Below are 112908 nucleotides of genomic sequence, written 5' to 3'. Positions count from 1 at the left end.
GTCGGGCGACCAGGTCGGCGGCGAGCAGTGTCGCGGCGCCGACCAGGCCGCTCGCGATCAGCGGGATGCCGGCGGTGCCGGTGAGTCGGCGGGCGATCTGGGGTGCGCCGAGCGCGATGAACGCGACCGGTCCGGCCGAGGCGGCGGCCACCGACGCCAGGCACGTGGCCACCACGAGCAGGGCGATGCGGGCGCGGCGCAGCGGCATGCCCAGGCTGAGCGCGGTGTCGTCGTCGAACTGGAGGAGTTGGTAGGGGCGGGCCAGGGCGAGCGCGAGGGGCACGAGGATCACCAGCGCGATGCCGACCCAGCGCACGTGCGCGTAGTCGCGCCCGTTCAGGCTGCCGGTGAGCCACACCATGGCCCGGGAGGCCTGGTCGATGTCGGCCCGGGCGAGCATCCAGCGGGTCAGGGCCATCAGTACGCCGTGCATCGCGAGGCCGACCAGCACGAATCGGTAGCCGGTGATGGTGCCGCCGCGATAGGCCATCAGGTAGATGAAGGCGGCGGTGAGCATCGACCCGGCGAGGGCGCCGAAGGGGACGGCGCCGAAGGACGCGGCGCCCGCCGAGGTGACGCCGCCGATCAGGATCGCGCAGACGGCGCCGGCGCTCGCGCCGGCGGAGATGCCGATCAGGTCGGGTCCGGCCAGCGGATTGCGGGTGACGGCCTGGAAGATCGCGCCGGACAGGCCGAATGCGAGGCCGACGAGCAGCGCGGTGAGGGCGCGCGGCAGCCGCAATTCGCGCACGATCAGGTCGGCGTCGCCGGAGCCGATGCCCAGCAGCGAGTCGACGACGTCGCGGATCGGGATGGAAAACGTACCGATGGACACCGACGCGACCAGGCCGCACGCGATGGATGCGAGCAGTGCGGTGGTGACGATCGCGACGCGGGGGCGCACGGACATGCCGAAGGGGCCCAGTTCGACTCTCATCGGGCGTGCTCCTTGAGCTTGCCGCGCTTGACCAGCGCGATCAGGAAGGGCGCGCCGAGGATCGCGGTGACCACGCCGACCTCCAGTTCGCCGGGGCGCGCCACCAGTCGGCCGACGACGTCGGCGCCGATGGTGAGGGTGGCGCCGGCGAGGCCGGAACAGGGCACGAGCCAGCGGGCGTCCGGGCCGGTGAAGGCCCGTACCAGGTGGGGAACGACCAGGCCGACGAAGGTGATCGGGCCGGCGGCGGCGACCGCGGCGCCGGCGAGCAGGATGACCGCGAGGGCGCCGAGGGCGCGGGTGGTGCCGACCTTGATGCCCAGGGTGGAGGCGAGGTCGTCGCCCAGGGCGAGGGCGTTGAGTCGGCCGCACAGGGCGAGGGCCAGGATCAGCCCGACGGCCACGAACGGCAGGAGGCGCACGCCGAGATCGGTGTCGCGTCCGGCCAGCGAGCCGACGGCCCAGAAGCGGTACTGGTCGAGGGTGCGGACGTCCAGGAGGACGAGCGCGTTGGTGAACGCGTCCAGCAGTGCGGTCACCGCGGCGCCGGCGAGGGCGAGCTTGGCGGGGGTGGCGCCGCCGTACCCGGTGCCGCCGACGAGGTAGGCGAGCAGGCCCGCGAGTGCGGCGCCGAGGAAGGCGAACCACACGTATTGGTAGGGGCTGGTCAGTCCGAGCAGGCCGATGCTCGCCGCCACCGCGCACGCCGCGCCCGCGCTGACCCCGATCAGGCCGGGGTCGCCGAGCGGGTTGCGGGTGATGTCCTGCGCGACCGCGCCCGCGACGCCGAGCGCGATGCCCACCAACAGGCCCAGGAACGTGCGGGGGACGCGCAGGTCCCGGACGATGATCGCGTCGCCCTCGCGGCTGCCGCCCAGCGCGTGGAAGACGTCCGTGAGCGGGACGTTCTTGGTGCCGATGGCGAGCGACGCGAAGACGACGACGGCCAGGGCCGCGAGCAGGGTCGTTGCCACGGTGACGCGGCGACCGGTGCCGTGGCGGTCCGGCGCCGGTGGTCGTTCGGGTGCCGCGCGCGGGGCGACGAGATCGGTGTTCGAGTGCACGAACGTAAGGTAAGGCACGCCTAAAATCCGGAAAACGCGACCCCGTCGCATCTGCCCGGAAAGGCAAGGCTAACCTCATCTCCACTTCCCCGGCCGAAGGTGGCTTCGCGCTGCCGCCTGCCCGGATGTCCCTTGCCGGATCGCCTGGCCCGGTCGGTCCTGTTGTCCCTGTCGTTCCTGTCATTCGTGGAGGATTCATGCTCACGCTCGGACGCCGTAGACGAAACGCCCGTCTCGGCCTCGTCGCACTCGCCATCGCGCTGACGGCGGGACTCACCGCGTGCGGCGAGGACTCCGACGACAAGGCTGCGGCTACGGACAAGCCCGCGGCGGCGTCCTCCGGCGCAGCGGCCTCCACCGCGTCGTTCCCGCGCACCATCACGCACGACAAGGGCACCACCACGATCAAGGAGAAGCCCAAGCGCGTGGTGGCGCTCGACAACAGCCTCGTCGAGGCGGTCGCCGCGCTCGACGTTCCGCTGGTCGGCGGCATCGGTTCCTACCGCGACCAGAAGGGCTTCCCGCCCTACCTCGGCGACGCGGTCAAGAACACCAAGGAGGTCGGCCCGCTCGACAGCCCCAACCTGGAACAGATCGCGCTGCTCAAGCCCGACCTGATCATCTCCGCGACCGTGCGACACGACCAGCTCTACGCGCAGTTGTCCAAGATCGCGCCGACCGTCTTCGTCAAGACCACCGGTCCGATCTGGAAGGAGAACGTCAAGCTCGTCGGCCAGGCGCTCGGCGAGGACGACAAGGCCAAGACCAAGCTGGCCGCGTACGAGACGCGCGCGAAGAGGATCGGCGACGCGATCAACGCGAAGGCGAACAAGCCCACGGTGTCCATCGTGCGCTTCGTGGACGGCCCGACGCGCATCTACCTGGGCAAGACGTTCAGCGGCATCATCCTGAGCGACATGGGCCTGACCCGTCCGGAAAACCAGCGCGACGCCGAGAAGTTCAACATCGAGGTCAGCGAGGAGCAGATCGGGCAGGCCGACGCCGACTACATCTTCATGACCTCCTTCTCCGGCGGTGAGGAGCGCAAGAACAAGTTCCTGGCCAACCCGCTGTGGCAGCGCCTGAAGGCCGTTCAGGCCGGACACGTGTACGAGGTCAAGGACGAGCACTGGATGACCTCGGTCTCGCTCCAGGGCGCGGACATGGTCCTCGACGACCTGGCCCGCACCTTCGCGGTCGACCCGGCGAAGTAGGCCCGCCCGCGGCCCTGCCCGGCTGCGCCGCGGCGCAGCCGGGCAGGGCCGTGTCGCGTGGGCGGGGGAGGGTCGGGTCCGCCCGGGCCCCGCTCGGCGGAGCCCGCCGGGGGCGGCGACGGGAGGTGGCCTTCCCGATCGAGTGCATAGTTTTGCTGGGAAGCGTAAATGTATGCCATGCTGTCGGTCTCGGGTTCTCCCGGGCTCACTCGTTACGATTCGGGGCCACGCGCGATCGGGCCGCTTGGGGTGCACACATGTCGAAGGTCTTGAACAAGCTGCCGGTCGGCGAACGGATCGGTATCGCCTTCTCCGGCGGGTTGGACACCTCGGTCGCGGTGGCGTGGATGCGGGAACGCGGCGCGATCCCGTACGCGTACACGGCCGACATCGGTCAGTACGACGAGCCGGATCTGGGCGACGTGCCGCAGCGTGGCCTTGCCTACGGCGCGGAGCAGGCGCGGCTCGTGGACTGCCGGGCCGCGCTGGTCGAGGAGGGCCTTGCCGCGCTGGCCTGCGGCGCCTTCCACATCCGCTCGGGTGCGCAGGCCTACTTCAACACCACCCCGCTCGGGCGTGCCGTGGTGGGCACGCTCCTGGTGCGGGCCATGCACGAGGACGCCGTCTCCATCTGGGGCGACGGGTCCACGTACAAGGGCAACGACATCGAGCGGTTCTACCGTTACGGTCTGCTCGCCAACCCCGAGTTGCGGATCTACAAGCCCTGGCTCGACGGGGAGTTCGTGGCGGAGCTCGGCGGCCGGCAGGAGATGTCCACCTGGCTGGCGGAACGCGGCCTGCCCTATCGCGACTCCGCCGAGAAGGCGTACTCCACCGACGCGAACATCTGGGGAGCCACGCACGAGGCCAAGCGTCTCGAATACCTGGACACCTCGCTCGAAATGGTGAACCCGATCATGGGTGTCGCCTACTGGGACCCCGAGGTGGAGATCGCGACCGAGGACGTCACCGTCGAATTCGAGCACGGTCGCCCGGTGCGCATCAACGGACGCGGGTTCGCCGACGCGACGGAACTGGTGCGCGAGGCCAATGCCATCGGCGGCCGTCACGGGCTCGGGATGTCGGACCAGATCGAGAACCGCATCATCGAGGCCAAGAGCCGCGGTGTGTACGAGGCTCCCGGCATGGCGCTGCTGCACGTGTGCTACGAGCGGCTGCTCAACGCCATCCACAACGAGGACACCATCTCCATGTACCACGTCGAGGGGCGTCGGCTCGGGCGACTGCTCTACGAGGGCCGTTGGTTCGACCCGCAGGCGCTCATGCTCCGAGACGGCCTGCAACGGTGGATCGGCTACCCGATCACCGGCAGCGTCACGGTGCGGCTGCGGCGCGGACAGGACTACTCGGTGCTCGACACGCAGGGCCCGAACCTCAGCTACCACCCGGAAAAGTTGTCCATGGAGCGCAGCGTCGACCAGCCGTTCGTCCCGGACGACCGGATCGGGCAACTCACCATGCGCAACCTGGACATCGCCGATTCGCGGAACAAGCTCGAACAGTACGCCGCGCACGGCGCGCTCAACCCGTGGAGCCGGCTCATCGGCGAGCTGACCCCGGGCGGCGCGACGGCCATCGCCTCGGGCAGCGAGGACGCCGAGGCGGTCGCGGAGGCATCCGACGCCCTCGACCACGCGGCCATGGAGTCCGGAACCGACTGAGCGGTCCGCGTCGTACCGACGTGCACGAACACCGAGGCCCCGAAAGGCGGTCGGCTCCGGCCGCTGCCTTTCGGGGCCTCGGTGTGCGCGGTGTTCGGTGTGGGCCCCGGCCGGATGCCCGCCCGGATCCGCCGGACAGGCCCTAAGCCAGCGCGTACATCCTGATCACCACGACGTCCTCGCCGTCCGGCCGGGCCAGCCCGACGAAGACGGTCTCGGCGAGGCGGCGGTGGGCCGGGGCGTCGGTGCGGAAGATCGGCGACGTGCGGTAGTAGTGGCCCTTCTCGGTGACCCGGAGGTCGCCGTCGTACTGGTCGGGGCCGTCCGGAGCGGGGTGGTAGTAGCCGCGGTTGACGATGTCGACGACCGCGCCGTCGTCGGCGCGGATCAGGTAGCGGGCCTCCAGTTCGCAGACTTCGCCGCGCGTGTTGCTCCAGTCGCCGCCACCGGGCAACACGGTGCCGTTGAACCAGGGTCCGGCGACCGTGCCGCCGACGATCGGGGTGAACTCGGTGGTCTCGCCGTCGCCGTGGCCGATGTGCAGTGTCTCGGCGACGTGGGCGCGGATCTCGAAGGCGAATTCGAGGGCGGGGGTTAAGGTCATCGACGGTCCTCGGTGAGAAGGGAAGGGAACGAAGGGGTCGGAAAATCCAGGGGGCGGAGTGTGCCCGGCGTGGTCCTGCGGTGTCACGCCGCGTCGGGCCCGCGTCGGCGCGGTACCCACCCGGGTTTGGGGATCGAGTCGATCAGACGGCGGGTGTAGGCGTCCTCCGGCGCGCCGAGCACCCGCTCGACCGGACCGTGCTCGACGACCCGCCCGGCGCGCATCACCAACACCTCGTCGCTGACGTAGGGGACCGCACCGAGGTCGTGGGTGATGAACAGCAGCGCGGTGCCCGTGCTTTCGCGGATGCGGGCCAGCAAGTTGAGGATCTGCGCCTGGATCGACACGTCGAGTGCGGCGACCGCCTCGTCCAGGATCAGCACGCGTGGCTCTGCCGCCAGCGCGCGGGCGATCGCCACCCGCTGGCGCTGGCCGCCGGACAGTTCCCTGGGCAGCGAGCGGGCCTGGCGATCGTCCACGCCGACCATGTCCAGGAGTTCCGCGACCCGGGCGCGCAGCGCCCCGCCCTTGAGCGGGCGATGCAGCGCGACGGCCTCGGCCACCGCGTCCGCGACCGACTGGCGCCGGTCCAGCGACGAATACGGGTCCTGGAAGACCATCTGGATCTGCCCCGCCCGTGTCCGGCGGTCCGCGCCGCCCCTGCGCCCGGGCCGGCGCTCCGCTCCCGCCACCACGATGCGTCCGCCGCTCGGCGGCTCCAGTCCGGCGATCATGCGCGCGGTGGTGGTCTTGCCGGATCCCGATTCCCCCACCACCGCGAGCGATTCGCCCGCGCCCAGGGCGAAGCCGACGTCGTCGACGGCGACGAAACCGCCGTAGACCTTGCGCAGGTCGGTGACCTCAAGCATGGCGGGCGGCCTCCTCGGGTGCGGTGGGGTGCGGGAAGTGGCACGCCACCGTGCCGGGGCCGGCGGGGCGCGGCTCGGGGTGTTCGGTGCGACACCGCTGCTCGGCCCGCGGACATCGTGGGGCGAAGGCACATCCGGGCGGCACTTCGAATCCGGACAGCGGCCGTCCGCTGATCGCGCGCAGTTCGGCCCTCGGGCCGCCGACGGCGGGTCGGGAGGCGAGCAGGGCCCGGGTGTACGGGTGTGCGGTGTCCTCGTGGAGCGCCGCGGCGGGCACCTGTTCGACGGTCGATCCGGCGTACATGACGACGACGCGGTCGCATACGGCCGCCGCGAGTTCGAGGTCGTGGGTGATGAACAGCATGGCCAGGCCGCGGGCCGCGCGGGCCTCGGCGATGATCGCCATCACCTCCTCCTGGGTGGTGACGTCCAGCGCGGTGGTCGGTTCGTCGGCCAGCAGCAGTCGGGGTTCGGCAGCCAGGGCGGCGGCGATCATCACCCGTTGGAGGAGTCCGCCGGACAGCTCCCACGGGCGTTGCCGCATGCGGCGCTCCGCGTCGGTGATGCCGACTTCGCGCAGGATGCCCGCGACCTTGCGCCGGGCGTCGGACGCGGGCATCCCGCATGCGGTGGTGAGGCCCTCGATGAGGAAGTCGCCGACGCCGCGGGCCGGATTGATGTGGGCGCGCGGGTCCTGGAACACCATCGCGACCTCGCTTGCCCGATAGGCGCGCAGCCGGGTGCGGGTCATGTCCGGGACCGACTCGCCGGCGAAGCGCAGTGTGCCGTGCACCTGCGCGCCGGGTGGCAGGAGGCGCAACACCGAACGCGCCGTGAGCGATTTCCCGGATCCCGATTCGCCGACCAGGGCGATCGCTTCGCCCTCCGCCACGGTGACGTCGGCCCGGTGCACGACGGTCCTGGGGATGCCGTCGATGGGGAGGTCGAGGCGCAGCGCACCGATCTCCAGCAGCGGCGCGGCCGGTGGCTTCGTCGTCGGGGTCATCCGTTCTCTCCCAGCAGGCGCCGGGAGAGCCCCGATCCCAGCAGGTTGACGGCGACCACGACGACCAGCACGACCAGTCCGGTGAACAGCGACTGCTGGGGGTGGCCGGCCAGGATGCCGGAGGCGCCGTTGGACACCATGAGACCCCATTCCGGGTCGGGCGGTTGGGCGCCGAGGCCGATGAAGGAGATCGCGGCGACGTCCAGGAGTGCGTAGCCGAAGCCGATGGTGGCCTGGACCAGGACGAGCGGGGCCAGGTTGGGCAGCAGGTGGCGGAGCCAGATCCGGCGGGTGGGGGCGCCCAGGAGTTGTAGGGCGGAGACGTACGGCAGTGGGCGTTCCTTCAGCGCCGCGGAGCGCACCACCCGGGTGACCAGCGGCAGGTAGGCGATGGAGAGCGCGGCGACCGGGGCGACGAGCCCGGCGCCGAAGACCGCCGCGGCGAGCACCGCGAGGATCAGCCCGGGGAAGCCGAAGACCACATCCAGGAGTCCGGAGACGATCCGGTCGACCCACCCGCCGAACCAGGCCGCGGACAGCGCGAGCAGGACTCCGACCGCGGTCGAGAAGGCCACCACGAGTGCCGGTGCGACCAGGCCGGCGCGGGCCCCGCAGATGATCCGGGACAGGATGTCCCGGCCGGTGTCGTCGGTGCCGAGCAGGTGGGCGCCGGACGGTTGCGCGTTGACGTCGAACGGGTCGACGGCGTTGGGGTCGTGCGGCGCGATGAAGGGTCCGATCAGGGCGAGCAGGACGAAGGCACCGACCACGCAGGCCGCAGCCGAGGTGATGCGGTCGCCGGGCCGGGTGCGTGCGGCGAGCGGGTTCTCCGGCTCGGCCCGGGGCGCGGGATGGGAGCCGGCCGTGCGGCCGGCCGCGGTGCTGCTCATCGGCTTCCCTCCTGCGCGGATCGCGGGTCCAGGGCCGCGCCGACCAGATCGACGAGGGTGTTGACGACCACGAAGACGACGACGAACAGCAGCGACACGGCCTGGACGACCGCGAGGTCCTGCTTGGCCGCGGCGTCGATCATCAGCGCCCCCAATCCGCCGATACCGAAAGCCTGTTCGGCCACCGCGGTGGTGGCGATCAGGCCCGCGACCCCGACGCCGGAGACGGCGAAGACCGGCCCGGACGCGTTGCGCAGCACGTGTCGGCGGATGACGACGGACTCGGGCACACCGCGGCTGCGTGCGGTCTCGACGTGCTCGGCGCGCAGTTCGGCGCGTACGGCCGCGCGGGTGACCTGGGCGACGTAGCCGATCCACGAGACGGCGAGGGCGATGGCGGGCAGGGTCAGGTGCGCCAGGGTCCCGGTGAAGCCGCTGCCGGCGCCGTAGACCGGGAACCAGGGCAGTTGCACGGCGAACACCCAGATCAGCAGCACCGCCATGATGAACGTCGGTACCGCCATGGCGCTCGCGGTCGCCGTGGTGACCAGCGCCTCGGTACGCCCGCCGCGCAGCGCGGCCAGGGTCCCGGCGGCGGTGCCGAGCACGATGACCAGGACGGCGGAGTACCCGACGAGCGCGAACGTGTCGCCCGCGCGGGAGCCGATCAGGTGGCCGACGCTGTCGCGGTAGACGAGCGACTTGCCGAAGTCGCCGTGCAGGCAACCGGAGAACCAGTGCCACCAGCCTTGCAGGAACGGGTCGTCGAGGTGGTAGTCGCGGTGGATTTGGGCGAGGACCGCCGGATCGGGCTTGCGGGCGCCGCCGACGAGCAGGGTCGCCGGGTCGCCCGGGGCGAGCATGAGGGCGCCGTGGATGCCCAGGCCGGCGATCACGACGGTGACGGCGAGCGTGGCGATGCGGCCGGCGACGAAGGACGGCGACATGGCGCTCACTCGCCGTCCGGGTCGGCGCCGGGGGCCGGCGGCAGCACGGTCAGGCGCAGCCGGGACGGGTACGCGGGCCCGGTGCGCAGTGTCTGGACGCCGGCCTTGGGCGCGGTGGTCAGCCACGGGTTCTCGGTGGTGCCGGAGTTGGGCAGGTGGTTGGGGAAGTCGCTGCCGGCGACCATGAGGGCGAGGCAGTGCCCGGGGCGCAACCGGTAGCCGGTGTGGCCGAGTTCGATCTCGTGCGCGCCGGGGGCATCCACCTGGGCGCAGCCGCGCAGCACGAGCCGGGCGGTGCCGTCGGGGGCGAGGTCCAGGAGCCGGACGAACAGGTCGTGGGTGGGGGTGGTGCTCTCGGTGTGCAGGACGGCGTGCACCGGGCCGGCCAGGTCGAGCGGGCCGGCGGCCGCGGGGCCGGTGAAGACCAGCACGTCGTCGCGGTCGGCGGTGGCGCTTTCGTCCGGGTGGTCGTGCAGCAGCATGAAGGTGTTGGCGACCGCGGACGGTACGAGGTGGTCGGGGTCGTACCGCCAGGTCACCGATTCCGGCTCCGATGCCGGGAGTTCGCCCAGCGTGCCGCCCGGGAGCGGGCCGGTCGCGGCGTGCGGCGCGCCGAGGTACCAGTCGCGGGCGACGGCCTCGGGCGGCGGCCAGGTGCTCGCGACGCGCGAGCCGGCGTGGCCGAGCTTCCAGCGCACGCGGGGCAGCGTGTCGGGGTGGGCGATGCCCTTGAGGAAGACGTCGAAGAAGTCGAGGGCCGGTCCGGTGTACGCGTCGAGCAGCCTGGTCAGGGCGTCGTCGTCGGTCATGTGGTCGGTCGCCGGGGTGACCGGGGCGTTCTCCAGGAAGTAGTTCTCGTGGTCGATCGCGTCGGCGTCGAGGTACTGCACGGCGGCCCAGCCGGGGCGCTTGGCCAGTTCGGTGTAGTCGTGCATGTGCGCGATGCCGAGGTTGTCGAACCAGCCGACGCAGTGCAGCACCGGGACGGGGCGCGCGTCGTAGGGGTGGGGCCCGTTGTAGGCGGGCAGTTCGATGTCGCCGACGATGAGGTCGAAGCCCGCCGAGCGTTTGCCGATCGCGGCGAAGGCTTCCTCGTAGGCGGCGATCAGGGGTCGTTTGCTCAGGTCGGGTTCGAAGTCGTAGGTGTCGTTGTCGATCCAGATGTGCGCCTGGTAGTCGGCGCCTTCGAGCCACACCGGCTGCCGGGCGGCGGCGTAGGCGGCCGTGCCGGGGACGATGTTCGTGGAGGTGACCCGCGGGACGATGGCGCGCAGCGCGGGGTGTTGGCTGGAGACGGCGGACCACTGGGTGAACCCGTAGTAGGAGTCGCCGAACATGCCGACGATGCCGTCGGACCAGGGTTGGCGGGTGATCCAGTCGAGCGTGTCGTAGCCGTCGTCGACCTCCCCGGTCCAGCCGAGGGTGTGGCCCTGGGAACGGAACTTGCCGCGGACGTCCTGGACGACCATGACATAGCCGCGGGCGGTGAAGCGTTCGGCGACGTTCTCGAAGAAGACGTAGCGGCTGTTCTTGTCGTACGGCAGGCGCACGAGCACGGTCGGCGCGGGGGCCGATCCGGCGCGGTACACGTCGGTGGCCAGTCGTACGCCGTCGCGCATGCGCACCATGTGCTGCTGTGCGTGATCGGGAACGGGTTGGGCCGCGACGCGTTCGAAGGCAAGGCTCATGAGCACTCCAACGCGGGGGAAAGCACGCGAGAACACGTGGAAAACACTGTGATATAACAGCGTTGCATTACGCGAAGTTCAACGTCAAGCCCCCACTGAGCTAGGTTGCCCTCATGCCGATCGACGTCGACGAAGTCCAGCGCCGCAAGGCCATCGCCAAGGCGACGCTCACCGTCGCCGCGCGGGACGGGGCCCGCGCGGTGACGATCCGCGCGGTCGCCAGGGAACTCGGCGGCTCCACCGCGATGGTCACCAATTACGTGCCCACCCGGATCGCCCTGATCACCAACGCCGTCGCGGCGGCCGAGTCCCGCTGGAACGGCGAACTGGAGGAGTACGTCGACGGCCTCGACGGCCGCGAACGACTGCACGCGACCGTCGCCTGGAACCTCACGACCGACCCGGACGACCTGCAACTGCGCCGCCTGTGGGTGGAGATGTTGTCGTCCGTGCAGAGCGGCGCCGAATCCGCGGACGCCGCGCAGACCCGCGAACCCGCGGCCACTCGCCGAGAACTCGTCGACGCGGTCACCGCCGCGGGCGTCGCCGACCCCGAACTCGCCGCCGATCTGCTCTTCCTGCTGGTGCGCGGCTACTTCATCTCCACCGTCGAGGACCCTGAACCGTGGACGCCCGAGCGCGTGGCGCGGGTCGCGAACGCGATCGTGGACATGCTCACGCGCAGGCCCGCCGACACGGCCTAGCACCCCGGAAACGCGCCGACCCCGTACGCGCGGCGCGCACGGGGCGGGGCACTGCGGATCCCGCGGGGCCTGCGCCGGTCGACGGCTCGCCGCGAGTGAATACACCTAGGCGCGGCGGGCGTTCGTGTCGTCGGCGTCGGCGTCGGCGTCGGCGTCGGGGCCCAGGCCGAGGACGCGGACCGCGTTCTCCTTGAGGATCAGCGGCCGTACCTCGTCCTTGATGTCCAGTCGCGCGAAGTCGGCGAGCCAGCGTTCGGGCGTGATGACCGGATAGTCGGAGCCGAACAGCACCTTGTGCCGCAACATCGAGTTCGCGGCCCGCACCAGTTGGGGCGGAAAGTACTTCGGCGACCAGCCGGACAGGTCGATGTACACGTTGGCCTTGTGCGTCGCGATCGAGATCGCCTCGTCCTGCCACGGCACCGACGGATGGGCGAGGATGATCGTCAACTCCGGGAAGTCCGCCGCGACGTCGTCGATCAACATCGGGTTCGAATGCCGCAACTTGATGCCGCGCCCGCCCGGCAGACCCGCGCCGATGCCGGTCTGCCCGGTGTGGAAGAGCGCGGGCACGCCGGCCTCGGCGAGTGCCTCGTACAGCGGGTAGAAGCGTGTGTCGTTCGGGTCGAACCCCTGGAGGCTGGGGTGGAACTTGAAGCCGCGGACGCCGTGTTGCGTGATCAGGCGGCGGGCGCGGGCGACGGCGGCCCGGCCGCCGTGCGGGTCGACCGAGCCGAACGGGACGAGGATGTCGGCATGCGCCGCGGCGGCGTCGGCGATCTCCTCGCTGGACAGCGCCGGGTGGCCGGTCGCGGCACTCGCGTCGACGGTGAAGACGACCGCGGCGGTGCGGCGGGCGCGGTAGTGCGCGGCGATGCGTTCCAGGGTCGGGGTGCGGTCCTGGTCGGCCTTGAAGTAGGCGGCGGAGGCGTCGAGCAGTTCGCGGTCGAGAGCGAAGCAGCCGTGGCCGTCCTGTTCGACGTGCACGTGCATGTCGATGGCGTCGATGGTGGTCGGGTCCATGGCGGTTCCCTGGGATGCGGAGGCGGATGGGACTGGTGACGGGGTGCGCCGGTGGCACCGGACGCGGCCGATTTCGGCCGGAGTCAGGGCAGGTCGGCGTCGGCCTTCGCGGCGAGCAGCACGTGCAGCAGCGCGTCGCGGCGGGCGGCGAGCGCGGTGTGGTCGATCCCGGCGAGCGCCTCGTCCACGCCGGCCACGAGCTTGGCGGTCAATTCGGGGGTGAGCGACGGGTCGCCGAGGTCGCGCCACCACGCCTCGGTCGGCGGCCCGAGGTGGGCCAGGACGTGGGCGATGCCGCCCGCCCCGCCGGACAGATGCTGGTTGGCGAACGGTCCCAGGATCGCCCAGCGCAGGCCGGGGCCGTACGCGATCGCGGTGTCGATGTCGGCCACCGTCGCCACACCCCGATCGACCAGCGAGTACGCCTCCCGCCACAGCGCGGCCTGGAGCCGGTTGGCCAGGTGGCCGGGCAACTCGCGGCGGACCCGGATCGGCTTCTTGCCGACCGCCGTGTAGAACGCGAGCGCGGTGCCGACCGCGTGCTCGGCGGTGAGCTCCCCGGGCACGACCTCGACGAGCGGGATCAGGTGCGGCGGGTTGAACGGGTGGCCCACGAGCACGCGTTCGGGGTGGGCGGTGCAGTCGCGGGCGATCACCGTGGCCGCCATGCCGGACGAACTGCTGGCCAGGACGACCCCCGGACGCGCCGCCGCGTCGAGGCGGGCGAACAGCGCACGCTTGACGTCCTCGCGTTCGGGGCCGTTCTCCTGGACGAAGTCGGCCGCGGCGGCGGCCTCGGCGGCATCCGCGGTGAACGTCAACCGGTCGGGCCAGGCGGCGTGCGCCGAGTCGGTACCGGCCGGGGTCGGCCGGAGCGCGGCGACGTCGGCGCGCAGCCGCTCCTCGGCACCCGGGGCCGGGTCGGCGGCGACCACGTCCAGCCCCCGGGCCAGGAAGTGCGCGGCCCAGCTCGCCCCGATCACGCCGGTGCCGACGATCGCGACGCGGGCGATGCCGGCGTACTCCGTCGCGGTGCCGGCGGCGGCGCTCGACTCGTGGCCGGTGCCCGTGCTCATGGGTTTCTCCGTTCTGCGGCGAGGGCGAGGAAGGCGTCGAGCGCGCTCGGGTCGGCGAGGGTGTCCGGCCCGAGGACGTCGGCGACATCCGCGCCCAGCAGGATGCGCTTGACCGGCAGTTCGAGCTTCTTGCCGGTGCGGTTGCGCGGCACGGCCGCGACGGCGATGACGGCGTCGGGAACGTGTCGCGGCGAGAGCGCGCCGCGCAGTTCCCGGACGATGCGCTCGTGCAGTTCCGCGCCGAGTCCCTCACCCGAGGCGGGGACGACGAACAGCAGCAACTCCCCGTTGCCGCCCGCCGGGTCCTCCAGGTGCACGACGAGGCTGTCCGCGACCTCCGGGATCTCCTCGACGACCCGGTAGAACTCGGCGGTGCCCAGCCGCACGCCGCCGCGGTTGAGCGTGGCGTCCGAGCGCCCGGCGATCACGCAGCTCCCGGTCTCGGCGAAGCGCGCCCAGTCCCCGTGCCGCCACACGCCCGGGTAGGTGTCGAAGTAGGCCGTGCGGTAGTGGGAGCCGTCGGTGTCGCCCCAGAAGCCGACGGGCATCGACGGCATGGGGACGGTGATGACGAGTTCGCCGAGTTCGCCGACGACCTCCCTGCCGTCGGCGTCGAACGCGGCCGCGGCGACCCCGAGCGCCGGTCCGGAGATCTCGCCGGCCCGCACCGGCTGCCACGGACCGCCCTGAACGATGCCGCCGCACACGTCCGTGCCGCCGCTGCCGACGTTGAGCAGCACTCGGTCGCCGAACTGCTCGTGGACCCAGCGGTAGCCCTCCGGCGGCAACGGGCTCCCGGCGGCGCCGATCTGGCGCAGCGCGGCGAGGTCGTGCGCGCGGCCAGGGTTCAGCCCGGCACGGCGGCAGGCCATGAGGTAGCCGGGGCTGGCCCCCAGCAGCGTCGCCTCGGTCTCGGCGGCGATGCGCCATTGCGCGTCGAGGTCGGGGTACAACGGATTCCCGTCGAGCAGCACCGGGCACGCGCCGACGAGCAGGCCGGACACCAGCGCGTTCCACATCATCCACGCGGTGGTGGTGAACCACACCATGCGGTCGCCCGGGGTCAGATCCCAGCTCAGCGCGTGGTTCTTGAGGTGTTCGAGCAGGATGCCGCCGTGCCCGTGCACGATCGCCTTGGGGCGGCCGGTGGTGCCGGACGAGAAGAGTACGTACAGCGGATGGTCGAACGGCACGGGGTCGGTGTCCGCGCTGCCGGGCTCGGCGAGCAGTTCGTCCCACCCGAGGGTGTCGGGCACGGTGCCGGAGCCGTACGGGACGCAGACCACCGTGCGCAGCGTCGGCAGTGCGGCGCGGATCTCCGCGACGGTGGCGCGGCGATCGACGTGCTTGTCGCCGTACCGGTAGCCGGGCACCGTGAGCAGCACCGTCGGTTCGATCTGGGCGAACCGGTCGACCACGCTGCGCGCGCCGAACTCCGGTGCGCAGCTTGCCCATACGGCGCCCAGGCTCGCGGTGGCGAGGAACGCGACGACGGTCTCGGGGATGTTGGGCAGGTAGGCCGCGACCCGGTCGCCCCGGCCGACGCCCAGGCGGCGCAGTCCGGCGCGGGCGCGGCCCACCCGGTCGCGCAGCTCGGCCCGGCTCAGCTCGACGCGGTCGCGGGTCTGCGAGTACGCGATGAGCGCGGGCGTCGAGTCGTCGGCGCCGGCGCCGTGCAGGGCGTGCCGGGCGTAGTTGAGGGTGGCGCCCGGGAACCAGCGGGCGCCGGGCATGCCGTGGTCGGGGAGCACGGCGTGTTCGGGGGTGGCGAACCGGACCCGGTAGAAGTCCCGGACGGAGGTCCAGAATTCCTCGGGCCGGGTGATCGACCATCGGTGCAGCTCGCGGTAGTCGGCGAAGGACTCGCCCCGGGCGGCCTCGACGTGGCGCACGAAGCGGCCCAGTTCGGTGGTGTCGAGCACGTCGGCGGCGGGTGCGCGCAACAATTCGGGCGCGTGGTGTACGGCGGTGCCGGGGGTTGTGGGGGTGGTCACGAGCGGCCGACCTTTCCGGCGCGGCCGGCGAGGAAGGCGCGCATGCGGGTCTTGGCCTCGTCGCTGCCGGAGGCGACGGCCGCCATGAGCGATTCGAGCAGGTAGCCCTCGTCGGGCCCGGCCTCCGCGATCCGCGGCAGGGCCTGGAGGACGGCGAAGTTGGTGATGGCCGCGTTGTCGGCGATGCGTCGGGCGAGTTCGAGGGCGTGGCCGAGGCCCTCGCCGGCGCCGGTCAGGTATTGCGACAGGCCGAGGGCCTGGCCGTCGGCGGCGTCGACGACGCGGCTGGTGAGCATCATGTCGGTCATGCGGTGCACGCCGATCAGCCGTGGCACGCGCACCGACGCGCCGCCGCCGACGAACAGGCCGCGTTGTCCTTCGGGCAGTGCGTAGAAGGTGCTCGGTTCGGCGACCCGGATGTGCGCGGCGCACGCCAGTTCGAGACCGCCGCCGACGACGGCGCCCTTGAGGACCGCCACGACGGGCACGTCGCCGCGTTCGATGCGCTCGAAGGCACGGTGCCACATGCGCGAGTGCCGCAGTCCGGCGAGCGTGTCGCTCTCGGTGAGTTCGGACAGGTCCAGTCCGGCGCAGAAGTGCTCGCCCTCGGCGTCAAGGACGACGGCGCGCACGTCCGGCGGGGGCGCCGCGAAGAACGCTTCCAGGCCCAGGACCGTCGCGTCGTCGAGGGCGTTGCGCTTGGCCGGGCGGGCCAGGCGCAGGACCGCGACGGGGCCGTGCCGCTCGACGTGCAGGGACGACGGCAGCGCGGGCGGCGGGGGGAGGGGCGTCGCGGCGGATGTGGCCGTGGTCGCGGTCGGCGGGCCCTCGGGGGCCGGGACGGTGTGGACGGCGGGGCGGGTCATGCGGAGGTTCCTTCCACGTCGGCGAATTCCGTGGCCGCTCGGGCGCGCAGCTCGACGCGGCGGATCTTGCCGGTGGCGTTGGCGGGGAGTGCGGTCACGAAGACGACGTACTTGGGGATCTTGAAGCGGGCCAGGTGTGCCTCCAGGTGGGAGCGCACGCCGGACTCGTCGAGGGCGATGCCCTCGCGCGGTTGGATGTAGGCGGCGCCGACCTCGCCCCAACGGGCGTCGGGGACGCCGACGACGGCGGCGTGGGCGACCGCGTCGAGCCGGAGCAGCACGGCTTCGACCTCGGCGGGGTACACGTTCTCGCCGCCGGAGATGATCAGGTCCTTGACCCGGTCGGTGACCGATGCCCAGCCGTCGGAGTCGACGCTGAGCAGGTCACCGGTGCGAAACCATCCGTCGACGAAGGCGTCGGCGGAGTCGGCGGGCCGGTTCCAGTAGCCGGAGAAGACGTGCGGGCCGCGGACGAGCAACTCGCCGGGCGGGCCGGCGACGGTGGTGGGGCGGTCGGCGCGGAGCATGGCGACGTCGGTGAAGAAGTGTGGGACGCCGACCGACACGGGGCGCTCGGCGGCGCCGGAGGCGGGCGCCATGTACACGCCCGGCGCGGCCTCGGTCATGCCGTAGCCCTGGTGGAGGCGCACGCCGCGGTCGAGCCACGCGCGGGCGACGCGCTCCTGGACGGGCGAGCCGCCGTAGACGACGCCGGTCAGTGATCCCAGGTCGACGTCCGCCCACCGCGGGTGTTCGCACATCATGCGCAGCATCGTGGGCACCGCGGAGAAGGCGGTGATCCGGGCCTGCTCGATGCGGTCGAGGATCGCTCCCGCGTCGAACCAGGGGACCGGTTCCACGCTGCCGCCCTTGAAGAACGTCGGCAGGGTGACCTGGCCGAGCCCGGTGGCGTGGAACAGCGGCGAGATGCACAGGGTGCGTTCGTCCTGGCCGATGTCGAGGTGCGCGAGCTGGTTGACCGTGTTCCAGGTCAGGTTGGCGTGGCTGAGCACGGCGGCCTTGGGCCGGCCGGTCGTGCCGGAGGTGTAGAGCAGGACGGCCGGGTCGTCGAGGTCGACGGCGGGCGGTGTGTCGAGCGGGGGTCCGGCGGCGATCGCGGCGGCCAGGCCGGCCGGGCGGGCGGGGTCGGGATCGGCCGGGTCTGCGGAGTCGGTCGGGTCGGCCGGTCGTGCCGGGTCTGTTGGTCCTGCGGGGGCTGCCGGGTGTGCCGATCGTGCAGGGGCTGCCGGTCCCGCCGGCCCTGCCGGCCCTGCCGGTTCTGCCGGGATGAGGATGCGCAGTGTGTCGGGCAGCGGCGCCGCGGCGGCCAGGAGTGCGTCGGCGTCCGGGCTGTGTACGAGCACGGCCGCCCCCGAATCCGCCAGCATGTAGCGGATTTCCGCGCCGGAGAGCCGGAAGTTCAGCGGGACGGCGATGGCGCCGAGCAGCCACGTCGCGAAGAACGTCTCGAACGTGCTCGCGGCGTTGACGCCGAGGTAGGCCACGCGGTCCCCGGGGCGCACCCCGCGCTCGGCCAGGTGTCCCGCCAGCCGTGCCGTGCGGTCGGCGAGGGCGGCGTACGTGAGGGTGCGGCCGGCCTCGACGAGTGCCGTGCGTTCCGGGGAGATCCGGGCGCGGCGGGCGGGCCACGTGCCGAGACCGAAGTTGGCGCGGGTGCCCTCGGCTGTGGTGTTCATGGATGGGTCCTCCACGTCGAGGCAATGACAGGAATCCTTATATCAAGATTCCGTGCAATGGTCACCGGCGCGGGACGCGCGTCCCGGCATGCGAGACTCGGGGCGCACACGGCGGGAGCACGGAACGAGGAGCGAGGAGTGGGGCGTATGGCGGCGCGGGCCACGGGGGACGACGCACCGGGCGAGGCCGCTCCGTTGTTGCTGTACGCGGTCAAGCAGGTCGAACTCGCGGTACGCGCGCACCTGGACGAACTGCTGCGCCCGGCGGGCATCACCGCCCTGCAATACACCGCGCTCACCGTGCTCGACCGGCGCGACGGCCTGACCAGCGCCGAGCTCGCACGCAACTCGTTCGTGACCCCGCAGGCGATGCGGGATCTGGTCACGGCCCTGGAGAAGCGCGGCCTGATCGCCCGCCGCCACGACCCCGCGCACCGGCGCCGCCTGCTCATCGCCCTCACCTCGGCCGGGCAGGCGCTCCTGGCGCAGACCCGGGACGAGGTCGGCGCACTGGAGGAGCGCATGCTCGACGGTCTCTCGGAGGCCGAGCGCCGGGCGTTCCGCGACTACCTCAACCGGGCCCGGACCGCACTCGCGGGGGGTCCGGCGCAGTAGGCGGGTGGTGGGCGGGACCGCCCGGCGTCGGGCGGGCGGCCCGTCCGGCGGCCGGAAGGCCGCGGCGGCCCAACGGCCGCGGGCCGCCGGGGCGCGTCCGGGCGACCGGCCCGCGCGGGCCGATGGGCCCGGTGGGACGGTTCGACCCCGCCCCACCGGGCGTACGATTGCCGCCTCAGGCGGGCAGGATCGCCGGACGCACCCGCGGCGTTCGGGCCTCGATCGCGGCCGCGGCGTCGAGCAGCAGGTCCTCGCGGAAGCGCCCACCGATCAGCTGCACGCCCGAGGGCAGCCCATCGGCGACGCCGGTCGGGACCGCGAGCGCCGGGAAGCCCAGCACCGGAACGGCCTGCAACGGCCACTGCGCGGCCACGACTTCGCGCATCCGCGCGTCGCCCACCAGGTCGGCGTCCTGCTCCAGCGGCGGCTCCGCCGACACCGGCGTGAGCAGGATGCGGTCCCCGCCGAGGTACTCCTGCAACCGGGTGACGAGCGTGCCACGGCGGGCGTAGCCCCGGATGTAGGTGGCCAGGTCCGGCTGTTCTCCCCAGATCGCGGCGGCGGCGCGGAACGTCGATGCCAGCGAATCCCGCACGCCCGCATCGCCGAACCGCTCGATCTCCGGCAGCATCGTGCGCAGTTCCTCGAACAGCAGCAGCGACCACAGGCGCGCGGCCTCGGCGAGCAACGGCAGTTCGACCTCCTCGACCCGGTATCCGGCCTCGGCGAGCACCCGCGCGGCCGTGTCGATCGCCGCGTTCACGGCCGGTTGCGGCTTGGCGATGCCGACGTCGCGCACCACCGCGACCCTGACCGGACCCGCCGCTGCGCCTCTCGGCAAGAGCGCCGGGATCCCGACCGGATCGCGCAGGTCCGGCGTGGCCATGACGTCCATCGCGGCCCGCAGGTCGGCGACCGTCCAGGCCATCGGGCCGTGCACGGCCATCGTCTGGAACGACATCGGGCTGTCGAACTCGACCTCGCCGGACGGCTCCCACGCGGACACCAGGCCGACCGTCGGACGAAGTCCCACCGCGCCGCAGCAGTACGCCGGGTAGCGGATCGACCCGCCGATGTCGTTGCCCTGGGCGATCGGCACCATCCCGGCGGCGAGTGCGGCGGCGGCCCCGCCCGAGGACCCGCCGGGGGTGCGGTCGTGGTCCCACGGGTTCAGTGTCCGTCCGTGCAGGTCGTTCCGGGTGAACCAACGCACGGCGAACGCGGGGCTGTTGCTGCGGCCCAGGAACACCGCGCCCGCCTCCCGCAACGCCGCCACACACGCCGCGTCGTCGGATGCGACGAGGCCGGACCACGCGGGGATGCCGTGCGACGAGGCGTACCCGCGCTGGGAGGTGTTGATCTTGGTGGCGGTCGGGACGCCGTGCAGGGGGCCGAGTGGGCCGCCGGCCGCGACGGCGCGGTCGGCCGCGTGCGCCTGCGCGAGGACCTTGTCGGGGCGGATGTCGACGAGAGCGTTGACCACCGGGTTGACCGCTTCGATCCGGCCGAGGAACGCCTCGGCGACCTCGACGGCGGTGAACTCGCGGGCGCGGATCCCGGCGGCCAGGTCGATCGCGGGGCGGTTCCACAGGGCGTCGGCGTCGGCGCCCGTGCGGGCCGGCGGCGCGGCCGGCGTCCCGGCGGGCTCGGCGGAGTCTGCGAAGTTCGTCATCGTGTGCGCGTCCAGGGGTGCGGGGATGGATGGGGTCATGACGCGGTGCCGCCGAGGTAGGCCGCCCAGGGCATGTTCATGTACGCGAACGACGCGGGCGCGCCGCTGATGCGCTTGTTCATGAACATCCGCTCGTGCGGGGCGACGAGGTAGATCACCGGCAGGGTCGGGGTGTAGGCGGCCTGGGCCCGGGCGAACGCCCCGGCGGCGGCCGAGGGGTCGGCGGCGGTGCGGGCCTGGTCGAGGAGGCGGGTCGCCTCCGGGTTGCGGTAGTCGGTCCAGTTGAACAGGGCGCCCTCGTTGACCATGTCGGCGACGTAGGAGGGGGCGTCGGGGGCCGCGACGTAACCGAAGGTGACGACGAGGTCGAGGCCGTTGCGGATCGACGGTTCGTAGAACAGCGAGGACATTTCGGTCGGCTGCAACTGCCGGATCTCGATCTCGACGCCGATCTTCTTCGCCGCGGCCTGGAGGAAGGTGACGATCTGGAGGTCCCGCTGGTCACCCGCGGGTATCGCGGTCACCAGCGGGCGCTTCGGCGCGCCGACCTCGGCGACCAGTTGCCGGGCACGGTCGAGGTCCGGCCCGGCGATCGCCGGAAGGGCATCGTACGCGGCGTTCAACTGCGCCGCGGCCGGGTCGCCGGCCCAGGTCGGCGGCGGCGTGAGGGACTTGAGCAGGGTGGCGTCACCGCCGAAGGCGTTCTTGATCAGCGCGTTGCGGTCGACGGCCAGGGACAGCGCATCCAGCAGGCGACGGTCGGCTGCGGGTGTCTGCGGATTGCCGGGGACCAGCATCACGTTCTGCGTCGCGGGACCGAGGTGGATGCTCCCGTTGTTCGCCTTGGCGAGCGCCGCGGCGCTGCCGGGCGGGAGTTCGTACACCCCGTCGATCTCGCCGGACAGGAGGGCGCCGGTCAACGTGTTGCCGTTCGTCACGAAGCGGAAGACGACCTGGGCGGCCTTGGGCCTGAGCCGCGCGTCCCAGTAGGCGTCGTTGCGCGCGATCGTGATGCTGTCGCCGGACTTCCAGGACGCGAGCTTGAACGGGCCGGAGCACATGACGCCGCCGGTGGGGGTGCCGTAGCCGGCGCCGGCCTTCGCGGCGAAGGTCTCCTGGACGACCGCGCCGAAGGGGGTCACCAGGGCCTTGAACAGGCCCTCGTCATGAGCCTTGGTGCGCAGCGTGACCTGGTGCGGGCCGGTGGCCTCGATGGCGGTGACCTGGGCGAGGGCGCTCCCGTAGATGCCCTGCGTCTTCGGGTCGGTCTGGCGCTGGAGGCTGTACACGACGTCCCGAGGGGTGAGCGGCGTGCCGTCCCAGAACGTCACTCCCGGTCGCAGGTCGAGCACGAGGTTGTGCTCGTCCGCCCAGGTGGCCTTCTCGGCCAGACCGGGGCCGATGGAGAAGTCCGGGGCCATCCGCAGCAGCGTGTCGCAGAGGTTCGCGACCACCGTCTGCGGTGAGTAGTCGCCGACCTTGGCGGGATCCAGGGTGGTCGGCTCGCCCATCGGCAGCGCCCAGGTCACGCGGTCGAGGGCACCGACGCCGGGCGGCGTGGTGCTGCTCAACGAGGCACCGGACGACGGCCTCGCACCGCTGCCGGTCCCCGCCGAACAGGCCGCGGTGGCGGCCAGCGAGGCACTCATCAGCAGGGCGAGCGCCTGTCTTCTTGCAGCCATGGCCGAAGCTCCTTGCGATGAAGAGGGTTTGCCGGCGCGCGCTCCGCCGGGCCCGGAGCGGCGGCACGACACCGTAATAAACGAACGTCATATAACGTTGTTTCATCACGTAGGCTTCCACCCGATGAACACGGCCGTCAACCCCTCACCCGCCCCGACCCGCCTCCGAGCCCTTCCCCCGGCTGCCCGACGGCCCGTCCGGACAGCCTTCGCGCCCGCGCGGCGGGTGAGTTCGGGACCACGGTCAGCGCGCCCGGCCCGAACCGTCGTCCGGGCCGGGCCGGGCGCAATGGTGGCTCATCCTGCGGCCGACGGGCCGGGGGTTTGCAGGGCTGCGGCGGTGCGGGATGCCTGTGTGGCTACGCCTGCGATGCTCGATGTGATGAACGAGCCGCCGGCCAGGTCGCCGACCACGTGTACGCGCGGGTCGGCGGGGAGCAGGCCGCCCGAGGGGTGGAGGGTGGCCAGACCGGTGGCCGTCAGTGATCGCACCAGGGGCCGGGCGGCGTCCGGGATCGCCTGCGCGGACGCGTTCACGGCGTTGACGACGACGTGCGCGGTGTGCCGGCCGTCGGCCGTGTGCACCCGGAACCGGCCGTTCACCGGCTCGATCGCCTCGATGCCGGAAGAGACGGTGAGCTGACCGGAGTCCAGGAGCCGCATCAGCACGGACGCGTTCACCGGGACCATGGGCGAGGCGACGCTCGTGACCGTGCGGAGGTGGCGCCGCAGCCAGGCGCGGTCGGATTCACGCAACAGGTGCCATGCGTACGGGCCGACGCTGTGCACCGTCTCCTGCACCACCCGACGGCCCACCCGCGGGTCGTCGACCGCGGCGAGTTGCCGCCGGAGCCGTCGCACCGGATCGTTGGTGCGGGTATCGCGGAGTTGGGCCGCGAGATCGTCGAAGTCCTCGCCCGTGTCCGCCAGTTCCATGCGCAGCAGGCCGACCAGGTCGTCGAGCGCGAGATGTCCCCGGGCGCGATGCAGGGCTGCCACCCGCTCGACGGTCACGTGGTTCGGGCGTCGGCCGGTCGGGCGCTGCCACACGTACGGGAGCACCCCGCTGCGGGACAGGAGCGTGATCCGTCCCGGATACCCGTGCGCGGCGAGGGCCACGACGACGTCGACGGCGGTCAGGCCGCTGCCGACGACCGCAACATCGTCGCCGGCGGCAATGCGGTCGAGCGTGCCGGCGAGTGGATAGGGATCCGCCGTGAAGCCGCCCTGCCCGGCAAGTCCGTACGGGTCCGGGGAAGTTCCCCCGCCCACGCACAGCACCACGCGGTCGGCCGGATACTCCTGCCCGTCGTCCGTACGCAGGACGGGGCGCGGGCCGGAGCGGACGACGACGTCCGTCACCCGCGCGGCCACGACGCGCACGGGGCGGCCCTGTTCGCCCAATGCCGCCACGGCCTTCTCCGCGGTGTGGACCAGGTACTCGCCGTAGAGTGCGCGCGGGACCAGCGGTTGGCCGAGGAGCGGGTCGATGTGCTCGGCACCGCGTTCGCCCAACCAGGCCGCGAAGTGGCCGAAGTCGCCGCCGCGGACCGACATGAGGGCCGGCGGCGCGTTGACCAACACCGCGTCCAGGTCCGGACCGTACGGTCGTCCCCGCCACAGGTGTGGCGACGGCTCGAAGACCGTGATGGTGCCAATCCCGCCCCCTGCGGCGTTGCCCTCGGTGCCGGCCAGCGCGTCCAACAGGCCGACGGCTGCCGCGCCTCCCCCGACGATCGCGATATCCATGATGTGCCTCTCCGGTGGTCGTATGTCACCGACCCTGTCCCTCCTTGCCGTGGCGTCCCATCCCCCGCTTCCGGGAGATCGCTCCGGAACGACCCCCTCGATCGAGGGGTACCGTGCCGTGTGGCCACGGGACAGGCTGGGGGAAACCGGAAGGTGCCGGGGAGCGGGGCAGGCCGGAGCCGGAAGGTGTGCGGCGTCGGGGCGGGACGGGGGACCTGAAGGTGTGCGGCATCGAGGGCTGGACGAGGGACCGGAAGGTGCCCGGGGCCGGGGCGGGCGAGTGGCGGGCCGATCAGTGGCGGGGGCGGGCATGACCGATCGACACGCACCCGTGCTGGCCGCCGCCGAACAGGCCGCCGACGTACTGGAGTTGTTCGGCCGCGTCTCGGCCCGGCTGCGGCGGCTGGTGCCGTTCCAGTCGGCCGTGTGGACCGCCGCCGACCCGGAGACCGGCCTGATCACCGCACCGATGCTGGTGGAGAACCTCGGCTCCGGGGAGGGCTGCGCGGCCTACTGGCAAAGCGAACTGCTGGAGGAGAACGTGCTGCCGTTCCGCGAGCTGGCCCGCGCCCCCGTACCGGCGGCCGGGTTGCGCGCGGCCACCGGCGATCTGCCCGCCCGCAGCGCCCGGTTCCGGCGCCTGCTGCTGTCCCAGGGCGTGCACGACGAGCTGCGCGCCGTGCTTCGGATCGGCGACCGGCCGTGGGGCCTGGTGAGCCTGTTCCGCACCACCGAGGCGTTCCGCCCGCAGGAGACCGCGCTGCTCGCCGACCTGTCCCGTCCGCTGGCCGGGCGGCTGCGCACGCTCGCCCGGCCGTTCGCGTCCGCGCGCGGCACGGACTCCCCGGCGCCCGGCCTGATCCTCTTCGACGAATCCGGCGAAGCCATGTCGGCCAACGACGAGGCGCGGCACCACCTCGCGCGGCTGCCGGAGGGACCGTCGTTCGGCACGCCGCTGGGGCTCGAGTTGCCGATCTGGGTGATCGGCACGGCACTCCAGGCCCGCGCCATCGCCGACGGCCGGGACCGCGGCAGCGCCCGGGTGCGGATCCGGACCACCGAGGGTCGTTGGTTGAGCTGCCACGCCTCGTGCCTCACCGGACCGGGCGGCAGGCCCGGCCCGGTGGCCCTGGTCCTCGAGCCCGCGACGCCCGCGGACCTGGCGGTGCTGGTCGCCGAGGCGTACGGCCTGACCGCACGGGAGGTCCAGATCACCCAACTCACCGCGCGCGGGCTGACCACCGCCGAGATCGCCACGGCACTGTTCATCTCGCCGCACACGGTCCGTGACCACCTCAAGACGATCTTCACCAAGGCCGAGGTGTCCAGCCGGGGCGCACTGGTCGCCCGCCTGTTCACGGACCACCACTGGCCGGCGCAGCCGTAGCCGAGGCGACTCCGGCGCCCCGGTCGGACCACGCCTGCCCGGGCCCGGGGGTGTCCGGCGGCCGCGGAGGGTCGGGAGCCGCGTCCGGGGAGTGCTGCCCGGCCGGACGCGGGTCCCCGGGGCCGCATCGCGCGGGAGCCGAACGCGAATGTCGGTAGCCGCCCGCTCGCGGTGGTCGGGCAAGAGCCGATCACGTGCCACCGAGACTTCCTCGACACGCCCGTGGCGCCCGAACGCCCATGGCGCCCAACACTCTCGGCGCCCCGCCGCTCGTACGCCCCGCCGGGCCCGGCCGCGCTAGCGAGGCGTCGCCACGCGGAACTCGTTGCCGTCGGGGTCGGCCATGGCCACCCGGCCGCCCTCGTCCGAGCCGCTGTCGATTCGAGTGGCCCCGAGCGCGAGCAGACGCTCGACCTCCGCCCGCCGATCACCGTCGACGGGTGGAGCGAGGTCGAAGTGCACCCGGTCCCTGCCCGTTTTCGGCATCAGCGGCGGACCACCCCACGTGATCTTCGGACCGCCGTGCGGCGAGCGAATCGCGGTCTCCTGGTCCTGATCCCAGACCAATGGCCAGCCCAGCGCCTCGCTCCAGAAGTACCCGACCTCCTGCGAACCGTCGCAGGCCAGCGCTCCGATGAACCCGCAGTCGGCGAGGAATTCGTTGCCCGGCGCGATGACGCAGAACTCGTTGCCTTCGGGGTCGGCGAGCACCACATGACCCTCCTCCGGGAGTTGGCCGACATCGATGTGCCGTGCGCCGAGTTCCAACGCCCTGGCCACCGTCCGCTGTTGGTCCTCCAGGGATGTGCTCGTCAGGTCGAAGTGCATTCGGTTCCGGTCGACCTTCCGCTCCCGGGTCGGCAGAAAACGGATGCGGAACCCGGTGTCGTCATCGGGCAGCAGCGCAACGCCCTCGTGCGGATCGTCGACCGGCTCCCAACCCAGGAGCCCGGACCAGAAGCGCGCGAGATGCATCGGCCGGCTCGCATCGAAGCAGACCGCGAACAGTTGACAAGTCATTCCCCGCGCATCTCCGATCCAACAACCGACCGCTGTCGACGGCACCCTGCCGGCCACGCGCCCGGAAGCCTACGGGCCGACCGGCATCACCCGCAGCCGAATATTCGACCGGGTATCGGACCGAGCATTCGACGCGACGTCCCCGCACTCCGGCCGCCGGCCTCCCGCGCCGACCGTGCGTCCCTCGTGTTCGACGTGATCATTGCCGGCTCAAGGGCCCACCTCCGTTGCACCTGTCCGTGTCCGGTTCCGTGTCCGGACGTGCAGGTGGGGAGCCTCCGGCCAGGAATCCGCCGGCGCCGATCGGTACCGTCGCCGGCCTCCCGGAACCACGGGGCGGGCCGGCATGAGGCCGCGAGGCCAGGGGTAGCCGAGGTGAATGAGAACCCAAGGGACACCCGACGCACCGGCGGCACGCATGGGGGCAGGAGCGATCGACGGTGCCCCGGACGGGCACACGGCACTGGTGGGGAGCCGGTTCGCCCGGTTCGCGACCGGCCCCGGACGGGACCTCGCACCACCCGGTGCCGGTGCCACCGGCGCGCGGTGGCGGGCCCTGGCCGCGCTCGCCGAGCAGGATCTCGCGCTCGGCCGACTGGCGGAAGGGCACGCCGACGCGCTCGCGATCATCGCCGAGATCGACCCGGGCGTCGCGAGCGCGCCGCCCGGGTCGCGCTGGGGCGTCTGGGCGGCCGAGCCGCCGGGCAGTCGGCTGACCGCAACGCCGCGGGACGGGACCTGGATACTCGACGGCGTCCGGCGCTACTGCTCCGGCGCGCTGATGTGTACGCACGCCCTGGTCACCGCCGACACCGCGGACGGCTCCCGGCTGTTCCGGATCGACCTCGACCACGTCGGCTACCGGCCCCGGCCCGACTCCTGGCCGGCGGTGGGCATGGCGGCCAGCCAGACCCTCGACGTCGAACTCGACGCGGTACCGGGTCGGCCGCTCGGCGCGGTGGGCGCCTACCTGGACCGACCCGGGTTCCACCACGGCGGAGCCGGCGTCGCGGCCTGCTGGTTCGGCGGCGCCCGCGCGGTGGCCCGCCCGCTGACCGCCGCCGCCCGAGCCGGGCGCCTGGACGCGCACGGCCTGGCGCACCTGGGCACGGTCGACCTCGCCCTGCACACCGCGGCGCAGGCGCTGCGCACCGCCGCGACGGAGATCGACGCGGATCCGGCGGACCGGACCGGCACCGCCGAAATTCGTGCGCTGCGGGTACGCGCGCTGGTGGAGCGCACCTGCGCCGACGTCCTGGAACACGTCGGGCGCGCCCTGGGTGCGGAACCGCTGTGCCACGACGCCGGGCACGCCCGCGCGGTCGCCGACCTCACCGTCTACATCCGGCAGCACCACGCGGAGCGCGACCTGGCCCGGCTCGGCGCGCTCGCCGCCGCGCCGCCGGAACCCGAGCGAGTCGGGACCGAGCGCACCGGAGCCGAGCGAATCGGACCCGGGCGAACCGAGACCGGGGGAACCGAGACCGGGGGAACCGGGACGGAACGAACGAAGGCGGCCACCCGATGACGACCGAGCCCATGACCGAGCCCACCACCGCGACCATCACCGAGCACATCCCCGATGCGGCGCCGGAGCACGAGAACGCGATCCAGGCGCCCGGCACGCCCGAGCCCGCGTGGGCCCAGTGGCGCGGACTGGACCGCCTGCCCCGGGTCACCCCCCGGGTGGTCGGCGGACTCGTGGTGGTCGCGGCCCATCCCGACGACGAGATCCTGGGCGCGGGCGGGTTGCTGGCGAGCGTCCTGGACGCCGGCGAGCGGGTCCGGGTCGTCGTGCTCACCGACGGCGACGCCTCGCATCCGAACGGCCCGATCCCGCCGGCCGACCTGGTGGCCCGCCGGATCGAGGAGAGCAGGCGGGCCCTCGCCGTGTTGTCGCCGGGCGGGCCGGTCGCCGAGATCGTGCGCCTGGGTCTGCCCGACACCGCCGTCGCCGAGCACGAGGCGGCCACGATCCCGGCCCTGGCCGAGTTGCTGGCCGGGTACGCACTGTGTGCCGCGCCGTGGTCCGGCGACCTGCATGCCGACCACGAGGCGGCCGGTCGGATCGCGGACGGAGCGTGCGCGGCGTCCGGCGTCCGGCTGGTCGAGTATCCCGTGTGGATGTGGCACTGGGCCGAGCCCGCCGACCCACGGGTGCCGTGGGAGCGGGCGGTCCGCATCGATCTGAACCCGGAACGTGTACGCCGCAAGCAGCGGGCGATCGGGTGTTTCGAGACGCAGATCGCACCGCTGCTCCCGGGACTGGACGACCGGGTGATCCTGCCGCCGGAGGAACTCGCCCACTTCGAACGGTCCTTCGAGGTGCTGTTCCGGTGAGCCGCATACCGATACCGCCCCCGCACCACCGGTTCGAGGACCTGTACGCGCATTCCCCGGACCCCTGGCAGTTGGCCGAACGCGCCTACGACCGGCGCAAGTACGCGCTCACGCTGGCCGCCCTGCCCCAAGAGCGCTACCGCAGCGCGTTTGAACCGGCCTGCTCGGTGGGGGTGTTGACCGCCGGGCTGGCCCCGCGCTGCGACCGGTTGCTGGCCTGCGACCTGGCGTCGGTCGCGGTGGAGCAGGCGCGGGAGCGAACCCGGGGCGTGCCCGGCGTCACCGTCGAGCGGCGGACCCTGCCGCAGCAGTGGCCGACTCCCGCCGACGCACCGGACGCGGTCCCCTTCGACCTCGTCGTGCTCTCCGAGTTCCTCTACTACTTCGACCCGGACGGCGTCGCGGACGTGCTGCACCGGGCCCGAGCCACACTCGCGCCCGGCGGCACGCTGGTCGCGGTGCACTGGCGACCGCCCGCCGACGAGCACGTACTGCCCGCCGAGCGGGTGCACGCCGCCGTGTGCGCGCTGCCCGGCCTGGTCCGGGTCGTCGAACACCGCGAGCCCGACTTCCTGTTGGACGTACTCGTCCGGGCGGACGCGCCCGCCGCGGCGCTGTCGCCCGCGGCCCGTGAGGGGCTGCGTTGAGCCCCCGCCGGGAGAGCCGACCGGTGCGTGCGGTGGCGGTGGTCGTACCGGCGCGCGACGAGGAGGCCGAACTGCCGGGCTGCCTGGCCGCGTTGGACGTGGCCCGGGCACGCCTGGCGGCCCGGGGGGTGGCCACGACCGTCGTGGTCACCGCCGATCGTTGTCGCGACCGCACCACCGAGATCGCGCACGCCTTCGGCGCCCGGGTGGTCGAATCACGCGCGGGCGCCGCGGGTGCGGCCCGGGCGGCGGGATTCGCCGCCGTGTTGGCGGAGGATCGCGGCGACCCCGAGGATTTGTGGCTGGTGAGCACCGACGCGGACAGCCGGGTGCCCCCGAACTGGCTGACCCGACAGGTCTCCTGGGCCGCCCGGGGCTGGGACGCGGTGGCCGGGACGGTTCGGGTGATCGACTGGAGCGGCCACCCACCGGGCAGCGCCGCCGCGTTCGCAACGCGGTACGACTCCTGGAGCGGCCGCTCGCCGCACGTGCACGGCGCCAACCTCGGCTGTTCCGCCGGCGCGTACCTGGAGGTCGGCGGCTTCGCGCCGCTGGCGGTGGGCGAGGACCGGGCCCTGGTGGAAGCCCTCGAGGCGGCCGGCCGCCGAGTCTTGCGCACCGCGGCGTTGCGGGTGCTGACCTCGTCCCGCCTGAACTGCCGGGCGCCCGCGGGCTTCGGCCACGACCTGCGCCGGCAGGCCGACGCCATCGGCGGCTGACCGCCCGGCGGCTCACGCGCGAGCAGCACGGCCCGACCCGCCTGCCCGCGCGATCGCCGCGCCCGCGCCGAGGCCGCACCGGAGCAAGTCCGCGCGGATCGAGACGAAGGTGAACCCGTTTCGTTGGGCGGTCGTTTCGGTGCGGCCTCGGTCGGCTCAACGCTCCTGTGCGGGGGAGCCGTGGCGCGTGGCCGGGCGGCGGCGGATGGTGCGGGTGAGCGCGAGACGGTCGGTGCGCAGGGCGGCGCGGGCGGCATTCGCGCCGCAGGCCCCGTGCACACCGCCGCCGGGGTGAGCGGAGGCGGAGGCCAGATAGAGCCGGCGGACCGGCGTCTCCGCACGGCCGAGGCCGGGGACGGGGCGGAAGATCAACTGCTGGTGAAGCGCGGCGGTTCCGCCGTTGAGGGCGCCGCCGACCAGGTTCTCGTTCGCCGCCTCCAGAGCGAGCGGGGACAGGATCCGGCGCGCGGTGATCCGTGAGCGAAACCCCGGGGCGAAGGATTCGACGCGCGCTTCCACGCGGTCGGCGTAGGCCTCCGCCTCGGCGGAGTCCCAGCGTCCGGTGAGGGTGCCGCCGAGATCCTCGGTGACGTGCCGGGGCACGTGCGTGTACGCCCAAGCGGATTCCGTTCCGGCGGGGGAACGTGTGGGGTCCGTCGTGGTCATCTGCCCCAGGAGCAGGAACGCGTGGGCGGGCAGTCTGCCCGAGCCGACCTGCACCGCGTAGTCGGAGAGTTCGGCGAGGTCGGCGGCGACATGCACGGTCCCGGCCTCGGCCGCCTCGGGCGCGGTCCATGGGATCGGCCCGTTCAGGGCCCAGTCGACCTTGAACGTCCCCAGGTCCCAGGCGAACCGGCGCAGGTCCTCGCGCAACCGGGTCGGCAGGTCGTCCCAGGAGACGAGGCCGCCGTACAGCGTCGGCGCGGGCACGTCGGCCAGTACCGCTCTGCGGGCCCGGACCGCCTCGCCGTCCGCGGTGCGTACGCCCAGTGCCGTGCCGCCCCGTACGACGACCGACGTCACCCGCGAGCCGCAGCGCACGATGCCGCCCTTGGAGATGAGGCGTAGGACGAGCGCGTCGGTCAGCGCGCCGGCGCCACCCATCGGGGCGGGCCAGCCGTACTGCTGGCCGAGCATGGCCAGGAGCCAGCCGAATGCCGCGCTCGGCGCCGCGTCCGGCAACAGGTCCGCGTGCAGGGCACAGCCCGCCAACAACATCGTGGCGCCGACGTCGGAGAACTCCTCCTCGCCCAACCTACGCACGGGCAGCGCCATCATCCGCGCGAAGCGCAGCGCGTCCGCCATGCCCAGTCGCATGGCGAGGGCGGCGCCCGATCGAATCGGCGGGAAGGGGGAGAGCAGCGAGCCCACCACATGCGGGTCCAACCGTTCCCACAGCGCCGACAACCGGCGCCACCCGCTCGCGTCGTCGGCGCCGAAATCCGCCGCCAGCCCCGCGGCCGTGGCATCGACGCCGCGACGCAGCGTCGCACACCGGCCGTCCGCGAGCGGGTGTGCGAGCACCGACGGGGCACGGGACCACCGGAGTCCGAACTCGTGCAGGTTCAGTGCCGCGATCGCCGGCGAGGCCGCGGCGAGCGGATGGAAGGAGCTGAACAGGTCGTTCACGAAGTCCGGATGCACCCCGCGGTCGCTGCGCACCGCGCCGCCGGGCGCCTCCCGGGCCTCCAGTACCTCGACCCGCCACCCCTGGTCCGCGAGGATGTTGGCGGCCACGAGTCCATTCGGACCGGCCCCGACGACCACGGCGTCAGCGTCGTCGGTCATCGGTCTCCTTCGAGTCCGCGGCCGGTGTCGAGCGTCGACTCGCGCGCTCGGATTCCGCGGCTTCCTCTCCCGGGGATTCCTCGGCGACCCGGGCGAGGTTGTGCAGCATCCTTCGGTTGCGCAGGTGCAGAAGGACCTCGCCCGGCGGCCCGTGGAGACGGGCGGCCGGCCCGCGCAGCGGATGTTCGTCGACCAGGACCAGGGTGTCGGTGTCCCACGGGAGCAGTTCGATGCCGATGCGAGCCGTTCCCAGCGGCGATGCCACCGCCTCCAGTTCCAGGCGGCTGCCCGGGACACAGAGCCGAACGACGCATTCGTCCCGGAACGTGATCGGCCCGAAACCGATCGTGTACTCCAGGCGGGCCCCCTGGCGGGGCCATGCCTCGTCGGCTCGCTCGATGCTTCGGGTGCCCACGACCCACTCGGCGTAGCGTTCGGCATCCGCGAGTACGTCCCACACCCGTGCGGGATCCGCGTTGATCAATTGTTGTCGTCGCGCCATGCGCGGCGACTACCCGGTCCCGGGCACCCATACCCGGAACGCGGACCCGTTCGTGGTCCGCGGACCCGCCTCCGCCCTGCGGAGGGCGGAGGCGGGGCGGGCGGGTCAGTGGCGGCCGTGGGCGCTGTCCGATGCGCCGCCGAAGAGTCGGGCGACGGCCCGGAAGGGGAGGGTCACCACCGTGGCGATGGCACCGCCCACGGACCGCAGGACATCCGCTATGGCCTTGAACATCGGTGCTACCTCCGACCTGTCTGCCGGCGGCGGCGGCCGCCGGGCACTGCCCCGTACGGTGCGTCTGCCCGATGAAGGATCGAGAAAACCGGCCCGATTCCGCGGCCGGAGCGCACTCACCTCCATCGGTGCACACACAGGCGCTTGCGGGTGGTTCGGGTGGGTGCCGGCGGGAACTGCGCTGGGTGCGAGGGCCGTCGGAGGCCGGTGTTGCGGGCGGTCCGGGGCCGGCTCTGTTACTTTCGGATGCTGCCCGACCGGCAGCAGCCGAGCGATGTCGTGTTCGACAGCCGGCAATCGGGCCCCGAATCAGGACAGGACGCCGGTGAAGCCCCTTCCCAACGATGTGGCCACGGCGGGCGGGCTGCTCCGGGCCACTCGTCATGCCGTCATAGAGGATCTCCCGAGGCTGATCGCCGCGCACGCCCGACCTTTGGGGCTGTCGCGTCCGCTGATCTACCTCGTGGACGTGCAGCAGCAGCTGCTGCGCCTGATTCCCGGCCGCGGCGCGGACGAGGCGGGGACGGACCAAGCCCCCGATGCGCCCGAGGCGGACCTGCGGGTGGACGCCACCCTGGCCGGCCGGGCCTTCCAGAGCGCCGAGCCCGTGGAGGCCCCGGCGGGCGCGGAGCAGGGTGCGCCCGGGGAGACGCGGACGAGGCGGCTGTGGCTTCCGTTGACGGACGGGGCCGAACGGCTGGGCGTGCTGGGTCTGGAGACGGACGAGGTGGACGACGCCGTCCTGGAGCGGGCGCTCGACCTCGCTCTCCTGGTGGGTCTGCTCTTGGTGAGCAAGCGGGCGTACAGCGACTCCTACGAGCGTCTGGTACGCACCCGCCCGATGGGGCTCGCCGCCGAGATGCAGTGGACCCTGATGCCGCCCGGCTCCTTCGCCGGCGAGCAGGCCACCGTCAGCGCGGCCCTGGAGCCCGCGTACGAGATGGGCGGCGACGCGTACGAGTACGCGGTCGACGGCGACACCGCGCACCTGGCCGTGTTCGACGCGATGGGCCACGACACCTCCGCCGGTCTCACCGTCGCCCTCGCCCTGGCCGGCTGCCGCAGCAGCCGCCGCCACGGAGTGGGCCTGGTGGAGACGAGCGAGGCGATCGAGACCGCCCTCCTGGAACAGTTCGGCCGCAGTCGCTACGCCACCGCGATCATCGGTCGGCTCGACCTGCTCAGCGGCATGTTGACCTGGGTCAACCGCGGCCACCATCCGCCGGTCCTGGTTCGCAACGGCCAGTGGGTCGCCACTTTGCAACGCCCGCCGGCGCACCCGATGGGCACGGCCATGGGCCTGCCCGTCGAGCTGTACGAGGAGCAGCTCGAACCCGGCGACTGGCTCCTGCTCTACACCGACGGCGTCACCGAGGCCCGCAACCCGGAAGGCGAGGTCTTCGGACTCGACCGGTTCGTGGACTTCGTGATCCGGCACATAGCCGATGGCCTCCCCGCGCCCGAGACCCTGCGCCGACTGATCCGGGCGATCCGCGAATACCACCGCGACCGGCTCCAGGACGACGCCACCATCCTGCTCCTGCAATGGCACGGCGCCGTCCGCCCGGGGTTCGGCTGACCGGACCGAGTGGGGCCGCTCGCTCAGGCCGCGGGTCGGGCCGTGGCCATCAGGTGCACGAGCATCAGGCCCGACCCCCGTCGGTGTGGGCGCCCCACCAGGGTGGACACGACGGCGCGCGCGGTCGAACCGATTGCCCCGGCCCGTCGCCACACCTCCACCACCGGTAGACCCGCCCGGACTCGACGACGGGTCGCGAGCGGCCCTTCGCGCCACCGCGACACGAGCGACGCCCGGAGCAAGGAGGTCCTCGCTCGGGCGCTCTGCCGCCTCGGGCGGGGCGAAGCGGCGGCGGTGGAGGCGTCGATGTCGGCCCAGACGGTCTTTCCGCCCCGGTGGGTCCGGACGCCCCAGTCGGTGGTGATCGTGTCGAGGATGTGCAGCCCGAAACCGCCCTCGTGGTCGGGGCCGGTGTCGCGCCGGGTCGGCATCCGGGGATCGGTGTCGGTGACGGACAACCGTGCCCCGCGCCGGGTCCGACGCAGGGCCAGGGCCACATCCCCGTCGGTGTACAGCTGCGCGTTGGTCAACAGTTCGGACAGGACCAGGACGGCCGGCGCGACCCGATCCTCGTCCCAGCCCCAGTCGGCGAGCGTGGTGCGTACCGCCTTCCGGGCCCGCCCGGAAGCACCGGTCCGTCGTGGCACGCGCCACCGGACGAGGGAACGACGTAGTCGAAACATGACCCTCCTCAAGGGACACGCGGGCGGACGGTACTTCGGCTCGACATCGGCGCACGGACCGCCGGGAAACGGAGTCCTCGGCCGGACGGCCCAGGTGTGCGCGATCCGAGCCGGCGAGCGGTCACGACTCCTCCGCGCGGTCGTGACGAGCCCGCTGGTGCGGCGCCGGCGATCCTGTCGGAGCCGACACCGTCGTGCCCGCACACCTGCCCCCCGACGGGCGCCTCAAGCGTCACCCGTTCGACTGTTCCGCACCCTTCGGTCAGGGCGGTGTGGCGGCCGGCGTGGTTCACCCGGTCGGGCGCGTGCGGGGCGTCGTCGGCGGGGCAGGGATGGGACACGCGTGGTTCCTCCCCCGTCGGGGCTCCGTGGGATTGCGTGTGATGGGCGTCTCCTCCCAACCGAGGGGGAGGAGGCGCCTGCGTGCTCCGGGTGCCGGGCGTCGGATCCCGGGTTCGTGGCGGATTGCCGACGACACGGGCGGCCCGTCGAGGAGCGGCTGTGGCCGCCGGGCGGGCGCTATGGCATGGACGGTTGTGGGCGGGCGACGGCGGCGTGGACCTCGGGCGGACCGTCGCCGCCCGGCTGCGCCCCTTGCGGGTGGGGAGCCGGACCGCGAGATTCGTCGTCGACCGCGTCCTGGATCGCCGCGTCCGCGTCGTCGGAGCCGGTGTCGTCGTCGGTGCCCGACCGTTCCGAACGCAGCCCCGGATCTGCGCTCGCACGTCGTTTGGGGGGTGGGACGGCGGGAGCGAAGTTGGCGAAGGGTTCGGCGGCGGCGATCAGGTCGGCCAGGGCCGGTGAGGTCGCGGCGTCGGGGTGTTCGGCGAGTGCCCGGCGGGCGGCGGTGACCGCAGCGCGCAGTTCCTCGTGTCGGGTGGTGGGCATCGGTGGGTCCTTGTCCGGGTCGGTGTCGGTCCGGGGCCGTGCCCGACCGCGGGGTGTTCGGGTCCTACCCTGCCATCGGTATGCGGAAGCGGAGGCCGCGCGGGGTCCGGTCCGGGGCCCGATCCACCGTTTCGGCCCGGCTCGGAGGTGATCGAGTCGGAGTGTGGCCGGAACCGCCATGCGGCGGAATGCGGTTGGGTGGTGCCGGTCGTCCCGGGGCAGCGGGGTGGTGGTCGTCGGCGCGTGGGGGTGAACGATCCTCGCGTTTCGGGGCATGTCGTGTCACCGGGTGCGACCGAGGGCCGCCGGTAGGGTGCGGAGCATGATCAACTCATCTGCAGGCCAGTCCGATGCCGAAGTTGCGATAGCCGCGGCGAGCGCCGGCGCGGACGTGGTGCGTGACATGTACGGGCGGCGACTGGCCCGTATCGACAAGGGCGGAGGGGACTTCGCCACCGCCGCCGATGTCGAGGCGGAGAAGACGATTCTCGGCGTGATCGGCGCGGCGCGACCCGACGACGCGGTGCTCGGTGAGGAGGGCGGGCAACGGGGCGCAGCCGAGACCGCGCGCCGGTGGCTGGTGGACCCCCTGTGCGGGACGTTGAACTACGCCGTCGGCACCATGGTGGTCGCCGTCAACGTGGTGCTGCGCGAGGGCGCGGCTGCGGTGGCCGACCCGTTCGGCGGCGAGGTCTTCCACACCGACGGCGCGAGCGCGTGGGTGCGACGCGAGGGCGTGGACACGCGGTTGGTGCCCTCGTCCGCCTCGCGGTTGGTGGATGTCAACCTGGATCCGCCGTTCCCGAACGCGCCGGGCTTTCGAGCCGTGGACCTGGTGGCCCATCCCGGGTTCGTCGAGCGGTTCCGGCCGCGGGTGGTGTCCTCGACGCTGGCGGTGGCCTGGGTCGCGGCCGGCAAGCGCGCCGCATACGTCACCGACGGCGGCGACCTGTCGGGGAGTGTGCACTTCGCCGCCGGGATCGCGGTGTGCCGGGCGGCCGGTTGTGTGGTCACCGGGATCGACGGCGCCCCGATCGGCGAGGCGGGTCGCGGACTGGTTGTGGCCGCCGACGCCGAAACCCACGGGCTGCTGATGTCGATGATGCACAGCCGGGGCTGAAACGCGGTACGCACGCCCGCCGGTCGGGGCGTGCGTCGGGCACGGGCGGCGGCGCGGTGGCAGGCCGCCCGATCGCCATGCCGGGCATGGCCGGGTTCCGGGCCGCTCGCGCGGGCCGGTCTCGTCGAACTCCTACCCACGCGGGTGTGCCGGGCACCGCGGCGATCGATGAGGGCTTGCCGACAAGCCGTCCGCGACGGGCCCGCTCAATCGACGACCGGATGTCGGCCGGTATCCGAGCCCGCGTCGAGGTCCTCCAGCAGTCGGCCCGCCTCGGCGAGCAGGGAACCCGTCAGTGCGGTGGTCAGCGGGCCCGACCGGGCCGCCTCGGGCAGGCGCTCGGTCAGGACGGTGTGGATCTCGACGGCTCGGGACAACTCGCGTCCGGCGCGGCGCAGTCGGGTGTCCGGTGAGCCTGCCGAGTCCGGTGGCACCGACGTTCCCGTCGCGGCCACGGCCCCGCCGTACTCGCGCACCGCGCGGGCCAGGGCATCCAGGAAGTCGGCATAGGGCGCCAACGTCCTTCCGTCCGGCGTCAGGTCCACGCCGTCCTCCCGCGCGGTCTCGCGAATCGTCCTGGTGATCGCGATCGTGCGGGCGACCAGGTTCTCCAGCGTGGGCAGGAAGCCGTGTTCGATCTCGGGCACCGGGCCGTGGTGGTGCCTGCGCGGATTCATCCGCACGCTCTCGCGCGCGTGTTCGGTGGCCGCCCGCAGATCCTCCCACCGGCGGGAGACCCGCAGTGCCCGGCGATACCGCTCGTCCGCCGCCGCCGCGTCCCACTCCACGCGCAGACCGGCGGCCGACGCGGCCAGGATCTCGGCGATCTCGTCCGCGACGTCGAGTGCGGCACGGCGGCTGTCCCGCAGGTGTACCGGGGGCCACACCAGGAAGTTCACCGCGAGCCCGATCGTCGCGCCGAGCAGCGCCTCGCCGAGCCGGTGGCCGATCGTGGCGCCGGTGACCGGGCCGTAGGAGAGCACGAACAGCGCGCTGGTCGAGCTGTACATGCCCTGATCGCCGAATCGCCGCCAGTTGCCCAGCAGCATCGTGATCGGCAGCACCGCCACCATCGCCCCGATGGTGCTGCCGCATGCCGCCCAACCGACGGCGGCGATCAGCGTCCCGAACGCCATCGACACCAGGACCTGGAGGGCCTGGGCCACCGACCGGTACACCGTGGCCTGCACGAGTACGATCGCCACCCAGGGCGCCATGATGGCCATCGGGGCCCGCAGCCACCACCCGGCCACGGCCCAACTCAGCACCGCCGCGAGCGCGGCCTTGGCCGACTGTCGGACCAGATCCCGCTCGCGCCCCGGTCCCCGCCAGGCTCGGGCGGTCGACCGCCCGATCCCGCGAAGCTCGGCCCCGACCACCGCGGGCACACCGGATATGCGTCGACCCCAAGAAACACCGGACATGATCCCAGCCTGTCCCGCGGCCGAGAGTTGACACCCGTGCCATCAGGCGCAGGCGCACCGCCCTTCCCGAAGGATGCCCGCGCGGCGTTGCGCGGGTGTGCGCCGGCGCACACCGTCGATCGGCAGGTGGGGCGCGACCGCGGCGTCGATCACGCGCACGCGCCGCGGGCGTACCCGTCACCCGCGGCGCGATCGACCGCGTCGCGTGGCGGGTGACGGGTACGGTCGGCGATCGCTCGGTCTCAGCCGCGTGTCCACACCTGATTCGTGCCGTAGTGGCAGGGGTGGAGGCGGATCGCCGCGCCGTCGCGGGTGTTGAAGTCCCACAGGTCGACACACATGTTGGACGCCTTCGCGTAGATGTTGTTGCCGCGCAGGGCGAATTGCTGGGCGGGGTTTCCGCTGAGGGCAACTCCGCCCTGGTGGCCGTCCAGGCCCAAGGGTCGTCCGGGACCGCCTGCCAAAGACCCCGAGGCGGCGGCATGTCGGCGGCGGCGCACAACACCGTCACCGTGGTGTCGCCGACGACGGCGGCGTACGGCTGACCGGGAGCGGCGGCGAACTTCGCCGCCACCAGCGCACGTTCCGCGTCCCGCCAGGTCGCGCTCGCGCCCAACCGCCCCGCGAGCGCCCGCAGCGAACGCCGGTACCGCAGCCAGGCCCGCCCCGGGGCGGTGAACGCGTATGCCGTCAGGGCGACTTCCCGCCACAAGCGACGCCCGGCCGCTTTCCAGCCGCCGAATCGCATGGCGATGAAGCGGACGATCAGGAAGAACACCAGGGCGGCGGCCGCGATGCCACCCCAGCGCAGGATCGCCTCGCGATGGTTCTGGATGAAGTCGAGCGGATCGGTGTTCCTCATGTGCCCGGCAACCCTCTCCGTCGAACGCCCACCAAGGCCACCCGGTCGCAGTGCCGCGCTCTGGACGCGACCGACCGGAAACGAGATTTCGGGTGCTTATCCTGCACTGCGCTCCTCCAGGGCCTGGCGCAGGGCGCGGATCGCGTAGTGGGTACGGGACTTCGCCGTTCCGACCGGTATGCCCAGGAGTTCGGCGGCCTGCTTGAGGTCGCGATCGCGCAGCACCGTCTCGGCGAGGATTTCGCGATGTGCCGCGGTCAGCGAGGGCAGTGCGTCGGCCACGGCCATCTTCCAGAGCAGGGGCTCCCATGGATCGTCGGCCGGCAGGTACTCCAGCGGTTCGGGGCTGCACTCCTGCGGCCGGGCGCGGCGCGCACGACGGTCGTCCATGACGATCCGGCGCGCCACCGTCGCCAGCCACGGCATCAGATCGGACGTGTCGTCCGCGATCGTGCCCGCATGGCGCCACGCCCGCAGCATGGTCTCCTGCACGTCGTCCTCGGCCCAGGGCCGGTCCCCGTCCGTGAGCTTGAGACAGAAGGACAGCAATGGCATGGAATAGCGGCGGTAAACCAGTTCGGCGAGTTCCGCGAGTTTGGCCTCATATGTCGAACGTGCCTGATTATCGGTGTCATGATCATGGGTGCAGAAGGACGTCACGGCCTTGGCCCCTCACTTCCCCCGATGTGTCGGCTCGGATCGCGAACACTAACTACGCCCAGCTACAAGTCCGTTGGATCTGTGCTGAATTTGAGGATCCGAGGTCCGCCGCATGCCGGAGAGGCAAGTGATCACCCGGGAAAGGGCGTCCGTTTCCGGATTCGTGTCCCGGATATCAACGAATTGACGGCCGCCGGCGAACCGGGACGAGATCATTTACATCTTCTCGGCGGAAATTTCGGCAAAGGGCGGGAAATTGGATGAAGGGCCCGCCCGCGACGGACCCCCGAACCGATCGGAACGGCCGGCGCACCTGCGGTGCCGCGCGAGCACGCGCTCGCCCGGGCGACGCGAGGCCGTCGCCGCGTGCGGGGGACGACCGTCGCCGCGCGCGATCATGGACGTATGAACGAGCGTGAACCCTCCCGCCGTCCCGCCGCGGCGACGCTGTCCCGGGTCCTGGACCTGATCGACCCCGGGATCCTCGACGTCGTGGTCGCGCCGCGCGGGACCGAGGTGCCGGTGCGCGGGGTCACCCTGTACGACCTCGGGGACGAGGACGCGGACGGCACGACGCTCGCCGGGATGATCCTCCTCGCGGTCGGAGTGGACCCGCGCGGGCACGGCGCGGTCGAGGCCGTGCGGGCGGCCCGCCGCGCGGGGGCGAGCGCGCTGGTGATCCGGCGCGGCGCGGACCCCGTGGACGCGGCCGTGGTCGAGGCGGCCGAGCCCGGCGACACCGCCGTACTCACCCGCCATCCCGGACGCGGGTGGACCGACGTGCTCGGCTTGCTGCGCAACGCCTGCGCGCAGAGCAGCCCCTCCGAACTGGCCACGGTCGACAGCCTGCGTCCGGGCGACCTGTCGGGCCTGGCGAACACGGTCGCCGACCTGGTGGGCGGCGCGATCACGATCGAGGATCCGCAGTCGCGGGTGCTGGCCTACTCCCGGATGGACCACGAGCCGGACCCCATGCGCCGGGTGACCATCCTGAACCAGCAGGTGCCGCGCTGGCGCGTCGCCGAACTGCGCGAAAGCGGCTTTTTTCGCACCCTGTGGAGCACCGACGACGTGGTCCGGCTGCCCGCCGACGACCGCTACGCGGAACGGCTGGCGATCGCGGTGCGCGACGGTGGCGAGGTGCTCGGGTCGATCTGGGCCGCGGCCGACGGCCACCCACTCGCGCCGGACGCGACGGCGGCCCTGCGCACCGCTGCCCGGGCGGCCGTGCCGCACCTGGTCCACCACGAGACCCGCGGCCGGGAGGCGGCACGCCGTCGCGAGGCGGCGGTGCACACCTTGCTGACCGGCGGCGCGGGCGCGGAGCAGGCGGCCCGGACGGTGGGGGTGCGCCCGGATCGGCCGCACACCGTGACGGTGGTCGAGGCGTACGAGCACCCGGCGACGGAGTTCGCCTCCGATGCGCCCACCCCCGCGGAGCAGCGCGTGCTCGACGTGCTCGCGTTGCAGGCGGCGGCGCTTCGGCCGGGGTGTGTGACGGCGCGGGCCGGTCGACGCCTGTACGTGCTGATGCCGGCGGGCGAGAGGGACACCGACCCCGCGCGCGACCTGGTCGCCACCGCGCGCTCGGTACCCGGCACGGTGGTCTTCGCCGGCGTCGGTCCCGTCGCGCAGCGGCCGGCCGAGCTGCCCGGTGCGCGCGAGGACGCCGAGATCGTGGTGCGCGTGCTGCGCGAGCGGGCGGTGGCCACGGGCGTGCCCGCGTCGGCGTCGGCGCTGTCGTCCGACGTGGTCTCGGAGGCGGCCCTGGTGCGCCTGCTGGACCGCGTCGAGCCGCTGTGGCCGATGGCCGGGCCGGTGCACGCGATGGTCGAGCACGACCGTGCGCACGGATCGGAGTACTCCGCCTCGGTCGGCGCCTACCTGGGCGCCTTCGGCGACACCGTGACCGCCGCGCACGGGCTGAGCGTGCACCCGAACACCCTGCGCTACCGGCTGCGCCGGGCCAGGGAGCTCTTCGGCGTGGACCTGGACGACCCGACGGGCCGGCTGCTCGCCGACATCGGGCTGCGCCTGGCGCATCGCGCGCAGGGGTTGAGTCCCCGGAGGGCGGGGCAGCCGTGATCCCGGGCGCGCCCTGGTGAGCCCTTGGGCCCCGGCGCGCCCGAGTGGGTTTCGAGCCCGGAGCCCGGCCCACGTACGGGGTGGGTCCGTGCCCGGCGGGTGGATTCCATGATCATTTTCCTGTCGGGGCAGACAATCAAAGCCACCTCCTTTGGTCGTGCCCCACGCTGACGCCCGCTCACGCCCGGATCCAAGCTGTGCATGCGACTCGGACGAGCCGCGAATACCGGAGAGATTCGAGGTGTGGTGCGCGTGACTTCCGCAGCGGCCCTACGGCGTCGATCGGCCCGAGACGCGGCCCTGGCCCACGTCGTGGAGCAGGGCCTGCTCGGCCCCGAGCAGGCCCTGCTGGGCCTGCTGGACGTGGACGGCATCCGGGCCTCGGTCGACGCGCTGAGCGCGGCCTTCGGCGAGACACCCGTACTGCACACGTTCGCCGCCAAGGCATGCGGCCTGGTCCCGGTCCTGCACCTGCTCGCCGACGCGGGAATGGGCTGCGAGGTCGCCTCGCCGGGTGAACTCGAACAGGCCCTGGCGGCCGGGTTCAGCCCCGACCGGCTCGTCCTGGACAGCCCGGCCAAGACCGTCGAGGAACTTCGGCACGCCCTCGCCCACGGCATCGCCGTCAACGTCGACAACTTCCAGGAACTCGCCCGCATCGACGCGATCGTCGCCGAGCGCCCGGCCACGGGACCGATCGGGATCCGGGTCAACCCGCAGGTCGGCGCCGGCACGATCGGCGCGATGAGCACCGCGACCACCACGTCCAAGTTCGGCATCGCGCTGCGCGACCCGGGAGCCGTCGAGGCCGTGGTCGAGGCATTCGCCCGCCGGCCGTGGCTCAATCGCCTGCACGCGCACGTCGGCTCCCAGGGCTGCCCGCTGTGGCTGATCGCCGCCGGCCTGCGCGCCACGTACGAACTCGCCGAGCACATCAACACCGTCCTGGGCCGTCGCCAGATCACCGACCTGGACATCGGCGGCGGGCTGCCGGTGAACTTCGCCGGCGACGAGGACGACCCGACCTTCGCCGACTACGTCGCCGAACTGCGCGGCACCGTGCCCGAACTTCTGGACGGCCGCTACCGGCTGGTCACCGAGTTCGGCCGCTCGCTGCTCGCCAAGAACGGCACGATCGCCTCGCGCGTGGAGTACACCAAGTCCTCCGGCGGCCGACGGATCGCGATCACCCACGCGGGTGCGCAGGTGGCCACCCGTACGGTGTTCATGCCCCAGGCGTGGCCGCTGCGCGTGGGTGCCTTCGACGCGCACGGCCGGCCCAAGGACGCACCGGAGGAGATCCAGGACGTCGCCGGCCCGTGCTGCTTCGCCGGCGACCTGACCGCCGTCGGGCGCGCCCTGCCCCTGCTCGAACCGGGCGACGTCGTCGCGCTGTACGACACCGGTGCCTACTACTTCTCGTCCCACTTCGCCTACAACTCGCTGCCGCGCCCGGCCGTCTACGGCTACCGCGTCGTGCACGACACGGTGCATCTGGCCGTCGTCCGCGAGGCGCAGACCATCCGCGAAGTGGTCCGGGAGAGCGGCGCGGCCCACGTGCACGCCCTGGTGGACCCGATGCCCGCGGACGCCTCGGGGAACCGGTCCCACGACGACTGTCCCGGCCCCGAGGAGGCGGCGGTGTGACCCGCGTCCTGATCTCCGCCGACATGGAGGCGCCACCGGCACCGTGCTGCCGGCCGACGTGACCACCGGCGACCCGCGCTACGAACGCTTTCGACGCCTGCTCACCGGCGACGTGAACGCGGCCGTGGCCGGATTCCTGGACGCCGGCGCCGACAAGGTGATCGTCAACGACGCCCACCGCGGCATGGACAACGTGCCGTTGGAGGAACTCGACCCGCGCGCGGTGCTCATCGTCGGCCGCAACAAGCCGCTCGGCATGCTCCAAGGGCTCGAACTCGACGTGGACGCACTGGCGTTCGTCGGCTACCACACCGGTGCGGGCGAGGCCGGCGTACTCGCCCACACCTACCGCTTCGGCGCCGTGCTCGTGGCCATGGCGGTCATCGACGACCAGCGCACCCAGTTGTTCACCAGCCTGGGCAGCCTCGCGGTCGTGCTCGTCGCGTACGGGGTACGCCGGACGTACGGCCCGCGCCTGACCGGGTCGGGTGCACATCGAGGCCCGAAGGTCGTCGCGGAACCCGTAACTGCTTCGGGGGAGGCACATCGGGCGTCGTCACTCGGGCAACCGCAGGACATCGACGGCGGGACGGACGCCCGGGGCGATCGGGTCGATCGGGTTGCCTCGACCGAGTGACCGACGAGGGAGCGGCGCCCGCGCGTCCGCACCCACGCCCGTGCCCGCCTGCGCAATTGCGCAGGCGGGCACGGGCGTGCGGTGGTGAAACCGGGGTTCGCCGCAGGCCGTGCCCGCGAGGCGGCCCGAGTCTTCGTCGCGGGGTGGGCTCCTCAGGAGTCCGTGAGCACCCACAGTTGCCAGACGCCCGCAGGCCGACACTCGTACCGATTGGCGCCGTTGTCCAGGTACCACTGACCACGCGCGTGGCAGCCGCCCAGGTCGTCGGGGGCGAAGTCCTGCACGTGGTGCCAACCCGGGCCGACCGCAGGACCGGCCACCGAGCCGGTCGTGGGCCCGGCTGCGACCGACGCCTGGGCAACGGCCGCCGCGGGCGCCGCCAGGAGTGCGACGGCGGTGGCCAGTACGGCGAACCTCTTCGTGACGTTCACGAGTTCCCTCCGGAACGATCGACGGGACATGTCGACCTCCCGTTTCCGCGAAGCCCTGCCTTCATGCACGGGGTCACGGGTCGGCACACCGAGGGCGCCCGGACACGAGTCACGGCACCGACCGCGCGCATCTGCCGATGCCGTGGGCCGACCGGGTCCGGCCCACGGCCGGGCCCGATGCCCGGGCTCAGGCGTGCTGCTTGAACATTCCGCGGAAGGCATGACCTTCGGCCCGGCGGTGGCCGCTAACCGGACAGCGGGACGAAGGAGCGCATCTCGTCGCCTCCCGGCTGCACGACGCCGTAGCTGCTTTCGGGGACCTCGTTCCAGGCGCCGGGGAGGTCACCGAGGGGCTCCGACACGACGAGGCGGGTCTCGTCGGATATGTCGCGCAGGAATGCCATATCGGGGTGGAGTGCGCGCAGCGTGTCCACCCGGGTGCTGTAGAAGAGCGAGCGGGAGTCCTTCCGGCTGGAGTAGCGGAATGCCCACAACCGTGCTCCGTCGGTCACCGCGATCGTCATCTGCAGCGGGAACTCCACACCGTGCCGGCGACCGGTCTCCTCCACCAGGCCGGCCATCCGGGCGACGGCGCCCGGCGGGTCCTGCTCCAGGCCGAGGGTCAGCGCCAGGAAGAACATGAGTTCGGAGTCCGTCGCTCCCTCGATGTCCGGGAAGAGGTCCGGGTCGACGGCAAGGGTCAGGTCTCGCTTGATGCGGTGGAAGCCGGCGATGGCGCCGTTGTGCATCCACATCCAATTCCCGTGCCGGAACGGGTGGCAGTTGCTCTGTTGCACCGCGGTGCCCGTCGAAGCCCGGATGTGCGCGAAGATCACCCCGGAACGGACGTGGTCGGCAATCTCCCGGAGGTTGCGATTGCTCCAGGCCGGACCGATGTCCCGAACGAGTGCCGGGGCGTGGACGTCAGGCGTGTACCAGCCGACACCGAACCCGTCGCCGTTGGTCGTCTCGACGCCCAGTCGCGAGTGCAGGCTCTGATCGATCAGGGAGTGCGCCGGTTTGTAGAGGATGGTGTCGAGCAGGACGGGTGTTCCCACGTAAGCAAGCCAACGGCACATCGGCTACCGCCTCCCGGTCTTCGGGTCCACGCCGCGCGATATTCGGGTCTGCACTCGGGTCCGCGCCGCGCCGCGCCGCCCGAACAGGCCACGCCACGAGCACAGCGTGCGGATCCCCGGCCTCCGGAGGTCGTCCCTGCCGCGGCGATCGAGAACGCCCGGATCCTCGGGGATGCACGGACGGGGCGCCTGGCATCCGCGTCGGGCACACACACTCGTCGGCGTCGTGCCCGTCCGTGCCGCTCACGGGCTCCACGTCCCTCCTATCGACCATAGGCATCGCTGCCGGTGGCTGCACCCGGGCGGAGACCGATACCGAAGGGGGAGAGGCCGGGGCCGGCAATTCCCGGCGCTGCGATCGGCGGGGGAACGACCACGGCCTCGGTGCCCGCCTCCGGCGTGAGAGCTGCGGACGGGGTGTTCGATGTTCGCTGCAACCCTTCCTTTCCCACCTTCGTATCTCTATGAGATCACCGGGGTTGTCGAGATCGCCGGTGCACGGGAGACATGGAGGTATGCATGAGGATTCGGGACTTCCGGCGAGCATCGATCGGGACTGGTTGGGCCCGAACGTGCTTGGCCGCAGCGGGCGTTGCGGCGCTGCTCGTGGTGCCGGCGCCCGCCGAGGCGGCGCAGGCGTCGGATGGGGTGTCGGCCGGCTCGCACCGGGTCGCGTCGGTGCGGTACAACCTCGGCGACCAGGCGTTCGTGCCGCCGCCGGTCGAGGCCGGCCAGTACCAGGGGGCGAACGAGCTGGCCGGGGTGGTGCATTACCCGACCGACCTGGCGCGCGGGCGCTTCCCGCTGGTGGTGATCCAGCACGGCCTGTGGGACACCTGCGCCGATCGCCCGGCCTCCGTCGCCCTCGTGGCGGCGCTCAAGGCCCGGGACGCCGCCATTGCCGCCGGCGACACCGTAGAGGCCGAACGGCAGGAGAAGTTGGCCGACATCGCCGGCGGCAGGCTGCGCGGCTGGCCGTGTGCGCCCGGGGTCGAGCAGATCTCCAGCAAGAACGGATACGACTACCTCGCACGGGACTTGGCCGCGCAAGGCTTCGTGGTGGTGTCGATCGGTGCCAACGGCATCAACGCGACGTCGTTCGGGCAGGCGCCCACGGTGTACCACGCCCGGGCCGCGCTGCTCAATCGGCATCTGGCCATGTGGCAGCAGTTGTCCGCGACCGGTGGCGGCGAACTCGCGCACCGCTTCACCGATCCGCGTGACGGTCGGCCCAGCCGGGTCGACTTCCGCGGCCGGGTGGACCTGACCAACGTCGGCACGGTGGGCCACTCGATGGGCGGCGGTGGGGTCATGCAGCAGGCCGCCGACCTCCGCCGGGGCGACTGGCCGGCGGGTGTGACGGTGAAGGGCGTGTTCGCCCTGGCGCCGACCAGCAACTGGGACGACGAGCCGGTCACCCGCACCCCGTTCGCGGTGATGTGGGGCACGTGCGACGCGGTGAGGGGCGGCAAGTACTTCGAATGGAACAGCGGGCGGAACACCGTCCCGATCCACAAGTTCACCGTAACCGGGGCCAACCACGCCTTCTTCAACACCCAATGGTCGCCGAGCAGCGGCCAGGTCAGCGCGGAAGACGACGCGATACCCGGCAGCAAGCCCGGTACCTGCCTGTCCCAGGACGACCGCGATCTCGACCAGGTCCGGCTGACCGAGCCCACCCAACGCAACCTCACGTCCGCGTACGCCTCGGCGTTCTTCCGTCGCTACCTCCGCGGTGAGACCACCTTCGACCCGATCCTGGCCGGCACGCGACGCCCGCCGGGGGTGCCGGCCGACGTGGTCGATGCCCAGGTGCGTCGGCCGGTCGCGGCCGGCTGAGCACACGGAACGGCTGTCCGACCGGGAACGGCCCGTCGGGTCCCGGCCGCTCCCGGTCCCGGCTGCGGGATGTCGGTGGCGGTCGGGGCAGGCCGGGCGGTCGGAGCGGCCGGGGCGCCCGATAAGCGATTCCGCGGCGCGCTCGACCCGGTCTACAGTCGATGGCGGTTCGCCGCGGGACACCGGGCGGCGCGCCGTCGGCCGGCCGGGCCGGCCGAACCGTGGTTGCCCCGGTGCGTCCGCGGGTCAACCCTGACCGGCCGCCGCGGACCCGAGAACGAGGGAAGGAGCGTGTCGCCGTGAAATGGCGAAGCCGGCCGCCCGCCCGGAAGGTCCGGGAGCCCGGGCGGCGGTTCCGAAAGGAACGAGATGTCCCGCACGGACAGGACGAAGCCGCTGTGGGTGCGCATGCGGAGCACCACCCCCGGCCGGTCCACGATCACCGCTACGGCGCCTGTGACCTGCCGCCCCACCCCACAGGGGAGAACTCGGACACCCGCTGCCGATGGGAAGACCCCGGCATGTTGCTGTCCGGCCGCACGTGCTGTTCGGGGTGCACCGTACGCGCCTGCGTCAAGGAGCGGCAGCAGATGGCCAGGGCGGCCAACCGCAAGGAACGCTACGCGGGCCGGCGCGAGGTCCGCCGAGGCGGGACCGACGCGCCCTGGGACCGGTAACCGCCGACGTCGGATGTCGTAATCCCGCTCCGACCCCTCGTCCGGGGGATTCGTATCGGGTTCTCTCCCCCCGGGCGGGGAACGGAAGTTGGCTCCGGCGCGGGACGACGCTCGGTGCGCGGACTCCTAGCGTTGCGGAGACGACGCGGGACGTCCGCGTCCGGACTTCGGGGGAAACGCCATGGCAGGGATCTCACGTGTGCGTCGACGTCGGTTCGCGGTCCTGGCCGGGGCTTCGGCCGCGGCGCTGGTGCTGGCGGGCTGCTCGGGTGGCAAGGACGACGACGGGCCGCCCGCGGCATCCGCGAGTGCGAGCCGGCCGACCGGAACGGCCACAGCGGGGGCGGCCGCAACGCCGACGGGGGCGGCCACCGGCACGGCCGGTGCGCCGATGTCCGCACGGGCGGCCGCCGTCGCCGCGTACCTCGACAAACACTGGCCGTCCGGCGCGGGAGGGGCGATTGCCACCGCGCGAGACGGCGAACTCGTCGGCTGCCAGGGCCGCGGCCGGGCGAACCGGGAATCGGGCGTCGACGCCGGCTGCGACACCGTCTTCGACATCGGTTCGATCACCAAGTCCTTCACCGCCGCGGCGATCCTGAAGCTGGAGACGACCGGTGCGCTGCGGGTCACGGATCCGATCGGCACCCACCTGGGACCGGTGCCCGACGACAAGCGCGGCATCACCGTGCACCACCTGCTCACCCACACCTCGGGCCTGCCCGAGGGCCTCGGCGACGACTACGAACCGCTGAGCCGCGACGACCTGCTTGCCCGCGCGCTCGCGGCGCCGTTGCACTCGGCGCCGGGCGCCACCTTCGCGTACTCCAACGTCGGCTACTCGCTGTTGGCCGCCATCGTCGAGAAGGCATCCGGGACGACCTACTCCGAGTTCCTCACCCGGAACCTGTTCGCCCCGGCCGGGATGACCCGCACCGGCTACCGCCTGGCCGACCCGCGCCGCGACGACGTGGCCGTCGAGTACGACGCCGACGGTCGTGGGCACGGCACCCCGCTGGACCATCCCTGGGCACCGGACGGTCCGTACTGGAACCTGCGCGGCAACGGCGGCCTGCTCTCCACCGCGCGCGACATGTACCGCTGGTACCGCGCCCTGGACGGCGAATCGATCCTGCCCGCCGCCGCCAAGGCGAAGATGTTCACTCCACATGTGCCCGAAAGCCCCGGCGCGGAACAGTCCTACGGCTACGGCTGGAGCATCCTGCCCGGCGCGCCCGGCCCGATCGTCACGCACGACGGCGGGAACGACTGGTCCTACGCCCGCTTCCTCATCCGCCCGGCCGACCGCGTCATGGTCTTCTGGGTCACCAACAGCGTTGCGCGGGACGGCGATTGGAATCTCGAAGAACAAGACCGCGAACTCACCCTCGCTCTCGTCGCCGCGACCGCGACCGGGACCTGACGGGGTTCGCGGGCGCCCGGGCGTCGCCGTCGTCAGCTCCGCGTCGGCGCGGCAGGCCGGCAGCGGCGCACGTAGTAGCCGCGAATCTGCACGAACATCAGCGGACCCCACAACACGAACAGGCCGCTGACCACCGTCGCGAGCCCCTCCCACCAGCCGTTGGTGAAGTCGACGTTCGAGGCGCCCGCGATACCGAATGTGGTGACCACCCAATCGACCAGCAGCGCGGTGAAGACGAGCGCGCCGAGCGAAGCGGGTACGATCACCGCGAACGGTGGGATGCGCCTACCGCCCAGCACCGGAACGCGGTCGGGCACCACCTCGCTCCATCCGCGGACCAGACCGAAGTACAGCAGCGCGACCCCCTCAGTGAGCACGCTGAGCCCGAAGACGTAGGGGATGGTGAGCCACAGCGACCACTGCGTGCCCGGCTCGTCCATCCCCATCCGGTAGCCGAAGGCGATCGGCAGACGCCACAGGCACACGGGCAGCGCCAGCAGCGGGATCAGGTGCGCGAGGTTCTCCGCCCAGCGCGGCACGGGTCGTGCGGTGCCCGGGGAAGTCGCCTGCGGGCCAGGGTCGTTGATCGTGTGGTTCATGCGGCCCAGACTCGCGGATCCGGACGGGTCGAGTCGTCCGTCCACAGACGGTGACGACTACGCCGACAAGCCGACCCGTGCTCAACCCGAAGGAGGACCCGGCGACGCGTCCGCGAGCGCCGCGCCGGCCTCCTCACCAGGGGTGCTGTCGTTCGGGTGGCCCCGGACGATCAGCTCGCGCAGTGTGCTGTCGAGGCGTTCCGCGTGCAGGAGGAAGCGGTGGGCCGGGGTGGGGCGGTCCTCGGCGAAGGCCGGCTCGTCGGCGAGCCGCGACAGTGCGGCGGTGGTGGGGGCGCTCGGAAGCCGCGCGGAGGGGAAGTGGCGCCCGTGGTCCGGGTGGAGTGCGCGGTGCGATGCGGTGTGTTCGATGCGGAGGAGGACATCGGTCAGGCGGGTTCGATCCGTGGGCCCGGTGCTGTCGGCCGCGCACTCGGCCAGTGTGGTCAGACATTCGACGTGGTGGACGCACACCTGGACCGCCGCGAACAGCAGTGCCGCGCAAGCGCGTTCGGACCGGCGGGGGTTGAGCGGGTGGAGCAGCGGCAGGATCGACCGGTGGAACTCCGCCGACGCCCGGTCGAGTTTCCGGGATCCACCGGCGGTCGATGGTTCGTCGGCGAGTCGATCAGCTCCGCAGACGTCCCGGCGCAGATCGCGGGCCACCTCGTGCAGTGCGGTCAGGACTTCGCTCAGCCGTGGATCGCTGTCGGCGCGTGTGGTGGTCGGCAGCAGGAGGGTGGCGGCGAGGATGCCGCAGCCGACGCCGAGCGCGGTCTCCTCGACGCGCAGCACGAGCAGTTCCGGGGCGGGGCCGTGGATGAGCGTGAGCAGTACGCATGGGCCCGCTACGACCCGGACCGCCGGGCGACCATGCGCATCGACGAGACCTGGACCCTGGTCGAGGACCCGCACGAACACGAACGCCGCGCCTGGGACCGGAGCCGGATCCCGGCCACCCGCTCCGACGCCGCGCACCACGACACCACCACGAAAGGCACCCGGTGACCACCACCGTCATCAGTACCGAACATGCCCCCACCCTCGACGCCCCGCTGTCCCAGGGGATCCGCAAGGGCCCTCTGCTCCAGGTGTCCGGACAACTCCCGATCGACCCGGCCACCGGCGCGATCACCGGCTCCACCGTCACCGAACAGACGGAACGCGTCCTGCGCAACGTGCAAGCCGTGCTCGACGCAGGCGGCGCGAGCATGGCCGACGTGGTGATGCTCCGGGTCTACCTGACCGACCCTGCCGACCTCGCCGAACTCAATACCGTCTACGCCCGCCTGGTGGGCGAGCCCCGCCCCGCCCGCACCACCGTGTACATGTGCCTGCCCGCAGGGGTGTCGGTCGAGATCGACGCCATGGCCGTGCTCACCGCCTGACCGCAGTCCCCTGCGCGATGCGCAGACGTACAACCGTTCCGACGGGGGTGGTCGGGCATCGGGCACCCCTGTGCTTCGGCATCGGGGCCGCCGTTGTGGAACCTCGCGGTCACCCCGGCGACTTCGGGTGCGATGCGGCCCACCCGCGACTCGGGCGCTCCGTGTGGCCGATCGAAACTACCCTCGGCCGCGGGCACGCCGACCCCGGGATCGGTCTTCGGTCGGCGCTCGGCCGGCGGCGGTGGTGGTCCCGGTGCGGCCGCCGTCGGCTCGGGCGGCGAGTCGGTCGGCGTGCGCGGCGGCATCCCGGGCGTGGCGGCGGGCGTCGGCCAGGCCGCGTTCGGCTTGCTCGGCCCGGTCGCGGGCGCGCTGTTCGTCCTCGGCGGCGGCGTGTTCGGCCCGTTCCGCCTCCGCGACCTCGCGGCGCAGCTCCGTGAGGTGCTCGTGGACCTGCTGCTTTCGTGCCCGGGCGTCGTGGGAGCGGATGCGGGTCTGTTCGAGAGCCGCCTCCGCTGCGGTGACGGCCGCCGCGGCTTCCTCGGCGTCCCGACGGGCTGCGGCGGCCCGGGTGCGGGCTTCACGACGGGATCGCGCCTGCTCCGAGTCGGCCGGTTCAGCCGGTTCAGCGGGTTCATCCGGTTGGCCTGGTTGGGCCGGTGTCGGTTTCGGAGCCGATCCGGTCCGCCGCCGCGTGCCGGTGCCGGTGCCGGTGCCGGATCCGGATTCGGATTCGGATTCGGCGGAGGAGACGGAGGCGGGGGCCGCCGCGTCGGTCGCGGCGGAAGGGAACGCGGGCGGGCTGAGGGGGTGGGCGAGCCGACCGGACGCCCAGGTCGCAGCGGCCTCCGGGTCGGCGAGGGCGGCCTGGAGAGTGCTGCGGACCTCCTGCATGGCCTGGTCGCCCAGTGGCTGCCCGGTCTTCCCCGCCAGCGCGCCGGCCTGCCGGGCAAGGTCCGTCGTCAGCGCGCGATGCCGAGCGGACAGCGCCCGCAACCGCGTCCCGTCGAGGTCCCGGTGCGCCCGGCGCAATTCCTCGCCGAGTCCGAGCAGGTCGCGTACGTCGTCCGGCCGAGCGCGCACCAGCGCGTTGCTCGCCCAGGCGGCGAGGGTGGGGCGGCGCAGGGCCTTGATCCGGGTGGCGAGGCCGCGGTCCCCGTCTCGGCGGGCCCGGGCGGCACGGGCGTCGCGTGCGGCGGTGAACTCGGACGGCGGCAGCGTATACAGCGCGTCGGCGATCTCGTCGAAGCCCTCCGCGTCGGCGCGGTCATCGGAGCCGGACCCGGCGCGGCGTGCCATCGTCGCCACCTCCTCCCCGCCGACCGGGCACCAGCCGGCCGCGCGCAGGACACCGCTGCCCGAAATCGTCCACCATCACGCTTCGGCGCCGCGTCCCCGAGCCGATCGACCGGCGCATCACCGGGCCGCTGCACCCGGGTCCCGCCACGGAGTCGGACGAACTCACCGACAGCGAACGCGAGGACATCGTCCCGGCCGCACAGGGTCGGTCCAATGATCGGATCGCCGGCCGCACCACGATCGACCCGCCGACCGCAAGTGCCGACATCGACCACCCGACGATCCGGCCCCGCTTCCCGGCCCCCGGAAGCAACGGACACAGTGTCGCTCCCTCGACCGATGTCCTGACTCATTGTCGGTTGTGGGAGGTCTCGATTCGGCGGGAAGCTGACGGCCCGTCGGATCCCTCCTCACCCCAGGCCCCGGGCACTGCGTACTCCTTCCGGCTCTGCGTACTTTCCGGGGCTTCGTCGTGTGCACATCCCCACCCCCTCTCCTCCCGGCACGGAATCGACCGCTTTCCAAGGAGCGCCACAATGAGCCGTACCCCTGCCATGGCCGCGCTGCAGCGCACGGCCGCCGACCACCGAGCCGCCGCGGTCCTGCGTATGCCGGTCGGGGAGTACCGGGACATCCGTGACGAGGCCACCGCCGACCCCACCGGGCCCAGCCGGCGTACGTTGATCAAGCGCGCCGGAGTCGTGGGCATCGGCCTGGGCCTGGCCGGCGCCGGGTTGTCCCGGCCGGCGTTCGCCGCCGAGACCGCGCCGAGACCTCCGGTGAACCCGGGCCGGGTGGTCATCGTCGGCGCGGGCATCGCCGGGCTGACGGCGGCGCTGACCCTGGCCGACGCCGGGGTGAAGTCCACCGTGTACGAGGCGAATCCCACCCGGGTGGGCGGCCGGATGTACTCGCAGAAGACCTACTGGGGCGGTGGCCAGACCTCGGAGATCGGTGGCGAGCTGATCGACACCGGGCACAAGAAGATGCTCGAACTGTGCCGCCGATTCGGGCTGGCCACCGTGGACTTCGCCGGCTCCGGGCCGAACGGCGCCACCGAGACCCTGTGGTTCGACAACGCCTACTATCCGCGCGCGCAGGCCGACGAGGACTTCAAGGCGATGTACCAGGCGGTCCGCCGGGACTACCAGGAATGCGGCGACGTCACGTGGAATCGGACCACCGCCACCGGCACCGCGATCTCGAACACGAACCTGCGGGACTGGATCGACTCCCGGACCCCGGGCGGCTCCTCGTCCAAGCTCGGGCAGTTCCTCGACGTGGCCTACAACGTCGAGTACGGCGCGGAGACCGTCGACCAGTCCGCCTACGCCGCCGTCTGCATGCTCGGCTGGCAGTCCAACCCGGGGCACTTCAACATCTGGGGCGGCTCCAACGAGCGCTACCACGTGGTCGGCGGCAACGACCAGGTCCCGCTGGCGATCGCGGCGGCGCTGCCGTCCGGCACGGTGCGGATGGGACACAGGCTGATCGCCGTGCGGGCGAACAGCGACGGCACCCAGACCCTCACCTTCGACAGCAACGGCACGACGACGACGGTGACGGCCGACCATACGATCCTGGCCGTGCCGCTGCCGATCCTGAAGGGCCTGGACCTGACCCGGGCCGGCTTCGACCCGATGATGACGAACCTGCTCCGCGACTCCCGCATGGGCCACGTCTCCAAACTCAACATGCAGTTCACCAAGCGCACCTGGCTGGGGGCCGGCGGCAACGGCCTCGGACCCTGGCCGGGAGTGGCGGCCGGGGACTCCTTCGCCGACCTGCCGTTCCAGCAGACCTGGGACACCACCAAGGGCCAGCCGGGCACCAAGGGCGTGCTGATCCAGTACGGCGGCGGCACCAAGGCCTCCGGTCTCACCCCGGCCGGCCCGTTCAACACCGCCGAGCAGGACGCCTACGTCGCGAACCTGGCGAGCACCTACCTGGGGCAGATCGACAAGCTCTTCCCCGGCACGAAGGCCCAGTGGACCGGTAGGGCCCAGCTGTCGTCGTGGACCAACAACCCGTACTCGTGGGGCGCCTACTCGTACTGGCCGGTCGGCTACCTGCACCGCTACGCCGGCTACGAGGGGACCCGGCAGGGCAACGTGCACATCTCCGGCGAGCACACGTCCTACGACTTCCAGGGCTTCATGGAAGGCGGCGCGACCGAGGGCGAGCGCGCCGCGCGGGAGGTGCTGGGCTCGGCCTGACCCGGACGGCCGAAGCCGGGCGCGGCCGGTCGGCCGAGCCCGGCTTCGAGCGAGCGCGGCTTCGAGCGAGCCCGGCGGGCGGCGACCGGCCGGTGTGCCACCGCCGCGACCGCCGCGCCCCTCGTCGGGGCCGGCGGTCGAAGGCGTTCGAACGGATGTCGAACGGCCACGACTTCGCCGCCGCAGACCCAACCATCCGGATGCGATGTATGCGCTGCCGTGTTTCGCTGGAACGGAGCCGCTCGGTGGGTCGCGTGCAGGAACGCGCCCGATCACGGCTCGTCAGGCGAGTCGCGAGCCGGCTCCGGCGTCGACGTCACGGGAAAGGACCACCGGTGCAGGTCTCGGGGATTCTGAGCGCCCTGGTCTTGGTGGGACTCGGGGTCTCGGTGCCACCGTGTGCCGCGCAGGTTCAGGCCGTGGCACCGCCACCGCCACCGCCGACTTCACCCCCGTACACCTGCTGCACGGAGGAGCCGGCGCCGCCTTCGCCCCCGGTGTCGACCACTCCGCCCCCGGTGTCGACCATTCCTCCCGGCACCACTCCACCCGACTCCCGAGGCCCGACGCCCGCCCCCACCTCCGTTCCGGGAGCGCGTCCGGTCCTGGTCCTGAACCCCTCGGCGGGAGGCCCCGGTACGACGCTGACGGTTCTCGGCTCGGGCTTCGGAACCTGCCGTCCCGGCTACCGCGTCGACATCCGTTGGGACGGCGCCGACATCGCCCCCTACACGGTGCCCGTCACCCCGAACGGCGGATTCAGCGCCCCAGTGGTGGTTCCGAAGGGCGCGTCCAAGGGACGCCACGAGGTTTCGGCGCGATGCGGCGCCACCGAAGGCGCCTCCTCCTTCGAGGTGTCGGCGGGCGCCGGACCGGGATCACCACCGGTGCCCACCTCTCCGCAACGACCGAGCGGGACCCGCTCCGCGTCGCCGACCGCCGCGGTGATCGACACCGGCGCCGGCGGAGCCTCGGGATGGGTGATCGGGATGCTGGTGGTCGGCGGCTTCCTGGCGGTCGCTCTGGCCGGCTACGTGGGCTTCTTCCGGCATCGGGGGCGCGGACCGCACTGGACCCGCCGACATGTTCGCGCCGCCATGCGCCTGGGTCCCGCGTCGGACGAAGTGCAGGACGTCGGGCAGACGTCCGGACCGAGTCGAACGGTACGTCTGGAACCCCGTTCGGACCCCGGTCGGCAAACCATCGAGGAGGTGGACCCATGACCGCCGCCACAGCGCAGCCCGCGTCCGTACGCGAACTGCTGTTCGGTGAGGACGAAGAGGCCGCCGCGGCAAGTCTCGTGGACGCGGCGCGCGAACACGAAGTGGCCGCGATGATCGAACGTGGATCCCGGGGCCTGACCGAAACCGCGGGGCAGACCGTCGAGCGTGAGGTCGCCTCGGTGGTCAACGGCTTCCTGAGCCTGGATCTTCTCGACCTGGCGGCGGCCGGATGGGCGAAACACGCCGCGATGGTCGAGGCCGCGCGACGCACCCGGGCGACCCCGGAGTCCGAGGAGGTCGTCGCCCTGGCGACCCACCGGATCACCTCCACCCACCGTCCCTGCGTCGATCTGACGGTTGACGGTGCCAGGGTCGGGAGCCTGGAGATCTGCCTCACCGTCGCCTTCGACATCGAGGGGATGCTCGCGGTCATCCGCCAGGCTCGCGTGATGTCGCTGCGCTGCGGCACCTGCACGACCACCGGCACCCTGGCGATGCAGCAGGCCGTCGTGGCCAGCCGCCGCTGCGCCCTGGACCTACCCGGCGCCCTGGAGCTGAGATCCGGCATCGCCCTGCTTCCGACGGGTGCTGAGCCGACTCCACCCCGGACCCCACCCGACCGGACGTAACCCCGAGACGGCTTCACCACGCAACTGCGCGCCCGGACGCCGACCACGCACGCGCGTCCGTACTTCGGTTGCAGATGGCTCGGGAACTGCCCAGCGACCGGTCGGGCGCGTTGTCCAGCGGTTCGATCGGTTGTTCGCGTCGATCCCGATAGGGTCGGCGAAGGTCGACATCGCGGGGGCGCGGGTGGGCCGTCCGCCTCGACGAACGGTCGTCGTGCGGTCGTCCGATGGGGTGGGTCTTGAGCACGTCGTTCGCGGAGGTCGGTTCGATCGGCCTGCTGGTGACGGTGCTGGTCTGCGCGGTCGTCCGTCCGCGCGGATGGCCGGAGGCGGTCGTCGCGCTCCCGGCGGCCGGCCTGGTTCTCGTCACGGGGGCGATCTCGCCGGATCACGCCTACGAGGAAGCGATGCGGCTGGGCCCGGTGATCGGCTTCCTGGCGGGTGTCCTGGTCCTGGCCCGACTGTGCGACGACGAGGGCCTGTTCCACGCCTGCGGGGCGTGGATGGCCCGGACCGCCGCGGGGCGGCCGCGACGGCTGCTGGTTCGCACCTTCGCCCTGGCGTCCGTGACCACCGCGGTGCTGAGTCTGGACGCCACCGTCGTGCTTCTCACTCCGGTCGTCTTCGCTACCACCACCCGCCTGGGTATACGGCCGAAACCACACGTATACGCCTGCGCACACCTGTCGAACACGGCCTCGCTGCTGCTGCCCGTGTCCAATCTGACCAATCTCCTGGCGTTCACGGCCTGCGGCCTGAGTTTCACCCGCTTCGCCGCGGTGATGGCCCTGCCCTGGCTCGTGGCCATCGGTATCGAGTACGCCGTCTTCCGCCGGTTCTTCGCCGCCGACCTGGACGCCCCCGCCCAAGATCGGCCCGTTTGCGCACCCTCGAAAATGCCGGTGTTCGCCGTGGCCACGGTCGCCTCGACTCTGATCGGGTTCGTCGTCGCCTCCGCGGTCGGGATCGACCCCGCCTGGGCGGCGATGGCCGGGGCACTCGTGCTCGCCGCCCACACACTCGCCCGGCGCCGCACCACCGCCCGCGCCATCGTCCGCTCCGCCTCGCTGCCCTTCCTCGCCTTCGTCCTGGCGCTGGCGATCGTGGTCCGCGCCGTGGTCGACAACGGCCTCGCCGCCGGTCTGCGCCACCTCGTACCCCACGGCACGAGCCTGCCCGCCCTGCTCGGCGTGGCCGCACTGGCGGCGGTCCTGGCGAACCTCATCAACAATCTGCCCGCCATCCTCGTTCTGTTGCCACTCACCGCGCCCACGGGGCCGGGCGCCGTGCTCGCCGTCCTCCTCGGCGTGAACGTCGGCCCCAACCTCACCTATGTCGGATCGCTGGCCACGCTGTTGTGGCGACGCGTGCTCCACGCGCACGACACCGAGGTGGACATCGGCGAATTCACCCGACTGGGCCTGCTCACCACGCCCGCCGCCCTGCTCCTGGCGGTGTCGGCGCTGTGGATCTCGCTACAGGCCATCGGCGGCTGACCACACCCACGCCGATCGGCAATCGTCCCGGGCCGCCCGTCCTCTCGGGCCGTTCCCGCCTCCCACGCAAGCGGCGCCGTGGGCGTGGGTGCGCGACTTTCGACAGGCCGTAGCCGGACCCGCCAAGTTCCGCCGGACACGGCCTTGTGCGGCCGGTGCGACCGGAGTTGCAGCGCGTGCCGGAGGAGCGTCTCCTGGATGTATAGCCAGACGCTCCGGATTGAGCGACCCACGGTCACGAGAAGCCGCGGGATTTCGGCTCTGCGGTATTTGGGCCCGGGGCCGTGGGACTGTGCGTGGTCGGCTCTGCCGGGAGATCCCGATGCGGGGCGGTTGTTGCGGTTGCGGTCCACGGGTTCCGCCGGGCCGCCGGGCCATGAGGCTGCTCAGCCGGAGGCAACTCCGCGCTTTGGGAGAGAATCTCATGGACGACCACGACATGGCCGCGGCCGCCGAGCCGGCCGCTCTCGCACGATATATCGCGGATCTGCCCGTGCCCGAACCGGCGCACGGCTCCATGGAGAGCGTTCGCGAGGAGGAATTCGACGGTCACCGGATAGTCGTGAAGACCACGTACGAGATCACCGTGGACGATCGATCGGTTGCCGCCCACCTGATGGTGTCGAACAACGGGGAGGTGCACTGTCATGCCTTGCCCGCGTATCAGTTCCTCTCCGCCGTGGACACCGTGAAGGCGCTCATCCAGTACTTCCCGGACGAATTCCCGCCCGGCGGCGGAGGTCATGGCGGCCCGGCCACCGGACCCGGCGGGCACGCGGGACACGGGGGACACGAAGGTCACGACGGCCACGAGGGCCACGAGGGCCATGCGCACGGGTCGAGTCACCCGGGAGGTGGCTGAAATGGCGATCGTGCGCAAAAACGTCATCACCAGCCTCGCCGACCGGGACGCGTACATCCGCGGTATCAACCTCCTCAAGCAGGAGACGACGACACTGCAGACGAGCGCCTTCGGGATTCCCGGCCCCGACGTACCGATCCACACGTACGACCTGTTCGTGATCTGGCATCACCGGGCCATGACCACTCCGGTACCGCCGACCGGGAACTGGATGGTCCGCAACGGAGCACACCGCGGACCGGTGTTCCTGCCGTGGCACCGCGTCATGTTGGCCTATCTGGAAGCCAACATCCAGCGGGTCGTCAACGATTCCGGCTTCGCCCTCCCGTACTGGGACTGGTCGCTGGACGGGTCGCTGCCCGATCCGGCAGGCCGGCTGATCTGGACGAAGGAGTGGATGGGCGGCGGGGGTAATCCGATCTCCACGGGGCCGTTCGTCTTCGATCCCGCCGACCCGAACAGTTTCCGGGTTCGCATCGAAACCGACAGCTCGCTACAGCTCGTTCAGGCGAACCGGGGCCTGCGCCGGGGCCTGGGGGCGCTTCCTCCGCTGGGATCGGCGTCGTCGTCCACGCTTCCGAGCGTCGGTGACGTGGGTGCCGCCTTCAACACCGTGCCGCTCTTCGGCGGCGATCCCAGCCTCGCCACATACGACTTCGCCCCGTGGGACGCGTCGTCGAGCGGATTCCGCAACCGGCTGGAGGGTTTCATCGGGACCGGGCTGCACAACCAGGTGCACCGCTGGGTGGGCGGCGACATGGGCCCGGCGTCGTCCCCGAACGATCCGATCTTCTACCTCCACCACTGCAACGTGGACCGGATCTGGGAAGGTTGGATGCAGCACAACGGCCGGAACTACCTTCCGCCCATGACGGCCTCGGCCGACCTGCTGGGCCACCGGATCGACGACCCGATCGTGACCCCGCTCGGCCCGGGCGCACCGGGCGGAACACCGAGGCTGAGCCTGGACTTCAGCTCCAAGTACGTCTACGACCTCATTCCGTGAGTACGTCCACGACCTCATCCCGTGAGGCGGTGAGTGTCGTCGCTCGGGGTGCGGCGGTCGGGAGTATCGAGGGAGGCGGGCCGCACCGTCCGCCGGCCGGAAATATTCGGTCGATGTGGTGGGTTCGGCGCGATCGGGCTGCGCGAAAAAGTCGAAGTAGGGCATATGGGATCGAAATTGGACCGGAGAGCGCATCGTGGCGTAAGGCGAGAGCGAAAAAATACCGTGTTGTAGGAAATCGTTATATCCCAGCAAGGCGGATGAATGGGATAAGTACTGTGATTCGGACAATCTTGTCTTGACGCGGAACTCTCCGTGATGGGAATCTCGGCTGCCCTCATCGAGGGTCTTTTCGGTCCCGGGGGGACGAAGCGGTCTTTCGGGCGGGCGCGTCGAGGGGTCTCGGCTGTGATTCTCGTGCCGGGCGATACGACGGATCCCTGGGCTGCAACTCACTTCTGCCCAAGAGGTATCACCATGTCTTCGCCTTCCCAGGCCGTACGGTGGGCCACCGCGCTCGCCGTGCCGCTCGTTCTGGCCGCCGGCGCGGCGCCGGCCTTCGCCACCGGCGATACGTACACCGTAAACGTGCACCAGAAGCTTCCCCTGACCGCCACCGGCAAGGGGGTGGAGCGGGGCGAGTGCCCCAACACGATCCCCGCCGACAAGGACGGCTGGCACTTCGTTCTCCCCACGAACGGAACGGTCTTCGTCAAGCTGACCGTGACGTTCGAGCCGGGCGGCCGGCAGGTGATCACCAACTTCGGTCCCCCCACCGACAAGCACGCGTACGTGGCATCGCCGGCCGGAGCCACACTGACTTCCGCGGTCGCCGAGGTCAAGGGCGGCAAGGTGGACTGGTTCAACCTGTCGCATGCCTGCCCGGCCAAGCCGCCGACCACTCAGCCGCCGACGACCCAGCCCCCGACCACCAAGCCCCCGACGACCACCGCGCCGCCGACCACCGCGCCGCCGACCACCGCGGCTCCCTCGACCAGCAAGCCGCCGACCGACGGCACGAAGACCCCCGTGCCCGCCACCTCCTCGGCCGGTACCGGGACGCCTTCGTCGTCCGCGTCGCCGAGCGCCTCGGACACGGTCGTCCCGACCGCCTCGAAGCCCGCGTCGACCGGCGGCGGCAAGTCGCTCGCGCAGACCGGCTCGGTCGCGGTGGGCGGGCTTCTCGCCGTCGCCGCGGTCCTGGTCGGCGGCGGCATCCTGCTGCGCCGGCGTCGGGGCAACCACGCCGCCTGACGGTCCGAACCGGGCCCGACCGGGTACGGCGGGTCCTGCTGATTGACGGGCCCTGTTGATGGATTGGTCCCGCCGAGCCGACATCGGCCGGCGGGACCATGACCGGGTCACCGCCCGGACGCGTGCTCTCCGCGGTCCGCGGCGGCCGACCGCCCGGTCGCGTCGTCCGTGGCATCCGGAGCGTCGAGGATCCGGTGTCGGAGATGGTCGTGGGCCCATGCGGTGAGGGTGGTCGGCGTGGTGGTGTGGATGGTGCGGCGTTGTTCGGGGACGAAGTCCTCCCGCAGGCCGGTCGACATGCCGAGGACGGCCTCCACCAATCCGTCCGTCATCCCGGCCTGTCGGAGGCGGGAGCGCATGGCGTCGTCGTCGATCCGTCGCACGTCGATCCGCCGACCGGTGGCGGCGGTCAGGATTTCGGCGACCTGTCGCCAGGTGAGGTCGGCGGGCCCGTGCACCGCTTGCACGCAGCGTCCGGACCAGGCGGGTGAGAGCAGGCGGGTCGCGGCCACCTCTGCGATGTCGCGAGGTGCGACCCAGGCCATGGGCTGGTCGAGCGGAAGGATCACCTCCAGGACACCGGCCCGCAGGGCGTCGAGCTGGAGTTCCAGGTTGGTGAAGAAGTAGCCGCAGCGAAGATGCACGACATCGACGCCGGTGTCGTCCAACGCGGTTTCGGTGTGCGCCAGTCCGTCGATCTCGCCGGCGCCGTGCCTCTTCTCGGCGCCGACGCTGCTCTGGAAGACGACCCGGCCGATCCCGTTTTCGGTGACGGCGCGGACCACGCTCTCGGTGGCGCGGGCATAGTCGGCGAGGGGATCCTCGCTGCCGGTGGTCGGATCCACCCAGAACAGCGCATCGACACCGGCTGTGGCGGCAACCACCGCGTCGGCGTCGTATTGGTCGACCCGCACCGCGTCCACCTCCTCCCGGACGTCGAAAGCCAGCCGGTCGGGCTCGCGCAGCAGAAGGCGCGGCCGGATGCCGGCCCGGATCAGCGTGGCGACGACGTGGCGGCCGACGTTGCCGGTCGGGGTGGTGACGGCGATCCGCATGGTTTCCGCGCCTTGCGACACGAGACCTCCGGTCGAGACGGTCCGACACCCGGCCGTGGTCGGCAAGGCCGGGATCGGGATGGGATCTGCCCGACGTGGGGGTGGCGAAACACTCCGGATCGGCCCGGCTCCAGAGCCGCCGGAGGCGCGAAGCCGCCCGAGCGACCGCACTCCGAGCGGCGAGCCGCGAGCCCCGGGCCCACGGTCCAACCGCCGATCGAGGCACTCCGTCCTCAGGCCGTCGTCAACCCCGCCTCGTCGATCGGACCGGCGACGCACAGCGCGTAACCCTGGGCAGGGAAGGGCGTGTTCTGCGCGAACACCTTGATCGTGTAGCTGCCGGGCGCCGGGTTGCCGATGCGGACGGACTCGACCGTGTTGGCGCGGTCGAGCGGGAGGCCGGTGAGTCGCAGCACGGCGCTGCGGTCGAAGCCGGGGACCTTGTTGTAGGTGTGCTCCTGATTGCCCACGAGCATGGTGCCGTCGGGTGTGGTCACCGCGAGGTCGAGGTTGTTCTGCACGGCGCTGCCCGGTCGGTCGGTCCAGGCCAGGACCACGCGCAGGTCGTCGGGGTGCGGGCCGGCCGGCACGGTGAGGCGGTAGGCGCGACTGCCGCGCCGGGTGCCCTCCGGGTCGGCGAACGCTTCCAGCGCGTCGGGATCGGCGTCGGACAGGTCGGCCCACACGAGCCGGCGATCCGCCGGCGCATCGGGGGTGGGCAGGACGGTGCTCAGGTCCAGCCGCCCGAAGCCCTGGTCGAAGTCGGGGTAGCCGAGATCCTGCGCGCTGTTCGGCGTGCGCAGCGAAGGCAGGCGGCGTGTCGCGGCGATCAGGACGGCTTTCATGAGCGCGGCGGAGGGCGCTGCGAGCAGGTGCACCTCGCGCAGGTATTGCCGGACCACGGCGGCGGCGCCGGCGACGACGGGAGCGGCCATGCTGGTGCCGCCGATGTACACGTAGCGCCCGTCGTGGTCGGGGCTTTCGCGCCAGGGCAGCCGCGGGTCCATCCGTGCGCTGCTGCTGCGGGCGGAGAGCACGAAGGTGCCCGGGGCCAGCAGATGCGGCACCACGCTGCCGTAGTCGCTGGGGCCTCGACTGCTGATCGCGGCAGGCAGGTCGGGGTTGCCGCACACGTGTTCGCCACCGGCCGGCGGCAACGGGAACTGGGGCTGACGGAAGCGATCCCAGGTCAGGTCCGCGAGGCCGTCGTTGTCACGGTCGGTGTCGCACGCGCCGACGGTGAGCACGTTCTTGGCGGTCGCGGGGGTGCCGCAGGTGTTGAACTCGTGGGTTCCCCTGGGGGCGACGCCGCTGTTGCCGGCCGCGACGATCACGAGCACGTCGGGATGCTCGGCGACGAACTTGTCCACGGCGAGCGAGTATTGGTCGTAGCTGCCGGACAGCGGGTTGCCCCAGCTGAGGTTGATGATGTGCGCTCCCGCGTCGACGGCACGGGCGAGCAGCGGGCCCAGGCTGGGGCCCACGTGGAGGCGGTTGTCCTCGTCGAAGACGCGGAAGACGGCCAGCCGGGCACCGGGGGCGACACCGGTGATCATGCCACCGCTCGCCGCGCCGGAGCCGGCGATGATGCCGGCCACGTGGGTGCCGTGGCCGCAGAGGTCGAACGCGTCGCCGCCGACCAGGGATTCGCTCACGGCGATGCGGTCGACGAGGTCGGGGTGGGTGCCGTCGACGCCGCTGTCGAACACGCCGACGATCTCGCCCGCCCCGGTCCAGGGCGCCGGGGCCGTCGGCGCGTGGCCGTCGGCTCGGGGTCCGATGCGGTCCACGCCGACGAGCCGGCGGGCATGGTCGGCGTAGAGCAGAGGCGGCCGATAGGGGGCGACCCGGCGGGTTTCCTCCCGGGCGGCAACGACGGCGAGCAGGTCGCGCCGCCGATCCCCGGTCAGGTCGGTGCGAAAGCGCAGCATGACATCGACGGCGGCGAGCACCTCGACGCCCGGCGTGGCTTCGAGGGCGGGGCGGAGCGTGGCGAGGTCGAGCGGGTCGTGCACGAGCACGTCGAAGGTGTCGAGGTACGGGTCCGGTTCGGCGGCGTCCTCGTCGCCGGCCAGTTGTGGGCCGGCGGCCCGTCGGGCGTCCAGGTCGAGCGCGTCGCCGAGCGCGTACGTGACCGTGTCGGCGAGGCCCCAGGGGCGCACCGCGATCACCCACGACAGGTCGGCGACCCGGTCGCGTTGCTCGGGGGTGAGACGGAGCCGGTAGGTGCCGGGCGGCTGGAACTCGACGATGCGGGCCCCGATCTCGGCGAAGGCGGCACGGCGGTCCCGGTCCAGCGGTCCGGGTATGCGTACCAGGTAGGTGTTGTACCGCGGCTCGCCCGACGGCGCGGGAAGGGGCACCGCGGTCTCCGGGGCGGCGGCGTCCTGTTCGCCCGCGCCCACGGCCCGTTCGGTGAGGTCGGCCACGAACTCCGGGTCGGGCGCGACTCGGTCGGTGGTACCGGCCGCGCCGGCGCCGGGCGGGGGCAACATGCTCTGCGGGCCGGCGCTGCCGGGTAGCGCGTCGGTTGCGGTGCTCTCGCTCCGGGCCGCGTGTTCGGCGGTGAGATCGGCGCGGACGTCGACGATGCAGCCGGCCGCGCGAAGTCGGCCGATCCGCTCCCCGGAGGTCTCGGCGAGGACGACCCCCCGGTAGCGGTGCGTCCGCTCCCCGAGGATCGCCTCGATGCGCTCGGCCTCGCGGTCGCCGTCGAAGTAGACGGCGATGCGGTACCGCGGGTCGACTGCCCCCTCGGGGTCGGTTGTCCCGGCCATCGTGGTCTCGCTTTCGGAGGGTGCCGGCGCTCGTGGGACTACGGCGTCAGTCCTCTCGGTCGTCGGTGTGGGCCCAGACCTCGGCGACGGGGGCGGCCCGTTCGGTGATGCCGTCGAGCAGCCGCAGTTGGGTGCGTTTGTCCGCGACTACCGGCGCCGATCCGTCGGCGAGCAGAGCGGGGCCGCCCCCGGGGAGCGGCGTGAGCACGTCGGTGTACGGGCACGGGCCGATGTCCAGCAGCGGGCAGAAGGAGCACGAGCCGCGGGGGCGCGTCAGGTGCCCGATGCGTTCGTCGTGACCCAGCCGGCCGGAGCGGGCCTCGTGCAGGAGATGTTCGACGAGCAGCGGCCGGGCCCGCGCGTAGTCGTCGGGATGCCCGGTGGGATGCGGGGCGAACAGCACCCGCGCATCGAGTTCCTCGCCGTCGTCGAGAGTGCCGTAGGCGAGTCGGATCTCGCTCGCCATCAGCTGCGCCATGGGGGTGTCCGGGGCGGGTATCGGTGCCAGGCGGTCGCCGAGTTCGCCGGTGAAGGCGTTGGCCGTGCTCTGCCCGAGCACGAGGATCACGGCCGGCAGCGACTGGAACATCTGCCGCAGCAGATGACGGCGGGTACGGAAGCACTCGCCGACGATCCCGACGCGCTGCTCGTCGGTCATCGGCGGCAGGGTGGGGTTCTGCGGGTCGGGTCGGGTGGTCCACTTGGCCGACGCGCAGGCGACCATGTTGCCGTACGACAGATCCTCGCCGACGGCGAGCGTGCCCCGGTCCAGGCCCAGTTCCGCGCCGAGGGCGTCCAGCAGCTCCTGGTAGACGAGATACATGCGCTGCGGCTGCTCGCGGACCGCGATCTCCCGGCGGCCCTGGTCGTCCTCGGGAACGGCGAGCGGGATCCCGGCCAGGGGATCGTCGTCCGGTCCGCCGCCGAAGGCGCGATACGCGTCGTCGGGCAACTCGGGCTTGAACACCCCTCGGTGGCGGAAGTAGTGCGCGTATTGGCGCACGGAGTCGAAGTCGGGAGTGAGCGAGCCGTGGCTGTCCGGCCACCAGCCCGGGAGGTTGGGATTGATGCCGACGGCGAGGATCGGGGCCTTGCGGCAACCGGACAACGGCTCCGGCAACGGGGTCATCCGGCCGGTGTAGTGCGAGGGCCGCACGATCGAGGCGTCCGGCGGCGGCTCGTCGGCGTCGTAGTCGTAGGCGTGGTAGGTACCCCACGAGCGGAAGTAGGCGCACGGATGGGCTCCGGGGCCGGCGAACTGCGAGGTGCGCAACGCATTGCACGGCATCAGCTCGAACAGCAGCTCGACCTCGATCGGGAGGCGGGTGACGGCCGGCGGGTCAGGCATCGTCGATGCCCGCCTCGGAGAGCCCCGCGAGCAGGCCCCACGTGGTGAGCGCACCGCAGACGCTGGTCCAGTAGCCGTACGCCTCGTAGTAGGACACGGCCCACATGGTCTGCGGGTTGAGGCGGAATTCACGCGTGGGGAGCTCGCCGTTGATCTGCGGGTCGGACATGTTGCGGACGACCACCCAGTCGGGCACGTGATCCGAGCCCGCGTCGGTGAGGTTCGCGCAGGCCAGACCGAGCGCGGCGTCGCCCATCTCGACCGCCGCGCCCTCGTTTTCCAGACCGTTGGTGGACGTGCCGTACTCGAAGTAGTCGGTGGTCAGGATCGGGTGGAACTCGGGCATGTCCCGCGCGTCCTGCTCGATGCGGACCGTCGGGGTGTTGTCGGGGGGCCGCACCAGCGGCCCGGTGAAGGGGAAGCGGGTGGACGGCGGGCCCAGCGGCGGTTCGGTGAGCCGGGCGGCGAAACCGCGCATGAGCCGTTGCGCGTCCTCGATCCGGCCGAGCGGGAAGGTCCGCTCGCACCGGAACGTGCGGCCGTTGAACGCCTCGTTGCGAAACTCCTTTTGACAGCGGAACTTCGCCGCGCGGGTGACCACCACGTCGCCCAGCGGGAAGTCGCCGAAGACGCTGCCCGAGGTGCCGATGGTGGCGATCACGCGCGGCCGGACCTCCTCGATGATCTGCTCGAAGAAGTCCCGCACGGGCAGGGTGGCGGTGCCCTCGCCGGTCTTGCGACCGTCCTGGTTGAGGTGGAGTTCGGACTTCACGCACAGCACGTCCAGATCGCCGAGTTTCACCGGGAAGTACGAGCCCAGGCGTGGCGGGCGGGCGCTGAGCGAGGGGGCTCCGCCCCTGATCAGCGGCCGGTAGTGCTCCTCGAAGCGGCGGGTGTACCGATACCAGCGCAGCCGACCGAAGCCCTGGGTGAACACGTCGGCGAGGGCGTCCTGTTCGGCGACGGTCCAGGTGATCACGACGACGTCGGCGCGAGGCAGCGCGGCGTCGGGGGACGGATCGACGTCGAAGGGTTGGGGCACGGGGGCGAGCCCGTCGGGGAAGACGATCCCGAGGTCGGCGGCCAGGACGGGGCCTTCCGGTGCGGCGGCCAGGTCGGGCGAGAGTTCGAGGTCGGCCGGGGTGATCCCGGCGGACAGCAGGGCGCGGGCGATTTCGACTCGCTCGTCGAGGGTGTCCATGGTGCTGCCTTTCGCATCGTCCCGGCCGGTTCGGCGTGGTGTGTCGATTCCTCGTCGGCGGCGGGCGCCTCGGTCGGGGCCGGGAGTTGCCCGCCCACCCGGTAGGCGTTCGCGAGTTCGGGTCGGGGTGGGTTTCGAGGCGCCGGCGATGGGCGTGCACGCGCGCTCGACGGCATGGGGCGCGATGTCCGTTCGCGGCACGCCGACGGCCGCACGTCCATGAATCCAGTGCAGCACGAATTGACCGCTTTGCATCTCTTGCTCGCGGTGCGACGGTCGTGATCGGCGAGATTGGTGACGGTGCGTGGACTGGCGACCACGATTGGTGTGCGCTCTGGGGTCGCTCGGCGAAACGGCGCCGGACATGCCGCGACCCCCGCGGGATGCAGCGCGGGGGTCGCGGTGTGCCGGACGTGGAGGAACGTCCGAGATGGGTGTTGGCGGGGGATCAGCCGTGGTGGCCGCCGGACTCCCCGCCCTTGTGGCCCTTGTGGCCCTCGTGGTGCTCGTCGTGGTCGTCGTCGCCGTCGATGTTCAGGCAGGTGTTGCCGAACGTCGGGTTGAGGACGCCGACGATGTCGACGGTGTTGCCGCACAGGTTGATCGGGATGTGCACCGGGATCTGGATGTTGTTGCCGGAGAGCACGCCGGGGGAGTCGACGGCTGCGCCGTCGGCGTCGGCCTGGGCGCTGGCGGCTCCGGCGCCGGCCATCACCAGAGCGGCGGTGCCGGCCGCCATGATCGTGGCCTTCTTGTACGTGTTCACTGCACTCTCCGTTTTTCGCCCGTCCGCGCCGCGAGTGCGACGCACAAGATCTCCAACGACGCCACCCCCTCGAGGCAACTGGCCGGTGCACTCATTCACCCGAACGCGCGCCGACCCCGGCCGGCGCGGTCGTCTCCGCGGTCGGACGGGGGCGGGCAGGGTCGTTCGGCGCGGGTGGGGGGACCGGTCGGCCCTGCCTCGGGTCGGGGATCGGCACGGGGTGGGGGAGCGGCGCGGACGCGCCCCGGCCGAAGGGACGGGTCCATGAACGAGTTCGGCACACCGCACGAGGTCTGGGCGTTGGCCGCGGACGGCGAGACGGTTCTGCTGCGGCCGCCGGGACCCGAGGACGGGGATGGGGTCGGCCAAGGGGCTTTCGCGTGGTCAGTCCAGGGGGACGTGCCATTCCAGGACGGCGCCGCCGTCCGGGGACGGCCCGAACGAGCAGGCTCCGCCGAGGGATTCGGCCCGCTCCCGCATGTTGCCGAGGCCGCTGTCGCGGGTCGGGGCCGGCGGCGGGCCCACGCCGTCGTCGCGTACTCGTACCCGCACGTGTTTGTCGTCCGCCTCGACGTGTACCTCCACGCGCCTTGCGTGGGCATGACGGGCGGCGTTCGCGAGTGCTTCGCGCAGCACCGCGATCACATGGGCGGCAATCGACTCCGGCACCCGCGTGTCCAGCAGGCCGTCGACGCGCAACGTCGGGGCGAAGCCCAGCATTTCGGTGACCGCGTCCACCTCGCGCAGACAGCGCGAGCGCAGTCCCGGCCCGGCGTCGCGCCCCCGGGACTTGAGGGAGAAGATCGTCGACCGGATGACCTTGATCGTGTCGTCCAGCGCGTCCACCGCCGATTCGACCCGCTCCAGGGCCTCGGGGTGCTCGATGAAGCGCGTCGCGCTCTGGAGCGTCATGCCGGTGGCGAACAGGCGTTGGATGGCCAGGTCGTGCAGGTCCCGGGCGATCCGGTCGCGGTCCTGGAGCACGGTCAACAGCTCCGCGTCGCGGCGCCGTTCCGCGATCTCCAGGGCCAGTGCCGCGTGGTCGGCGAAGCCGGTGACCATGCGCACCACCGCGTCCGTCAGCTGCGGACGTTCCGTCCGGTTCGCGACCTGGAGCACGCCGCGGATGCGCTCGGGGGTGCCGAGCGGCAGCAGAAACGCGGAGCCGAGTTCGGACCCCACGGCGGTCGCCACCACCGCGCCCGGGTCGTGGCTGAGATCGCTGCTGGTGATCGTCTCACCCGAGCTGAACACCTTGCCCATCAGCGTGCTTTCGCCGGACAGGACCAGTCCGCGGACGCGGTCGGCGAGGGGGCCCGCGGCGGCCTCGACGACCAGGTCGTCGGTGCCGGGCACGGGCACCGCGAGGGTGACCAGGTCGGCGTCGGTCATGTCCCGGATGGTCTCGGTGAACGTGCGCAGCACGTCGGCGGGGCTGTCGCCGGAAAGCAGGCTGCGGGTCAGGTCGGAGGTCGCGGCGAGCCAGCGTTCGCGGCGGCGGACGTCGTCGTACAGGCGGGCGTTGTCGATGGCGACGCCGGCCGCCGCCGCGAGGGTGCGCAGGACCGCCTCGTCGTCCTCGTCGAAGTCCGCGCCGCCGCGCTTCTCGGTGAGGTAGAGGTTGCCGAAGACGGTGTCGCGGATCCGGATCGGCACGCCCACGAAGGTGTTCATCGGCGGGTGCCCGGGCGGGAATCCGAACGAGTCCGGGTGTTCGGAGAGGTCGTGCAGGCGCAGCGGATGCGGATCCCGGATGATCAGCCCCAGGATGCCGCGCCCGGTGGGGAAGGGCCCGATCCGCAGGATGGTTTCCGGGTCCATGCCCACCGGGAGGAAGCGGGCGAGCTGCTCGTCGCCGATCACCCCGAGCGCGCCGTACTCGGCGTCGACCAGGGTCACCGCCGATTCCACGATCCGCCGGAGCACGGTCTCCAGGTCCAGGTCGCTGCCCACCGAGAGCACGGCCTCCAGCAGCCCGTTCACCCGATCCCGAGTCGCGCGCACCACCTCCACGTGGGCCTGGAGCTCATCCAGCAACTCGTCCAAGCGCATACGCGGCAATGCCGGTCGCTCGTCCGACGTCACAGCCCCTCCCACGGTTGGTACATCCGTCGAAACTCTTCGTGAGTCCATCGTGTCAAACCACGTCTCGCGCGTCTTCTCTCGATCGAACGGACATCCTCGCCGCTCCGGTTGCCGACCTGCCCTGGCGGGACGAACGACCCCGGAAAGGACGGTGCCGACCCCGCTCGGGGGCGGTCACCCGGGCCGCCGTCGGTGCGCCCTGTGTCCGGTGACCGGCGGTTCGGTGTTCCGTGTCCGGCGGCACCGTGGATGCCGCCTCCGCCGAGGGGGGTCGGCATGTTCCGACCGGCCGTGACCCGCCGACCGTTCTCCCGGGCTGCACCGCCCGCTACGGTGAGGTGACAGGTACGGGCGCCTTCGACGTCCGACACTGACAACAGCGACCATAGAGCCACGACTGACCTCCGGAGGAGGGCCGTGTCGACACCGTCCATTCGCGTGTTCCTGCTGGACGACCACGAGGTGGTCCGCAGGGGCTTGGCCGACCTGCTCGGCGGTGAACCCGACATCGAGATCGTCGGCGAGTCGGGCTCGGCCGCCGAGGCCGCCCGGCGCATCCCCGCACTGCGTCCCGACGTCGCGATCCTGGACGGGCGCCTGCCGGACGGCAGCGGCATCGACGTGTGCCGCGAGGTGCGCTCGCGCTTCCCGGAGATCAACGCGCTGATCCTGACCTCCTACGACGACGAGGACGCGCTGTTCGCGGCGATCATGGCGGGAGCGGCCGGCTACGTGCTCAAGCAGGTCCGCGGGCAGGACCTGATCGCGGCGGTACGCGCGGTCGCCGCCGGGCAGTCCCTGCTGGATCCGGCGGTGACCACGCGCGTTCTGGAACGAGTACGCAAGGGACCCGCCGCCGAACCGGGCCCCACCGGGCTCAGCGAACGCGAGCAGCAGGTCCTGGAGCACATCGCCCAGGGCCAGACGAACCGGGAGATCGCCGAGAGCCTGGGGTTGGCGGAGAAGACCGTCAAGAACTACGTCTCCGCGGTGCTCAACAAGCTCGGCCTGGAACGCCGTGTCCAGGCGGCGGTGTACGCGACCGAGTTGCACCAGGGCAAGGAGCGGCACCGAACCTGAGGCCGGCGGCGGTCCGCGCGGATCCCGACGCACACCGATGCACCCCGACCGACAGCGGGTCCGGGGTGCATCGGTGTGCGTCGCCGTGTGCCCTTCGGCCGACCGACAGGGCCGTTCGGCCCGGGTGCGCACGCGTGAAGTGCGCTGTCCTGGGAAGCGTCATCGACGCATGCACCACCAGGAGGCGGTCGTCGTGTCCCTCATCGCCCACCATCGGACGGCTCCCGCGTCCGCACACCGTCGCTTCGCCGGTCGCCGCGCGAAGACGTGCCCGTCGTATCCGCGTTCTACGGACATCGCAGCGGCACCGGGGGTGGTCACTCCCTGCCCGGCGCCGATGCCCCGGATCCCGTGTCGGGGCGTTCGATCGCGCGGGCCCGGTCCGGCCGACCCCGAAGGGTGCGTACGCGGGAGCGACTCGCGTGCCGTACGGCCGCCGTCGTGGCGACCCGACGGGCGCCGGCGCGGGCAGGCGATCGACGCCCGAGTCGCCGCCGACCGCGGGCGGCGGCGCGCTTCGGCCGAGACGGGGGTGCGCGATGTCCGCTGAGGCCACCCGCAGTACGAATGCCACCGCCGGCGGGCGCGTCCTGGTCGTCAACGCGGGCTCCTCCAGCCTGAAGTTGTCGGTGGTCGACCCGGACGACACGATCGTCCGCACCTCGAACGTGAGCTGCGCCGACACGATCCCGTCCGCGGCGATCGCCGAGTTCGTGCGCTCGGCGGGATCCGTCGAGGCGGTCGGGCATCGCATCGTGCACGGCGGCGCCGACTTCACCGGGCCGGCCCGGCTCGATCCGCAGGTGTACGCGCGCATCGCCGCGCTGCGCCCGCTCGCGCCGCTGCACCAGGACCGGGCGATCGCCGGCATCGACGCGATCCACGAGCTGTGTCCCGAACTGCCCGCGGTCGCCTGCTTCGACACCGCCTTCCACCACACCCTCCCCGCCGAGGCGAGCACCTACGCGCTCCCCGAGGCGTGGCGCGCCGAGTGGGGCCTGCGCCGCTACGGCTTCCACGGCCTGTCGCACGCCTACGCGTCGGCGCGGGCCTGTGAACTGACCGGTACGGACCGGGCATCGGCGCGCGTGGTGACCTGCCACCTCGGGGCCGGGGCCTCGTTGGCCGCGATCCGGGGCGGGAGTTGCGTCGACACCACGATGGGCTTCACGCCCACGGAGGGCCTGGTGATGGCCACCCGCGCCGGTGACCTGGACCCCGGCATGCTCGTGTGGCTGCTCCGCAACGGAGTCGAACTCGACGACCTGGAGGAGGTGTTGGAGCATGGCGCGGGGCTGAGCGCGTTGGCCGGGCACGGCGGCGACATGCGCGCGATCCGGGCCGACGCCGACGCGGGGGATCCGCGCGCGCGACTGGCGCGCGGGATCTACGCGTACCGGGTGCGTACCAGGATCGCCGCGATGGCCGCCGCGATGGGTGGCCTGGACGTCCTGGCCTTCACCGGTGGGGTGGGCGAACACGACGACACGCTGCGCACCGCGATGGTCGCCGAACTGGGGTTCCTGGGGGTGCGGTTGGACGCCGAGGCCAACGCCGCGACGCGCGCCGACGGCGAGATCGGCGAGGCGGGTGCGCGGGTGCGAACCGTGGTCGTCACCGCCGGTGAGGACGTGTGCATCGCGCGCGAAACCCGCGCGACGGTGGGGTGAACCCGCTTCGCCGCGGTGCGGGTCGCCGGAGTGGGCCGGAGCCGGGGGGCACCTGTCGGCACGGGGCACCCGTCGGGGTCGCAACCAGCGGCGCGTGACACCTGTCGGCGCGTGATCCCGAGTACCGGCGGGCGGTACGGCGCGGACCGCCCCGAGCGAGGCCGAGTACACCGAGCACCACGCAGGCTCCGGGCGCCGAGGGCGTGTCCGGAGCCTGCGTGGTCAGCGGCGTCGCAGCGACGGGTCGAGCAGCGCGGGCGGAGTGTCGTTCTTCTCGTGCGCGGCCAGGTCGGTGCCGGGGGCGACGATCTCGTCGATCGCGTCGAGTACGTCGGCAGGCAACACGGTGTCGGCGGCGGCGAGTTGCGAGTGCAGGTGTTCCGGCGTGCGGGGGCCGATGAGGGCGCCGGTCACGGCGGGGTGCGCGGTCACGAATCCGAGGGCGAGCTGGATCATGGTGAGCCCGGCCTCGTCGGCGACCTTGGCCAGTCGCTCGACGGCGTCGAGCCTGGCGCGGTTGGCGGGGATGGTGGTGTCGAACCGCTGCGGCATGAACGCGGCGCGATTGCCCGCGAGTTCCCGGCCCTCGCGGATCGCGCCGGACAGCCAGCCCGAGGCGAGCGGGCTCCACACCAGTACGCCGAGTCCGTACTGTTCGGTCACCGGCAGGACGTGGGTCTCGATCCCGCGCTGCAGGATCGAGTAGCTGGGCTGTTCGGTGACGTAGCGGCTCAGGTGGTGCTCGCGGGCCGCCCACTGGGCCTGCACGATGCGGTAGGCGGGGAAGGTCGAGGAGCCGAAGTAGCGGATCTTGCCCGCGCGCTGTAGGTCGGTCAGGGCCGACAGGGTCTCCTCGTCGCCGGTACGGGGGTCCCATCGGTGGATCTGGTAGAGATCGATGTGGTCGACACCGAGACGGCGCAGGCTGTCGTCCAGTGCGGCGACCAGTCGGCGGCGCGAGGCGCCCTGGTGGTTGCGCTCGTCGCCCATGGGCAGGCCCGCCTTCGTGGCGAGCACGAGGTCGTCGCGGCGGCCTGTGATGGCCTTGCCGACCAGCTCTTCCGACTCGCCGCCGCTGTACACGTCGGCGGTATCGATCAGATTGATCCCGGCCTCCAGGGCGGCGTCGACGATGGTGGTGACCTCGTCCTGGGTGGTGCGCCCGATCCTGCCGAAGTTCATCGCGCCGAGCGCGAGGGCGCTGACCTGCACACCGGTACGGCCCAAGGTGCGGTACTGCATGACGTGTCTCCTCGTTTGCGGGTGGAACGTGCCGACGATGCGCGGCTCGAGTGTCGGGCCCGCGCTCGGCATCACGAGCAAAGCGGAACCCCGTTCCGGAACGATACGGAACGCGGTTCCGCTTGGCAAGTGCGAAGACGGCGGAGGAGGGAGGAGGCACGTGAACGACGGCCAGGCGGCGGCCGGGGTGTACGGGCCGGCCCAAGCGGAACTCGAGCGCGGAGCCGACACCTCCGCAGCGACGCGGGTAGCGATCCTCGGCTGCGACGCACGACGACCGGCCGAAATCGTCATGCAGGTCCGCGCCGGCCGCACGGCCGGCCGTGACCCGCTTCGTCCGTGATCAGTTGCCGTGCGGGTCGGGCGACCAGGTCCAGTCGCGTACTTCGGGCATGTCCTCGCCGTGTTCGAGGATCCAGGTGCGGTGCCGGGTTCGGGCGTCGAGCATGCTCTGGCGCACCGTCGCGGCGCGCGTACCCAGGCCGGGGACGCGGTCGATCACGTCGATCACGCGCTGGTAGCGGTCCATGTCGTTGAGCACGACCATGTCGAAGGGGGTCGTCGTGGTGCCGTACTCCTTGTATCCGCGCACGTGCAGGTGGTCGTGGTTGTGCCGGCGGTAGGCGAGACGGTGGATCAGCCACGGGTAGCCGTGGTAGGCGCAGATCACCGGGACGTCGGTGCCGAACAGCGCGTCGTAGTCGGTGTCGGGCATGCCGTGCGGGTGCTCGCTCGCGGGGAGCAGTCGCATCAGGTCGACCACGTTGACCACGCGCACCCGCAACTCGGGCAGGTGTCGGCGGATCAGGTCGACGGCGGCGAGCGTCTCCAGGGTGGGGACGTCGCCGGCGCAGGCCAGCACGACCTGGGGGCGGCCGTCGTCGTTGGATGCCCACTCCCACACGCCGGCGCCGCGGGTGCAGTGCAGGACCGCCTCGTCCATGGTGAGCCAGTCGGGGTTGGGCGTCTTGCCGGCGACGATCACGTTCACCAGGCCGCGACTGCGCAGTGCGTGATCGCCCACCGACAACAGGGTGTTGGTGTCCGGCGGCAGGTAGACGCGGACGACCTCGGGGCGCTTGTTGATCACGTGGTCGACGAAGCCGGGGTCCTGGTGCGAGAAGCCGTTCTGGTCCTGGCGCCACACGTGGGAGGTGAGCAGGTAGTTCAGCGACGCGATCGGTGGCCGCCAGTCGATCTCGCGCGAGGCGTGCAGCCACTTGGCGTGCTGGTTGAACATCGAGGACACGATGTGCGTGAACGCCTCGTAGCACGAGAAGACGCCGTGGCGCCCGGTCAGCAGGTAGCCCTCCAACATGCCCTGGCAGGTGTGTTCGGAGAGGATCTCCACGACCCGGCCGTCCGGGGCGAGGTGGGTGTCGAGGTCGGTGATCGGCTCCTGCCATGCCTTGGCGGTCGCGCCGTAGACCGCGCCGAGCCGGTTCGACTCGGTCTCGTCGGGGCCGAACAGCCGGAAGTCGCGGCGGGACGCGGTGCGGGCGAAGACCTCGCGCAGGTACTCGCCGAGCGCGCGGGTGGGTTCGGACGAGGACGCGCCGGGTTCGGTCACCTTGACCGCGAAGTCCTGGAGGTCCGGCAGCGGCAACTCCCGGAGCAGCGTGCCGCCGTTGGCCTGCGGTACCGCGCCCAGACGGGTGTCGCCGGCGGGCACGTTGGCGAGCACGATCGGGGTCGGGCGGCCTTGCGGGTCGAAGAGTTCGTCCGGGCGGTAGGAGCGCAGCCACGTCTCCAGCAGGGCCAGGTGTTCCGGGTTCTCGCGCACGCCGGAGAGCGGGACCTGATGCGAGCGCCAGGTGCCCTCGACGGGCACGTCGTCCACGGTGTGTGGTCCGGTCCAGCCCTTGGGAGTGCGCAGCACGATCATCGGCCACCTCGGGCGCCCCTGCGCGGTTGCCTTGAACTCGGCGATCTCCTCCAGTGATTCCTCCAGCGCAGCGGCGAACGCCGCGTGTACGCGCGCGGGTTCGTCGCCTTCGACGTGGATGGGGCGCCATCCGTACCCGGTGAGCAACGCGTCGAGTTCCTCGCGCGGCATCCGGGCGAGCAGCGTCGGGTTGGCGATCTTCCAGCCGTTCAGGTGCAGGATCGGCAACACCGCGCCGTCGGTGCGCGGGCTGAGGAACTTGTTGCCGTGCCAGGACGCGGCGAGCGGCCCGGTCTCGGCCTCGCCGTCGCCGATCACACACGCGACGACCAGGTCCGGATTGTCGAACGCGGCGCCGAACGCATGCGAGAGGCTGTAGCCGAGTTCGCCGCCCTCGTGGATCGAGCCCGGCACGCCGGGCGCGATGTGGCTGGGCACGCCGCCCGGATAGGAGAACTGGCGGAACAGCGCGACCATGCCTGCGGCGTCGCGGGAGACGTTCGGGTAGCGCTCGCTGTAGGTGCCGTCCAGCCACGACGCGGCGAGGGCGGAGGGGCCGCCGTGTCCGGGGCCGGTGACGTGCAGGGCGTGCGTACCGCGTTCGCGGATCACCCGGTTCAGGTGCGCGTAGATCAGGTTCAGACCGGGGGAGGTGCCCCAGTGCCCGAGCAGGCGCGGTTTGATGTGCTCGGGGCGCAGCGGTTCGGTCAGGAGCGGATTGCCGCTCAGGTAGATCTGTCCCACCGCGAGATAGTTCGCCGCCCGCCACCAGGCATCCACCGTCGTCAGGTCGGGATCTTCGGGAATCGCCATCGTCATCGGTCTTCCTCTCGTGGGTCGCCGGAACTCCGCTCGTTCCCACACTCACGTCCCTCACGCGCCCGGTGAAGGGCCGAACGGCCCTATGGGACCGGGCCGCCGGGCACGCCGCCGGCGGGGGAACGCAGGTGCTCGCGTCGACTCAGGACCAGCCGGCGGACGGCGCCGTCCACCGGGGTCGGGCCTTCCTGGGTCGACTCCTACCGGCACGCAGTGATGTCCCGGAGCAGGGCGCGACGGCGGTCGAGCCGGCGACCCTGGCCATTGCGAGCCTGACCGCGAGCGACCGGGAAGCCCTGGAACCGGCGATCGGCAGTCGGCCGAATTCCGCGTGGTGGCCGGTCTGACCATCGGGGCTCCACAGCATTACGGCATCGGACTCCCGAAGGGTCATCGCGGCGACTGCCGACACCTGAAGACGATCGTCAAGCGCTACGTGGAAAGCAGCACCTGGATCGCGGACGTCCAGATCTCGCTGCCGCAGATACCCGCACAGGATCCCGGCTGGATCAACCAGCACAAGCCGAATGCCGCAGCCATCGACGCACGCTCGTGCCGCGACACGACAAGCCCGTGACTGCCACCGCAAGCCCGTGATCGCCGCCGGAGCACGTGGCCGCCGCCGGAACACGTGGCCGGCGGTGCCGGGGCCGCCGCGGCGGTATCCGCGGACCCGGGGCGGGCCGCCGCGAACGGTGGCAGGGCCGGAGGCTCAGGATCGTGATCCCGGAATCGACGGACCGGCGAAGCCCGTCCGCGCCGCTCCGATAACATCATCCGACCCACGACGGTCACACCAAGCGCCTGCCCTCACCAGAAATCCATGCAAACCGGCGCAAAAGGTGATCATTTACTAAAATCCAACAAAGCGGCCAAGCAATTGATATCCATGACAGTGCGAACCCTTTCGCGAATAAGTCGCAGGACCATGACCGCCGTGCGGCGTCGGTCGCGGGCGATTCTGTGGGCCGCAGCAGGTGTGGCGGCCCTCGCGTTCCTGGTCACCCTGGAGATCGTCGCGCGTCACCACGGCCAACCGGGGCCGATCACCAATCAGACGCGCGAGGTGATATTCGCCCCCAGTTCGGGGCCGCTGCTGTATGCCGGCCTGGCGTTGACGATGGTGGTGCTCACCTGGCGACAACGGTTCATCGCGGCCGGTGTCGCGATCGGCATCGACGTCGTTTTCTGGCCGGTGCGGTGGCTGCTCGACGCCAGGATGAACTTCGGCAACGGCGCATTGTGGGTGATCCTGGGCTGCGCCGTCATCGCCGTCACGCGCCGCACCGGCCGGGAACGCGTCCTGCTGCTGAAGGGCGCCGGGCTGGGACTGCTGCTGGTGGCAGGCCACAAGACGGGCGACACCTGGTTGCACATCACGTCGATGACCCGCCCGAACGTGCTCGACCAGTACGTGGCGACCGCCGATCACGCACTGGGTGACCCGTCGTGGCTGGTGGGCCGAGCGGTCGAGGCCACCGGCCCGGCCGGCGCCCACCTCCTCGGCGGCATCTATGGCCAACTCCCGCTGGCGGCGGCCATCGTCGCGCTGTACCAACTACGCCACGTGGCGGTCCAGCGCCGCTTCCCGGGCCATCACCTGGTGCGCACCTTCCTGGTCATCGGCCTGCTCGGACCGAGCATCTACATGATCTTCCCGGTGGTCGGACCGGTCTTCGCCTACGGCGCGGACGGCGGGCACTGGGCGATGGCCAACCTGTGGCCGGACACCGCAGCGCCGATCGGCACCCCGCGCCCGATCCGGTTCGACGAGATCACCCCCCGCAACTGCATGCCCAGCCTGCACACGGCGTGGGCCACCACGATCTTCGTCCATTCCCGCAGCGGCTCGTGGTTCTTCCGATTCGCCGGAACGTTCTGGCTGATCGGCACGCTCGCGGCCACGCTGGGATTCGGCTACCACTACGGCGTGGACCTCGTGGCCGGCGTGGTGTTCGCGCTCACGATCGAGGCGGCCATGCGCGCGTTCGACCGCGGCTGGGACCGGCGCGGAGTCCTGCTGGTCACCTACGGCACGACGGTCTTCGCCGTGCTCCTGGTGTCGTACCGCTATCTGCCGGTGGAGATGGCCGAACATCCGTGGGTATTCGGGCCACTGCTCATTCTGGCCATGACCTCGGTCATCCACTGCTACATACGAACCACCAGACTGTGGAACCCGAACGCCACACCGGCAAAGCGCCCCGAACCCCAACTACTCCTCCCTGCGTGACAGCCGAACGCCGGGCATGCGCACGGGCGTGTTCACGGGCTTTCTGCGGACGCAAGGCGAGGGTGTCCAGTCTCGCTGTGTGAAGACGGGTTGGACACCCTCGCCGCCTCGCCGCCTCGAACCAGAGTTCACGTCCGGCCAGAGCACGGGAGGTGCTGCTGAGCCTGACTCCGGTTTGTGCGAAGTCTCGCGCGCGGTGAGAGAGTTCGGCAACATGGGGTGACCAGCGAGTGACCGAGGGGGCGCTTGTGAGCGGGGTCCGGAAGCCCACGAGGAGCCGGAGGGGCGACCCGAGTCTCGCCGGCTCGGCCCGACCGGATTGGCGCAAGAGCACGTACAGCTCTGCCCAGGGATGTTGCGTCGAGGTCGCATCGATTTCGCTTCGAGTCGGTCTTCGTGACTCGAAGCGATACCGATCCGGGATCATGTTGTTCGGCACGCAGGCGTGGCTGGGCTTCCTGTCGTCCGTGCGAATGCCGATCACCGTCATGGACCGTCCGTGAACGACTCGTTCGTCGTGGCGATCGTCGGAGTGGTCGGTACGCTCGCCGCCGGCGTCTTCGCGCAGCTCGGAGCGACGAAATCCAAGATCATCGAACTTCGCCATGCAGAGCGGATGCATGCCGACGCCGAGGCTGCGAACGCACGTCGTGCGCACCTGGAGGCCCGCCGACAGGCGTATGGGGACCTGAACCAGGCGCTTCGCGACAAGTACACGCACCTGTTGCAGCATTGGCGGACCCTGAAGGGAAACCGCTCGGTCGAGCCGTCGCATATCCAGATCGAGGACGAGTCCGAACGCGAGCTGAGAGCTGCCTACGCGAAGGCGCAGATGATCGCCGCCGACGACGTCATAGAGCTGGTGGGACCGCTCGTCGCACGGCTGTACCTGGTGCACCGGGTCCTGCGGCAACACGACGGAGGCGAGACGCCGGATGAGGACCTCGACGCCCTGAGGAAGCACCTGGACAGGGCCAGCGAGATGTTGTACGAGGTACGTCAAACGATGCGGCGGGATCTGGGCATCACCGAACTCCCGCTCGACCGCCCCCCGGACTACGGGTCCGTAACCCCGTAGCGCCGACGAGAAACACGAGTCGGATGAACTCGACGCCCTGGTGTCGGCGCAGGCCGACTGGACCAAGCCCACACCCGCGGCGGGGTGGACGATCGCGCACCAGATCGCCCATCTTGCTTCCGCCGATGCGAACGTTCAGGGCAGTGCCCTCGACTTCTGCGTTCGAGTCACCCGACGCAGGTCTCAAGCCGAGACCGACCTCACGGTGGTCGGTGCGGACGCGTAGACGTGGCTGGAGAACGCACGCGTTTTCCTCTGAAAGGTCGGTGGCGGACCGGCCCGAGTGTCGGTGGGCCGGCGCGGTTCGACCGGTGCCACTTGCCGGCCCGTCCTCAGTCGCCGGCCGGACTCGGCGGCCCGTCGCGGAGTACGCCGCGCACCGTGTCGAGGGGTACGCCCGGATCGAACTCCGGCATCCACCAGGTCGCGCCGGCTGCGGCGTAGGGGAGTGGGTCGGCGTCGAAGGGCAGGCTGACGGCGATCTCGTACGGTCCGCTCGCGCCCGGTCGGAGCCCGGCGAAGGTGGCGACGACCTCGGCGAGTTGGTCCGGGTGCTCGAGACCGACCGGGAAGAAGCCGTCGAGCCGGGCGGCCCGGCGGATCGGCTTGAGGTTGCCCGGGAACCCGGCGGCCCACACCGGCACACCGGGCCGCTGAACCGGCCGCGGAAGGAACGTGATGTCGTCCACCGTGTAGTGCTCACCGCGATGGCGCACCGGCTCGCCGGACCAGGCGGCGGCCAGGATCGCCAATGACTCGTCGAGCATTTGCCCGCGCCGCCGGTCGTCGATCTGCTCGCCGGTCTTGGACAGCTCCCCGCCGAACCGGTCGCTGCCGAGGCCGACGCCGAGGGTGAGCCGGCCGTCGCTGAGCCGATCCAGCGTCGCCGTCTCCCGCGCGACCTTGGCCGGTCGTCGACGGGCGAGCGGCGACACCATCGGGCCGAGCCGCAGCCGCTCGGTCGCGGTCGCGATCGCCGTCAGCGCGATCCACGGGTCGGCGACCTGTCGGACCGGCGCCCGCCAGCACAGGTGATCCCACACGAAGCAGCCGTCCCACCCGGCTTCCTCCGCTTCGGCGGCGAGGCGTGCGACCACGCGCGGATCGGCGAGGTCGTCGAAGAGCGGCAGCCAAAGTGCGGACCGTAGCCGGTTCATCGGCGGTCCCCTTTCGTGAGCGGCATCAGGACGGATGTGAAGTCGTCGCACACCCGGACCGGGACCGGGACCGATGCGAAGTCGTCCCACGCCGGCACCCGGGCCCACGTGCAGTCGCCCCACACCCGCACCCGCGACGACGTGCGGTCGTCGTACCTCGGCCTCGGCAGGTCATTTCCCGTGAGTTCCTCCGGCGTCGTCACGTGGTCGGCCGGGCTTCGGAGATCGAAAGGATTGCCGGAATCGCGATGTCCCAGAGCTCCGGCGGCGGCATCTGGTGCCCCATGCCCCGGAGCGGGACGAGCCGTGCTCCCGGGATCTCCCGGGCCAGCGCCTCGCCGTGCCCGTACGGGAACAGCGGGTCCGCGGTGCCGTGCAACACCAGCGTGGGTGCCGTGATCTCACCGAGGCGGTCGCGGACGGGCTCGCCGCCGTCCAGCCGCCAGTGGTTCTGTGCCGACGCCAGGGCCGGGCTGCGGTCCCAGGCGCGGCCGACGACGCGGCGTACCCGCTCCTCGTCGACGGGGATGGTGCCCGCGAAGGTGCGCTCGCCGGCGGTGTAGTACGCGATGACCGCCTCGCGGTCGGACCAGTCGGGCGCCTCGTCGCCACCCTCGGCGAACTGCTCCGCCAACTCCTTGCTCATCGGCGGCAGGTCGGGGTGGGCGGCCCCGCCGGCCCCGCCCGGGCTGGTGGCGACGAGCGTCAGGGACGCGACCCGCTCGGGGTGGAGCACGGCCAGGTGCTGGGCGATGTCGCCGCCCATGGAGACACCGACGATGTGGGCGACCGCGATGCCGAGGGCGTCGAGCAGGCCGACGGCGTCGTCGAGCAGGGCGTCGCTTCCGTAGGGCGGCTCGCCGGGCGGGAAGGTCGTGGAGCGGCCGGTGTCCCGGGTGTCGTACCGGATGACGTGCCGCCCGCCGGCGGCGAGGCCCGCGCAGAACTCGTCGTCCCACCAGTCCATCGACGCCTCGGCGCCGCCGATGAGCAGCAGGGCGGGTGCGGCCGGGTCGCCGAAGGTCTGGGCGCAGAGCTCGATGCCATTGACCCGGAGAAGTTGCTCGTCGTGTGCTTGCGAAGAAGTCATGTCCGGAACGCTAGAGCCCGCGACTCCATCGTGAAAAGCGATGATTCCCGATCGATTCGATTGCCTGTGCCAATGGTCGTCGTTACGCTGGCACGTGTGATCGACGTGGAGTTGCGCCACCTGGCGGCGATGGTCGCCATTGCCGAGGAGGGCTCGTTCGGTCGGGCGGCCGTCCGTCTCGGGTACACCCAGTCGACGGTGAGCCAACGGATCGCCGCGTTGGAAAGGGCCGTCGGCGGCCCGGTGTTCGAACGGCCGGGCGGTCCCAAGCCGGTACGGCTGACCCCACTCGGCTCCGTGGTCCTGGGCCAGGGCCGCGAACTGCTGGCGAAGGCGGAGGCGTTGGCCTACGCCGTGGATCGGTTCAAGGCCGGAGACGGCCGGATCGACATCGGCACGTTCCAGAGCGTGTCCACCGTGATCCTGCCGTCGGTGGTGAGCCGCCTGCGAGCCGAGCACCCCGGCTGCGACATCAGATTGTTCGAGGAGGAGCCGGAGCAGCCGCGGATCGGTGACCTCGACCTGCTGTTCTACGACGGACGCATCGACGGCGACGTCGAGCACGTCAAGCTGCTCGACGATCCATACCTGCTGGTGGCAGGCGCCGGCGCCTTCCCCGACGGTCCGGTGCCGCTGGAACGCCTCGACGGCGCACCGATGGTGGCCTGGCCGCTGACCTGCGACCAGCCCTCGATGGAACAGGCGATCGCCCGCAGCGGCGCCCGCCCGCAGGTCGTGTTCCGCACCGCGGTCAACGACGCCCTGTTGTCGATGGTGCGAGCAGGCATGGGATCGGCGGTGCTGCCCTGGCTGGCCATCACCGGTCCCGGCGTCCCGTCCGACGACAGGTTCCGCGTGCACCGGCTACGGCCATCCCTGCCGGCGCGGGAGATCCACCTGCACTGGCGGGCCGGGCGCACCCACTCGCCACTCGCCGCCCGGGCGATCGAGATCGCCGTCGAGGTCGTGGCCGAACTCGCGCCGCCGCCGGCCGGTGCTTGACGCGCGCGAAGGTCGCTCGCGCGGAAGGTTACTTGCTGGAAGGTCGCTCGCGCCGAAGGTCACTCGCGCGGAAAGTCGCTCGCGCCGAAGGTCGTGTGCGGGGCGCCCGAGCGTCGGTGGGCGTGGATAGCATCCCGGGCCATGACCATCAGATTGACCGATGCCGAGATCGATTACCTGGCTTTCCGGTTCGACGTGATGTCCCCGGGAGCGTGGGATCGGAGCGCGGTGGAGTGCGCGATCGACGGCCTGGGATGGACGTTGCACTCCGCGGAGCGCCACGGGTTGTCCTTCGCCGGGCCGTTGCCGGGCGGGTGGAGTCACGCCTACCGGGGCCATGTCCTCGGATCGCCGCAGGAGGGTTGCTTCACCTCGCTGGAGTGCGACCTGGCCTGCACCGAGGATGTCGCCGTTCTGGAAGCGGTGTTCACGGCGGCGAGGAAGGCGGTCGAGGCGCGCCGGGGGCCGGCGCCGATTCGACGCGGGCCCGGTCCGGTGTTGCGCTGGCGCCGTGAGGACACCCTCATGGAGGTCGAGTGGAGCGGGCGGCGGGTGCTGTTGCGGCTGCTCGCGGCGAGGGTGGTCGAGAAGCACGAGTACGAGCTTGCCGGGAGAAATGAACGCGACGAGTGCGTCGCCGAACTCGGGGTGTGGCAGGCGTACATCCTCCGCCACCCGGACATGAAGGGCGCGTTCGAACCCCGCGGTCGCCGGCCCGAGACCTGGGAGGAACTCGGCCGGTGGCTGAGCGAGACGTTGGCGGCGCTGCTGACGGACCTGGGCCGGCTGGACGACCAACTGGACTTGGTGATCAGGCCGGCCGACGACGACCAACGGTTCGTGCAATTCTCCTGCGACGCCGAGGAGTTGCACTTGGAGGCGGGCGGCGGGACGTTCGAGCCGCCGGGGCAGACGCAACCGGGCCGGCTGCCCGGTGCCGGGGTCAAGGGGCGCTACGAAATCCGCATCCCGAACCCCCGACCCGATGACGCCGAGCCCGCCGCCCGGGCATTGCTGCACGCCCTGCGCGCGCAGAACGTGAACCTGGAGGATCTGGGCCACGAGGCATGGCTGCGGAGGAGCGACTACGCGACGAACCTGCACGGACTGGGCCTCGTGGAACTGTGACAGGGGGAACGCCCCGTGCCCGGTCGATGCGGGACCGGGACGGGGGCAGAACGGGCCGAGCCGGTGCGGTGGTCGTTGCCTCAGTGGCCGGGAAGTCTGCTGACCAGGGCGGTCATCGCCGCGACCGCCTCCACGTCCGTGAGCCCCTGCCCCTCGCACAGCGACCGCCACGTCGGGAAGGCCGCCGCGTGGGCCGCCAGCGCCCGGCGTAGCCGCCGCTCCCGGCGGCCCCGGTCGGCGAAGGCCGACGCCAGTACCTCGACCTGCTGCCGCTCGCCGGCCTGCCGTGCCTCGCGGATCGGCGCCGGTATCGCGTCGAGATCGCGGTGGACCAGTGCGAGCATCTGCGCGCCGGAACGGTAGAACCGGTACAGGTCCGTCAGGCCCGTCCGCAGTCGCTCGGTGGGGGTGGGGATCAGCGCCCATCGGTCGGGGCGCGGCAGGGGCCGGCGCGCGAGCCAATCCTGCGAGCAGGCGGCGAACAGTGCCGCGTCGTCGGGGAAGTGCCGGTAGACGGTGAGCCGGGTGACGCCCGCCCGTTCGGCGATCGCGGCGATGCTGGTCGCGGCGGGCCCGACGGTGCCGTGCAGGTGGACGGCGGCGTCGACGATCCGCTGCCGGGTCTCGCCGATCTGTTCGGCGCGGCGGGTCATGGTGTACGACCGCGATTTCGGAGAACGGTCCTGTTCACTCAACTGTTGACACCCCCCGCGCACCGGCGCAGACTCGAATTCGAGAGAACACCAGTGTATCGGTAAATCTCTGAAGGAGGCCGCAACCATGAGCGGCATCACGCAGGCACCGCACCTGACCGTCGTCCGGCCCGGCGAAGGCGCCGAGGCAGACCTCGGCAGCATCGGCGTGGCCTTCAAACTGTGGGGCCGGGACACCAACGGCAGCGTCTCGATCGTCGAGCACCCGTTCCCGGTCGGCGCGCTCGTCCCGCCGCACCTGCACACCCGCGAGGACGAGTACTCCATCGTGACCGAGGGTGAGATCGGCTTCCGTTCCGGCGACCGCGAGGCCGTCCTGGGCGCGGGCGGCTACATCACCAAGCCGCGCGGCGAACTGCACACCATGTGGAACGCCGGCCGGACCCCCGCCCGGATGATCGAGGTCATCAGCCCGGCCGGGTTCGAGCACTTCTTCCGCGAACTCGCCGAACTGGTCGCCGACGGCCCGCCCGCCCCCGACGCCGTCTTCGCGCTCGGCGCCGCGTACGGCCTCGAGTTCGGCCGCCCCGACTGGCTGCCGGACGTCATCGCCCGCTACGACCTCACTCCGCCACCCGGCGCGTGACCGGCGGCAGGTCGGGCGACGGCGCCGAGGCGCCGTGCGGCTCGCCGATCAAGGACGCCGGGTGATCGGGGGCGCGGGGTGGGGCGACGCACGCGCGACTCGGAGGTGTCTCCACCCGTGGCAGCGCGGGACATGCTTCGAGATGAGGATTGCCTCCCTCGATAGGGGTCGGGATGGCATCCGTTGGCCGGGGACGAGCGTTCGTCCCCATAGGGTCGGCGGATGGCGAAGTATTTCGATGTGCACCCCGAGAACCCCCAGCAGCGCACCATCGGCAGTGTGGTCGACCTGATCCGCTCCGGATCGCTCGTCGCGTACCCGACGGATTCCTGTTTCGCATTGGGATGCGGATTGGGCAACCGTGACGGCATCGGCCGGATCCGGGCCATCCGCAACCTCGACGACCGGCATCACTTCACCCTGGTGTGCGAGAGCTTCGCTCAACTGGGCCGATTCGTGTACCTGGACAACGACGTGTTCCGTGCCATCAAGGCATCGACGCCCGGTCCCTACACCTTCATCCTCCGCGCGACGTCCGAGGTGCCGAAGCAACTGTTGCACCAGAAGAAGAAGACGGTCGGCGTCCGGATCCCCGATCACGCCGTCACCCGGGCCCTGCTCGCCGAACTCGGCGAGCCGATCCTGTCCAGCACGCTGCTCCTGCCCGGCGAGGAGGAGCCGATGACACAGGGCTGGGAGATCAAGGAACGACTCGACCACGTGGTGGACGCCGTGGTGGACTCGGGCGATTGCGGAACCCGGCCGACCACGGTCATCGACTTCTCCGGCGACGAGGTCGAGATCGTACGCCGAGGAGCGGGTGACACCGCGCGGTTCGAGTAGCGGCCGGATCTCGGGCGAGGACGCCGGCGCCCGGGTCGAGCCGCCGACCCGGGCCCGAGCGTCGGCGGCGGGCCCGAACCGGCCACCTTGACCCGGCGGGTCAGCCGGCGCGGCACAACGCCGTCGAGGAGCCGGACTCGGTAGTGGGCGACCCGGGTGTCGTCCGGTTCGAGTCGTTTGGCAGGTACACGACGAAGTGCCACTGTCCGTCCTGCAGTTCCGTGTACCGCAGGTCCGGCAACGCCGCGTACAGGGCCTTGCGCGCGGCCTGGTTCCCGACCTGGATCTGGGCGTGCAACACGCGCACCGCGGACGCCCGGGCCAGCGACGCGACTTCCCGGACCAAACGCGTGCCGAGGCCGATTCCCTGGTACCGGTCGCAGACCAGGGCGGCGATGTCGGCGTGGCCGGGATCGTTGTTCAGTCCGTACTCGGCCCAGCCCACGATGCGGCCTCCGCTCTCGGCCACGTACGCGTTCCAGGTGCGCTGCGCCCGGCCTTCGATGATCCGGGCCCGGTACCAGCCGGGGATCGTGCTGCACGGCACGCCGAACCGCAGGGCGAGCGCGTGCCGTGAGATGCCGGCGGCGGCCCGGTCGAGCCTGTCGATGTCGTCCGCTCGCCACGAGCGCAGATGCATGGTGTCGGACGCAAACACGGTGGTCACGGTGATCAGCTCCGGGTGCGGCCGGTGATGCCGAAGGCGGTGGCGGCGGACCCGGCGGCGGTGGCGGCGATGAACCACCAGGCGTGCCGGAAGGTGTGCGCCGGATCGGGTGCGGTGCCGGCCGTGCCGAGGACGGCGACCAGGATGGCGACGCCGAGGACGTAGCCGAGTTGGCGGCTGGTGTTGACCACGGCGCTGCCGGTGGCGGCCTGGGCGCCGGGCAACTGCGCGGTGGCCTGGGAGAGCATGACGGGCAGGGCCAGGCCGATGCCGACACCGATGACGAGCCATCCCGGCAGGATCTGCGTCGCGTACCGGGTATCGGAGGACGCACCGGCGGCCAGCAGCAAGGCACCGGCGGCGAACAGCAGATTCCCCGCCGCCACCAGGGCTCCGGCCGGAATGCGCGTGGCCAGACGCCGGCCGACGGCCGCGAACAGCGGCACCATCAGCGGGCCCGGTGCGATGGCCAGGCCGGCGACCAGGGTGGAGTAGCCGGCGGGCCCCTGCAGCCACAGCACCACGGACGGGAAGACCGCGCCGAAGGCGGTGCAGAACATCAATACCGTGATGTTGGCCCAGACGAATGCCGGTGTCCGGAACAGGGCCGGATCCACGACCGGTGCCGGGTGACGCAGGATGCGAACGACGAACACCGCGATACCGACGGCGGCGAGCGCGAAGGTGCCGACGGTCGCCGCTCCGGTCCACGCCCACTCCTGGCCCTTGACCAGGGCCAGCGAGACCGCGCCGAAGGCGACGATCAGCGCCGCCGTGCCGAGCGGGTCCGGCATGCGTACGGCCGAGGTGTCGCGCAGGTCGGGGAGCACACGGCGGGCCGCCAGGAACGCCGCCACGCCGACCGGGATGTTGATCAGGAACACCCAGCGCCAGGACAGCTCCACCAGGCCGCCGCCGACCACCGGGCCGACCGCGGCCGCGAACGAGCTGGTGGTGGCCCAGATCCGGACCGCTCCGGTCCGGCGCGCCGCCGGCAGCACGGTGAGCAGCAGTCCGAGACCGGCCGGGGTGAGCACGGCCGCGCCGACCGCCTGCACCCCGCGGAAGAACACCAGCGACCACAACTCCGGTGCCAAGGCGCAGGCGGCGCTCGCCGCGGTGAACAAGGCCAGTCCGGCGAGGAACGCCGGTTTGCGTCCGTACCGGTCGGCGAGGCGCCCGGCCGGGACCAGCAGCGCGGCGTAGACGATGGCATAGGCGTTGAGGACCCAGCTCAGGTCCGCGAGCGGGGCGCCGAATTCGGTGCCGATGTCGGTGAAGGCGACGTTGACCACGAACACGTCGAGCATCGCCATGAACGCCGCGGAGCACACGACGAACGTGATCGCCGACGGTCTACCGGGGTCCTGTCGCACGCCCTCGGCGGGTGGTGCGGTCTGAGCGGTCATGGGTAATCCCCTCGCGATTCGTGCCGGATGTCCTGGCTGATCCGGGTGTCCCGGATGTGCTGGGTGGCCTGGATGTCCGGTCAAAGGCAGCGCTCTTCCACCCATTGCCGGAGTGGGAGGCAGGATCTAACTATCCCGGAGTATAGGTAGAGGGGGTCTGGCTATACAAGGATCAAGTCGGAGCGGATATCATGGGGCCATGCCGGTTGTCATGGAGGGCGCGCTTGCCGACCTCGGCGCGTGGAAGACGGATCACTGCTCACTGGTCAAGGCGCTGGAGGTGGTCGGAACCCGCTCCGCGCTGCTGATCCTGCGCGAGGCGTGCTACGGCACGACCCGATTCAGCGGCTTCGCCGGCCGAATCGGTATCACCGACCGCGCCGCCGCCCAGCAACTGCGGCGCCTGACCGAGGCCGGCCTGCTCGCCAAGCGCCCCTACCGGGAGGACGGCGGCCGCACCCGCGACGAATACGTGCTCACCGAGATGGGCCGCGACCTGTTCCCGGTGATCGTGGCCCTGATGCAATGGGGTGACAAGCACCTGCAGGACGGCACGGCACCGCTGCACTACATCGACCACGAGACCGGCGTCCCGGTCCACGTCGAACTCCGCAGCGAAACCGGCGACATCCTCGAACTGGAACAGGTCGGCGTCCGAAAGAACCCCGCATGGCGGGCACCGAAGCCGCCGCGGCAACCGGACACCGCTTCCTGACCTCCCGCACGCTCCACCGCCGGGCGCAGGGCCACAGGCAGGGACCGGGCGATACAAGGGCGCGTCCTCGTGACCGTGGCAGCCGGTCCGCTCAACCGACGGGGCAACCCTTCCCGCTTACAACGCTGTTGGGCCCCTGAGCCTCGCGCACGCCGACCGGGGGATCGACATCAGGCGCCAAAGGGCTTTCGACGACGGCCAAAGTCGGCGTCGTCGCGACGCGCCGAGCCCGTCGAGACACCGGTCCATCGAGCGCGGGCGGTTAGACCCGCCCAGGTCCGTCAGCACCCTCATGTCTCTTGCGTGCCCCGAACCGTGAACTCCACGCACGCCGCCCGCAGGCGGGCCACGCAGGTCCGCGGGTTCGTGATTGCGGGTTGCATGTCGGCAGGCGGCCGTTCTTGGTGACACTCCCGAGCCGGTCGGCGCCGGCTCGACCCACCAAGACCGCCGACGCGCGCTAGCTCGGACGGACTGTGGCCTCGATGTGGGCGAGTTGAGCGGCGAGGATTTCTTCGAATGCGGCGCGGCGGTCCTCCCCGAGGGGGCGCACGTCGCGGGCGAAGTGGGTCAGGGCCGGGAAGCGTTCGGGGTCGGCGCCCAGTACCGCCACGCGGAACAGCTCCATGCCCTGTTCGTACTCTTCGGGGGTGACCGTGTCGATCCCGGCTTCGGCGGTGATCAACGCGGCGATGAGGACCGCGATCCGGTGATAGCGCACCGGGATTTCCGCGTCGGGCAGTCCCGACGCGCGCAGGGCCTGGAGCACCTCTTCCATGACCAGTCGGGAACCGGTGCCGCTCGACGCGTAGCGTCCCCAGACCGCGGCGAGCTGGGGCTGCTGTCCGAAGGCGGCTCTCAGGCGTAGGGCCAGCGACGTGATGCGCTGCTTCCAGTCGCCCTCGGGGTGGTGGCCGTCCATGGCGGCGAGAAGGATCCGGTCGGCGACCGCGCGCAGCAGTTCGGTCTTGCTGCGGAAATGCCGGTACAGGCTGGACGAATCGGTCCCGAGGGTCGCGGCCAACTTGCGCACGCTGAACGAATCCGCGTCGCTCGTGCGCAGCAAATCCGCTGCCGTGTCCAGGATTTCTTCGGTGGACCAACGCCTTCGGCCTGCCATCTCGTTCCTCTCGCCGGATCTCAGCCTAACGTATGCACTTGGTGTTGCACGCACCGCGTGCATAATGAGGACATGAGCATGCCGGGTGGTCGGCATGCCACTCGTGCCCTGCGGTGTGGGCCAGGCGACCGACGCGGCGCCCACCCGGGGGAATACGAAAGGACGCACGACGTGAACAACCCACTGGATTCCGCAGCGTTGAACGCAGCCATCGAGAACGTCCACCGCGCCGGCGTTCCGGGCCTGTTCGCCGAGGTACGCGACGGCAACCGGATCTGGCGCGGTGCCGCCGGGGTTGCCGACGTCGCCACCGGCCACCCCGTTGCCGCCGACATGCGGCACCGCGTCGGCAGTTGCACCAAGACCTTCACCGCCGCAGCGGTCCTGCAACAGGTCGAGAGCGGTCGGATCGGGCTCGACACACCGATCGGCCGGTACCTTCCGAAGCTGGTACCCGGGGAACGCGGTGACGCGATCACGGTACGGATGCTGATCAACCACACGAGCGGCCTCGCCGAGTACCTCCCGTACGCCTACCCCTCCCTCAAGGCGTTCCCCGTCATCGCGGACACCGGACCCCAGAGCCTGGACGACCACCGGTTCACGCGATTCCACGCCACCGAGCTGATCGGGATGGGGGTCTCCGCACCCGCCGTCGGCGCAGTGGGCGGCACCCCCGGGGTGTACTCCAACACCAACTACCTGCTTCTCGGGCAACTCCTGGAACAGGTGACCGGAACGACGGCCGAGGACTGCATCACCCGGAACGTCATCGAGCGGGCCGGGCTCCAGGACACCGCCTTCCCCGACGGACTGCACGTCCACGGGCCGCACTCGCTGCTCTACGAGGCGTGGTTCGGCATGATCGACCCGCCGCGCGACTACAGCGTCTACGACATGTCGTGGGTGGGCCCCGCGGCTTCGCTGATCTCGACCGTCGCGGATCTCAATCGCTTCTTCGGCATGCTGCTTGCCGGCGAGATCGTCGACCGGTCGTCGCTGGCGCAGATGCAGCGCACCGTCCCGATCATTTCCCAGGAGGGCAAGCCGATCGACTACGGCCTCGGTCTGTACCCGATGCAGATCCCCGGCGGCGGTGCCGTTTGGGGCCACGGCGGCACGGTCTGGGGTGGTGGAACGATCGCGATGATCGGCGCCGACGGCAGGCGACGGATGTCGGTCGCGGTGAACCTGCAGAGGTGGAACCGACTCGACCCCTCGGGCAGGCCGCAGCCCCACCCCATCGACGATGCGCTCGCGGCCTTCTACCGGGTGGCCATGGGCGACAACGGTGGGGACAACCCGCCGCAGGAGCGATGACCACCGTGGGCGACGCCGGCACCACGATGGCGTGCTCGGGCACCGGGCGGCGGACACCGGGCACCGGGTGGTCGGATGTGAGCAGTTGCCTGGACGTGCGCGCTCATCGGCGGGTGGAAAAACGAACTTGGCGGTCTTGCCCAGCGCAGTATCCGGCACCTGCCATGGCAACGCCGAGGACGACCAGGACCACGAGCGGGAGTGTCCAGCTGCTCGTGGCGTCGTGCAGGATGCCGAGGAGTAGGGGGCCCGCCGCCGCCACGAGGTAGCCGATCGACTGCGCCATGCCTGCCAGCGCGGCGGCTTCGCCGGAGCTGCCGGCGCGTTGGCTCTGAAAGGTCAGCGCGAGGACGAGGCACACGCCACCGCCGAGTCCGAGCAGGGTGCATGCCAACACGGACAGCGCGGGGGCGGACACCAGCACGGCGAAGCCGCCGGCCACGACGACCGAGGCCCCGGTCGCGGTCCAGCGTTGGTCGTGACGGCCCCGGGTGAGCAGGGGCAGGAGACTGCCGGCTGCCAGGGCGATCAGTTGGTAGTAGAAAAGCATCCAACCGGCCGCGGTGCTGGTCGTGCCACGGTGGATCAGAATGCTGGGCAGCCACGCGACGGCGGTGTAGAAGGCCAGGGATTGCAGCCCCATGAATATGCTGACCTGCCACGCCAGTCGCGATCGCCAGGGGACCGGACTGCGGGTCACGCCGGTGGAGGCATGAGGCCTGTCCCCCCGCATCCGGGGCAGCCAGGCGAGGAACGCCGCGATGATGAAGGCGAGGCCCCAGGCGAGAGCGGTGTGCCAGGAACCCGGCAGGGTGTGCGAAAGCGGCGCGGAGATCCCGGAGGAGAGCGCGGCCGTGGCGCCCATGACGGTGACGTAGAGAGCGCTGATGCCCTGAATGCGGTGTGCGGGCACGCTCCGCCTGATCAGAGCGGGCAGCAGCACATTGCCGAACGCGATGGCGGCGGAAAGGATCACGGTCCCGGTGAACAGGCAGATCACCGAGGGAATCGACCGGACCACGGTTCCCACGGCCAGCGCGCCGAGGGCCGCCACCAGCAGGCGTGCGCTGCCGAAGTGGTGAGAGGCCCGGGCCACCAGAGGCGACGTCGCGGCGAACGTCAGCAGCGGGAGGGTGGTCAGGAGTCCGCCCCAGCTCGACGACAGGCCGCTGCCGTGCTCGATCTCCGGCAGGAGCGTACCGACACCGGTGAGGCCGGTACGCAGGTTCACCGCCACGAGGCAGATCGCGATGACGAGCCCGATCGACACGGCGGGCCGGGTGTTGTCGGCGGCCGGCGCACCGGGGGTGGGGTGCCGACGGGGTATCGAAGACGTTTGCGGATTCACTGGTCCTCCGCCGCTCGTGGTGCCAGGGCCTCCAGGTCGCGGGTGAGCCGGACGATCGCAGCCGCCGCGTCGCGGGCGCCGCTCTCGTCCCGGGCCTCGATCGCGTCGACGAGTCGCCTGTGCAGGTCGGCATGCTCCTCGGCGCCGTCGGAGTCCGGGGGCAGGCCGCCCAGGGAGGAGGTGAGCGCCGTGCCGAGGTAGTCGTACACCTCGATCAGGAGGTCGTTTCCGCTCGCCCGGACGACGGCCCGGTGGAACAGTGCGTCGATACCCCGGGCCGCGGAGACGTCCCCACCGGCGCAGGCCGCGTCGGCATCGGCCAACAGCTCTCTCAGTTGGCGCAGTTGGTCCTCGCTGCGACGCAGGGCGGCGGCCCCCGAGGCGTATTCCTCCAGGACGGTGCGCAGTTCGAGAACGTTGTCCCGCTGCGCGGAACTCGCCCGCCGCACCATGACCGACTGGAGTTCACTCGACGCGCGGACGTAGGTGCCGTCCCCGACCCGGGCTTCCAGCAGGCCCAGGTGCACGAGCGCGCCGAGTGCCTCCCGCAGCGTGCTGCGTCCGACTCCGAGCTCCTCGATGAGGACCTGCTCCGGCGGGATTCGCGTTCCCACCGGCCATCCACCCGTCTCGATGTGCGAGCGGAGGCTGTCCACGAGCTGCGCGGACAGGCTTGCCGTCCTGCGCGGTGTACTGATGCGCTTCATGGAGGCAGCCTATACAAACATCAGACATTTGAACATCACATGACGGGGGGGCGTCGGTGAAGGCGTGGGGCGGGGCGGGGTGGGCGAGCGACAAGTGGGCCGGCCGGGGGCGCCAAGCGGCGTCCCCGGTCGGCCCACCGAACCTGTCCTGTCGCATGGCGAGGGCCGTGCCATCGGCCTGTCTCGATCCGCCGACCGGGCGCTCAGTCGCGCCGGTGTGGCTTCGATGTCACGAGTTCATGTTCGGCAGGGTGAGGATTTCGGCTCCGTCGTCGGTGATGGCGATCGTGTGCTCGCTGTGAGCCGTGCGGCAGCCTGTCGCGCTTCGGAGCGTCCAGCCGTCGGCATCGGTGACGAGCTCGGCGGTGTCCGCCATGACCCACGGCTCCAGTGCCAGCAGAAGCCCGGGGCGCAGCTTGTACCCACGGCCGGGTCGCCCGGTGTTCGAGATGTGCGGGTCCTGGTGCATCGTCGATCCGATGCCGTGACCGCCGAACTCGGTGTTGATCGGGTACCCCGCCTCACCGAGGACCGAGCCGATGGCATGGGAGATGTCGCCGATGCGAGCCCCGGGTCCGGCAGCGGCTATCCCTGCGCTCAATGCGCGTTCGGTTGCGCCGATCAGCGCGACGCTCTCCGGGGGCTTCGAGTCGCCCACGATGAAGCTGATGGCGGAGTCCGCGGCGACTCCGCGCTTGGAGACGGCGAGGTCGAGGGTCAGCAGATCGCCGTCGGCGAGGGCGTAGTCGTGCGGCAGTCCGTGAAGCACGGCGTCGTTGACGGCCGTGCAGATGTAGTGGCCGAACGGCCCGCGTCCGAAGGAGGGTGCGTAGTCGACGTAGCAGGACTGCGCTCCGGCCTCGACGATCATCGCCGCGGCCCACCGATCGATGTCCAGGAGGTTCGTGCCGACCGTGCTACGGCTCTTCAGTGTTTGCAGGATGCCGGCGACCAGGGCGCCCGTGTCCCTTGCTCGGGCCAGTTCGGTGGGGTTCAGGATCTCGATCATGCGGCGCCCTTCTCATGCATCCAATAACTATACCGGCCAAACTATACCGGTATTAGAATTGGAGTCATGGTCGGACTGCCGCTCACACCCCGCCTTATGCGGGGCGAGGCGGAGTTCGAGGCGAGCGCTCGACCCGGGCCCTAGCCTTGGTCTCCTCCCTCACGTTGGGGGTCCGCTTGGGTGTCGATGTGGTACCCGACGCCGGGTGCCGTGGCGATGATCCAGGGTTCGCCGAGCCGTTTGCGCAGTGCCGAGACCGTGATGCGCACGGCGTTGGTGAACGGGTCGGCGTTCTCGTCCCATGCCTGCCCCAGGAGTTCTTCGGCGCTGACCACACCGCCTTCGGCGGCGACGAGGACTTCGAGCACCGCGAACTGCTTTCTGGTCAGCGCGACATAGCGCCCGTCTCGGTAGACCTCCCGGCGGAACGGATCCAGCCGCAGACCTGCGATCTCCCGCACAGGCGGCCTGTTGTGCGCACGCCTGCGGTCGAGTGCCCTGAGCCTGAGCACGAGTTCTCGGAGTTCGAACGGTTTCGTGAGGTAGTCGTCCGCGCCGAGTTCGAACCCGGTGGCCTTGTCGTCGAGACGGTCGGCGGCGGTGAGCATGAGGATCGGCATGCCGCAGCCGGAGGCGATGATGCGCTTGGCGATCTCGTCACCGGAGGGCCCGGGAATGTCTCGGTCGAGGATGGCGATGTGGTACGCGTTGACGCTCAGCAGTTCCAGAGCGGTGTCGCCGTCACCTGCGATGTCGGCCGCGATCGCTTCCAGGCGTAGGCCATCGCGGATGGCTTCCGCCATATAGGGTTCATCCTCCACGATCAACACACGCATGGGCCGATGCTACGAGCCGGCGCATATCGTCGGCGTATCGAAAACCACATCCGTGCCCGGCAATACAACACCGTGCTGCTTTGACCGGTGGGCGGAACAAACCATTGGCCGGTAGGGACGACCCGGCGGATTCCTGGCGTCCATGCCGCCGTCGGCCGCCGGGCCGGGACGTCCTGCGGTGCCTTGCGTGCCCACCGACCGCCGGCAACCCGCGTCGAAGCTCCGGTGGTTGAGGGCGACTTGGGAAGGTCGCCCCGGATTACCGGAGCCTCGACGCGCTCGCCGCCGCCTACCTCGATCGGTCCCTGGGCGGGACACCTGCAACATCACGACGACTTCGGTTCATCCCCGGCTCGACTATGCGATGGGGAAATCGAAGTAGGTGTCCGGATAGGGTTCGTCCTTCAGCGTGTAGTGCCACCACTCGCAATCGTAGGAGCTGAAACCACAGACCTCCATGATGGAACGAAGGTGTTCGCGGTTCCTCGCTTCGATGTGCGTGATTCCTTCGGCCCCGTGATGTGAGATCGGATCCATCAGATCATGTTCGCCCCCCATGGGAGCAAGTTCACCGGTGGCCGAGTGATAGAGCGTCAGGTCGACGGTGCCGCCTCGGCTGTGACCCGATTTGGCGGCCACGTATCCTTGTTCGAACATCTCGGCTCGGTTGATATTCGGATAATGCCGTGCCTTCGTCCGGCCGTCCTCCGGCTGTTCCGACCAGCGCAGAAAGCAATCCACGGCGCGTTGAGGACGATAGCCGTCCCAGAGAAGCAGGCCGAAGCCGCGGGACGCGGCCTCATTTCGCGCTCTTTCCAGGGCCGCGCACAAAGCCCGCGTGCCGACGATTCGATTTGCCAGATATCCGTCCACCGGTTTGCCGGTAAAATTGTCCCAGGTGGCGTACTTGGCATCCCAAAGTACTCCGGACACGAACTCGTCCACGAAGACGAAGTCATCTTTCATCGGCTTTTCCTGCCCAACGCCGACGACACCAGCCGGTCGATCACCTCGGAAAGCGGCAACCCGGCGGCCACCATCATTCTCGGATAGCGGCTGTACGAGGTCATGCCGGGCAGGGTGTTGACCTCGTTGAGGACCACCTCTCCATTTTCCTTGAGGAACATGTCCACGCGCGCCAGTCCACTGCATCCGAGGGCTCGATATACGGCCTTCGCCGTCTCCTGAACGAGCGAGCGCGACTCCGTCGAAATGTCGGCCGGGACGATGGGTGTCGAGTTGTCGGAACCGCCCTCGGGATCCCGCTCCTGATGGATTTTGAAAAAACCGTGGGAGAGGGCGATCCGGTCCACCTCGCCGGTGATCAGATCCGGGTCGTTCCCCAATATGGCGCACCCGACCTCGCTCCCGACGACGGCCTCTTCGATCAACACCTTCGAGTCGTACCTTCTTGCGGCATCCAGCGCACTCGGGAGTTCTTCCTTTCGATACACCTTGCCGACCCCGAAGGACGACCCCGAACGGGCCGGCTTCACAAAGACGGGGTAGTCGAACCCGTCGGCATCGATATCCTCGTTAGCCATGACGGTCCGGAAATTCGGCGTGGCGATTCCCGCGCTTCCGGCGACGGCGTAGGCAAGGGATTTGTCCATGCAGAGAGCGGAGCTTTGGACATCGCAGCCGACGTAGGGGATTCCGGAGAGTTCCAGCAAACCCTGTATCGCACCATCCTCGCCGAGTGTGCCGTGCAGAACCGGCAACACGACGTCCAAGCCGATGGTTTCGTATTGTCCCTGCCGTCCCTGGCCGCCCTGCCCGCCTTGCTCCAGAACGAGCAATCCGTGGACGCCTCTGTCCGGTGACAGCACGGCCGGGCGGCAACTGCCGGTTTCCCAATCTTCGCCGGGGCCGTCGCAAAGCTTCCACGTGCCGCTCTTCGTGATTCCGATGTAGAACGGCGCATACTTTTCGGTATCGAGGCTCCCGGCGACCCGCTGTGCGGATTTGATGGAGATGGGATGTTCTTCGGAGCAGCCTCCGAATATGATTCCGACCCTCAGCTTATCCATGCTGGTTCCTGCTTTCGAAGTTCAGGCAGTTGGTGATGGAATTTTCGACGGTGTCACGCAGGGCGTGCTCCGTGTAGTACGCGGTGTGCGGACTGATGATTGCATTCGGTAGGCTTTGCAGTCGCACCAACGATTTGCTTTCGATGGGTTTGTTTCTGTGGTCGGCGTAGAATATTCCTTCCTCTCCTTCGAGGACATCCAACGCCGCGCCGCCCAACCTGCCGCTTTCCAACGCGGGAACCAGGGCCTCGGTGTCGAGAAGTGAACCGCGTCCGGTATTGACAATGAGCGCGCCGTGCTTCATTTGGTCGATGCGTCGACGATTCAGGAGATGGTGTGTGTTCGCGTCGAGTGGTGTATGGAGCGTTACGATGTCGCTCAGCCGTAGCAATTCATCGAGGGAAACGTAATCGACCGCGGCTGCGGCGGGACGACGGTCATGGGCCAGTATTCGACAGCCGAAACCCCGCAGCCTGTCGATGACTGCCGAGCCGATGCGTCCCGTTCCGATCACCCCGACGGTCAGATCGCGTAGCTCTTTCCCGCGCACATCGTCCAACGTGTAGTCATGGATATCTGCGCGACGGATGATGGCTTTTGCATTCCGCACCGCCATCAGCATCAGCATCAGGGTGTAGTCGGCCACGCTGTCGGGTGAATAGGCGACGTTTTCGACGCAAATGCCGACGCTCTCCGCGTAATTCACATCGATATGGTTGTATCCGATGCTTCTCGTGGAGACATAAGCTACGCCGACTCGACCGAGCGCACGAAGAGTGGAATCTGTGACCCGAGTTTTATGACCGACGCTGATGCATCGATTGCCGAAGGCCGGCTCGATATTGGCTTCGGATACCGCTGCCTCCGTGATGGTGGGTACCACGCCGAAGCGAGGCGTCATCTCTCGGAACAGAACGGCCTCGTCCGGCTCGCAGCCATAAATTGTGATTCCCATCGATGCCGGCACCGTCGAGGAGGACGAGGATTCCTGCGATCGGGTGCGGCGGGCGGCTGTTCGGGCCGGTTCGCTGTGAGTCATGCCCCTAGTCAAGGGAGCGTGGTGTTGCCGGCACGTATGTGGTTTTCGATATGCCGACGCTATGTTACCGGTCGGTATTGTCGAGGGTGCGATGTCTTGATCGTCGTGGGCGGGCGTCAGTCCTCGACGGTCCACGCACATAGGCACTCGACGTCACCGGTCGATGGCCATCTCGTCGGCATATCGAAAAACCGCATACGGGGCCGCCCGCAACACCACGTTGGCTTGACTGAAGGCGTTATCCACAGCGAGCCGAGCCGGGCGGCCTCTTCCTCGCCTCGGCCGGCGAACACGTCGGACGGCCACGAACACGTCGGCCAGGCGGGCCGGGCCGACGTGGTGGCCGCGGTCGGCGAGGCCGCCCGGTCGGTCGCCGGTGCGGCGGGGGAGTGGGCGGTGGCGCCGGCCGACAACGACGCGGCTGTCGACCGGCTGCGCGGCCACCTCGCCGCCGGCGACTTGGTGCTCGTCAAGGCCTCCCGCGGGGCGCGCTTCGACAAGGTCGCCGCAGCGGTCGCCGGCGGTCGCCGACCATGGGATTCGGGCTCAGCGGCCGCGACGCCTCATGTAGAGATCGAAGGCCCGATAGACCACCGGTCGCAGCGGCAGGTCCCACTCGCCGACATACCGCACCGCCTGCCCGCCGGTGCCGACCTTGAACTGGACCAACCCGACGTGCGGATCGTCCGCATCGAGGGTGGGGGTGATGCCGCGCAGGTCGTAGACGTCGCAGCCGGCCGCCAGCGCGTCGCGGATCATCGCCCACTGGCAGGCGTTGGAGCCGCGCACCTCTCGCTTCTCGGTGGAGGAGGCGCCGTAGCAGTACCAGGCGTGGCCGCCGACGCGGACCAGGATGGTGGCGGCGACCGGATCGCCCTGGTGGCGGGCCAGATAGAGCCTGATCCGCTCGGGGTCCTCGGCGCTCATCGCCGCGAACATGGTCTCGAAGTAGCGCAGCGGCCGGGGCGTGAAGCGGTCGCGCGCGGCGGTGTGGACGTAGAGGTCGTGGAACGCCTCAAGGTCCTCGCCGACCGTGATCTCGACGCCCTCCTTGGCCGCCTTCCTGATGTTGCGGCGCCAGAGCTGATTCATGCCCCCCAGCAGGTCGTCCTCGGTCCTGCCGGCCAGCGGAATCTCATAGGTGAACTGGGGTTGTCCGACCCCGAAGCCGTCCTCCGGGCTCTGTGGCAGCCAGCCGGCGTCCGCGAGTCGGCGGGCTACGCGGGTACCGACCGGGTCGGACCGCGGGTCGGACATCTCGGTGAGCCGCCTGATGTCCGGGTCGGCGATGCCCTCCTTGACCCGGGCCGCGCTCCAGGTGTTCGTGCGCACCGGCGGGCCGAGTCGGATCGCGAACGCGCCGTGTGCCTTGAGGTAGGCCGCAAGCGGATCGAGCCACGCGTCGATTTCGCCGGTCCAGTCGATGGCCGGGCCCTGGGGCAGGTAGGCCAGCGTGAAGCGCTCGAGCCTCGGGACCGGCCGGCGCAGGACGAGCCCGGCACCGACCAGTTGCCGGCCGTCGTACCAGCCGAGGGACTCGCTGTGCCACTCGGTCTTGACGCGACCCCATGCCGGGGTCTGCAGGAAGCTGATCGACCGCCGTGCCTGCACGAATGCCGAGTGCTCGGCGGGGCCGATCGGCTCGACGGTCAGACCCACGCCCACGACCCCGACCCCTCGGCGGTGCGCAGTTCGGCGCACCGGTTCGCATCCTCACGACAACCTTCTCGGACAGGGCGCCGATGCGCCCCGAATGCCGGTGGCATCGGGCCACTGCCCTGTTCGCGACCGACACCACGAGTACAGCGGTGCACATCGCCCGGCCCGAGGGCGCGCCCGGCGGCCGAGGGGGACGAGGACGTCGGAGGCCGGGCTGCTGATCTTGCCGGTTCGCTGCGGGACATGCCCCCAGTGAAGGCAGCGTGGTGTTGCCGGCACGTATGTGGTTTTCGATATGCCGGCGATATGCTCCGGGCCGGCACGGGCGGGGTCTTGCGGTGGCGCCCGGTGTGATGTCGGGCTGTGGCTACCGTTGTGCGCGGGGATTCTCGGGCCGGACGAGGCAGTTGCCGGACCATGCCCCGAGGTTGACGGCAGCGATGGATGCCAGGCCGGCCGCGTTCGCTTCCTCGGCGATCTCGCTCGGATCGACGTGGCCGGGCTTGTCCGTCTCCGGAGTGAGGACCCAGATCACACCCGGGTCGGAAAGGGGCGCCACCACACCCGTGAGTTCGTCGGCCAGGTCGCCGTCGCCCAGCCGCCACCACAACAGGACGACGTCCACGACGTCGTCGGTTTCGTCGTCCACCATCCCCTTGCCGATCGTGTCCTCGACGTCGGCGCGGATTTCGTCATCGGTGTCGTTGTCCCAGCCCAGCTCCTGAACCACCATGGATCGAACGATGCCCATCCTTTGCGCGTAGTTCCGCGCATCCGCGGCAGCCACCATCACAGCCCTCCTGCTCGAAACGCATACCCGGGCATTCGAGGTCAGCCGCTCGGCAACTCGCAGTGCCCGTCGAGGATTCCGCCCGTTCATCGACGCGGCCGCTCCGGTGTCCCACACCTTCACGCACGCCGAAGGGCGCCACATGCGCCACACCACCGCCCCGCGCCCTCCGGACGGCTGCGCGGCCACGATTACCGGGTGTCTTCGGTAAGCCACCGACGCAGATCCGCGGCGTTGCGCAGTTCGCCCTCGACTCGCTGCCGCTCGTCCGGGGTGAGGCGAATCGCGCTCAGTTCAGTGGTCCATCCCTCGATGCCTTCGCGTTCATCCATACCGATCGCAAGTTCGACGAGGGTCGCCAATGCCAGCGCCCGCTCGACGGCCGGTGCGGTTGCGCCGTGCCTGCGCAGGCCGGATTTGACGGCCCGGAATGCCGCACGATCGTCGTACTTGAAATCGCGGTAGATACGCGCGTTGTCGAGAACCCGGGCCAACCCTTCGAGTTTCCGCGAACCGCCGTACTCCAGTTCCTTCGGCTCGTCGCGCTGGATGAACGCGATCTGATTGCCGGAGGGATCGATCAGCGTGAAACGACTCGCGCCCGCCCTGAAGCGCGTGATGCGCGGCCGACCCGTCGCCAGTACCTTGCCGTAGGTCTCGCGCATGGCCTGTGTGAAAGCGGCATGGTAGGGCGCCACGGCGTCGACCCAGACCAGGCATCCTCCGCTGTTCTCCTCCGCGGGGTCCAGATCCTTGGGCGGCTTGCGGAAGTGCAACTCGAAGCCGCTCCATTCGAGCGAGAGATAGATGTAGGGCTTGGTCTGTTTGTAGGTGACCTTGAAACCGAGTGCCTGAAAGAATTCGGCCGTCTCCTCCACCGCTACGCAGGGCATCATCGGCACGGTTGTCTCGTTGGCCTGTATCGTCGAGGCTGTCACTGATTCGCACCTTTCCCTCCCGGGCGTCTGCCCAGGGGCTCGATTGTGACCGTCCTCGACGATTTCCGCACATGAGTCATCGCATAACGCCCATATCGGCTGTGTGGGTGAGGAGTTCGCCCGCTGCGCCGGGCCCGGCCGCCTGCCGGCGGGAACGTGGGGGGCGATAGCATCGCGCCTACACAACGTGAACGTGGGACGAGTGCCGCAGGCGCGATTTCTCGTTCGGTTTCAGGGCGAGGGCAGGTGCAGATGGATTCCGCGTTCGAGCGGTCGCCGGAGCAGGAGGCATTGATCGCCGAATGGGCTCCGCCGGAGGTCGACACCGGTAGGCCGCACTCGGCGCGCATCTACAACTACTTCCTGGGCGGCAAGTCCAACTTCCCGGTCGATCGGGAAGCCGCCGAAAAGACCCTGGCGGCAGTACCCAAGGCGCGCACGGCCGCGCAGGCCAATCGTGCGTTCCTGCTGCGGGCGGTCGAGCACCTCGGTCGGCTCGGGATACGGCAGTTCCTCGACATCGGCACCGGCATCCCCGTCGAGGGGCGCAACACCCACGACGCGGCCCAGCGGATCGCGCCCGACGCACGAGTGGTCTACGTCGACAACGACCCCATCGTCCTTGCCCACGCCCGTGCGCTGCTGTCCAGCCATCCGGACGGCGCGACCGCCTACATCGACGCGGACGTGCACGATCCCGACGCCATCCTCGCCGACCCCGCGCTCACCGAGACCCTGGATCTCGACCGGCCGCTCGCTCTCCTGCTGATCGCGATCCTGCACTTCCTCCCGGACGAGGACAAGCCCACCGACATCCTGCGCCGGCTGACCGACCGGCTCCCGTCCGGCAGTTACCTGGTCATCTCGCACCTCACCGGCGACTTCGACCCGGCCTCGACGACCGGCGGGGTCGCGGCGTACCGGAACGCGGGCATCCCGATGCAGGTGCGCAGCCGCGCCGAGGTTGCCGCACTCGTGCCCGACGGATGGGAACTGCTCGATCCCGGCGTCGATTTGGTCTCCCACTGGCGTCCGGACCCCGGGACCGAACTCCCCGATCCGGTCACCATCGGCTGCTACGGGATGCTGGCGCGCAAACGCTGAAGGGGCCCGGGGAAGCACCGGGCGACGGGCGTTCGATCAGAAGCTTCCACCGCAACCGTGGCTGCCCGCGCCGTAGCTGGAGTGGTGCGACGTCCCGGTGTGGCGGGTGGTGTCCGGTCGCTTCGGGGGTGGGCGGAACAGGTCCGAGTGCGGGAAAAGGCAAGCCCACCATGCGCTCAGGACCAGGTCGCACTCCTGTTCCAGTGCCGCCCGGGCGGCGCTCTCCCAAGTGACCGACACACCCTCGTCGCGCAGTTCGCGCAGCGCGGCTTCCAGCGCGTGGGCGGTGAGCGGCTCGTCGACCGTGCGGTCGTGCGGTCGGGCGGCCGCCGGGAGCGGACGGTCGGGCGCGATGTCGTACCGGTACACGAGCACGTCGCCGGCAGCCGGGCCGGAGTCTGCTCCCGTGGCGGAGACTGCTCCCGCGCCGGCCGGGTCGTCGGCGGCCACGGGCGGGTCGGTTCGCTCGCCGACCAGGACCAGCCCCCACATCGGTCGTTCCGCCGACGCCCGCGCCCTTTGCCGCCGTTCCTCGTCGGCCGCACGCCGCGCGGCCTCCCTTCGCTCGTCGTTGGCACGCGTGGCGCCCACGGCTTCGGCCACCGCCTCGCGCGTGGGTCGGTACGCCGCCTCGGCCGCGGCGACAGCCGTCCGGTAGGTCTCCAGCGCCTGCTCCCACGTGCGCAACGCGGCCCGCCGCCGCCGGCGCAGTACTCGCGTGGTCGGCTTGTCGAGGTCGGCGAGTACCTGTGCGCGCACGGGGATCGCCGCCACGATCGCGGCGTCGATCGCCTCCACGTACGCGTGCCCGGCGGCAAGCCATTCGGCGTGTGTCTCGGCGGACATCCCGACCCGATCCCGGTTGCCGGAGAGACCGATCCCGATGACCGAGAAGACCTCGGACTCCTTCCACGCCGACGGCGCGCGCCACTCGTGCGCGCTCACCCGGAGCGGCATTCCGTCGAAGAACCCGGCGTCACGGTCCAGTTGCGCGTGCAGGCCCTCGACGCGCCGGCGGTACGACTCGACCGCACGGCGTTCCTCGTACGCGAAGGCGACCACGGGTCCTCCCTCTTCGCATCGTCCGTGTCCCACGTCCACTGTCGACCTCCCCGCCCGCCGTCACAAGCCGGAAGATCCTCGATGTTCACCGAGGACGTGTGTTCACCTCGCGCACCGACACCGGTGACCACCCGTTCGAGGAGTTCATCGCCTCGGACAGCCGCGGCCGTGCCCACGTGCTCGATTGGCAGCGGCGGCACCGGCTCGCGTGCCGGTATCCGCTGCGGCACCACGGGACTCGGTGTGCGCATGACCGGCCTTCGCCAGGCCGCACAGCGCGCGGAGGTGCGAACGACTGGCGGGCGTCCGGGATCCTGCGATTCGAATATTCGAATGTGCGGCTTGCTATTTCGAACTGAGCCTCTTGTGGTTGCGGCCGTGCGGCCATAACCTCACAGCCACTCGCCTCCCTGCCCCCTCGGTCGAAGGAATGCTCGTGGTCGACTCCGCAACGGTCGGATCCGCCCCCGCCGGGGGCGCCGACACGCATGCCCTGCCCGACGATCTGCCCGAGACCGTGTACGCGTGGCTGGAGGCACGCGGGTGGGGGGACGGTCTGCCGATTGTGCCCCCCACCGAGGAACGAGTGGCCGCGATGTTGGCCGGCTACGCCGGTGATCCCGACGAGGTCGTCGGTGTGCTGCCGCCGCGCCTGGGCGAGGCCACGCCCAGGGTGCTCGCCGTCAACGCGGTGATGGCCGGATGCGCGCCCGGGATGTTGCCCCTGCTCGTCGCCGCGACGCGGGGGATGTGTGCACCGGAGTTCAATCTCCGCGGCGTGAACTCCACGACCCACCCGGTGTCCGTGATGGTCGTCGTGCACGGACACGCGGTGTCCGCCCACGGGTTCAACGCCGGTACCGGGACGCTGGGTCCGGGCAATCGGGCGAATGCCACGCTGGGGCGCGCGGTGCGGCTGGCGCTGCTGCACATCGGCGGTGGGACGGCCAAGGGCACCGGGGACGCGGGCCTGGCGGACGCGGCGACGCACGGGCAGCCCTCGAAGTACACGTTCTGCTTCGCGGAGAACGCCGAGGCCAGCCCCTGGGCGGCCTATCCGCGTTCGCTGGGGCTGGAGAGCCGCAGCGCGGTCACCGTTGCCGGGATGGAGAACCCGCACAACATCCACGACATGGAGACCCGGGGCGAGCCGGGGCCGATCCTGGACAAGATGGCGACGGTGATGGCCACGTTCGGGACGAACAACGCGGTCGTCTCCAGCGCCGAGTACTTCATCGTCCTGGGTCCGGAGCACGCGGCCACGATCGCCGCGGCGGGGTGGGCGCGGCAGGACGTCCGGGCGTACCTGTTCGAGAAGGCGCGACGCCGGGCGGGCGACTTCCGCGAGAACTTCCGGGCCGCGTTGTGGCGTCCGTGGATGCGTGCGCTGTCCGACGACGACCTGCAGCCGATGACCGACAGCGCGGACAACATCCGGATCCTGGTCGCGGGCGGCCCGGGCAAGCACTCGCTGGTGGTTCCGAGTTGGGGACTCACGCGCAGCGTCACCGTTCCCGTCGACTAGACCAGCGCCGCAGCGCCGCCGTGTTGCCCCTTGCCCTGTGGCCTTGCCCCACCCGACACGTTGAGGAGAACGTCATGACCGTCCACCTGCTCGACCCGTGCGGACGGGTCGGCGAGCCGGCCAAGCAACTCGCGCCCGGACTGGCAGTGTTGACCGGAGCGCGCATCGCCGTCCTGGACAATCTCAAGCCCCACGCGGGCTACATCCAAGGAGCCGTCGCCCGGCTGCTCGCCGAACGCACCGGCGCGGTGGTCTCGCTGGAGATCCCCAAGTTCAGCGCGGCCGCACCCGCCGAGCCCGAAGTGATCGAGCGACTGCGCGCATCGGCGGATCTGATCATCACCGGCTCGGCGGACTGTGGTTCGTGCACCTCGTGGAGTTGCCACGACACCGTCGCCCTGGAACAGGCGGGCATTCCCACCCTGCTCCTGGCCACCGCCGGCTTCACCGAGATCGCCCGCCAGGTCTCCTCGCTGTACGGCATGCCCCAGGCACGCGTCCTCACCGTGCGCGGCCCGCTCGGCGGCTCGTCCGACACCGAACTCGACGCCATGGCACTCGAGGCGATCGAGGACGCCCTCGTCCTCGCGACGACCACCCCGTCGGCCCCCGACGCCCCCTGACCCCGGCCCGCCCGAGCACCCCGAGCGCCTGCCCGGTCCGGGATGACGACACGAACGCCCGCCCGGCCCGGGACGGCGACACAAACGCCCGTCCGGCCCGGCACGACGACACGAACACCCGCACCACACGAAGCGGAGAAACCGACTGTGCCGGACCCGACGAACCTCACCGGCCGCGCCGCCCTGGTCACGGGCGGCGGTGCCGGACTGGGACGGGCGATCGCCCTCACGCTCGCGCGGGCGGGGGCGGACGTCGCCGTCACCGACATCGTCCCCGAGGCCGCGCACGAGAGCTGCGAACTCGTGCGTGCCACCGGGCAGTCGGCCCTCGCGCTGATCGGCGACATGCGCGACCCGCATCGGGTGGACGAACTCGTCGACGAGGCCGCGCGAACTCTCGGCCCACTGCGCATCGCCGTCAACAACGTCGGCATGATGGGGGAGCACTCCGCCGCACCGTTCGTCGAGTGGACACCCCGGGCCATGTCGGACGTGGTCGCCGGCAACCTGCTCACCGCGATGTACTCGTGCCGCGCCGAGGCGGCGGCCATGATCCGCGACCGCGTCGACGGCGTGATCATCAACGTCAGTTCGGGCGAAACCACTCGCCCCGCACCGCGGTTGGCCCCCTACGGAGCCGCCAAGGCGGCGGTCAACCACCTCACCCGGACCCTCGCGGTGGAACTCGCGCCGCACCGCATCCGGGTCAACGCCGTCGCCCCGGGAACCACCCTCACCCGCGAGGTGGAGGCCGCGCTCACCGCCGACTACGTCCGGGCACTGCGCGCCTCGATCCCGCTGGGCGGCGAACTGTCCGCCCCCGAGGACCTCGCCGACCTCGTCCTGTTCCTCGCCTGTGACCTCTCCGCCCACACCACCGGACAGTTCCTCCTGTCCGACAACGGCGCATTCCTCTCCCGCAACCGCCCCCCACTCGACACCCACTGACCCGAACGCCCCGCGCAGACAGCGCACTTCAGGCCGAGGATGCCTGCTCCGTCGATGTGGATGTGGATGTGGATGTGGATGTGGATCGTCACAGCACACCGCAATGCCGAAACGCCACACCGGCCGCTGTTTTCGCTGCGCCACTCGACGTGTCGCGTCTCCCGAGTGCACTCTTGAAAGGCCGTTGCGTGCACGGGTTGTGACGCTTGGTCAGGAGGCGTTGATGAACCTCTGGGGCATGTCGGCCGTGGTTCTCGGGGGATTGACGGCCATCGCTCTCGTCCCGTCCGTGCGCTTGCTCCGGGCCTGGAGGGCGCGAAACCTCGCCGACAAGGCGATGGTCGAGCGCCTGGTCACCGAGGAACTCGACCTGTACGGAGCGGTGCACTACGTCTTGATGCCGCTCTGGTCGACCGTCGGCGAGATAGTGCTGGGTCGACTCCACCAGCAGGACCGGGTGCACGTGTCCAGGGAGGGCCTGATCACCTTCGCGACACCGAAAGCCGAATCCCCGATGCCCGAGGACCCTCTCCTGGCGGCCGCCCTCGCCGCGGTGAGAAGGCGACCCGACGGCATCGGCCTGTACGAACTCCGCGAGGACGATGCCTATTGCGCCGCTGAGCGAACCCACGCACCCCAGCCGTCCGAGACGTACTCCGCGACGGTCGCGTGGATGCGACGCGCGCCCATCCGGGACAGCCTCCAATTCGTGGCGTTCTGCTGGTCGGTGGGAGTCATCGCCTACCTGACGTGGTTGCTGTGCTGGGACCCGGCCCACACGGTCCGGTCGGTGCTGCTGATCGTGGTGATCCCGGTTCCGGCAGCCTTGATCACGGCGGCACTGCTCGTCGGGACATGGCCCCGCGGTCGGCCCTGGGTCGAGGTGCTTCGGCACCACTGCGAGGAAGTGGTTCTTCGGGAGACCCGCGATCTCGACCCCACGATCGCAGCGGCGTTGCGACTGCGCCGGGAGCCTCCCCACCCCCCGGACGACGCGGACTCGGATCCGTGGCACGACACCTGTGGCTGCTCGCGTGGCGGCTTCGCCTCGTGCTTCGACGGGTGCCCCGGTGGAGACCCCAGACCGCAGGACCCTCCCATTACCTGGTAGGAGGGCCAACGGATGTCCCGTGAGCGCCATGGCGGCTCCGTGTGTCGGGCGGCTGCTGTGAGTTGGGCCCGACCTGGCGGTGGAAGGGCGTCGGGGGAAGCGAATCGCCCCCGACGGCGATGCGAATGGGTCGGTGGGCGAGGGGGCACACGCCGATCGGCGGGCCGAAAGAACCCGGCGTTGGTACCGTACTTCGCGTGATGTCGGGCTGCCGTTTCTCGGATTGCGGATGAGCGGGCGCGAGTTGCCGGTCGCGATTGTTCGCGCGTGTCTGCGCGACGGCAGGGGCGGCAGCCCCACCGCGGTCGTGGACGACGCGTCGTTGAGCGACGACGAGCGTCGTGGTGTGCCCGCCTCGGCGGGAACCTCGCATGCCGTGTTCGTCTCCCGGCACGAGGGCCCACCCGGCGATCCCGTCGTCTCCCTTCGCTTCTTCACCAGCGAAGGGGAACTGCCCGCCTGCGGCCACGGGACGGTTGCCGCACTGGCCTTCTTGGCCGGGCGGGCCGGGCGCGACGCGTATCGGGCCACCCTCCATGCCGGGGGCCGGATCTTCACCGGTTGGTCCGTGCGGGAGAAGACCGGTGTTCATGCCGCCTTCGACCCGGGCCCCGTCGAACTGCGCGAGCCCACCGAGAGCGAAATCGGCCTCGCCCTGGCCGCCCTGGGCCTCGCCCCCGGCGCGCTCGCTGCGGATGCCCGGGTCGCCTCGGTGGGACGACCGAGGTTGCTGGTCCCCGTGGGAACGCGGTCGGCGCTGGCCGCCCTGGCACCGGACTTCGAACGACTGCGCGCCGTATGCGACCGTCTCGGTTTCCTCGGCTGCTACGTGTACACCGTGCCGACGCCCGAGGGCCGCGTCGCCGCCCGCATGTTCGCCCCCTCGATCGGCGTGGCGGAGGACATCGCCAACGCCAACAGCACGGCCTGCCTTGCCGGGTACCTGGCCGGTCGGGGCATCACCGACATCACCGTCGACATGGGCGACTCCGTCGGCGCGCCCGCCACGATCACCGCCACCACACGACACAGCGGGTCGGGCCCGTCGATTCAGGTGGGAGGCGCCGCGGAGGTCACCGGCTTCGTCCACGGACATCGCGGCGCCGGTGCCGAGCAGGCCGATGTCGGCCGGAAGACCGTCCGGGGCGGAACAAGCGGTCGAGGTGCCACGAGCCCGGGGTGACGGTGGTCGCGGTGCCGCCCTCCGCGCCCGCGACGCCGACGACGCCTCCCACGTACGTCGGAGGCGTCGGTCCCCAAGGGGCCGGAGCGGGGTGGTGGTACATCCGCCACTCGGCTCTGCCCGGACCCCTGGCCGGTGCCGGCTGCCAGGGGTCCAGGGCTCAGGGGTTGTGTGGCCCGGTCCTCGGCCACTGCCTCGGCTTCGACGGCGCATGCCTGCGGCGAGGGAGGCGCAGGGGAGTCTGCTCCGGTCCAGGGGAGTGGGAGGGTTTCTTTCGCGGCCCGGGCCGACGGCACCCTCGCGGGTTTGGTACCGGCCCGGTACCGCCGGTGGTACCTGCCTGGTACCTTGGCGGGCATGCCAGCTTTGAACATCGAGTACACGGACGAGGAACTCGCCGCCGTGCGCAAGGCCGCGCAGCTGGGGGGCAAGTCGGTGAAGGCCCATGTGCACGACCTGAGCGTGTCCGAGGCCGCCCGCCGCAACTTCGTCACCGGGGCCGCCACGTTCATCACCGACCATCTGGCCGAGTTCGAGGACGCCTTCCCCGAGGGGCAGCGTTGATCCTGCGCGTGGACGCCGGATGGGTCCTGGACATCCAGACCGCGAACACCCCGGTGAACCTGCCGCTCACGGACTGGGGATCGTTCGCGTTCTGCGTCGAGCGCCACCGCTACGAACGCTTCCGCGGCGAGCTGTACTACGAGGAGACCGCCGCGCGCGCCGCGACGTTCGTCCACTCCATGATCGTCCTGGAGCCCTTCGCCGACTTCAACGCCGTCGTCGGATCCGCCTGCGCCGACCGCTACATGGCCGGCTCCGACGAACCCCTCACGGTTCCCGCCGGCGGCTGGGTGCAGCTGACCCGCGACATCCGCGAACGCAAATGCTCGCTCACCGACGTCGCCCGGACCCTGCGCGCCTGGAGCCGGCCGCAGACCGACTGAGCTCGGTCGGCCCTCGCGGCGTGTCGTCCGTGTGGGTGTCGGAGAGGTGTGGTCGGCCCCGTGTCGGGCCACGATGCTGTTCATGATCGATTGGACGAGGCTGACTCCGCTCGACGCGGACGGGGTCACCGTGGGCCGGGCCGAGGCGCATCCCGGTTTCGCGGACCCGGACTACGTCCGTCGCAGGAATCTGATCGCCGACCGGGCCCGAGGCCATCGGGTGGGCGAACCGTCGCCCCGGGTGCGCTATACCGAGGCCGAGCACGCCACCTGGCGTCGCGTGCACGGCGCGTTGTGGCGGACCCAGGACGGCCGGGTCTGTCCGGAACTGCTGCGCGCCCGTGCGGTGGCGCCGATTCCCGCCGACGGTGTCCCGCAGCACGAGGAGGTCTCCGACGGGCTCCAAGCCCTGACCGGGTTCCGGTTCACCCTGGCGGGTGGGATCGTGCCGAACAAGCGTTTCCTCGGGGCGATGGCCGAGGGGTACTTTCACGCCGTGCAGTACGTGCGGCACCCCGCGATGCCGCTGTACACGCCCGAGCCGGACGTCCTGCACGACGTGTTCGGCCACGGCATCCATCTCGCCGACCCGTTCTTCGCCGACCTGTACCGCACGGTGGGCCGGGCCGCGTCCCGCGTGGACAGCGCCGACGCGCTCGACCTGATCAGTCGCGTGTACTGGTTCACCCTCGAATACGGCGTCGTCCTCGAACACCGCCGACAACCCGAGGCGTACGGGGCGGCCCTGCTGTCCTCCTACGGCGAACTCGCCCGCTTCACCCGCGCCGATCTGCGTCCGTTCGACCTCACCACAATGGCCCGCATGCCGTACCAGGTCGCCGGCTACCAACCGGTCCTGTTCACCGTCGAATCCCTGACCCACCTCGCCGACCTCCTCCATGCCTTTCTCGACGACTTCGACGAGAGCACCCGCCACCGCCTCCGCCTCCCCGCCCCGGCCGAACGCGGCTTCGTGACCCACCCACCCCCACGGTGAGGGCCCCGAACCGAGAACCCACCACCCGACCGGCCCGCGCGCCTTCGGCGCGGACGCCACCGCCGACGGTCCCGCGATGACGGGCGGCCCCTCGGCGCGGCACTGTGCGTGCGTGCCCGGCGTGTGTTCAGTCGAGAGTCGGCATCAGTGGTGGGCCGTCCGACTCCGCGCTCAGGGTGATCTTTCGTAGCAGGGCCACGAGTTGCTCCCGTTCCGCTTCGCACAGCGGGGCCAGTAGTGCCTGCTCGGTCGCCATCTGATCGCCGATCGTGGACGACCACGCCTCGTGGCCCTTCTCGGTCAGCGTCACGAGCAGGCTCCGGCGGTCCTCCGGGGTGTGCTCCCGGGTCACGTAGCCGGACTTCGCCATGCGGTCCAGCCGGCTCGTGAGGGTCGCCGGATGGATGTCCAGGCCCTCGGCGAGCCGTGTCGGCGTCATCCGGTACG

At 71.3% G+C, this 112908-nt stretch carries 104 protein-coding genes and 2 pseudogenes (2 of these 106 running past the window's edge); 50 read left to right on the top strand and 56 right to left on the bottom strand.

Translation table 11 applies throughout. The features are described 5' to 3' along the window. Both ACZOOI_RS32515 and ACZOOI_RS32510 read right to left on the bottom strand, forming a co-directional pair. A protein-coding gene (locus ACZOOI_RS32515) for a FecCD family ABC transporter permease (protein WP_465283140.1) crosses the window boundary here: on the bottom strand, positions 1 to 937 show its 5' portion. It extends 107 nt beyond the left edge of the window; only the first 937 of its 1044 coding nucleotides appear in the window; the start codon lies at positions 935 to 937; its stop codon lies beyond the left edge, outside the window. Further along, complete coding sequence (locus ACZOOI_RS32510; protein WP_391583310.1) at positions 934 to 2001, bottom strand: FecCD family ABC transporter permease; 1068 nt, start codon at positions 1999 to 2001, stop codon at positions 934 to 936. The genes ACZOOI_RS32515 and ACZOOI_RS32510 overlap by 4 nt, the downstream gene beginning before the upstream one ends. Positions 2002 to 2198: 197 nt before the next feature. Here ACZOOI_RS32510 and ACZOOI_RS32505 point away from each other — a divergent pair, with 197 nt between their 5' ends. Together ACZOOI_RS32505 and argG are read left to right on the top strand one after the other, a co-directional pair. Then, a complete protein-coding gene (locus ACZOOI_RS32505) occupies positions 2199 to 3215 on the top strand; it encodes an ABC transporter substrate-binding protein (RefSeq protein ID WP_465283139.1) in 1017 nt (338 codons plus the stop codon). 257 nt (positions 3216 to 3472) lie between these two features. After that, positions 3473 to 4897, top strand: coding sequence for an argininosuccinate synthase (gene argG, locus ACZOOI_RS32500; RefSeq protein ID WP_465283138.1), 1425 nt, complete (start codon positions 3473 to 3475; stop codon positions 4895 to 4897). Positions 4898 to 5039: 142 nt separating this feature from the next. Here argG and ACZOOI_RS32495 read toward each other — a convergent pair whose 3' ends face one another. From ACZOOI_RS32495 to ACZOOI_RS32470, 6 genes are all read right to left on the bottom strand, one after another. After that, entirely contained in the window at positions 5040 to 5501 is a 462-nt protein-coding gene (locus ACZOOI_RS32495) for a DUF3237 domain-containing protein (protein WP_465283137.1), read from the bottom strand. Between the two features lie 83 nt (positions 5502 to 5584). Continuing rightward, positions 5585 to 6370, bottom strand: a complete 786-nt coding sequence (locus tag ACZOOI_RS32490; protein ID WP_465283136.1) for an ABC transporter ATP-binding protein — start codon at positions 6368 to 6370, stop codon at positions 5585 to 5587. Further along, a complete protein-coding gene (locus ACZOOI_RS32485; RefSeq protein ID WP_465283135.1) occupies positions 6363 to 7376 on the bottom strand; it encodes an ABC transporter ATP-binding protein in 1014 nt (337 codons plus the stop codon). Before ACZOOI_RS32485 ends, ACZOOI_RS32490 begins: the two co-directional genes overlap by 8 nt. Next, a complete protein-coding gene (locus ACZOOI_RS32480; protein ID WP_465283134.1) occupies positions 7373 to 8266 on the bottom strand; it encodes an ABC transporter permease in 894 nt (297 codons plus the stop codon). Before ACZOOI_RS32480 ends, ACZOOI_RS32485 begins: the two co-directional genes overlap by 4 nt. Further along, positions 8263 to 9213 (bottom strand): ABC transporter permease, encoded by a 951-nt coding sequence (locus tag ACZOOI_RS32475; RefSeq protein WP_465283133.1) that lies wholly within the window; start codon positions 9211 to 9213, stop codon positions 8263 to 8265. The genes ACZOOI_RS32480 and ACZOOI_RS32475 overlap by 4 nt, the downstream gene beginning before the upstream one ends. Before the next feature lie 5 nt (positions 9214 to 9218). Then, complete coding sequence (locus ACZOOI_RS32470) at positions 9219 to 10901, bottom strand: CocE/NonD family hydrolase (RefSeq protein ID WP_465283132.1); 1683 nt, start codon at positions 10899 to 10901, stop codon at positions 9219 to 9221. 113 nt (positions 10902 to 11014) lie between these two features. Between ACZOOI_RS32470 and ACZOOI_RS32465 the strand changes: the two genes are divergently transcribed. Then, positions 11015 to 11605, top strand: a complete 591-nt coding sequence (locus tag ACZOOI_RS32465) for a TetR/AcrR family transcriptional regulator (protein WP_465283131.1) — start codon at positions 11015 to 11017, stop codon at positions 11603 to 11605. Between the two features lie 105 nt (positions 11606 to 11710). Here ACZOOI_RS32465 and couO read toward each other — a convergent pair whose 3' ends face one another. From couO to ACZOOI_RS32440, 5 genes are all read right to left on the bottom strand, one after another. Further along, on the bottom strand, positions 11711 to 12628 hold the full coding sequence (couO, locus tag ACZOOI_RS32460; RefSeq protein ID WP_465283130.1) for a 4-hydroxyphenyl-beta-ketoacyl-CoA hydrolase: 918 nt from the start codon (positions 12626 to 12628) through the stop codon (positions 11711 to 11713). An 83-nt stretch (positions 12629 to 12711) separates the two neighbouring features. Continuing rightward, positions 12712 to 13704: a 3-hydroxyacyl-CoA dehydrogenase NAD-binding domain-containing protein gene (locus tag ACZOOI_RS32455; RefSeq protein WP_465283129.1), complete on the bottom strand. Its 993-nt coding sequence runs from the start codon at positions 13702 to 13704 to the stop codon at positions 12712 to 12714. Then, positions 13701 to 15698 carry an acetoacetate--CoA ligase gene (locus ACZOOI_RS32450; RefSeq protein WP_465283128.1) on the bottom strand — a complete coding sequence of 666 codons (1998 nt, stop codon included), beginning with the start codon at positions 15696 to 15698 and terminating at the stop codon, positions 13701 to 13703. The genes ACZOOI_RS32455 and ACZOOI_RS32450 overlap by 4 nt, the downstream gene beginning before the upstream one ends. Then, positions 15695 to 16564 carry a crotonase/enoyl-CoA hydratase family protein gene (locus ACZOOI_RS32445; RefSeq protein WP_465283127.1) on the bottom strand — a complete coding sequence of 290 codons (870 nt, stop codon included), beginning with the start codon at positions 16562 to 16564 and terminating at the stop codon, positions 15695 to 15697. The genes ACZOOI_RS32450 and ACZOOI_RS32445 overlap by 4 nt, the downstream gene beginning before the upstream one ends. Then, on the bottom strand, positions 16561 to 18261 hold the full coding sequence (locus tag ACZOOI_RS32440) for an acyl-CoA synthetase (protein ID WP_465283126.1): 1701 nt from the start codon (positions 18259 to 18261) through the stop codon (positions 16561 to 16563). Before ACZOOI_RS32440 ends, ACZOOI_RS32445 begins: the two co-directional genes overlap by 4 nt. Before the next feature lie 147 nt (positions 18262 to 18408). Between ACZOOI_RS32440 and ACZOOI_RS32435 the strand changes: the two genes are divergently transcribed. Next, positions 18409 to 18876 carry a MarR family winged helix-turn-helix transcriptional regulator gene (locus tag ACZOOI_RS32435; RefSeq protein WP_465283125.1) on the top strand — a complete coding sequence of 156 codons (468 nt, stop codon included), beginning with the start codon at positions 18409 to 18411 and terminating at the stop codon, positions 18874 to 18876. A gap of 175 nt (positions 18877 to 19051) precedes the next feature. Here ACZOOI_RS32435 and ACZOOI_RS32430 read toward each other — a convergent pair whose 3' ends face one another. From ACZOOI_RS32430 to ACZOOI_RS32420, 3 genes are all read right to left on the bottom strand, one after another. After that, complete coding sequence (locus ACZOOI_RS32430; RefSeq protein WP_465283124.1) at positions 19052 to 20587, bottom strand: amidase; 1536 nt, start codon at positions 20585 to 20587, stop codon at positions 19052 to 19054. Then, complete coding sequence (locus tag ACZOOI_RS32425) at positions 20584 to 22230, bottom strand: ABC transporter substrate-binding protein (protein WP_465283123.1); 1647 nt, start codon at positions 22228 to 22230, stop codon at positions 20584 to 20586. Before ACZOOI_RS32425 ends, ACZOOI_RS32430 begins: the two co-directional genes overlap by 4 nt. Before the next feature lie 297 nt (positions 22231 to 22527). Then, entirely contained in the window at positions 22528 to 23979 is a 1452-nt protein-coding gene (locus ACZOOI_RS32420) for an FAD/NAD(P)-binding protein (RefSeq protein WP_465283122.1), read from the bottom strand. 310 nt (positions 23980 to 24289) lie between these two features. On the opposite strand from ACZOOI_RS32420, the gene ACZOOI_RS32415 reads away from it, so the two are divergent. Continuing rightward, on the top strand, positions 24290 to 25366 hold the full coding sequence (locus ACZOOI_RS32415; protein ID WP_465283121.1) for a LuxR C-terminal-related transcriptional regulator: 1077 nt from the start codon (positions 24290 to 24292) through the stop codon (positions 25364 to 25366). Positions 25367 to 25663: 297 nt separating this feature from the next. Here the strand turns inward: ACZOOI_RS32415 and ACZOOI_RS32410 are convergent, their stop codons facing one another. After that, positions 25664 to 26386 carry a VOC family protein gene (locus tag ACZOOI_RS32410; protein WP_465283120.1) on the bottom strand — a complete coding sequence of 241 codons (723 nt, stop codon included), beginning with the start codon at positions 26384 to 26386 and terminating at the stop codon, positions 25664 to 25666. Between the two features lie 418 nt (positions 26387 to 26804). On the opposite strand from ACZOOI_RS32410, the gene ACZOOI_RS32405 reads away from it, so the two are divergent. Genes ACZOOI_RS32405 through ACZOOI_RS32390 form a run of 4 tightly spaced genes read left to right on the top strand, consistent with a single transcriptional unit; the run spans position 26805 to position 30092 of the window. Beyond that, positions 26805 to 27914 (top strand): acyl-CoA dehydrogenase family protein, encoded by a 1110-nt coding sequence (locus tag ACZOOI_RS32405; RefSeq protein ID WP_465283119.1) that lies wholly within the window; start codon positions 26805 to 26807, stop codon positions 27912 to 27914. Then, positions 27911 to 28726: a PIG-L deacetylase family protein gene (locus ACZOOI_RS32400; protein WP_465283118.1), complete on the top strand. Its 816-nt coding sequence runs from the start codon at positions 27911 to 27913 to the stop codon at positions 28724 to 28726. Before ACZOOI_RS32405 ends, ACZOOI_RS32400 begins: the two co-directional genes overlap by 4 nt. Then, positions 28723 to 29373 carry a methyltransferase gene (locus tag ACZOOI_RS32395; RefSeq protein WP_465283117.1) on the top strand — a complete coding sequence of 217 codons (651 nt, stop codon included), beginning with the start codon at positions 28723 to 28725 and terminating at the stop codon, positions 29371 to 29373. The genes ACZOOI_RS32400 and ACZOOI_RS32395 overlap by 4 nt, the downstream gene beginning before the upstream one ends. Continuing rightward, complete coding sequence (locus ACZOOI_RS32390) at positions 29370 to 30092, top strand: glycosyltransferase family 2 protein (RefSeq protein ID WP_465283116.1); 723 nt, start codon at positions 29370 to 29372, stop codon at positions 30090 to 30092. The genes ACZOOI_RS32395 and ACZOOI_RS32390 overlap by 4 nt, the downstream gene beginning before the upstream one ends. Positions 30093 to 30248: 156 nt before the next feature. Here ACZOOI_RS32390 and ACZOOI_RS32385 read toward each other — a convergent pair whose 3' ends face one another. From ACZOOI_RS32385 to ACZOOI_RS32375, 3 genes are all read right to left on the bottom strand, one after another. Beyond that, on the bottom strand, positions 30249 to 31880 hold the full coding sequence (locus ACZOOI_RS32385) for a phytoene desaturase family protein (RefSeq protein WP_465283115.1): 1632 nt from the start codon (positions 31878 to 31880) through the stop codon (positions 30249 to 30251). After that, on the bottom strand, positions 31864 to 32382 hold the full coding sequence (locus tag ACZOOI_RS32380; RefSeq protein ID WP_465283114.1) for an SRPBCC family protein: 519 nt from the start codon (positions 32380 to 32382) through the stop codon (positions 31864 to 31866). The genes ACZOOI_RS32385 and ACZOOI_RS32380 overlap by 17 nt, the downstream gene beginning before the upstream one ends. 105 nt (positions 32383 to 32487) lie before the next feature. Continuing rightward, a complete protein-coding gene (locus ACZOOI_RS32375) occupies positions 32488 to 32616 on the bottom strand; it encodes an LPFR motif small protein (RefSeq protein WP_391583283.1) in 129 nt (42 codons plus the stop codon). A gap of 325 nt (positions 32617 to 32941) precedes the next feature. On the opposite strand from ACZOOI_RS32375, the gene ACZOOI_RS32370 reads away from it, so the two are divergent. Further along, complete coding sequence (locus ACZOOI_RS32370) at positions 32942 to 34195, top strand: PP2C family protein-serine/threonine phosphatase (protein WP_465283113.1); 1254 nt, start codon at positions 32942 to 32944, stop codon at positions 34193 to 34195. Between the two features lie 23 nt (positions 34196 to 34218). On the opposite strand, the gene ACZOOI_RS32365 is transcribed toward ACZOOI_RS32370, so the two are convergent. Together ACZOOI_RS32365 and ACZOOI_RS32360 are read right to left on the bottom strand one after the other, a co-directional pair. Then, positions 34219 to 34842, bottom strand: coding sequence for an ATP-binding protein (locus tag ACZOOI_RS32365; protein WP_465283112.1), 624 nt, complete (start codon positions 34840 to 34842; stop codon positions 34219 to 34221). A 555-nt stretch (positions 34843 to 35397) separates the two neighbouring features. After that, a complete protein-coding gene (locus ACZOOI_RS32360; protein WP_465283111.1) occupies positions 35398 to 35766 on the bottom strand; it encodes a hypothetical protein in 369 nt (122 codons plus the stop codon). Positions 35767 to 36088: 322 nt separating this feature from the next. Here ACZOOI_RS32360 and ACZOOI_RS32355 point away from each other — a divergent pair, with 322 nt between their 5' ends. Continuing rightward, positions 36089 to 36886, top strand: coding sequence for an inositol monophosphatase family protein (locus ACZOOI_RS32355; protein ID WP_465283110.1), 798 nt, complete (start codon positions 36089 to 36091; stop codon positions 36884 to 36886). Between the two features lie 206 nt (positions 36887 to 37092). On the opposite strand, the gene ACZOOI_RS32350 is transcribed toward ACZOOI_RS32355, so the two are convergent. From ACZOOI_RS32350 to ACZOOI_RS32340, 3 genes are all read right to left on the bottom strand, one after another. Continuing rightward, entirely contained in the window at positions 37093 to 38310 is a 1218-nt protein-coding gene (locus tag ACZOOI_RS32350; protein ID WP_465283109.1) for an FUSC family protein, read from the bottom strand. Between the two features lie 242 nt (positions 38311 to 38552). After that, entirely contained in the window at positions 38553 to 38750 is a 198-nt protein-coding gene (locus ACZOOI_RS32345) for an RICIN domain-containing protein (RefSeq protein ID WP_465283108.1), read from the bottom strand. Between the two features lie 518 nt (positions 38751 to 39268). Then, positions 39269 to 39832, bottom strand: a complete 564-nt coding sequence (locus ACZOOI_RS32340; protein ID WP_465283107.1) for a sigma-70 family RNA polymerase sigma factor — start codon at positions 39830 to 39832, stop codon at positions 39269 to 39271. A gap of 405 nt (positions 39833 to 40237) precedes the next feature. Here ACZOOI_RS32340 and ACZOOI_RS32335 point away from each other — a divergent pair, with 405 nt between their 5' ends. The 3 genes and pseudogenes from ACZOOI_RS32335 to ACZOOI_RS32325 form a co-directional block, all read left to right on the top strand. Further along, a complete protein-coding gene (locus ACZOOI_RS32335; protein WP_465283106.1) occupies positions 40238 to 41917 on the top strand; it encodes a PucR family transcriptional regulator in 1680 nt (559 codons plus the stop codon). 201 nt (positions 41918 to 42118) lie between these two features. Further along, positions 42119 to 43564 carry a diaminopimelate decarboxylase gene (locus ACZOOI_RS32330; RefSeq protein ID WP_465283105.1) on the top strand — a complete coding sequence of 482 codons (1446 nt, stop codon included), beginning with the start codon at positions 42119 to 42121 and terminating at the stop codon, positions 43562 to 43564. Positions 43565 to 43587: 23 nt separating this feature from the next. Continuing rightward, positions 43588 to 43913, top strand: a pseudogene (locus ACZOOI_RS32325) (M55 family metallopeptidase); the annotation flags it as partial. A 440-nt stretch (positions 43914 to 44353) separates the two neighbouring features. On the opposite strand, the gene ACZOOI_RS32320 reads toward ACZOOI_RS32325, so the two are convergent. After that, positions 44354 to 44632 (bottom strand): hypothetical protein, encoded by a 279-nt coding sequence (locus tag ACZOOI_RS32320; RefSeq protein ID WP_465283104.1) that lies wholly within the window; start codon positions 44630 to 44632, stop codon positions 44354 to 44356. Between the two features lie 245 nt (positions 44633 to 44877). Beyond that, a complete protein-coding gene (locus ACZOOI_RS32315; RefSeq protein ID WP_465283103.1) occupies positions 44878 to 45711 on the bottom strand; it encodes a class II glutamine amidotransferase in 834 nt (277 codons plus the stop codon). A gap of 576 nt (positions 45712 to 46287) precedes the next feature. On the opposite strand from ACZOOI_RS32315, the gene ACZOOI_RS32310 reads away from it, so the two are divergent. The 3 genes from ACZOOI_RS32310 (at position 46288) to ACZOOI_RS32300 (ending at position 49650) form a co-directional block, all read left to right on the top strand. Then, positions 46288 to 47550, top strand: a complete 1263-nt coding sequence (locus ACZOOI_RS32310) for an alpha/beta hydrolase (RefSeq protein WP_465283102.1) — start codon at positions 46288 to 46290, stop codon at positions 47548 to 47550. Between the two features lie 398 nt (positions 47551 to 47948). Next, complete coding sequence (locus tag ACZOOI_RS32305; protein WP_465283101.1) at positions 47949 to 48227, top strand: hypothetical protein; 279 nt, start codon at positions 47949 to 47951, stop codon at positions 48225 to 48227. A gap of 199 nt (positions 48228 to 48426) precedes the next feature. Further along, positions 48427 to 49650, top strand: coding sequence for a serine hydrolase domain-containing protein (locus tag ACZOOI_RS32300; RefSeq protein WP_465283100.1), 1224 nt, complete (start codon positions 48427 to 48429; stop codon positions 49648 to 49650). Between the two features lie 32 nt (positions 49651 to 49682). On the opposite strand, the gene ACZOOI_RS32295 is transcribed toward ACZOOI_RS32300, so the two are convergent. Then, a complete protein-coding gene (locus ACZOOI_RS32295) occupies positions 49683 to 50249 on the bottom strand; it encodes a hypothetical protein (protein WP_465283099.1) in 567 nt (188 codons plus the stop codon). Positions 50250 to 50330: 81 nt separating this feature from the next. Next, entirely contained in the window at positions 50331 to 51041 is a 711-nt protein-coding gene (locus tag ACZOOI_RS32290; protein WP_465283098.1) for an FUSC family protein, read from the bottom strand. Positions 51042 to 51062: 21 nt separating this feature from the next. Between ACZOOI_RS32290 and ACZOOI_RS32285 the strand changes: the two genes are divergently transcribed. Together ACZOOI_RS32285 and ACZOOI_RS32280 are read left to right on the top strand one after the other, a co-directional pair. Beyond that, positions 51063 to 51254, top strand: coding sequence for a hypothetical protein (locus tag ACZOOI_RS32285; protein WP_465283097.1), 192 nt, complete (start codon positions 51063 to 51065; stop codon positions 51252 to 51254). Continuing rightward, on the top strand, positions 51251 to 51634 hold the full coding sequence (locus ACZOOI_RS32280; RefSeq protein ID WP_465283096.1) for a RidA family protein: 384 nt from the start codon (positions 51251 to 51253) through the stop codon (positions 51632 to 51634). Before ACZOOI_RS32285 ends, ACZOOI_RS32280 begins: the two co-directional genes overlap by 4 nt. A 177-nt stretch (positions 51635 to 51811) precedes the next feature. Here ACZOOI_RS32280 and ACZOOI_RS32275 read toward each other — a convergent pair whose 3' ends face one another. Then, entirely contained in the window at positions 51812 to 52930 is a 1119-nt protein-coding gene (locus tag ACZOOI_RS32275; protein WP_465283095.1) for a hypothetical protein, read from the bottom strand. A gap of 536 nt (positions 52931 to 53466) precedes the next feature. On the opposite strand from ACZOOI_RS32275, the gene ACZOOI_RS32270 reads away from it, so the two are divergent. The 7 genes from ACZOOI_RS32270 to ACZOOI_RS32240 all read left to right on the top strand — a co-directional run bounded on the left by ACZOOI_RS32270 (position 53467) and on the right by ACZOOI_RS32240 (position 61616). Continuing rightward, positions 53467 to 55146 (top strand): flavin monoamine oxidase family protein, encoded by a 1680-nt coding sequence (locus ACZOOI_RS32270; RefSeq protein ID WP_465283094.1) that lies wholly within the window; start codon positions 53467 to 53469, stop codon positions 55144 to 55146. 518 nt (positions 55147 to 55664) lie between these two features. Further along, positions 55665 to 56369: a hypothetical protein gene (locus tag ACZOOI_RS32265; RefSeq protein ID WP_465283093.1), complete on the top strand. Its 705-nt coding sequence runs from the start codon at positions 55665 to 55667 to the stop codon at positions 56367 to 56369. After that, positions 56366 to 56998 carry a hypothetical protein gene (locus tag ACZOOI_RS32260; RefSeq protein ID WP_465283092.1) on the top strand — a complete coding sequence of 211 codons (633 nt, stop codon included), beginning with the start codon at positions 56366 to 56368 and terminating at the stop codon, positions 56996 to 56998. Before ACZOOI_RS32265 ends, ACZOOI_RS32260 begins: the two co-directional genes overlap by 4 nt. Positions 56999 to 57237: 239 nt before the next feature. Beyond that, the gene (locus ACZOOI_RS32255; protein ID WP_465283091.1) at positions 57238 to 58494 is read left to right on the top strand and encodes an arsenic transporter; all 1257 of its coding nucleotides are present in this window, start codon (positions 57238 to 57240) and stop codon (positions 58492 to 58494) included. A gap of 424 nt (positions 58495 to 58918) precedes the next feature. Beyond that, complete coding sequence (locus ACZOOI_RS32250) at positions 58919 to 59356, top strand: hypothetical protein (RefSeq protein WP_465283090.1); 438 nt, start codon at positions 58919 to 58921, stop codon at positions 59354 to 59356. A gap of 1 nt (position 59357) precedes the next feature. Further along, positions 59358 to 60362 (top strand): tyrosinase family protein, encoded by a 1005-nt coding sequence (locus ACZOOI_RS32245; protein WP_465283089.1) that lies wholly within the window; start codon positions 59358 to 59360, stop codon positions 60360 to 60362. Between the two features lie 477 nt (positions 60363 to 60839). After that, positions 60840 to 61616, top strand: coding sequence for an LPXTG cell wall anchor domain-containing protein (locus tag ACZOOI_RS32240; RefSeq protein ID WP_465283088.1), 777 nt, complete (start codon positions 60840 to 60842; stop codon positions 61614 to 61616). Between the two features lie 107 nt (positions 61617 to 61723). Here ACZOOI_RS32240 and ACZOOI_RS32235 read toward each other — a convergent pair whose 3' ends face one another. From ACZOOI_RS32235 to ACZOOI_RS32210, 6 genes are all read right to left on the bottom strand, one after another. Next, positions 61724 to 62671, bottom strand: a complete 948-nt coding sequence (locus ACZOOI_RS32235; RefSeq protein ID WP_465283087.1) for an NAD(P)H-binding protein — start codon at positions 62669 to 62671, stop codon at positions 61724 to 61726. A gap of 233 nt (positions 62672 to 62904) precedes the next feature. Then, positions 62905 to 65448 carry a S8 family serine peptidase gene (locus ACZOOI_RS32230; protein ID WP_465283086.1) on the bottom strand — a complete coding sequence of 848 codons (2544 nt, stop codon included), beginning with the start codon at positions 65446 to 65448 and terminating at the stop codon, positions 62905 to 62907. Positions 65449 to 65494: 46 nt separating this feature from the next. Then, a complete protein-coding gene (locus tag ACZOOI_RS32225) occupies positions 65495 to 66796 on the bottom strand; it encodes a hypothetical protein (RefSeq protein ID WP_465283085.1) in 1302 nt (433 codons plus the stop codon). Then, complete coding sequence (locus ACZOOI_RS32220) at positions 66789 to 67997, bottom strand: nucleoside phosphorylase-I family protein (RefSeq protein ID WP_465283084.1); 1209 nt, start codon at positions 67995 to 67997, stop codon at positions 66789 to 66791. The genes ACZOOI_RS32225 and ACZOOI_RS32220 overlap by 8 nt, the downstream gene beginning before the upstream one ends. Positions 67998 to 68445: 448 nt before the next feature. Beyond that, on the bottom strand, positions 68446 to 68763 hold the full coding sequence (locus tag ACZOOI_RS32215; protein ID WP_465283083.1) for a chaplin: 318 nt from the start codon (positions 68761 to 68763) through the stop codon (positions 68446 to 68448). 384 nt (positions 68764 to 69147) lie between these two features. Continuing rightward, a complete protein-coding gene (locus tag ACZOOI_RS32210; protein ID WP_465284196.1) occupies positions 69148 to 70815 on the bottom strand; it encodes a GAF domain-containing sensor histidine kinase in 1668 nt (555 codons plus the stop codon). Positions 70816 to 71265: 450 nt separating this feature from the next. Between ACZOOI_RS32210 and ACZOOI_RS32205 the strand changes: the two genes are divergently transcribed. Together ACZOOI_RS32205 and ACZOOI_RS32200 are read left to right on the top strand one after the other, a co-directional pair. Next, a complete protein-coding gene (locus tag ACZOOI_RS32205; protein WP_465283082.1) occupies positions 71266 to 71928 on the top strand; it encodes a response regulator in 663 nt (220 codons plus the stop codon). A gap of 539 nt (positions 71929 to 72467) precedes the next feature. Beyond that, entirely contained in the window at positions 72468 to 73598 is a 1131-nt protein-coding gene (locus ACZOOI_RS32200) for an acetate/propionate family kinase (RefSeq protein ID WP_465283081.1), read from the top strand. A gap of 222 nt (positions 73599 to 73820) precedes the next feature. On the opposite strand, the gene ACZOOI_RS32195 is transcribed toward ACZOOI_RS32200, so the two are convergent. Continuing rightward, a complete protein-coding gene (locus ACZOOI_RS32195; protein ID WP_465283080.1) occupies positions 73821 to 74840 on the bottom strand; it encodes an aldo/keto reductase in 1020 nt (339 codons plus the stop codon). Positions 74841 to 75000: 160 nt separating this feature from the next. Here ACZOOI_RS32195 and ACZOOI_RS32190 point away from each other — a divergent pair, with 160 nt between their 5' ends. Continuing rightward, a complete protein-coding gene (locus ACZOOI_RS32190; RefSeq protein WP_465283079.1) occupies positions 75001 to 75183 on the top strand; it encodes a hypothetical protein in 183 nt (60 codons plus the stop codon). Here the strand turns inward: ACZOOI_RS32190 and ACZOOI_RS32185 are convergent, their stop codons facing one another. Beyond that, positions 75184 to 77544 (bottom strand): phosphoketolase family protein, encoded by a 2361-nt coding sequence (locus ACZOOI_RS32185; RefSeq protein WP_465283078.1) that lies wholly within the window; start codon positions 77542 to 77544, stop codon positions 75184 to 75186. A gap of 128 nt (positions 77545 to 77672) precedes the next feature. Here ACZOOI_RS32185 and ACZOOI_RS32180 point away from each other — a divergent pair, with 128 nt between their 5' ends. The 6 genes and pseudogenes from ACZOOI_RS32180 to ACZOOI_RS32155 all read left to right on the top strand — a co-directional run. Beyond that, complete coding sequence (locus ACZOOI_RS32180) at positions 77673 to 77891, top strand: hypothetical protein (protein WP_465283077.1); 219 nt, start codon at positions 77673 to 77675, stop codon at positions 77889 to 77891. Continuing rightward, on the top strand, positions 77879 to 78121 hold the full coding sequence (locus ACZOOI_RS32175; protein ID WP_465283076.1) for a hypothetical protein: 243 nt from the start codon (positions 77879 to 77881) through the stop codon (positions 78119 to 78121). The genes ACZOOI_RS32180 and ACZOOI_RS32175 overlap by 13 nt, the downstream gene beginning before the upstream one ends. 351 nt (positions 78122 to 78472) lie before the next feature. Next, entirely contained in the window at positions 78473 to 79777 is a 1305-nt protein-coding gene (locus ACZOOI_RS32170; RefSeq protein ID WP_465283075.1) for a phosphatase PAP2 family protein, read from the top strand. A 230-nt stretch (positions 79778 to 80007) separates the two neighbouring features. Continuing rightward, positions 80008 to 80280 carry a DUF397 domain-containing protein gene (locus tag ACZOOI_RS32165; protein WP_465283074.1) on the top strand — a complete coding sequence of 91 codons (273 nt, stop codon included), beginning with the start codon at positions 80008 to 80010 and terminating at the stop codon, positions 80278 to 80280. Beyond that, positions 80277 to 80855, top strand: a complete 579-nt coding sequence (locus ACZOOI_RS32160; RefSeq protein WP_465283073.1) for a hypothetical protein — start codon at positions 80277 to 80279, stop codon at positions 80853 to 80855. Before ACZOOI_RS32165 ends, ACZOOI_RS32160 begins: the two co-directional genes overlap by 4 nt. Positions 80856 to 80880: 25 nt before the next feature. Then, a pseudogene (locus tag ACZOOI_RS32155) lies at positions 80881 to 81081 on the top strand (maleylpyruvate isomerase N-terminal domain-containing protein); the annotation flags it as partial. 106 nt (positions 81082 to 81187) lie between these two features. On the opposite strand, the gene ACZOOI_RS32150 reads toward ACZOOI_RS32155, so the two are convergent. Together ACZOOI_RS32150 and ACZOOI_RS32145 are read right to left on the bottom strand one after the other, a co-directional pair. Continuing rightward, complete coding sequence (locus ACZOOI_RS32150; protein WP_465283072.1) at positions 81188 to 82012, bottom strand: LLM class flavin-dependent oxidoreductase; 825 nt, start codon at positions 82010 to 82012, stop codon at positions 81188 to 81190. A 199-nt stretch (positions 82013 to 82211) separates the two neighbouring features. Next, positions 82212 to 83102 (bottom strand): alpha/beta fold hydrolase, encoded by an 891-nt coding sequence (locus tag ACZOOI_RS32145; RefSeq protein WP_465283071.1) that lies wholly within the window; start codon positions 83100 to 83102, stop codon positions 82212 to 82214. 96 nt (positions 83103 to 83198) lie between these two features. Between ACZOOI_RS32145 and ACZOOI_RS32140 the strand changes: the two genes are divergently transcribed. Next, positions 83199 to 84104: a LysR family transcriptional regulator gene (locus tag ACZOOI_RS32140; RefSeq protein ID WP_465283070.1), complete on the top strand. Its 906-nt coding sequence runs from the start codon at positions 83199 to 83201 to the stop codon at positions 84102 to 84104. Positions 84105 to 84245: 141 nt separating this feature from the next. Beyond that, positions 84246 to 85232, top strand: coding sequence for a hypothetical protein (locus ACZOOI_RS32135; protein ID WP_465283069.1), 987 nt, complete (start codon positions 84246 to 84248; stop codon positions 85230 to 85232). A gap of 80 nt (positions 85233 to 85312) precedes the next feature. On the opposite strand, the gene ACZOOI_RS32130 is transcribed toward ACZOOI_RS32135, so the two are convergent. After that, positions 85313 to 85885, bottom strand: a complete 573-nt coding sequence (locus ACZOOI_RS32130) for a TetR/AcrR family transcriptional regulator (protein ID WP_465283068.1) — start codon at positions 85883 to 85885, stop codon at positions 85313 to 85315. 127 nt (positions 85886 to 86012) lie between these two features. Between ACZOOI_RS32130 and ACZOOI_RS32125 the strand changes: the two genes are divergently transcribed. Both ACZOOI_RS32125 and ACZOOI_RS32120 read left to right on the top strand, forming a co-directional pair. Then, positions 86013 to 86531 (top strand): cupin domain-containing protein, encoded by a 519-nt coding sequence (locus ACZOOI_RS32125; protein WP_465283067.1) that lies wholly within the window; start codon positions 86013 to 86015, stop codon positions 86529 to 86531. Positions 86532 to 86753: 222 nt separating this feature from the next. Then, on the top strand, positions 86754 to 87374 hold the full coding sequence (locus tag ACZOOI_RS32120) for an L-threonylcarbamoyladenylate synthase (protein ID WP_465283066.1): 621 nt from the start codon (positions 86754 to 86756) through the stop codon (positions 87372 to 87374). Between the two features lie 100 nt (positions 87375 to 87474). Here the strand turns inward: ACZOOI_RS32120 and ACZOOI_RS32115 are convergent, their stop codons facing one another. Beyond that, the gene (locus ACZOOI_RS32115) at positions 87475 to 88041 is read right to left on the bottom strand and encodes a GNAT family N-acetyltransferase (protein WP_465283065.1); all 567 of its coding nucleotides are present in this window, start codon (positions 88039 to 88041) and stop codon (positions 87475 to 87477) included. Between the two features lie 5 nt (positions 88042 to 88046). Next, positions 88047 to 89450: an MFS transporter gene (locus ACZOOI_RS32110; RefSeq protein WP_465283064.1), complete on the bottom strand. Its 1404-nt coding sequence runs from the start codon at positions 89448 to 89450 to the stop codon at positions 88047 to 88049. A 199-nt stretch (positions 89451 to 89649) separates the two neighbouring features. Between ACZOOI_RS32110 and ACZOOI_RS32105 the strand changes: the two genes are divergently transcribed. Beyond that, positions 89650 to 90165, top strand: a complete 516-nt coding sequence (locus tag ACZOOI_RS32105) for a winged helix-turn-helix transcriptional regulator (RefSeq protein ID WP_465283063.1) — start codon at positions 89650 to 89652, stop codon at positions 90163 to 90165. A gap of 460 nt (positions 90166 to 90625) precedes the next feature. Here the strand turns inward: ACZOOI_RS32105 and ACZOOI_RS32100 are convergent, their stop codons facing one another. Continuing rightward, the gene (locus ACZOOI_RS32100) at positions 90626 to 91285 is read right to left on the bottom strand and encodes a TetR/AcrR family transcriptional regulator (RefSeq protein WP_465283062.1); all 660 of its coding nucleotides are present in this window, start codon (positions 91283 to 91285) and stop codon (positions 90626 to 90628) included. Positions 91286 to 91456: 171 nt separating this feature from the next. Here ACZOOI_RS32100 and ACZOOI_RS32095 point away from each other — a divergent pair, with 171 nt between their 5' ends. Continuing rightward, positions 91457 to 92605, top strand: coding sequence for a serine hydrolase domain-containing protein (locus ACZOOI_RS32095; protein ID WP_465283061.1), 1149 nt, complete (start codon positions 91457 to 91459; stop codon positions 92603 to 92605). A 103-nt stretch (positions 92606 to 92708) separates the two neighbouring features. Here ACZOOI_RS32095 and ACZOOI_RS32090 read toward each other — a convergent pair whose 3' ends face one another. From ACZOOI_RS32090 to ACZOOI_RS32045, 10 genes are all read right to left on the bottom strand, one after another. Then, positions 92709 to 93875, bottom strand: coding sequence for an MFS transporter (locus ACZOOI_RS32090; protein WP_465283060.1), 1167 nt, complete (start codon positions 93873 to 93875; stop codon positions 92709 to 92711). A gap of 74 nt (positions 93876 to 93949) precedes the next feature. Beyond that, entirely contained in the window at positions 93950 to 94660 is a 711-nt protein-coding gene (locus ACZOOI_RS32085; protein ID WP_465283059.1) for a FadR/GntR family transcriptional regulator, read from the bottom strand. A gap of 229 nt (positions 94661 to 94889) precedes the next feature. Then, complete coding sequence (map, locus tag ACZOOI_RS32080; RefSeq protein WP_465283058.1) at positions 94890 to 95669, bottom strand: type I methionyl aminopeptidase; 780 nt, start codon at positions 95667 to 95669, stop codon at positions 94890 to 94892. A 140-nt stretch (positions 95670 to 95809) separates the two neighbouring features. Next, positions 95810 to 96505 carry a response regulator transcription factor gene (locus ACZOOI_RS32075; RefSeq protein ID WP_465283057.1) on the bottom strand — a complete coding sequence of 232 codons (696 nt, stop codon included), beginning with the start codon at positions 96503 to 96505 and terminating at the stop codon, positions 95810 to 95812. A gap of 357 nt (positions 96506 to 96862) precedes the next feature. Next, positions 96863 to 97471, bottom strand: coding sequence for a D-Ala-D-Ala dipeptidase VanX (gene vanX / locus ACZOOI_RS32070; protein WP_465283056.1), 609 nt, complete (start codon positions 97469 to 97471; stop codon positions 96863 to 96865). Further along, the gene (gene vanA / locus ACZOOI_RS32065) at positions 97468 to 98535 is read right to left on the bottom strand and encodes a D-alanine--(R)-lactate ligase (protein ID WP_465283055.1); all 1068 of its coding nucleotides are present in this window, start codon (positions 98533 to 98535) and stop codon (positions 97468 to 97470) included. Before vanA ends, vanX begins: the two co-directional genes overlap by 4 nt. Beyond that, entirely contained in the window at positions 98528 to 99490 is a 963-nt protein-coding gene (locus ACZOOI_RS32060; protein ID WP_465284195.1) for a D-isomer specific 2-hydroxyacid dehydrogenase family protein, read from the bottom strand. The genes vanA and ACZOOI_RS32060 overlap by 8 nt, the downstream gene beginning before the upstream one ends. 630 nt (positions 99491 to 100120) lie before the next feature. Continuing rightward, positions 100121 to 101233, bottom strand: coding sequence for a lipid II:glycine glycyltransferase FemX (locus tag ACZOOI_RS32055; protein WP_465284194.1), 1113 nt, complete (start codon positions 101231 to 101233; stop codon positions 100121 to 100123). Positions 101234 to 101600: 367 nt separating this feature from the next. Continuing rightward, entirely contained in the window at positions 101601 to 102212 is a 612-nt protein-coding gene (locus tag ACZOOI_RS32050; protein WP_465283054.1) for a DUF3052 domain-containing protein, read from the bottom strand. Positions 102213 to 102214: 2 nt separating this feature from the next. Then, the gene (locus tag ACZOOI_RS32045) at positions 102215 to 102961 is read right to left on the bottom strand and encodes a VOC family protein (RefSeq protein WP_465283053.1); all 747 of its coding nucleotides are present in this window, start codon (positions 102959 to 102961) and stop codon (positions 102215 to 102217) included. 252 nt (positions 102962 to 103213) lie between these two features. Here ACZOOI_RS32045 and ACZOOI_RS32040 point away from each other — a divergent pair, with 252 nt between their 5' ends. Beyond that, complete coding sequence (locus tag ACZOOI_RS32040; RefSeq protein ID WP_465283052.1) at positions 103214 to 104065, top strand: SAM-dependent methyltransferase; 852 nt, start codon at positions 103214 to 103216, stop codon at positions 104063 to 104065. 36 nt (positions 104066 to 104101) lie between these two features. Here ACZOOI_RS32040 and ACZOOI_RS32035 read toward each other — a convergent pair whose 3' ends face one another. Beyond that, positions 104102 to 105127 (bottom strand): hypothetical protein, encoded by a 1026-nt coding sequence (locus tag ACZOOI_RS32035; protein ID WP_465283051.1) that lies wholly within the window; start codon positions 105125 to 105127, stop codon positions 104102 to 104104. A 436-nt stretch (positions 105128 to 105563) separates the two neighbouring features. On the opposite strand from ACZOOI_RS32035, the gene ACZOOI_RS32030 reads away from it, so the two are divergent. The 8 genes from ACZOOI_RS32030 (at position 105564) to ACZOOI_RS31995 (ending at position 112461) form a co-directional block, all read left to right on the top strand. Further along, positions 105564 to 106652, top strand: a complete 1089-nt coding sequence (locus tag ACZOOI_RS32030) for a hypothetical protein (RefSeq protein ID WP_465283050.1) — start codon at positions 105564 to 105566, stop codon at positions 106650 to 106652. A 74-nt stretch (positions 106653 to 106726) separates the two neighbouring features. Beyond that, a complete protein-coding gene (locus tag ACZOOI_RS32025; protein ID WP_465283049.1) occupies positions 106727 to 107275 on the top strand; it encodes a UGSC family (seleno)protein in 549 nt (182 codons plus the stop codon). Between the two features lie 147 nt (positions 107276 to 107422). Next, positions 107423 to 108223 carry an SDR family NAD(P)-dependent oxidoreductase gene (locus tag ACZOOI_RS32020; protein WP_465283048.1) on the top strand — a complete coding sequence of 267 codons (801 nt, stop codon included), beginning with the start codon at positions 107423 to 107425 and terminating at the stop codon, positions 108221 to 108223. 223 nt (positions 108224 to 108446) lie between these two features. Next, complete coding sequence (locus ACZOOI_RS32015; protein WP_465283047.1) at positions 108447 to 109334, top strand: hypothetical protein; 888 nt, start codon at positions 108447 to 108449, stop codon at positions 109332 to 109334. 229 nt (positions 109335 to 109563) lie between these two features. After that, complete coding sequence (locus ACZOOI_RS32010; protein WP_465283046.1) at positions 109564 to 110517, top strand: PhzF family phenazine biosynthesis protein; 954 nt, start codon at positions 109564 to 109566, stop codon at positions 110515 to 110517. Positions 110518 to 110874: 357 nt separating this feature from the next. Beyond that, complete coding sequence (locus tag ACZOOI_RS32005; protein ID WP_465283045.1) at positions 110875 to 111081, top strand: hypothetical protein; 207 nt, start codon at positions 110875 to 110877, stop codon at positions 111079 to 111081. Then, complete coding sequence (locus ACZOOI_RS32000) at positions 111078 to 111464, top strand: hypothetical protein (protein ID WP_465283044.1); 387 nt, start codon at positions 111078 to 111080, stop codon at positions 111462 to 111464. The genes ACZOOI_RS32005 and ACZOOI_RS32000 overlap by 4 nt, the downstream gene beginning before the upstream one ends. 82 nt (positions 111465 to 111546) lie before the next feature. Next, a complete protein-coding gene (locus ACZOOI_RS31995; protein WP_465283043.1) occupies positions 111547 to 112461 on the top strand; it encodes a phenylalanine 4-monooxygenase in 915 nt (304 codons plus the stop codon). 127 nt (positions 112462 to 112588) lie between these two features. Here the strand turns inward: ACZOOI_RS31995 and ACZOOI_RS31990 are convergent, their stop codons facing one another. Further along, on the bottom strand, positions 112589 to 112908 hold the 3' portion of the coding sequence (locus ACZOOI_RS31990; protein ID WP_465283042.1) for a MarR family winged helix-turn-helix transcriptional regulator. 226 nt of this gene lie beyond the right edge of the window; only the last 320 of its 546 coding nucleotides appear in the window; the start codon falls outside the window, past its right edge — the gene reads right to left on this strand; the stop codon is at positions 112589 to 112591.

Source organism: Embleya sp. L77, from assembly GCF_055557415.1.
Note: the sequence above shows the minus strand (reverse complement) of the source record. Positions and strands in the feature narration are given on the sequence as shown.

What these genes read in the sequence shown, in the direction of transcription:
- ACZOOI_RS32505 (WP_465283139.1), top strand. Translation starts at nt 2,199, where the DNA reads ATGCTCACGCTCGGACGCCGTAGACGAAACGCCCGTCTCGGCCTCGTC.
- argG (WP_465283138.1), top strand. Translation starts at nt 3,473, where the DNA reads ATGTCGAAGGTCTTGAACAAGCTGCCGGTCGGCGAACGGATCGGTATC.
- ACZOOI_RS32495 (WP_465283137.1), bottom strand. Translation starts at nt 5,501, where the DNA reads ATGACCTTAACCCCCGCCCTCGAATTCGCCTTCGAGATCCGCGCCCAC.
- ACZOOI_RS32490 (WP_465283136.1), bottom strand. Translation starts at nt 6,370, where the DNA reads ATGCTTGAGGTCACCGACCTGCGCAAGGTCTACGGCGGTTTCGTCGCC.
- ACZOOI_RS32485 (WP_465283135.1), bottom strand. Translation starts at nt 7,376, where the DNA reads ATGACCCCGACGACGAAGCCACCGGCCGCGCCGCTGCTGGAGATCGGT.
- ACZOOI_RS32480 (WP_465283134.1), bottom strand. Translation starts at nt 8,266, where the DNA reads ATGAGCAGCACCGCGGCCGGCCGCACGGCCGGCTCCCATCCCGCGCCC.
- ACZOOI_RS32475 (WP_465283133.1), bottom strand. Translation starts at nt 9,213, where the DNA reads ATGTCGCCGTCCTTCGTCGCCGGCCGCATCGCCACGCTCGCCGTCACC.
- ACZOOI_RS32470 (WP_465283132.1), bottom strand. Translation starts at nt 10,901, where the DNA reads ATGAGCCTTGCCTTCGAACGCGTCGCGGCCCAACCCGTTCCCGATCAC.
- ACZOOI_RS32465 (WP_465283131.1), top strand. Translation starts at nt 11,015, where the DNA reads ATGCCGATCGACGTCGACGAAGTCCAGCGCCGCAAGGCCATCGCCAAG.
- couO (WP_465283130.1), bottom strand. Translation starts at nt 12,628, where the DNA reads ATGGACCCGACCACCATCGACGCCATCGACATGCACGTGCACGTCGAA.
- ACZOOI_RS32455 (WP_465283129.1), bottom strand. Translation starts at nt 13,704, where the DNA reads ATGAGCACGGGCACCGGCCACGAGTCGAGCGCCGCCGCCGGCACCGCG.
- ACZOOI_RS32445 (WP_465283127.1), bottom strand. Translation starts at nt 16,564, where the DNA reads ATGACCCGCCCCGCCGTCCACACCGTCCCGGCCCCCGAGGGCCCGCCG.
- ACZOOI_RS32440 (WP_465283126.1), bottom strand. Translation starts at nt 18,261, where the DNA reads ATGAACACCACAGCCGAGGGCACCCGCGCCAACTTCGGTCTCGGCACG.
- ACZOOI_RS32435 (WP_465283125.1), top strand. Translation starts at nt 18,409, where the DNA reads ATGGCGGCGCGGGCCACGGGGGACGACGCACCGGGCGAGGCCGCTCCG.
- ACZOOI_RS32430 (WP_465283124.1), bottom strand. Translation starts at nt 20,587, where the DNA reads ATGACCCCATCCATCCCCGCACCCCTGGACGCGCACACGATGACGAAC.
- ACZOOI_RS32425 (WP_465283123.1), bottom strand. Translation starts at nt 22,230, where the DNA reads ATGGCTGCAAGAAGACAGGCGCTCGCCCTGCTGATGAGTGCCTCGCTG.
- ACZOOI_RS32420 (WP_465283122.1), bottom strand. Translation starts at nt 23,979, where the DNA reads ATGGATATCGCGATCGTCGGGGGAGGCGCGGCAGCCGTCGGCCTGTTG.
- ACZOOI_RS32415 (WP_465283121.1), top strand. Translation starts at nt 24,290, where the DNA reads ATGACCGATCGACACGCACCCGTGCTGGCCGCCGCCGAACAGGCCGCC.
- ACZOOI_RS32410 (WP_465283120.1), bottom strand. Translation starts at nt 26,386, where the DNA reads ATGACTTGTCAACTGTTCGCGGTCTGCTTCGATGCGAGCCGGCCGATG.
- ACZOOI_RS32405 (WP_465283119.1), top strand. Translation starts at nt 26,805, where the DNA reads ATGGGGGCAGGAGCGATCGACGGTGCCCCGGACGGGCACACGGCACTG.
- ACZOOI_RS32400 (WP_465283118.1), top strand. Translation starts at nt 27,911, where the DNA reads ATGACGACCGAGCCCATGACCGAGCCCACCACCGCGACCATCACCGAG.
- ACZOOI_RS32385 (WP_465283115.1), bottom strand. Translation starts at nt 31,880, where the DNA reads ATGACCGACGACGCTGACGCCGTGGTCGTCGGGGCCGGTCCGAATGGA.
- ACZOOI_RS32380 (WP_465283114.1), bottom strand. Translation starts at nt 32,382, where the DNA reads ATGGCGCGACGACAACAATTGATCAACGCGGATCCCGCACGGGTGTGG.
- ACZOOI_RS32375 (WP_391583283.1), bottom strand. Translation starts at nt 32,616, where the DNA reads ATGTTCAAGGCCATAGCGGATGTCCTGCGGTCCGTGGGCGGTGCCATC.
- ACZOOI_RS32360 (WP_465283111.1), bottom strand. Translation starts at nt 35,766, where the DNA reads ATGCCCACCACCCGACACGAGGAACTGCGCGCTGCGGTCACCGCCGCC.
- ACZOOI_RS32355 (WP_465283110.1), top strand. Translation starts at nt 36,089, where the DNA reads ATGATCAACTCATCTGCAGGCCAGTCCGATGCCGAAGTTGCGATAGCC.
- ACZOOI_RS32350 (WP_465283109.1), bottom strand. Translation starts at nt 38,310, where the DNA reads ATGTCCGGTGTTTCTTGGGGTCGACGCATATCCGGTGTGCCCGCGGTG.
- ACZOOI_RS32335 (WP_465283106.1), top strand. Translation starts at nt 40,238, where the DNA reads ATGAACGAGCGTGAACCCTCCCGCCGTCCCGCCGCGGCGACGCTGTCC.
- ACZOOI_RS32330 (WP_465283105.1), top strand. Translation starts at nt 42,119, where the DNA reads ATGCGACTCGGACGAGCCGCGAATACCGGAGAGATTCGAGGTGTGGTG.
- ACZOOI_RS32315 (WP_465283103.1), bottom strand. Translation starts at nt 45,711, where the DNA reads ATGTGCCGTTGGCTTGCTTACGTGGGAACACCCGTCCTGCTCGACACC.
- ACZOOI_RS32295 (WP_465283099.1), bottom strand. Translation starts at nt 50,249, where the DNA reads ATGAACCACACGATCAACGACCCTGGCCCGCAGGCGACTTCCCCGGGC.
- ACZOOI_RS32275 (WP_465283095.1), bottom strand. Translation starts at nt 52,930, where the DNA reads ATGGCACGCCGCGCCGGGTCCGGCTCCGATGACCGCGCCGACGCGGAG.
- ACZOOI_RS32270 (WP_465283094.1), top strand. Translation starts at nt 53,467, where the DNA reads ATGAGCCGTACCCCTGCCATGGCCGCGCTGCAGCGCACGGCCGCCGAC.
- ACZOOI_RS32260 (WP_465283092.1), top strand. Translation starts at nt 56,366, where the DNA reads ATGACCGCCGCCACAGCGCAGCCCGCGTCCGTACGCGAACTGCTGTTC.
- ACZOOI_RS32250 (WP_465283090.1), top strand. Translation starts at nt 58,919, where the DNA reads ATGGACGACCACGACATGGCCGCGGCCGCCGAGCCGGCCGCTCTCGCA.
- ACZOOI_RS32245 (WP_465283089.1), top strand. Translation starts at nt 59,358, where the DNA reads ATGGCGATCGTGCGCAAAAACGTCATCACCAGCCTCGCCGACCGGGAC.
- ACZOOI_RS32240 (WP_465283088.1), top strand. Translation starts at nt 60,840, where the DNA reads ATGTCTTCGCCTTCCCAGGCCGTACGGTGGGCCACCGCGCTCGCCGTG.
- ACZOOI_RS32235 (WP_465283087.1), bottom strand. Translation starts at nt 62,671, where the DNA reads ATGCGGATCGCCGTCACCACCCCGACCGGCAACGTCGGCCGCCACGTC.
- ACZOOI_RS32230 (WP_465283086.1), bottom strand. Translation starts at nt 65,448, where the DNA reads ATGGCCGGGACAACCGACCCCGAGGGGGCAGTCGACCCGCGGTACCGC.
- ACZOOI_RS32225 (WP_465283085.1), bottom strand. Translation starts at nt 66,796, where the DNA reads ATGCCTGACCCGCCGGCCGTCACCCGCCTCCCGATCGAGGTCGAGCTG.
- ACZOOI_RS32220 (WP_465283084.1), bottom strand. Translation starts at nt 67,997, where the DNA reads ATGGACACCCTCGACGAGCGAGTCGAAATCGCCCGCGCCCTGCTGTCC.
- ACZOOI_RS32210 (WP_465284196.1), bottom strand. Translation starts at nt 70,815, where the DNA reads ATGCGCTTGGACGAGTTGCTGGATGAGCTCCAGGCCCACGTGGAGGTG.
- ACZOOI_RS32200 (WP_465283081.1), top strand. Translation starts at nt 72,468, where the DNA reads ATGTCCGCTGAGGCCACCCGCAGTACGAATGCCACCGCCGGCGGGCGC.
- ACZOOI_RS32195 (WP_465283080.1), bottom strand. Translation starts at nt 74,840, where the DNA reads ATGCAGTACCGCACCTTGGGCCGTACCGGTGTGCAGGTCAGCGCCCTC.
- ACZOOI_RS32185 (WP_465283078.1), bottom strand. Translation starts at nt 77,544, where the DNA reads ATGACGATGGCGATTCCCGAAGATCCCGACCTGACGACGGTGGATGCC.
- ACZOOI_RS32170 (WP_465283075.1), top strand. Translation starts at nt 78,473, where the DNA reads ATGACCGCCGTGCGGCGTCGGTCGCGGGCGATTCTGTGGGCCGCAGCA.
- ACZOOI_RS32150 (WP_465283072.1), bottom strand. Translation starts at nt 82,012, where the DNA reads ATGAACCGGCTACGGTCCGCACTTTGGCTGCCGCTCTTCGACGACCTC.
- ACZOOI_RS32145 (WP_465283071.1), bottom strand. Translation starts at nt 83,102, where the DNA reads ATGACTTCTTCGCAAGCACACGACGAGCAACTTCTCCGGGTCAATGGC.
- ACZOOI_RS32135 (WP_465283069.1), top strand. Translation starts at nt 84,246, where the DNA reads ATGACCATCAGATTGACCGATGCCGAGATCGATTACCTGGCTTTCCGG.
- ACZOOI_RS32130 (WP_465283068.1), bottom strand. Translation starts at nt 85,885, where the DNA reads ATGACCCGCCGCGCCGAACAGATCGGCGAGACCCGGCAGCGGATCGTC.
- ACZOOI_RS32125 (WP_465283067.1), top strand. Translation starts at nt 86,013, where the DNA reads ATGAGCGGCATCACGCAGGCACCGCACCTGACCGTCGTCCGGCCCGGC.
- ACZOOI_RS32120 (WP_465283066.1), top strand. Translation starts at nt 86,754, where the DNA reads ATGGCGAAGTATTTCGATGTGCACCCCGAGAACCCCCAGCAGCGCACC.
- ACZOOI_RS32110 (WP_465283064.1), bottom strand. Translation starts at nt 89,450, where the DNA reads ATGACCGCTCAGACCGCACCACCCGCCGAGGGCGTGCGACAGGACCCC.
- ACZOOI_RS32105 (WP_465283063.1), top strand. Translation starts at nt 89,650, where the DNA reads ATGCCGGTTGTCATGGAGGGCGCGCTTGCCGACCTCGGCGCGTGGAAG.
- ACZOOI_RS32100 (WP_465283062.1), bottom strand. Translation starts at nt 91,285, where the DNA reads ATGGCAGGCCGAAGGCGTTGGTCCACCGAAGAAATCCTGGACACGGCA.
- ACZOOI_RS32085 (WP_465283059.1), bottom strand. Translation starts at nt 94,660, where the DNA reads ATGAAGCGCATCAGTACACCGCGCAGGACGGCAAGCCTGTCCGCGCAG.
- map (WP_465283058.1), bottom strand. Translation starts at nt 95,669, where the DNA reads ATGATCGAGATCCTGAACCCCACCGAACTGGCCCGAGCAAGGGACACG.
- ACZOOI_RS32075 (WP_465283057.1), bottom strand. Translation starts at nt 96,505, where the DNA reads ATGCGTGTGTTGATCGTGGAGGATGAACCCTATATGGCGGAAGCCATC.
- vanX (WP_465283056.1), bottom strand. Translation starts at nt 97,471, where the DNA reads ATGAAAGATGACTTCGTCTTCGTGGACGAGTTCGTGTCCGGAGTACTT.
- vanA (WP_465283055.1), bottom strand. Translation starts at nt 98,535, where the DNA reads ATGGATAAGCTGAGGGTCGGAATCATATTCGGAGGCTGCTCCGAAGAA.
- ACZOOI_RS32060 (WP_465284195.1), bottom strand. Translation starts at nt 99,490, where the DNA reads ATGGGAATCACAATTTATGGCTGCGAGCCGGACGAGGCCGTTCTGTTC.
- ACZOOI_RS32040 (WP_465283052.1), top strand. Translation starts at nt 103,214, where the DNA reads ATGGATTCCGCGTTCGAGCGGTCGCCGGAGCAGGAGGCATTGATCGCC.
- ACZOOI_RS32025 (WP_465283049.1), top strand. Translation starts at nt 106,727, where the DNA reads ATGACCGTCCACCTGCTCGACCCGTGCGGACGGGTCGGCGAGCCGGCC.
- ACZOOI_RS32015 (WP_465283047.1), top strand. Translation starts at nt 108,447, where the DNA reads ATGAACCTCTGGGGCATGTCGGCCGTGGTTCTCGGGGGATTGACGGCC.
- ACZOOI_RS32010 (WP_465283046.1), top strand. Translation starts at nt 109,564, where the DNA reads ATGAGCGGGCGCGAGTTGCCGGTCGCGATTGTTCGCGCGTGTCTGCGC.
- ACZOOI_RS32005 (WP_465283045.1), top strand. Translation starts at nt 110,875, where the DNA reads ATGCCAGCTTTGAACATCGAGTACACGGACGAGGAACTCGCCGCCGTG.
- ACZOOI_RS31995 (WP_465283043.1), top strand. Translation starts at nt 111,547, where the DNA reads ATGATCGATTGGACGAGGCTGACTCCGCTCGACGCGGACGGGGTCACC.